114 protein-coding genes and 1 riboswitch (1 of these 115 running past the window's edge) are annotated in these 111,789 nt (G+C 70.9%); of the genes, 34 read left to right on the forward strand and 80 right to left on the reverse strand.

The annotated features are described in order from the left end of the window. Positions 1-581: the 5' end (the start) of a GMC family oxidoreductase gene (locus tag ACFYP0_RS23410; RefSeq protein WP_356980780.1), read on the reverse strand. It extends 1,117 nt beyond the left edge of the window; only the first 581 of its 1,698 coding nucleotides appear in the window; its start codon is at positions 579-581; the stop codon falls past the left edge of the window. A 145-nt stretch (positions 582-726) separates the two neighbouring features. On the opposite strand from ACFYP0_RS23410, the gene ACFYP0_RS23415 reads away from it, so the two are divergent. Next, positions 727-1,845 carry an LCP family protein gene (locus ACFYP0_RS23415; RefSeq protein WP_356980782.1) on the forward strand — a complete coding sequence of 373 codons (1,119 nt, stop codon included), beginning with the start codon at positions 727-729 and terminating at the stop codon, positions 1,843-1,845. 7 nt (positions 1,846-1,852) lie between these two features. On the opposite strand, the gene ACFYP0_RS23420 is transcribed toward ACFYP0_RS23415, so the two are convergent. Beyond that, a complete protein-coding gene (locus ACFYP0_RS23420) occupies positions 1,853-3,310 on the reverse strand; it encodes a M1 family metallopeptidase (protein WP_124856340.1) in 1,458 nt (485 codons plus the stop codon). 110 nt (positions 3,311-3,420) lie between these two features. Beyond that, positions 3,421-4,824: a M1 family metallopeptidase gene (locus ACFYP0_RS23425; protein WP_355501987.1), complete on the reverse strand. Its 1,404-nt coding sequence runs from the start codon at positions 4,822-4,824 to the stop codon at positions 3,421-3,423. A gap of 221 nt (positions 4,825-5,045) precedes the next feature. On the opposite strand from ACFYP0_RS23425, the gene ACFYP0_RS23430 reads away from it, so the two are divergent. Beyond that, positions 5,046-6,161: a sugar phosphate isomerase/epimerase family protein gene (locus tag ACFYP0_RS23430; protein ID WP_355501989.1), complete on the forward strand. Its 1,116-nt coding sequence runs from the start codon at positions 5,046-5,048 to the stop codon at positions 6,159-6,161. Between the two features lie 101 nt (positions 6,162-6,262). On the opposite strand, the gene ACFYP0_RS23435 is transcribed toward ACFYP0_RS23430, so the two are convergent. Then, the gene (locus tag ACFYP0_RS23435) at positions 6,263-7,381 is read right to left on the reverse strand and encodes a GuaB3 family IMP dehydrogenase-related protein (RefSeq protein ID WP_355501991.1); all 1,119 of its coding nucleotides are present in this window, start codon (positions 7,379-7,381) and stop codon (positions 6,263-6,265) included. 30 nt (positions 7,382-7,411) lie between these two features. Next, a complete protein-coding gene (gene guaB, locus ACFYP0_RS23440; protein WP_124853419.1) occupies positions 7,412-8,974 on the reverse strand; it encodes an IMP dehydrogenase in 1,563 nt (520 codons plus the stop codon). A gap of 186 nt (positions 8,975-9,160) precedes the next feature. Here guaB and ACFYP0_RS23445 point away from each other — a divergent pair, with 186 nt between their 5' ends. Then, a complete protein-coding gene (locus ACFYP0_RS23445) occupies positions 9,161-9,580 on the forward strand; it encodes a DUF5319 domain-containing protein (protein ID WP_124853420.1) in 420 nt (139 codons plus the stop codon). Between the two features lie 143 nt (positions 9,581-9,723). On the opposite strand, the gene ACFYP0_RS23450 is transcribed toward ACFYP0_RS23445, so the two are convergent. Next, positions 9,724-10,539, reverse strand: coding sequence for a helix-turn-helix transcriptional regulator (locus ACFYP0_RS23450; protein ID WP_124853421.1), 816 nt, complete (start codon positions 10,537-10,539; stop codon positions 9,724-9,726). Positions 10,540-10,792: 253 nt separating this feature from the next. Here ACFYP0_RS23450 and ACFYP0_RS23455 point away from each other — a divergent pair, with 253 nt between their 5' ends. Both ACFYP0_RS23455 and ACFYP0_RS23460 read left to right on the forward strand, forming a co-directional pair. Continuing rightward, positions 10,793-11,176 (forward strand): WhiB family transcriptional regulator, encoded by a 384-nt coding sequence (locus ACFYP0_RS23455; protein ID WP_091406539.1) that lies wholly within the window; start codon positions 10,793-10,795, stop codon positions 11,174-11,176. Between the two features lie 800 nt (positions 11,177-11,976). Continuing rightward, entirely contained in the window at positions 11,977-12,543 is a 567-nt protein-coding gene (locus ACFYP0_RS23460; protein WP_386997577.1) for a hypothetical protein, read from the forward strand. Between the two features lie 323 nt (positions 12,544-12,866). Here ACFYP0_RS23460 and ACFYP0_RS23465 read toward each other — a convergent pair whose 3' ends face one another. The 3 genes from ACFYP0_RS23465 to groES form a co-directional block, all read right to left on the reverse strand. After that, a complete protein-coding gene (locus ACFYP0_RS23465) occupies positions 12,867-14,534 on the reverse strand; it encodes a molybdopterin-dependent oxidoreductase (protein WP_355501998.1) in 1,668 nt (555 codons plus the stop codon). Between the two features lie 134 nt (positions 14,535-14,668). Continuing rightward, positions 14,669-16,309, reverse strand: a complete 1,641-nt coding sequence (gene groL / locus ACFYP0_RS23470) for a chaperonin GroEL (protein WP_355502001.1) — start codon at positions 16,307-16,309, stop codon at positions 14,669-14,671. 70 nt (positions 16,310-16,379) lie between these two features. Continuing rightward, on the reverse strand, positions 16,380-16,694 hold the full coding sequence (gene groES / locus ACFYP0_RS23475; RefSeq protein WP_030330046.1) for a co-chaperone GroES: 315 nt from the start codon (positions 16,692-16,694) through the stop codon (positions 16,380-16,382). A gap of 259 nt (positions 16,695-16,953) precedes the next feature. Here groES and ACFYP0_RS23480 point away from each other — a divergent pair, with 259 nt between their 5' ends. From ACFYP0_RS23480 to ACFYP0_RS23515, 8 genes are all read left to right on the forward strand, one after another. Next, complete coding sequence (locus ACFYP0_RS23480; protein ID WP_355502002.1) at positions 16,954-18,165, forward strand: THUMP-like domain-containing protein; 1,212 nt, start codon at positions 16,954-16,956, stop codon at positions 18,163-18,165. A 10-nt stretch (positions 18,166-18,175) separates the two neighbouring features. Further along, complete coding sequence (ybaK, locus tag ACFYP0_RS23485; protein WP_355502005.1) at positions 18,176-18,655, forward strand: Cys-tRNA(Pro) deacylase; 480 nt, start codon at positions 18,176-18,178, stop codon at positions 18,653-18,655. 179 nt (positions 18,656-18,834) lie between these two features. Beyond that, positions 18,835-19,920: a sugar ABC transporter substrate-binding protein gene (locus ACFYP0_RS23490; RefSeq protein ID WP_124860265.1), complete on the forward strand. Its 1,086-nt coding sequence runs from the start codon at positions 18,835-18,837 to the stop codon at positions 19,918-19,920. Between the two features lie 116 nt (positions 19,921-20,036). Continuing rightward, entirely contained in the window at positions 20,037-20,855 is an 819-nt protein-coding gene (locus ACFYP0_RS23495) for an ATP-binding cassette domain-containing protein (RefSeq protein WP_124860263.1), read from the forward strand. Continuing rightward, the gene (locus ACFYP0_RS23500; RefSeq protein WP_355502009.1) at positions 20,852-22,114 is read left to right on the forward strand and encodes a sugar ABC transporter permease; all 1,263 of its coding nucleotides are present in this window, start codon (positions 20,852-20,854) and stop codon (positions 22,112-22,114) included. Before ACFYP0_RS23495 ends, ACFYP0_RS23500 begins: the two co-directional genes overlap by 4 nt. A 22-nt stretch (positions 22,115-22,136) precedes the next feature. Next, entirely contained in the window at positions 22,137-23,318 is a 1,182-nt protein-coding gene (locus tag ACFYP0_RS23505; RefSeq protein WP_112737048.1) for an ROK family protein, read from the forward strand. A 19-nt stretch (positions 23,319-23,337) separates the two neighbouring features. Continuing rightward, positions 23,338-23,634: a DUF1707 SHOCT-like domain-containing protein gene (locus ACFYP0_RS23510; RefSeq protein WP_355502011.1), complete on the forward strand. Its 297-nt coding sequence runs from the start codon at positions 23,338-23,340 to the stop codon at positions 23,632-23,634. Between the two features lie 125 nt (positions 23,635-23,759). After that, positions 23,760-24,500, forward strand: coding sequence for a DUF4142 domain-containing protein (locus tag ACFYP0_RS23515; protein WP_124860257.1), 741 nt, complete (start codon positions 23,760-23,762; stop codon positions 24,498-24,500). Positions 24,501-24,533: 33 nt separating this feature from the next. Here the strand turns inward: ACFYP0_RS23515 and ACFYP0_RS23520 are convergent, their stop codons facing one another. The 4 genes from ACFYP0_RS23520 to tsaB are packed head-to-tail and all read right to left on the reverse strand — an operon-like array spanning position 24,534 to position 26,998. After that, positions 24,534-24,788, reverse strand: coding sequence for a hypothetical protein (locus tag ACFYP0_RS23520; protein ID WP_039906914.1), 255 nt, complete (start codon positions 24,786-24,788; stop codon positions 24,534-24,536). 14 nt (positions 24,789-24,802) lie between these two features. Further along, positions 24,803-25,849 (reverse strand): tRNA (adenosine(37)-N6)-threonylcarbamoyltransferase complex transferase subunit TsaD, encoded by a 1,047-nt coding sequence (tsaD, locus tag ACFYP0_RS23525; protein WP_355502014.1) that lies wholly within the window; start codon positions 25,847-25,849, stop codon positions 24,803-24,805. Next, a complete protein-coding gene (gene rimI, locus ACFYP0_RS23530) occupies positions 25,842-26,324 on the reverse strand; it encodes a ribosomal protein S18-alanine N-acetyltransferase (RefSeq protein WP_112621757.1) in 483 nt (160 codons plus the stop codon). The genes tsaD and rimI overlap by 8 nt, the downstream gene beginning before the upstream one ends. Beyond that, positions 26,321-26,998, reverse strand: coding sequence for a tRNA (adenosine(37)-N6)-threonylcarbamoyltransferase complex dimerization subunit type 1 TsaB (gene tsaB, locus ACFYP0_RS23535; protein ID WP_355502017.1), 678 nt, complete (start codon positions 26,996-26,998; stop codon positions 26,321-26,323). The genes rimI and tsaB overlap by 4 nt, the downstream gene beginning before the upstream one ends. Positions 26,999-27,453: 455 nt before the next feature. Between tsaB and ACFYP0_RS23540 the strand changes: the two genes are divergently transcribed. After that, a complete protein-coding gene (locus ACFYP0_RS23540; RefSeq protein ID WP_355502019.1) occupies positions 27,454-28,158 on the forward strand; it encodes a helix-turn-helix domain-containing protein in 705 nt (234 codons plus the stop codon). Between the two features lie 25 nt (positions 28,159-28,183). On the opposite strand, the gene ung is transcribed toward ACFYP0_RS23540, so the two are convergent. The 6 genes from ung to ACFYP0_RS23570 form a co-directional block, all read right to left on the reverse strand. After that, positions 28,184-28,885 carry a uracil-DNA glycosylase gene (ung, locus tag ACFYP0_RS23545; protein ID WP_355502022.1) on the reverse strand — a complete coding sequence of 234 codons (702 nt, stop codon included), beginning with the start codon at positions 28,883-28,885 and terminating at the stop codon, positions 28,184-28,186. Between the two features lie 65 nt (positions 28,886-28,950). After that, positions 28,951-29,433: a tRNA (adenosine(37)-N6)-threonylcarbamoyltransferase complex ATPase subunit type 1 TsaE gene (gene tsaE / locus ACFYP0_RS23550; RefSeq protein WP_355502025.1), complete on the reverse strand. Its 483-nt coding sequence runs from the start codon at positions 29,431-29,433 to the stop codon at positions 28,951-28,953. Continuing rightward, a complete protein-coding gene (locus ACFYP0_RS23555) occupies positions 29,430-30,533 on the reverse strand; it encodes an alpha/beta fold hydrolase (protein WP_355502028.1) in 1,104 nt (367 codons plus the stop codon). The genes tsaE and ACFYP0_RS23555 overlap by 4 nt, the downstream gene beginning before the upstream one ends. Further along, positions 30,530-31,648, reverse strand: coding sequence for an alanine racemase (alr, locus tag ACFYP0_RS23560; protein WP_091402301.1), 1,119 nt, complete (start codon positions 31,646-31,648; stop codon positions 30,530-30,532). Before alr ends, ACFYP0_RS23555 begins: the two co-directional genes overlap by 4 nt. Positions 31,649-31,738: 90 nt before the next feature. Beyond that, the gene (locus ACFYP0_RS23565) at positions 31,739-33,208 is read right to left on the reverse strand and encodes an NAD(P)H-hydrate dehydratase (protein WP_355502031.1); all 1,470 of its coding nucleotides are present in this window, start codon (positions 33,206-33,208) and stop codon (positions 31,739-31,741) included. Between the two features lie 55 nt (positions 33,209-33,263). Then, positions 33,264-33,632, reverse strand: a complete 369-nt coding sequence (locus ACFYP0_RS23570) for a holo-ACP synthase (RefSeq protein ID WP_124860243.1) — start codon at positions 33,630-33,632, stop codon at positions 33,264-33,266. Positions 33,633-33,806: 174 nt separating this feature from the next. Between ACFYP0_RS23570 and ACFYP0_RS23575 the strand changes: the two genes are divergently transcribed. Continuing rightward, positions 33,807-34,103 (forward strand): hypothetical protein, encoded by a 297-nt coding sequence (locus ACFYP0_RS23575; RefSeq protein WP_355502034.1) that lies wholly within the window; start codon positions 33,807-33,809, stop codon positions 34,101-34,103. Beyond that, positions 34,100-35,692 carry an alpha/beta hydrolase gene (locus ACFYP0_RS23580; RefSeq protein ID WP_386997586.1) on the forward strand — a complete coding sequence of 531 codons (1,593 nt, stop codon included), beginning with the start codon at positions 34,100-34,102 and terminating at the stop codon, positions 35,690-35,692. The genes ACFYP0_RS23575 and ACFYP0_RS23580 overlap by 4 nt, the downstream gene beginning before the upstream one ends. A gap of 58 nt (positions 35,693-35,750) precedes the next feature. Here ACFYP0_RS23580 and glmS read toward each other — a convergent pair whose 3' ends face one another. Further along, positions 35,751-37,664 (reverse strand): glutamine--fructose-6-phosphate transaminase (isomerizing), encoded by a 1,914-nt coding sequence (gene glmS / locus ACFYP0_RS23585; RefSeq protein ID WP_091402308.1) that lies wholly within the window; start codon positions 37,662-37,664, stop codon positions 35,751-35,753. A 560-nt stretch (positions 37,665-38,224) separates the two neighbouring features. Between glmS and ACFYP0_RS23590 the strand changes: the two genes are divergently transcribed. Together ACFYP0_RS23590 and ACFYP0_RS23595 are read left to right on the forward strand one after the other, a co-directional pair. Next, positions 38,225-38,905: an MmpS family transport accessory protein gene (locus tag ACFYP0_RS23590; RefSeq protein WP_356976399.1), complete on the forward strand. Its 681-nt coding sequence runs from the start codon at positions 38,225-38,227 to the stop codon at positions 38,903-38,905. Positions 38,906-38,984: 79 nt separating this feature from the next. Then, a complete protein-coding gene (locus tag ACFYP0_RS23595; RefSeq protein ID WP_356976599.1) occupies positions 38,985-40,142 on the forward strand; it encodes a pyridoxal phosphate-dependent aminotransferase in 1,158 nt (385 codons plus the stop codon). Here ACFYP0_RS23595 and ACFYP0_RS23600 read toward each other — a convergent pair. Further along, positions 40,108-40,740 carry a PadR family transcriptional regulator gene (locus ACFYP0_RS23600; protein ID WP_356976397.1) on the reverse strand — a complete coding sequence of 211 codons (633 nt, stop codon included), beginning with the start codon at positions 40,738-40,740 and terminating at the stop codon, positions 40,108-40,110. The two genes, ACFYP0_RS23595 and ACFYP0_RS23600, sit on opposite strands and share 35 nt — an antisense overlap. A 73-nt stretch (positions 40,741-40,813) precedes the next feature. On the opposite strand from ACFYP0_RS23600, the gene ACFYP0_RS23605 reads away from it, so the two are divergent. Next, complete coding sequence (locus tag ACFYP0_RS23605) at positions 40,814-43,639, forward strand: ABC transporter permease (RefSeq protein ID WP_356976395.1); 2,826 nt, start codon at positions 40,814-40,816, stop codon at positions 43,637-43,639. A 5-nt stretch (positions 43,640-43,644) separates the two neighbouring features. Further along, positions 43,645-44,391: an ABC transporter ATP-binding protein gene (locus ACFYP0_RS23610; protein ID WP_356976393.1), complete on the forward strand. Its 747-nt coding sequence runs from the start codon at positions 43,645-43,647 to the stop codon at positions 44,389-44,391. An 18-nt stretch (positions 44,392-44,409) separates the two neighbouring features. Here the strand turns inward: ACFYP0_RS23610 and glmM are convergent, their stop codons facing one another. The 9 genes from glmM to ACFYP0_RS23655 form a co-directional block, all read right to left on the reverse strand. Beyond that, positions 44,410-45,765 (reverse strand): phosphoglucosamine mutase, encoded by a 1,356-nt coding sequence (gene glmM, locus ACFYP0_RS23615; RefSeq protein ID WP_355502051.1) that lies wholly within the window; start codon positions 45,763-45,765, stop codon positions 44,410-44,412. A 116-nt stretch (positions 45,766-45,881) separates the two neighbouring features. After that, positions 45,882-46,355 carry a 30S ribosomal protein S9 gene (gene rpsI, locus ACFYP0_RS23620; RefSeq protein WP_112626216.1) on the reverse strand — a complete coding sequence of 158 codons (474 nt, stop codon included), beginning with the start codon at positions 46,353-46,355 and terminating at the stop codon, positions 45,882-45,884. Positions 46,356-46,375: 20 nt separating this feature from the next. Beyond that, positions 46,376-46,819 (reverse strand): 50S ribosomal protein L13, encoded by a 444-nt coding sequence (gene rplM / locus ACFYP0_RS23625; protein WP_053653864.1) that lies wholly within the window; start codon positions 46,817-46,819, stop codon positions 46,376-46,378. A 209-nt stretch (positions 46,820-47,028) separates the two neighbouring features. After that, complete coding sequence (locus ACFYP0_RS23630) at positions 47,029-48,411, reverse strand: nitrate/nitrite transporter (RefSeq protein WP_356976390.1); 1,383 nt, start codon at positions 48,409-48,411, stop codon at positions 47,029-47,031. 159 nt (positions 48,412-48,570) lie between these two features. Continuing rightward, complete coding sequence (locus ACFYP0_RS23635; protein ID WP_124854247.1) at positions 48,571-48,864, reverse strand: hypothetical protein; 294 nt, start codon at positions 48,862-48,864, stop codon at positions 48,571-48,573. Continuing rightward, positions 48,854-49,111: a DUF6364 family protein gene (locus tag ACFYP0_RS23640; protein WP_091403518.1), complete on the reverse strand. Its 258-nt coding sequence runs from the start codon at positions 49,109-49,111 to the stop codon at positions 48,854-48,856. The genes ACFYP0_RS23635 and ACFYP0_RS23640 overlap by 11 nt, the downstream gene beginning before the upstream one ends. An 89-nt stretch (positions 49,112-49,200) precedes the next feature. Next, complete coding sequence (locus ACFYP0_RS23645; RefSeq protein ID WP_356976387.1) at positions 49,201-49,896, reverse strand: class I SAM-dependent methyltransferase; 696 nt, start codon at positions 49,894-49,896, stop codon at positions 49,201-49,203. 132 nt (positions 49,897-50,028) lie between these two features. Beyond that, complete coding sequence (locus ACFYP0_RS23650) at positions 50,029-50,229, reverse strand: DUF397 domain-containing protein (protein WP_356976385.1); 201 nt, start codon at positions 50,227-50,229, stop codon at positions 50,029-50,031. Further along, positions 50,220-50,987, reverse strand: a complete 768-nt coding sequence (locus ACFYP0_RS23655) for a DUF5753 domain-containing protein (protein WP_356976383.1) — start codon at positions 50,985-50,987, stop codon at positions 50,220-50,222. The genes ACFYP0_RS23650 and ACFYP0_RS23655 overlap by 10 nt, the downstream gene beginning before the upstream one ends. A 368-nt stretch (positions 50,988-51,355) precedes the next feature. Here ACFYP0_RS23655 and ACFYP0_RS23660 point away from each other — a divergent pair, with 368 nt between their 5' ends. From ACFYP0_RS23660 to ACFYP0_RS23685, 6 genes are all read left to right on the forward strand, one after another. Then, positions 51,356-51,580: a hypothetical protein gene (locus ACFYP0_RS23660; protein ID WP_355499165.1), complete on the forward strand. Its 225-nt coding sequence runs from the start codon at positions 51,356-51,358 to the stop codon at positions 51,578-51,580. 478 nt (positions 51,581-52,058) lie between these two features. Continuing rightward, on the forward strand, positions 52,059-54,278 hold the full coding sequence (locus ACFYP0_RS23665) for a molybdopterin oxidoreductase family protein (RefSeq protein WP_386997593.1): 2,220 nt from the start codon (positions 52,059-52,061) through the stop codon (positions 54,276-54,278). Then, positions 54,275-55,714, forward strand: a complete 1,440-nt coding sequence (locus tag ACFYP0_RS23670; protein ID WP_386997595.1) for an FAD-dependent oxidoreductase — start codon at positions 54,275-54,277, stop codon at positions 55,712-55,714. Before ACFYP0_RS23665 ends, ACFYP0_RS23670 begins: the two co-directional genes overlap by 4 nt. Next, a complete protein-coding gene (gene nirB, locus ACFYP0_RS23675; protein ID WP_386997597.1) occupies positions 55,711-58,248 on the forward strand; it encodes a nitrite reductase large subunit NirB in 2,538 nt (845 codons plus the stop codon). The genes ACFYP0_RS23670 and nirB overlap by 4 nt, the downstream gene beginning before the upstream one ends. Continuing rightward, positions 58,245-58,592, forward strand: a complete 348-nt coding sequence (gene nirD, locus ACFYP0_RS23680; protein ID WP_386997599.1) for a nitrite reductase small subunit NirD — start codon at positions 58,245-58,247, stop codon at positions 58,590-58,592. The genes nirB and nirD overlap by 4 nt, the downstream gene beginning before the upstream one ends. Beyond that, positions 58,592-59,680: a uroporphyrinogen-III synthase gene (locus tag ACFYP0_RS23685; protein ID WP_124860554.1), complete on the forward strand. Its 1,089-nt coding sequence runs from the start codon at positions 58,592-58,594 to the stop codon at positions 59,678-59,680. Before nirD ends, ACFYP0_RS23685 begins: the two co-directional genes overlap by 1 nt. A 96-nt stretch (positions 59,681-59,776) precedes the next feature. Here ACFYP0_RS23685 and ACFYP0_RS23690 read toward each other — a convergent pair whose 3' ends face one another. From ACFYP0_RS23690 to ACFYP0_RS23705, 4 genes are all read right to left on the reverse strand, one after another. Then, the gene (locus ACFYP0_RS23690; RefSeq protein ID WP_030329978.1) at positions 59,777-60,400 is read right to left on the reverse strand and encodes a GTP-binding protein; all 624 of its coding nucleotides are present in this window, start codon (positions 60,398-60,400) and stop codon (positions 59,777-59,779) included. Further along, positions 60,381-60,746, reverse strand: coding sequence for a DUF742 domain-containing protein (locus ACFYP0_RS23695; protein WP_007465174.1), 366 nt, complete (start codon positions 60,744-60,746; stop codon positions 60,381-60,383). The genes ACFYP0_RS23690 and ACFYP0_RS23695 overlap by 20 nt, the downstream gene beginning before the upstream one ends. Before the next feature lie 89 nt (positions 60,747-60,835). Next, positions 60,836-61,243: a roadblock/LC7 domain-containing protein gene (locus tag ACFYP0_RS23700; protein ID WP_007465177.1), complete on the reverse strand. Its 408-nt coding sequence runs from the start codon at positions 61,241-61,243 to the stop codon at positions 60,836-60,838. Next, complete coding sequence (locus ACFYP0_RS23705) at positions 61,240-64,377, reverse strand: sensor histidine kinase (protein WP_386997602.1); 3,138 nt, start codon at positions 64,375-64,377, stop codon at positions 61,240-61,242. Before ACFYP0_RS23705 ends, ACFYP0_RS23700 begins: the two co-directional genes overlap by 4 nt. A gap of 444 nt (positions 64,378-64,821) precedes the next feature. On the opposite strand from ACFYP0_RS23705, the gene ACFYP0_RS23710 reads away from it, so the two are divergent. Beyond that, on the forward strand, positions 64,822-66,000 hold the full coding sequence (locus tag ACFYP0_RS23710; protein WP_124860550.1) for an ABC transporter substrate-binding protein: 1,179 nt from the start codon (positions 64,822-64,824) through the stop codon (positions 65,998-66,000). A 215-nt stretch (positions 66,001-66,215) separates the two neighbouring features. Here ACFYP0_RS23710 and ACFYP0_RS23715 read toward each other — a convergent pair whose 3' ends face one another. Continuing rightward, positions 66,216-67,073, reverse strand: coding sequence for an ABC transporter permease (locus ACFYP0_RS23715; RefSeq protein WP_386997605.1), 858 nt, complete (start codon positions 67,071-67,073; stop codon positions 66,216-66,218). Positions 67,074-67,176: 103 nt separating this feature from the next. After that, entirely contained in the window at positions 67,177-68,208 is a 1,032-nt protein-coding gene (locus ACFYP0_RS23720) for an ABC transporter substrate-binding protein (RefSeq protein ID WP_210784141.1), read from the reverse strand. Positions 68,209-68,478: 270 nt separating this feature from the next. Here ACFYP0_RS23720 and ACFYP0_RS23725 point away from each other — a divergent pair, with 270 nt between their 5' ends. From ACFYP0_RS23725 to ACFYP0_RS23740, 4 genes are all read left to right on the forward strand, one after another. Further along, a complete protein-coding gene (locus ACFYP0_RS23725) occupies positions 68,479-69,264 on the forward strand; it encodes an ABC transporter ATP-binding protein (protein ID WP_355498956.1) in 786 nt (261 codons plus the stop codon). Between the two features lie 2 nt (positions 69,265-69,266). Beyond that, the gene (locus tag ACFYP0_RS23730; protein ID WP_355498958.1) at positions 69,267-70,217 is read left to right on the forward strand and encodes an LLM class F420-dependent oxidoreductase; all 951 of its coding nucleotides are present in this window, start codon (positions 69,267-69,269) and stop codon (positions 70,215-70,217) included. Continuing rightward, positions 70,214-70,522: a cupin gene (locus ACFYP0_RS23735; protein ID WP_007465195.1), complete on the forward strand. Its 309-nt coding sequence runs from the start codon at positions 70,214-70,216 to the stop codon at positions 70,520-70,522. Before ACFYP0_RS23730 ends, ACFYP0_RS23735 begins: the two co-directional genes overlap by 4 nt. Before the next feature lie 76 nt (positions 70,523-70,598). Then, a complete protein-coding gene (locus ACFYP0_RS23740; protein ID WP_355498961.1) occupies positions 70,599-73,727 on the forward strand; it encodes a hypothetical protein in 3,129 nt (1,042 codons plus the stop codon). Between the two features lie 307 nt (positions 73,728-74,034). Here ACFYP0_RS23740 and thiC read toward each other — a convergent pair whose 3' ends face one another. The 7 genes from thiC to thiE form a co-directional block, all read right to left on the reverse strand. Further along, positions 74,035-75,627: a phosphomethylpyrimidine synthase ThiC gene (thiC, locus tag ACFYP0_RS23745; protein WP_355498964.1), complete on the reverse strand. Its 1,593-nt coding sequence runs from the start codon at positions 75,625-75,627 to the stop codon at positions 74,035-74,037. Positions 75,628-75,644: 17 nt separating this feature from the next. Then, on the reverse strand, positions 75,645-76,430 hold the full coding sequence (gene thiD / locus ACFYP0_RS23750) for a bifunctional hydroxymethylpyrimidine kinase/phosphomethylpyrimidine kinase (RefSeq protein WP_355498967.1): 786 nt from the start codon (positions 76,428-76,430) through the stop codon (positions 75,645-75,647). Continuing rightward, positions 76,427-77,227, reverse strand: coding sequence for a thiamine phosphate synthase (locus ACFYP0_RS23755; protein ID WP_355498970.1), 801 nt, complete (start codon positions 77,225-77,227; stop codon positions 76,427-76,429). Before ACFYP0_RS23755 ends, thiD begins: the two co-directional genes overlap by 4 nt. Further along, complete coding sequence (locus ACFYP0_RS23760; protein ID WP_355498973.1) at positions 77,224-78,003, reverse strand: thiazole synthase; 780 nt, start codon at positions 78,001-78,003, stop codon at positions 77,224-77,226. The genes ACFYP0_RS23755 and ACFYP0_RS23760 overlap by 4 nt, the downstream gene beginning before the upstream one ends. After that, entirely contained in the window at positions 78,000-78,200 is a 201-nt protein-coding gene (gene thiS / locus ACFYP0_RS23765) for a sulfur carrier protein ThiS (protein ID WP_112584840.1), read from the reverse strand. Before thiS ends, ACFYP0_RS23760 begins: the two co-directional genes overlap by 4 nt. Then, a complete protein-coding gene (gene thiO, locus ACFYP0_RS23770) occupies positions 78,191-79,357 on the reverse strand; it encodes a glycine oxidase ThiO (protein ID WP_386997611.1) in 1,167 nt (388 codons plus the stop codon). The genes thiS and thiO overlap by 10 nt, the downstream gene beginning before the upstream one ends. Then, on the reverse strand, positions 79,351-79,977 hold the full coding sequence (gene thiE, locus ACFYP0_RS23775) for a thiamine phosphate synthase (protein ID WP_355498975.1): 627 nt from the start codon (positions 79,975-79,977) through the stop codon (positions 79,351-79,353). Before thiE ends, thiO begins: the two co-directional genes overlap by 7 nt. Further along, positions 79,972-80,081: riboswitch (TPP riboswitch) on the reverse strand. It overlaps the preceding gene by 6 nt. A gap of 313 nt (positions 80,082-80,394) precedes the next feature. Between thiE and ACFYP0_RS23780 the strand changes: the two genes are divergently transcribed. Together ACFYP0_RS23780 and ACFYP0_RS23785 are read left to right on the forward strand one after the other, a co-directional pair. Continuing rightward, positions 80,395-86,226 carry a ThuA domain-containing protein gene (locus tag ACFYP0_RS23780; protein WP_386997614.1) on the forward strand — a complete coding sequence of 1,944 codons (5,832 nt, stop codon included), beginning with the start codon at positions 80,395-80,397 and terminating at the stop codon, positions 86,224-86,226. Between the two features lie 71 nt (positions 86,227-86,297). After that, positions 86,298-86,846, forward strand: coding sequence for a hypothetical protein (locus tag ACFYP0_RS23785; RefSeq protein WP_386997616.1), 549 nt, complete (start codon positions 86,298-86,300; stop codon positions 86,844-86,846). A 206-nt stretch (positions 86,847-87,052) separates the two neighbouring features. On the opposite strand, the gene ACFYP0_RS23790 is transcribed toward ACFYP0_RS23785, so the two are convergent. From ACFYP0_RS23790 to ACFYP0_RS23800, 3 genes are read right to left on the reverse strand one after another with little or no spacing between them, the layout of a single operon-like run. Beyond that, positions 87,053-88,015 (reverse strand): aldo/keto reductase, encoded by a 963-nt coding sequence (locus ACFYP0_RS23790; RefSeq protein WP_356976367.1) that lies wholly within the window; start codon positions 88,013-88,015, stop codon positions 87,053-87,055. A gap of 21 nt (positions 88,016-88,036) precedes the next feature. Further along, a complete protein-coding gene (locus tag ACFYP0_RS23795) occupies positions 88,037-89,716 on the reverse strand; it encodes an ABC-F family ATP-binding cassette domain-containing protein (RefSeq protein ID WP_124860522.1) in 1,680 nt (559 codons plus the stop codon). A gap of 41 nt (positions 89,717-89,757) precedes the next feature. Further along, entirely contained in the window at positions 89,758-90,363 is a 606-nt protein-coding gene (locus tag ACFYP0_RS23800) for a class I SAM-dependent methyltransferase (RefSeq protein ID WP_203120235.1), read from the reverse strand. 102 nt (positions 90,364-90,465) lie between these two features. Here ACFYP0_RS23800 and ACFYP0_RS23805 point away from each other — a divergent pair, with 102 nt between their 5' ends. Further along, a complete protein-coding gene (locus tag ACFYP0_RS23805) occupies positions 90,466-91,542 on the forward strand; it encodes a hypothetical protein (protein WP_386997619.1) in 1,077 nt (358 codons plus the stop codon). Between the two features lie 12 nt (positions 91,543-91,554). Here ACFYP0_RS23805 and truA read toward each other — a convergent pair whose 3' ends face one another. From truA to tuf, 34 genes are all read right to left on the reverse strand, one after another. Further along, positions 91,555-92,385, reverse strand: a complete 831-nt coding sequence (truA, locus tag ACFYP0_RS23810; protein WP_355498991.1) for a tRNA pseudouridine(38-40) synthase TruA — start codon at positions 92,383-92,385, stop codon at positions 91,555-91,557. A gap of 67 nt (positions 92,386-92,452) precedes the next feature. Continuing rightward, positions 92,453-93,010 carry a 50S ribosomal protein L17 gene (gene rplQ, locus ACFYP0_RS23815; RefSeq protein ID WP_053653920.1) on the reverse strand — a complete coding sequence of 186 codons (558 nt, stop codon included), beginning with the start codon at positions 93,008-93,010 and terminating at the stop codon, positions 92,453-92,455. 34 nt (positions 93,011-93,044) lie between these two features. Beyond that, complete coding sequence (locus ACFYP0_RS23820) at positions 93,045-94,067, reverse strand: DNA-directed RNA polymerase subunit alpha (protein WP_007465227.1); 1,023 nt, start codon at positions 94,065-94,067, stop codon at positions 93,045-93,047. Positions 94,068-94,165: 98 nt separating this feature from the next. Beyond that, complete coding sequence (gene rpsD / locus ACFYP0_RS23825) at positions 94,166-94,792, reverse strand: 30S ribosomal protein S4 (RefSeq protein ID WP_030489600.1); 627 nt, start codon at positions 94,790-94,792, stop codon at positions 94,166-94,168. Between the two features lie 13 nt (positions 94,793-94,805). Beyond that, positions 94,806-95,213, reverse strand: a complete 408-nt coding sequence (gene rpsK, locus ACFYP0_RS23830) for a 30S ribosomal protein S11 (protein ID WP_030329919.1) — start codon at positions 95,211-95,213, stop codon at positions 94,806-94,808. A gap of 87 nt (positions 95,214-95,300) precedes the next feature. Next, positions 95,301-95,681, reverse strand: coding sequence for a 30S ribosomal protein S13 (gene rpsM / locus ACFYP0_RS23835; protein ID WP_030329917.1), 381 nt, complete (start codon positions 95,679-95,681; stop codon positions 95,301-95,303). Positions 95,682-95,947: 266 nt separating this feature from the next. Beyond that, the gene (gene rpmJ / locus ACFYP0_RS23840; protein ID WP_043965539.1) at positions 95,948-96,061 is read right to left on the reverse strand and encodes a 50S ribosomal protein L36; all 114 of its coding nucleotides are present in this window, start codon (positions 96,059-96,061) and stop codon (positions 95,948-95,950) included. A gap of 91 nt (positions 96,062-96,152) precedes the next feature. Beyond that, entirely contained in the window at positions 96,153-96,374 is a 222-nt protein-coding gene (infA, locus tag ACFYP0_RS23845) for a translation initiation factor IF-1 (RefSeq protein WP_007073013.1), read from the reverse strand. Between the two features lie 307 nt (positions 96,375-96,681). Next, a complete protein-coding gene (locus ACFYP0_RS23850; RefSeq protein ID WP_124860514.1) occupies positions 96,682-97,233 on the reverse strand; it encodes a DUF1707 SHOCT-like domain-containing protein in 552 nt (183 codons plus the stop codon). A 118-nt stretch (positions 97,234-97,351) separates the two neighbouring features. Next, positions 97,352-98,203, reverse strand: coding sequence for a type I methionyl aminopeptidase (map, locus tag ACFYP0_RS23855; protein WP_355498995.1), 852 nt, complete (start codon positions 98,201-98,203; stop codon positions 97,352-97,354). Positions 98,204-98,290: 87 nt separating this feature from the next. Then, a complete protein-coding gene (locus ACFYP0_RS23860) occupies positions 98,291-98,944 on the reverse strand; it encodes an adenylate kinase (RefSeq protein ID WP_088950228.1) in 654 nt (217 codons plus the stop codon). Next, positions 98,945-100,273 carry a preprotein translocase subunit SecY gene (secY, locus tag ACFYP0_RS23865; RefSeq protein WP_124860510.1) on the reverse strand — a complete coding sequence of 443 codons (1,329 nt, stop codon included), beginning with the start codon at positions 100,271-100,273 and terminating at the stop codon, positions 98,945-98,947. It abuts the gene before it with no gap. 232 nt (positions 100,274-100,505) lie between these two features. Further along, entirely contained in the window at positions 100,506-100,949 is a 444-nt protein-coding gene (gene rplO / locus ACFYP0_RS23870; RefSeq protein ID WP_355498998.1) for a 50S ribosomal protein L15, read from the reverse strand. Continuing rightward, positions 100,949-101,131: a 50S ribosomal protein L30 gene (gene rpmD, locus ACFYP0_RS23875; protein WP_007465262.1), complete on the reverse strand. Its 183-nt coding sequence runs from the start codon at positions 101,129-101,131 to the stop codon at positions 100,949-100,951. Before rpmD ends, rplO begins: the two co-directional genes overlap by 1 nt. Further along, a complete protein-coding gene (gene rpsE, locus ACFYP0_RS23880) occupies positions 101,131-101,745 on the reverse strand; it encodes a 30S ribosomal protein S5 (RefSeq protein ID WP_074314587.1) in 615 nt (204 codons plus the stop codon). Before rpsE ends, rpmD begins: the two co-directional genes overlap by 1 nt. A 33-nt stretch (positions 101,746-101,778) precedes the next feature. Next, positions 101,779-102,168: a 50S ribosomal protein L18 gene (gene rplR, locus ACFYP0_RS23885; protein ID WP_091402381.1), complete on the reverse strand. Its 390-nt coding sequence runs from the start codon at positions 102,166-102,168 to the stop codon at positions 101,779-101,781. Then, positions 102,165-102,707: a 50S ribosomal protein L6 gene (gene rplF / locus ACFYP0_RS23890; protein WP_124860508.1), complete on the reverse strand. Its 543-nt coding sequence runs from the start codon at positions 102,705-102,707 to the stop codon at positions 102,165-102,167. The genes rplR and rplF overlap by 4 nt, the downstream gene beginning before the upstream one ends. 16 nt (positions 102,708-102,723) lie before the next feature. Continuing rightward, complete coding sequence (rpsH, locus tag ACFYP0_RS23895) at positions 102,724-103,131, reverse strand: 30S ribosomal protein S8 (RefSeq protein WP_007465270.1); 408 nt, start codon at positions 103,129-103,131, stop codon at positions 102,724-102,726. Positions 103,132-103,247: 116 nt separating this feature from the next. Continuing rightward, entirely contained in the window at positions 103,248-103,433 is a 186-nt protein-coding gene (locus ACFYP0_RS23900) for a type Z 30S ribosomal protein S14 (protein ID WP_007465272.1), read from the reverse strand. A gap of 1 nt (position 103,434) precedes the next feature. Continuing rightward, a complete protein-coding gene (gene rplE, locus ACFYP0_RS23905; RefSeq protein ID WP_091402385.1) occupies positions 103,435-104,001 on the reverse strand; it encodes a 50S ribosomal protein L5 in 567 nt (188 codons plus the stop codon). After that, the gene (rplX, locus tag ACFYP0_RS23910; protein WP_172899047.1) at positions 104,001-104,321 is read right to left on the reverse strand and encodes a 50S ribosomal protein L24; all 321 of its coding nucleotides are present in this window, start codon (positions 104,319-104,321) and stop codon (positions 104,001-104,003) included. Before rplX ends, rplE begins: the two co-directional genes overlap by 1 nt. After that, a complete protein-coding gene (gene rplN, locus ACFYP0_RS23915; RefSeq protein ID WP_007465279.1) occupies positions 104,318-104,686 on the reverse strand; it encodes a 50S ribosomal protein L14 in 369 nt (122 codons plus the stop codon). The genes rplX and rplN overlap by 4 nt, the downstream gene beginning before the upstream one ends. Positions 104,687-104,783: 97 nt before the next feature. Beyond that, entirely contained in the window at positions 104,784-105,062 is a 279-nt protein-coding gene (gene rpsQ, locus ACFYP0_RS23920; RefSeq protein ID WP_030489590.1) for a 30S ribosomal protein S17, read from the reverse strand. Further along, positions 105,059-105,295: a 50S ribosomal protein L29 gene (gene rpmC, locus ACFYP0_RS23925; RefSeq protein WP_007465283.1), complete on the reverse strand. Its 237-nt coding sequence runs from the start codon at positions 105,293-105,295 to the stop codon at positions 105,059-105,061. Before rpmC ends, rpsQ begins: the two co-directional genes overlap by 4 nt. Next, positions 105,295-105,720 (reverse strand): 50S ribosomal protein L16, encoded by a 426-nt coding sequence (gene rplP, locus ACFYP0_RS23930; protein ID WP_053653940.1) that lies wholly within the window; start codon positions 105,718-105,720, stop codon positions 105,295-105,297. Before rplP ends, rpmC begins: the two co-directional genes overlap by 1 nt. Positions 105,721-105,723: 3 nt before the next feature. After that, positions 105,724-106,593: a 30S ribosomal protein S3 gene (gene rpsC, locus ACFYP0_RS23935; RefSeq protein WP_007465294.1), complete on the reverse strand. Its 870-nt coding sequence runs from the start codon at positions 106,591-106,593 to the stop codon at positions 105,724-105,726. Next, positions 106,593-107,051: a 50S ribosomal protein L22 gene (gene rplV, locus ACFYP0_RS23940; protein ID WP_007465297.1), complete on the reverse strand. Its 459-nt coding sequence runs from the start codon at positions 107,049-107,051 to the stop codon at positions 106,593-106,595. The genes rpsC and rplV overlap by 1 nt, the downstream gene beginning before the upstream one ends. Positions 107,052-107,093: 42 nt before the next feature. Then, entirely contained in the window at positions 107,094-107,375 is a 282-nt protein-coding gene (gene rpsS / locus ACFYP0_RS23945) for a 30S ribosomal protein S19 (RefSeq protein ID WP_007465299.1), read from the reverse strand. Positions 107,376-107,387: 12 nt separating this feature from the next. Further along, positions 107,388-108,227, reverse strand: a complete 840-nt coding sequence (rplB, locus tag ACFYP0_RS23950; RefSeq protein WP_053653944.1) for a 50S ribosomal protein L2 — start codon at positions 108,225-108,227, stop codon at positions 107,388-107,390. Between the two features lie 12 nt (positions 108,228-108,239). After that, entirely contained in the window at positions 108,240-108,542 is a 303-nt protein-coding gene (rplW, locus tag ACFYP0_RS23955) for a 50S ribosomal protein L23 (protein ID WP_007465304.1), read from the reverse strand. After that, positions 108,539-109,189 carry a 50S ribosomal protein L4 gene (rplD, locus tag ACFYP0_RS23960; protein ID WP_030489587.1) on the reverse strand — a complete coding sequence of 217 codons (651 nt, stop codon included), beginning with the start codon at positions 109,187-109,189 and terminating at the stop codon, positions 108,539-108,541. Before rplD ends, rplW begins: the two co-directional genes overlap by 4 nt. Beyond that, positions 109,186-109,851 (reverse strand): 50S ribosomal protein L3, encoded by a 666-nt coding sequence (gene rplC / locus ACFYP0_RS23965; protein ID WP_091402403.1) that lies wholly within the window; start codon positions 109,849-109,851, stop codon positions 109,186-109,188. Before rplC ends, rplD begins: the two co-directional genes overlap by 4 nt. Positions 109,852-109,862: 11 nt before the next feature. Then, entirely contained in the window at positions 109,863-110,171 is a 309-nt protein-coding gene (rpsJ, locus tag ACFYP0_RS23970) for a 30S ribosomal protein S10 (RefSeq protein ID WP_007073037.1), read from the reverse strand. Positions 110,172-110,521: 350 nt separating this feature from the next. Then, on the reverse strand, positions 110,522-111,715 hold the full coding sequence (gene tuf / locus ACFYP0_RS23975; RefSeq protein ID WP_030489585.1) for an elongation factor Tu: 1,194 nt from the start codon (positions 111,713-111,715) through the stop codon (positions 110,522-110,524). Positions 111,716-111,789: the final 74 nt, after the last annotated feature.

The raw sequence follows: 111,789 nt of genomic DNA on the forward strand, positions 1-111,789 counted from the left end.
TGCAGGCAGCCGGTGCGTTCCGGGCCGGCACCGCCGAAGTACGGGTCGGCGATCCGCTGGCCGGGCCGGCCGATGTGCACGCCCACCGGGGTGGCATGGAAGGTGTGCCCCACCCCCATCCGCTCGGCCACCGCGCGCATGGCACGGTCCGCGCCGGTGTGCACCGGGTACGTGGTGACGCCGAGCATCCGTTTCGCCTGGTCGTAGTGGTGGGCCAACTCGTCGCGCCAGTCGGTGATGTCCCGCCACTGCGGGTCGCTGTAGAAGGCTGGCAGCGGTTCGTAGAGGGTGTTCGCGTAGACCAGCGAACCGCCGCCCACCCCGGCGCCGGAGAGCACCAGCACTCCGCCGCCGGATCGTCGGTCGGCCGGGCGGAGCAGGGTGAGCCGTTGGATGCCGTAGCAGCCCAGCTTCGGTGCCCAGAGGAACCGGCGGAGCCGCCAGGACGTCTGCGGGAACTCGTCGTCGGCGAAGCGGCGGCCGGCTTCCAGCACCGCGACCGAGTAGCCCTTCTCGGCCAGTCTGAGCGCGGTGACGCTGCCACCGAAGCCGGACCCGATGACGACCACGTCGTACCGCATGGTTGCATCATTACTCGCCAGTAGCGCTCGCGCCAGCGCCCGTTTTTGCGCGATCATGCTCCGGCCGACCGAACCGGCGTCTCCCGGCCGCAACCCGGAGCACCCGTCGGAGCGTTGTTCACCAGACGGGTGGAAGGAATCCAAGATGGTTCTCGGGTCGATGGCGCCGCGCCGACGGTGGTTGCTGGTGGGGTTGGCGGCCCTCGCCGTCGTCGCGCTGATCGCAGCCGGCACTGTGGTGATCACCCGGCTGACCGGCGACAACAAGCCGGGGGGCGCTCCGGTGGCCGGCTCACCGACCCCGTCGCCGGTCGGCGCGCCGACCCCGAGCCCCAGCGGTCCGCCGCCGGGCGCGGACATCACGGGCCCGCTCAACCTGCTGCTGGTCGGTGTGGACACCCGGGTCAGCGTGCCCGGCTGGGAGCCGCACTCGGACGCCGTGCTGGTGTTGCACGTACCCAAGGGGTTGGATCGGGCGTACCTCTTCTCGCTCCCCCGCGACCTGCTGGTGGACATCCCGGCGTTCCCGAAGGCCGGCTACAAGGGCGGCAAGACCAAACTCACGCACGCGATGAGCTTCGGCAGCCGGGTGCCGGGCAAACCCAAACAACCCAGCACGGCCCAGGGGTACGAGCTGCTGCGCAGCACGGTCAGCGGTTACACCGGGCTGCGCATCGACGCCGGCGCGGTGCTCACCTTCAACGGGTTCGACCGGCTGGTCACCGCCCTGGGTGGGGTGGACATCTACGTCGACCAGCGGGTCGAGTCGATGCACCGCCGACCGGACGGCAAGTACCGGGAGAGCGCGCCGGGCGGCTACAAGGGGCCGCAGCAGGTCTACGAGAAGGGCGAGCGGCACCTCAACGGCTGGCAGGCGCTGGACTACGCGCGGCAGCGCTACATCGCCGGCGGTGACTACGCACGGCAGCGCCACCAGCAGCAGCTGATCCGGGCGATGACCCGCAAGATCCTGGACGAGGGCCTGGCCAAGCAACCCGAGCGCGTCGACCAGGTGGTCTCCGCGCTGGGCGACACGCTGGTCTACGTGGGCGGACGTCGGATCGTCGACATCGCGTACGCCCTCAGTGGCCTGCCGGAGAACCGTTTCACGCTGGTCGGGCTGCCCGGTTCCGGGGTCGGCAAGGGCAGCTCGTACCGGGGCGAACAGCTCAGCGCCGAGGGCCGCAAGTTCCTCACCGAACTCCGCGCCGGCCGCGCCGACGCCTACCTGGCCGCCCACCCCACCCTGGTCGTCAAGAACTGACCGCCGCTCAGAGCCGCTTGGGCAGGGCCGGCTTCCTGGTGCCGTAGAGCCAGGCGTCGAAGATCGCGTCGAGCTGCTTGCCGGAGATCCGCTCGGCCAGGGCCACGAACTCGGGTGTGGTGGCGATGCCGTCGCGCTTCTCCGCCGCCCAGGTCTTGAGGATCTCGAAGAACGCCTTGTCGCCGACGGCCACCCGCAGGGCGTGCAGGGTCATCCCGCCGCGCTGGTAGACCGACTCGCTGAACAGTTTCTCCACGCCCGGCTTGCCCGGCGGTGTCTGCCACACCTGAGCGGACATTCTGGCGTACCGGTTGTCGAACGCCTCCTTGGCGGTGTACGCCTTGGTGTGCTCGGCCCAGAGCCACTCCGCGTACGTCGCGAAGCCCTCGTTGAGCCAGATGTCCTCCCACTTGGCCAACGCGACGCTGTCGCCGAACCACTGGTGGGCCAGCTCGTGGGCGACGACCTCGGTGTTCTCGCCCTGCCGGAAGAAGCTCGCCGCGTAGACCGGTCGGCTCTGCGTCTCCAGGGCGTAGGAGATCCGGCTGTCGGAGATCACCACCCCGCCGTACGCGTCGAACGGGTACGGCCCGAACACACTCTCCAGGTAGTCGGCCACCGCGACGGTCTGCGCGATGGACGCGTCCGCGTTGCCCTTGGCCTGGGTGGTGGTGACCGCGTTGTAGACCGGGCGGCCCTTGTGCTCGCCGGTGGTGATCCGGAACTTGCCGATCACCAGCGTGCTCAGATAGCTGGCCATCGGCGACTTCTCCGACCACTTCCAGGTGGTCCAACCGCCCGTGCTGGTCTTCCCGCCGGGAACGCCGTTGCTGATCGCGGTCAGACCGTCCGGAACGGTGACCTCGAAGTCGTAGGCCGCCTTGTCCGACGGGTGGTCGTTGACCGGAAACCAGGTGCTGGCCGACTCGGGCTGACCCAGCGCGATGGCACCGTCTGCGGTGTGCAGGAAGCCACCGTCACCGAGCGTCTCGTTCTTCAGCGGCTTCGGCTTACCGGCGTAGGTGACCTCGGCGACGAACCCGTTGCCGTTGATCAGGCCGGAAGCCGGCTTGATCACCAACTCGTTCCGCTTGCGGCTGTGGGTCGCCGGTGCGCCGTCCACGGTGACCGCGCTGACGGTCAGACCGGCCAGGTCGAGGTTGAACGTCGACAGGTCCGCCGTGGCGGTGGCCCGCACTGTGGTCGTACCCGTCAACTGGTCCTTGGCCGGGTCGTAGCGCACCTTCACCGTGTACCGCGCGACGTCGTAGCCGCCGTTGCCGTAGGTCGGGAAGTAGGCGTCGCCGACCCCGTCGGCGCCCGCGGTGAACGTCCGCGCCGGCGTGGGGGACGCGCTCGGTGGTAGGGCCGCCTCCGGGCCCGTCGAGTCGCATCCGGACAGGACGAGCGCACCGGTCGCCAGCAGGCCGGCAGCCACCCGCAGTCTGTGCCGCGTCCCCCGCATCCCACACCCTTTCCGCACGGTGGCCGGTGACGGCCCTCGTTGTTCCGCGCGAACGGGCGCCTACCCGCCGTTCGCAGGCGGCAGCATATCGACCGGGCAGCGGGGCCGGGTCACGGCAGTGTGGGGGCCGACCCACCCACCAACCAGGCGTCGAAGAGCGGACGCAGTTGCCGCCCGGCGACCCGCTCGGCCAGCGCGACGAGGTCCGCGGTGGTCGCGTTGCCCGCCGCCCGCTCGGTGGTCCAGGTACGCAGGATGCGGAAGAAGAGATCGTCACCGACGGTCCGGCGCAACGCGTGCACGGCGAGCGCCCCGCGCTTGTAGACGGCCGAGCCGAACATCTGCTCCCGGCCCGGCTCGACCGACGGCTGCGTCCAGTCGGTCGCCGCGTACTGGATCTCGAAGTTGCGCTGGGCGGTCCGGCCGCCGTCGTGTTCCTCCCACAGCCACTCGGCGTAGCTCGCGAAGCCCTCGTTGAGCCAGATGTCGCCCCACCTGGTCAGCGACACGCTGTCGCCGAACCACTGGTGCGCCAGCTCGTGTGCGACGACGCTCGGGTTCGGCCGGTCGTCCGCGAAGAAGCCAGGCCCGTAGACCGGCCGCGACTGAGTCTCCAGCGCGTACCCGACCCGGTCGTCGGCGATCACGATTCCCCCGTACGAGTCGAACGGGTACGGGCCGAAGCGGCTGGCCAGGAAGTCGACGATCGCACCGGTGCGGGCCAGCGAGGTGGCCGCGCCGCCGGTCGCCGGCAGGCTCGCGGCCACCGCCGTGACCATCGGTCGGCCGGCGTGCGTGCCGGTCACCACCCGGTAGTCACCGATCACGAGCGTGCTCAGGTAGCTGGCCATCGGGGCGCGCTCCGACCAGCGCCAGGTGGTCCAGCCGTCGGCACTGCTCTTCGGCCCGGGTACGCCGTTGCTCAGCGCGGCCAGGCCGTCCGGGACGGTCACCGCCAGGTCGTAGGTGGCCTTGTCCGACGGGTGGTCGTTGACCGGGAACCAGGTGGCGGCCGAGTCGGGTTGGCCGAGCGCCACCGCGCCGTCGGTGGTGTGCAGGAAACCGCCGCTGCCCAACGCCCCGTCGTCGACGGCGGTGGGGACTCCCGCGTACTCGACCGTCACGGTGAACTGCCGACCGCGCGGCAGTCCGGCGCGGGGCGTCACCACCAACTCGCCGTCGCCGCGCCGGTGCTCGGCCGCCGCGTCACCCACGCTGACCGCGCCGACGTCCAGGCCGACCAGGTCCAGGTTGAACCGGGACAGGTCCTGGGTGGCGGTGGCCGTGATGACGGCTCGACCGGTCAGCCGGTCGGTCGACGGGTCGTAGCGGACGTCGAGGCCGTAGTGCCCGACGTCGTAACCGCCGTTGCCGTGCCCCGGCACGTACGGGTCGCCGACGTCGGCGGCACCGGGCCGGAAGCCGTCGCGGTCGTCGCCGGTACAACCGGTGGCGGCCAGCCCGATCGCGCAGGTCAGCGCCGCGACGCGCAGCCGCCGTCCGGTCAGGACCATGCTCACCCCTCCTGCGGCGTTGCGGCCTTCTGCCGCGTTCCGGTTTTCTGCCGCCTTCTGGTCAGGACGAGCGTAGTCAGCATCGCGTACCGCGCGGCCGGTATCGACGATCATCAGTTACTTTCGTCGAATCAAACAAAAGCTGCCGTCGATCGAGCCTTTCTTTCGACTTAGACCGACGTTAGTGTCTGTCTCCGACCACCGTCGCGAAAGGTGGAACCATGCCAGACCACACCGCCCCCGACGCCACCCCCACCGGCCGGCTCAGCCGCCGATCCCTCCTCGCCGCCTCCGCTGGTGCCGCCGCCGCGATCGGCGCGGCCGGCCTACCCGTCCTCGCCACCGGCACCCCCGCGCTCGCCCACCCCGGCAACGCGAGCAAGCTGCGGGTGGAGCCGCTGATCCCGGCCAGGAACCGCGGCATCATCCTCTACAGCGTCCGCGACCGGATCACCGCCGCGCCCGACGACAGCGGCGTGCCGTACGGCTTCGAGCGCGTCCTCGCCCGACTCGCCGAGATCGGCTACAAGGAGATCGAGTTCGCCGGCTACACCCAGAGCACCGAGATCCTGGGCCGGCAGATCACCCCCGCCGAGATCCGCAAGATCCTCGACGACAACGGTCTGGTGGCCAACGGCACCCACGCCTCGATCCAGCCGGCCACCTTCCAGCAGCAGCTGGACATCGCCGAGGAACTCGGGATGAAGAACATCGGCACCGGCAGCGACCCGACCAGCAGCGCGTACAAGGCCGAGTGGGACGCCGCCGCGGACATCTGGAACGAGCTGGGCCGGCAGGCCAAGGCCCGGGGCATGCGGCTCTACACGCACAACCACGACGCCGCGTACAACTTCCTGATCGACCGGGGCCCGCGCGACGCGCAGGGCCGGCAGACCCGGTCCTCCGGCATCCGCCGGCTGGAGTACTTCTTCGAGATCACCGACCCGCGGTACGTCTTCTTCGAGCTGGACATCTACTGGGCCTACGTGGCCCGTTACAAGCACCAGAAGTACGTCAACCCGGCCGGCCAGGAGGTGACCGACCTGTTCGACCCGATCCTCACCGTGGCCGACCGGACCACCCGGTTCCCGCTCTTCCACGCCAAGGACGGTGACCGGGACACCAGCGTGCCCAACGGGTACCAGATGACCCCGCTGGGCGACGGCGACCTCAACTTCCAGCAGTTCTTCCAGACCATCGGCGAGCGTAACTTCCACCACGCCAACTGGGAGATGGACACCGCCCCCGGCGGCGCGGACAACAAGGGCCAGTCGCTCGACTTCGCGGCGACCAGCTACCGCAACATGTCCGACCTGACCATCTACGTGGAGAAGTGACTCCCGGCTGAGTGACTCCCCGCTGAGTGACTCCCGGCTGAACGCGACGAAGGCCGGCCCCGCACCAGGCGGGGCCGGCCTTCCGGCGTCTGACGGATCGGTCAGCGGTCGAGGACCAGACCGACCTTCTGGAACTCCTTCAGGTCGCGGTAGCCGCACTTGGCCATCGCCCGACGCAGCCCACCGAACAGGTTGAGCTGGCCGTCGGCCTCGTCCGCCGGCCCGAAGAGCAGCTGCTCCATCGAGCCGAGCGGCTCGCCGGAGACCTCGAAGGCGCCCCGGGGCAGCGACGGGTGGCTCGCCGCCGAGTGCCACCAGGCACCACCGGCGGGGGCCTCCTCGCAGAGCGACAGCGGCTCACCGAGCATCACCGCGTCCGCGCCGCAGCCGAGCGCCTTGGCGATGTCTCCCGAGGTCTGGATGTCACCGTCGGCGATCAGGTGCACGTACCGGCCGCCGGTCTCGTCCAGGTAGTCACGACGGGCCGCCGCGGCGTCGGCGATCGCGGTGGCCATCGGCACCCGGATGCCCAACACCGACTCGGTGGTCGACCACTCGTCGCCACCGATGCCCACGATCACGCCGGCCGCGCCGGTACGCATCAGGTGCAGCGCCGTCTTGTAGTCGGTGCAGCCACCGACGATCACCGGCAGGTCGAGGTCGGCGATGAACTCCTTGAGGTTCAGCGGCTCATCGGTGGTCGACACGTGCTCGGCCGAGACGATGGTGCCCTGGATGACCAGGATGTCCACCCCGGCGTCCAGGATCACCGGCGCCAGCGCGAGGGTGTGCTGCGGGGAGACCCGCACCGCCACCGTGCCGCCACCGGCGCGCAGCTCGCGGACCCGCTCCGCGATCAGGTCAGGACGGATCGGCTCGGCGTACACCTCCTGGAGCCGCTTGGTGGCGCGGGCCTCCTCGTCGAGGCCGGCCAGCTCGTCCAGCACCTTCGTCGGGTTCTCGTAGCGGGTCCAGAGCCCCTCGACGTTGAGCACGCCGAGGCCGCCGAGCTGACCGAGCCGCACAGCCGAGGCCGGGCTCATGGTGGCGTCGGAGGGGTGGCCGACGCACGGAATGCCGAACGGGTACGCGTCGAGCTGCCAGGAGGTCGACACGTCGTCGACGTCCCGGGTACGGCGGCTCGGCACGATGGCGATGTCGTCCAGGTGGTAGCCGCGCTGCGCGGTCTTGCCCAGCCCGATCTCGACCACGTCACGCATGGGGGACTCCAGGTGGTTGGGGGTGTTGGATCAGCGGGTGTGGTAGTTGGGCGCCTCGACGGTCATCTGGATGTCGTGCGGGTGGCTCTCCTTCAGACCAGCCGCGGTGATCCGGATGAGCTGGCCCCGGCGGTGCAGATCGGGGATGTTCTCCGCACCGGCGTACCCCATGGCCAGCCGCAGCCCGCCGACCAACTGGTGTGCCACCCGGGACAGCGGCCCCCGGTAGGGCACCTGACCCTCCACGCCCTCGGGGACCAGCTTGTCGTCGCTGAGCACGTCCTGCTGGAAGTAGCGGTCCTTGCTGTACGACTTGGCCTGACCCCGGGACTGCATCGCGCCGAGCGACCCCATCCCGCGGTAGGTCTTGAACTGCTTGCCGTTGACGAAGATCAGCTCACCGGGGCTCTCCTCGCAGCCGGCCAGCAGGCTGCCGAGCATCACCGTGTCGGCGCCGGCCACCAGGGCCTTGGCAATGTCGCCGGAATACTGGATGCCGCCGTCGCCGATCACCGGCACGCCGGCCGGGCGAGCGGCCCGGGCCGCCTCCATGATCGCGGTCACCTGCGGCACGCCGACCCCGGCGACGATCCGGGTGGTGCAGATCGCGCCCGGCCCCACGCCCACCTTGACGCCGTCGGCACCGGCGTCGACAAGCGCCTTCGCGCCGGCGTACGTGGCCACGTTGCCGCCCATGACGTCGACCGCCACGTCGGCCTTGAGCCGGCGGACCATGTCCAGCACGGCCCGCTGGTGACCGTGCGCGGTGTCCACGATCAGCACGTCGACGCCCGCGTCGACCAGGGCACGGGCCCGCTTGTACGCGTCCTCGCCCACACCGATGGCGGCGGCGACCCGAAGCCGGCCGGCGTCGTCCTTGCTGGCGTCCGGGTACTGCTCGCTCTTGGTGAAGTCCTTGACGGTGATCAGGCCACGCAGCCGGCCCGAGTCGTCGACGATCGGCAGCTTCTCGACCTTGTGCTGACGCAGCAGCGCCAGGGCGTCGTCCTTGCTCACCCCGACCCGCGCGGTGACCAGCGGGGTGTGGGTCATGATCTCGCGAACCGGAGTGTTCGGCTCGGAGACGAAACGCATGTCCCGGTTGGTGACGATGCCGACCAGCTGGCCGTCGCCGTCCACCACCGGAACGCCGGAGATGCGGTAACGCCCACACAGCTCGTCGACCTCGCGCAGCGTGTCGTCCGGGCTGGCGGTCACCGGGTTGGTGATCATGCCGGACTCGGAGCGCTTGACCAGGTCGACCTGGAGCGCCTGGTCCTCCATCGAGAGGTTGCGGTGCAACACGCCGATGCCGCCCTGGCGGGCCATGGCGATCGCCATCCGGGCCTCGGTCACCGTGTCCATCGCGCTGGACAGCAGCGGAATGGACAACTCGATGTTGCGGGTGAGCTTCGTCCGGGTGTTGACCCGGCTGGGCACCACGTCCGACTCGCCCGGCTGAAGCAGCACGTCGTCGAAGGTGAGGCCGAGCGGAACCACCCTGGCGGAGCCGGCCGGCAGCTCGGGCAGGTGGCCGCCCAGGTCGGCGTGCTCGACGCCGGCCGGAAGATCGGTGCTGGGCGAATTTTCCACGATTGCTCCCCTGAGCTGCTCGGATGGGCTTGAGCGAGGTGGCGCGGGCGGGCACCGGAGCGCGCCACGGTGCCGGCACGTTGCCTCATCGTACCCAGTGAGCTGGGCGACCCGTCCGTGGCAGGCCGGGCCGGCGCGGAGGCCGGGGGGCGGACGTTCGCGCCGCGTTGGGTCTACGGTGAGGGGGTGCACGACGAGCCCATCGACCCGTTCAATGGCGACCCGGCCGATCCGACCGCGGGTCTGGATGACCCGGGCGATGACGCGACGCCGGATCCGCTGACCGACGTCGAGCGGCAGGATGTGCTGGAAGACCTCGCTGACCTGGAGATCTACCAGGCTCTGCTGGCCCCGATCGGGGTTCGCGGGCTGGTGATCGAATGCGAGGACTGTCGCGAGCCGCACTACTTCGACTGGGACCTGCTCCGCGGCAACCTGCGGCACCTGCTCAACTCGGGCCGGCCCCGGGTGCACGAACCCGCCTACGACCCGGACCCGGATCACTACGTGACCTGGGACTACGCCCGGGGGTACGCGGACGGGGTGCACGACACCCTGTCCGAGGGCACCGAGGACGAGCCGGGCGCCCCGACCGCCACCAGGTGACGCCGCCGGGCGGCGGGTGCCCCCGCTGCCGCGCGTTCCCGGATGCCCTGCTGCCGCGCATTCCCGGATGCCCTGCTGCCGCGCGTACCGGATGCCCTGCTGCCGCGCGTTCCCGGATGCCCTGCTGCCGCGCGGCGCGTATGTCAGGCGACCAGACCGGCGCGGAAGCCTGCCGCCACCGCGTGGGCCCGGTCCCGGGCGCCAAGCTTGCGGAACAACCGGCGGGCGTGCGTCTTGACCGTGTCCTCCGAGACGAACAGCTCCCGGCCGATCTCCGCGTTGCTCTTACCCTCGGCCATGCCGAGCAGCACCTGAAGCTCACGCTCGGTGAGGCCGATCGACGCCCGACTGGGTCGGGCGTTCGGGGCGGGACGGCCCGGGTCGGTCTGCGCCGGCGACTCGCCGGCCCCAGCCTCCGCCTCGTCGTCGCCCCGCTGCACCGGCACCGACGCCACCCCGGCCGGCCCGTCGGCGGCCGTGGCCGCCCAGCCGGGCTCACCGGAACCACGCGGCGACGGCCCGGAGCGGCCGGAACCACCCACCGCCGCCGCGTCGCGGGCCGGATCGGTGATCCGCTGCCGGGAAGCTCGGCCGGGCGCGGTGAGCAGCAGTAGCGCCTTCGCCACCGCGCTGGTCAGGTCATGGTCGACATTCTGGATGAGCCCTCGGGCACCGGCGCTGATGGTGGCCGCCGCGGCCTCGGACTCCTCGGTGCCGAGCAGCAGCACCGCCGCCTGCGGCGCACGCGCCAACACCCGGCGGACGAAGCCGGCGCTGTCCGGCCGGGTGAGGGCCGTGTCGGCCAGGACCACGTCGGCCGGTCGCTCGGCCAGCCGCAGCATCACCTCGGGATCAGAGACGGCGGTACGAACGATCGCGGACAACCCCAGTCGCGCCGCAGCAGAAGTAAGGTGCTGGGCCGCGAGTGGTGTCCGAACGCACACAAGAACGGTACGCACTGTGGTCTCCTCTCCGCCAACGAGCAGACCATGACGCGGTCGGCTGGGGAGGAGGTTCCCGGCAATCCTTCGAACTTTTCCGACAGATAGGGCAAAAGCCGCAATTTCTCGGACGTTTTCGATCACAGACGTGTGAGTTGACGACAGCCCGGGTACCGGGAGATCCAGGCCGGGAACGGTGCGCCTGCGCGGCCCGCCGCCCGGATGCCGGCCATAAGGATTCTCGCGGAGCCGCGCGGGAGGAGGGGTGCTGATGTCGAACGTACGTAGACTGCCCGGACCCATCGTCGATCTCTGGGACTGGCAGCGACTCGGTGCCTGCCGAGGGCGCGACAGCGCCCAGTTCTTCCACCCCGACGGTGAGCGTGGTTCTTCCCGGCTGCGTCGTGAGTCCGCCGCCAAGTCGGTCTGCCGCGCCTGCCCGGTTCGCGCCGAGTGCGCCGCCCACGCCCTGTCGGTACGGGAGCCGTACGGCGTGTGGGGTGGCTTCAGCGAGTCGGAGCGCCTGCGACTGCTCGCCGTCGGCTGGGAGGACCTGGCAGACCGCCGGCACGCTCGGGTCGACGTCGCACGGCTGGAGGCCCGCCTGGGCCGCCCGCACAAGTCGACCGTCCCGGCCCAACGCAACGTCGCCTGACCCGAGGCGTCCCCAACATCCACGAAACCGCGCCCTCACTCGGGGGCGCGGTTTCGTGCCGTTCATGCGGTTCAAGCGACCATCAGCCCCGCCGCCGCAAGGCCGTGATCAACACGAGTTCCTTGATGTCGGGGCATCCTGCCGGTCTGGACACCCCATTTTCAATGACCCCGAGTGGATCAAGCTGAGTGTCTGGTCGCGAGGGGCAAGCAGGGACGGCCCCTGGAGATTTGTCCGGTCTGGGGCATTCGGGCTGGGCACACGGGTTAGGCTGCTGCGAGGTACGCGGCCTTTGTCCGGTGACCGGGCGCACTCGTGGGCCGGAATCATGGCCGGGCCGGGGTCGTTACATACCCTGACGATCGCAGCACCACCGTCCCGCCACCGGACCCCTTGGGGGCCTGGTCGCGCAGGTGGGAATGCCAGCCTCCGCCCGGTCGTTACAGTCCCCGCGAACGACCGCAGGCACCGCCACGATGAGGGTGCCCGGTAGGTGGGCCACCCCGGAATGACCTCGGCCCCCCGGTCGTTACAACCCCCGCGAACGACCGCAGGCACCGCCACGATGAGGGTGCCGGTAGGTGGGCCACCCCGGAATGACCTGGCCCCCCGGGTCGTTACACAGGGACCCGGCGCCGCGAGCCCCCCGGCTCGCCAGGTCGCCGACCCGACGCCCGACACCGGGTGTCACCCCCCAAACTTCCCCCCTTGTACGTGCAGCGCCGGACGAGGTGCTCACACCCTGCCGCCGTCCCCCTTTTTGGCGGTCGGGTGTTCTACCCCCGAAGGAGCTACCCCTCATGAACACGATCTTCCGTAAGAGCATGCTGTCTGTTGCTGGTCTCGCGTTCGCCGGTGGTGTGTTCGCCGGCCCGATCGCCGCCCACGCCGCCACCCCGGCTGTGGATGCCAAGCCGGTCGCGGTGGCCGTGCAGTCGGCCGCGCCGAAGCCGCAGGGCGAGCAGTCCCACATCACCCTCAACGACGAGCAGAGCGCCAACGTCAAGGCGATCATCGCCGCCACGAAGAAGGCCGGTCTGCCGGAGCGGGCCGCGGTCATCTCGATCGCGACGAGCCTGCAGGAGTCGAAGCTGGAGAACCTCGGCCACCTCGGCGACAAGAACGACCACGACTCGCTGGGCCTGTTCCAGCAGCGCCCGAGCTCGGGTTGGGGTACGCCGGAGCAGATCACCGACCCCGCCTACTCCACCACCGCGTTCCTCAAGGGCCTCAAGCAGGTCGACGGGTGGCAGGACATGCCCCTGACCGACGCCGCCCAGACCGTGCAGGTGTCGGCCTACCCGGACGCCTACGCCCAGTGGGAGCAGCAGGCCACCGACATGGTCGGCCAGTACTGGAACAGCTGACCCGCACCAGCACCCACAACACCACCGAAGACCAGCACCACCGCACCACCGCATGGCAGCAAGACCACCGCGCGACACCGACCGCTGGCCGGCACCCCCTACCCGGGGTGCCGGCCAGCGGCGTTTCTGTGCTCTGAGTCCGCAGATCTTGGACACTTTCCGTCCGGCGCTAACGGAAAGTGTCCAAGATCTGCATGCACGGTCTGGGGTACCACCGGTCAACCGGCCGGCCCGCCCACCCGAAGGAGAGTCGCGGGAAGCCGCAAGGCAGGTCGCGGACACCGGTCACGGACACAGCCCGGGCGGCGACGCCATGGCGTGGATCAGCGGACGGTGACGGTGACCGTGTGCCAGCCGGTGGCGCCGTCCGGGACGACATCCTGGGTACGTTCGGTTTGGGTTTCACCTGTCGCGTCCGTCGCGCGGACCTGGAGCCGGTGCTCGCCCGGGGTGGCGTCCCAGCGCCAGGACCATTGCACCCACGTGTCCACCGACACGGTCGGGGCCAACGCGGCTTCCTGCCACGGGCCGTCGTCGACGCGTACCTCGACGCGACGGATGCCCCGGTGCTGCGCCCAGGCCACCCCGGCGACGGTCACCGGCCCGGCGGTCAGCCGGTTACGCCCCCGGGGCGTGTCGATCCGGGACTGGGTCTTGATGGGGCCCTGGGGGGACCAGCCGCGTGGCACCCAGTACGCGTCGAAGTCGGCGAATCGGGTCAGCTCCAGTTCGGTCACCCATTTGCAGGCCGATACGTAGCCGTAGAGACCCGGCACCACCACTCGGACCGGGAAGCCGTGCTCGACCGGCAGCGGCTCGCCGTTCATCCCGACGGCCAGCAGCGCGTCCCGTCCGTCGCGCAGCGCGGCGGTGGGGGTGCCGCAGGTCCAGCCGTCGACCGACCGGCCGACCACCTGGTCGGCGTCGTCGTCCGGCTCGACCTCGTCCAGTAGTTCCCGCAGGGGTACGCCGAGCCACAGGGCATTGCCGATCAGGTCCCCGCCCACCTCGTTGGAGACGCAGGCCAGCGTGACGTACCGCTCGACCAGCGGTCGGGCCAGCAGATCCGCGTAGCTGTAGGTGCGTTCCCTACCGACCCGTCCGTGGATCCGCAGCCGCCAGGTGTCCGGGTCGACCTGGGGCACCACCAGCGCGGTGTCGATCCGGTAGAACCCGAAGTTCGGGGTGACGTACGGCGCGAGCTGCGTCAGTGAGAGGTCCGCGCCCGCCGGCACGGCCGGTGCGGGGGCTACCGGCGCGGGCAGGCGGATCGCGTCGCGGGCTGCGGACACGCCGCGCCGGCCCGCCAGCCAGCGCCCACCGAGACCGGCCACCACGGCCGTGCCGAGCAGCACACCGCTGCCGGTGAGGAAACGCCGCCGCGACTCCGGGTCCACTTCGGCAGGCCCGACCGGTTCGACCGCCGCCGTCGGCCCGGCGGGAGTCACCGGCACCGGCCCTGCCGGGGACACCGGCACCGACTCGCCCGGCGACACCGGGCCACCCGGTAACGCCGGACCAGCGGACGGCGTGGGTGGTGACCAGGTCCAGGGGTCCAGCTCGAACGGTCCGCCGATGAACAGCCAGAGCACCAGGGCGCCGAGACCGGCGCCGACCAGGGACGGCAGCGCGTCGGCGAGGTCAGCGCCGGAGCGGGTCAACGCGGCGGCCACGCCGATGGCGCCGAACGCGGCGATGCCGGCCAGGCCGAGTGCCAGTCGGCGGACCGCCAGTACGCCGAAGAGGGCGGCGAAGCCTCCCAGCAACACGGCCGTGCCGACCAGCAGCGCGATCTTGTCGGCGGTGCCGAAGAGGTCGATGGCGAGTTGCTTCAGCGATTCGGGGACGGCGTCGACGATGACACCGCCGACCGCGACCAGGGGCGCCGACCGGGGACCGGTCAACACCGCGACCGGTTCGGCGATCCCGATCGCGACGGCGGCGGCGGTGATTCCGGCCAACGCGGCGTACCGCCGTGACGTGGTGCTCATCGGCCCAGTGTGCGCGATCATCTCGCCCGGTCGCCAACAACGTCAGCGTTCGGTAATGACCTACCAGCACGCAAGAACGAGCCGGGGCGCACCGCCTTACGGCGGTACGCCCCGGAACGGGTGTCGCTACCGGATCAGAAGCCCGGGCCGTGCTGGTGGCCGTGACCGTGGCCGTGCCCGCCGCCGGCGGCCGGCTCGGCCTGCTCCGGCTTCTCCACCACGAGGCTCTCCGTGGTGAGCAGCAGACCGGCGATCGAGGCGGCGTTGGTGACCGCGTTGCGGGTCACCTTCACCGGGTCGATGATGCCGGCCTTGACCAGGTCGACGTACTCGCCCTTGGCGGCGTCGAGGCCGTTGCCCCACTTGAGGTCGGCGACCTTCTGCGTCACGACGTAACCGTCGTGACCGGCGTTCTGGGCGATCCAGCGCAGCGGCTCGACGAGCGCCTTGCGCACGACCGAGACGCCAACCTTTTCGTCACCGGTGAAGCCCAGGTCGTCGTCGAGCACCGAGAGGATCTGCACCAGGGCGGCGCCGCCGCCGGGCACGGTGCCCTCCTCGACCGCAGCCTTGGTCGCCGCGATGGCGTCCTCGATGCGGTGCTTGCGCTCCTTCATCTCGACCTCGGTCGCCGCGCCGGCCTTGATGACGGCGATGCCACCGGAGAGCTTCGCCAGCCGCTCGGCCAGCTTCTCCCGGTCCCAGTCGGAGTCGGAGGCCTCGATCTCCTTGCGGATCTGGGAGACCCGGTCGGTGACGTCGGCCTTCTGGCCACCGCCGTCGACGATCGTGGTGTTCTCCTTGTCGACCACGACGCGCCGGGCGGTGCCGAGCACCTCCAGGCCGACCTGGTCGAGCTTGTAGCCCAGCTCCGGGGCGACCAGCTCGGCGCCCGTGGAGATCGCGATGTCCTGGAGCATTGCCTTGCGCCGGTCACCGAAGCCCGGGGCCTTGACCGCGCAGACCTTGAGGGTCTTGCGCAGCGAGTTGACCACCAGGGTGGAGAGCGCCTGGCCGTCCACGTCCTCGGCGATGATCAGCAGGGGCTTGCTGTTCTGCAGGACCTTCTCCAGCAGCGGCAGCAGCTCCTCGATCGCCGAGATCTTCTGGGTGGTGACCAGGATGTACGCGTCCTCAAGGACGGACTCCTGACCCTCCAGGTCGGTGACGAAGTTCGGCGAGATGAAGCCCTTGTCGAACTGGAGACCTTCGGTCACGTCCAGTTCGGTGGTGAGCATCGAGCCTTCCTCGACGGTGATGACACCGTCGCGGCCGACGCGCTCCATCGCCTCGGCGATCAGATCGCCGATCGTGGAGTCCTGCGCGGAGATCGTCGCCACGTTCGCGATCGACTCCTTGCTGGTGACCTCGGCGGCCTTGCCGAGCAGCGCCTCGGAGACCTTCATGGCCGCCGCGTCGATGCCCCGCTTGAGACCGGCCGGGTTGGTCCCGGCGGTCACGTTGCGCAGACCCTCGCGAACCATCGCCTGGGCCAGCACGGTCGCGGTGGTGGTGCCGTCGCCGGCGACGTCGTTGGTCTTGGTCGCCACCTCCTTGACCAGCTGCGCGCCAAGGTTCTCGTACGGGTTGGTGAGCTCGATCTCCTTGGCGATGGTCACACCATCGTTGGTGATCGTCGGCGCACCGAATTTCTTGTCCAGGACGACGTTGCGCCCGCGCGGGCCGAGGGTGACCTTGACCGCGTCCGCGAGGGCGTTGACACCGTGCTCCAGCAGGTGCCGGGCGTCGTCCGAGAAGCTCAGGATCTTCGCCATTAATGTCCCTTCGAAGCGCCATTGCCCCGGCCCGGCGAGCCGGACCGGGGCAGTGGCACTGATCGGTTGCTTACTTCTCGATGACCGCGAGGACGTCGCGGGCGGAGAGCACCAGGTACTCCTCGCCGGCGTACTTGACCTCGGTGCCGCCGTACTTCGAGTAAAGGACGGTGTCGCCGACCTGCACGTCAACCGGAACCCGGTTGCCGTTGTCGTCGACGCGCCCCGGGCCCACAGCGAGGACAGTGCCCTCCTGCGGCTTCTCCTTGGCGGTGTCGGGGATCACGATGCCCGACGCCGTGGTGGTCTCAGCCTCGTTCGCCTGGACCACGATGCGGTCCTCGAGCGGCTTGATCGCAACCTTGGTCGCGGTAGTCACGGGCATACCCTCCTGGGGTACTGGTTTCGTTGCTGGCCAGCGGGGCTGACCATCGTCAATCTGCCTCATGCCACCGGGCGGTGCCGTCGTCGCGGGTGCCGGTCCGCCTGGCGTGCGCACCCGGGTCGCGAGACCCGGAAGCTGGCACCCTCAGGGTGAGAGTGCTAATCGCAGGTTATTCCGTGGCTAGCACTCCGTCAAGGAGAGTGCCAGCGAGTCGCGCCCCGCCAGCCAGGATTTCCGGGTGGGCCGGGACAATGGCGGGGTGGATCTCGATCAGCTGGCGGCGCTGCGTACCCCTGAGGGGTCGGCCGCGCTCACGGCGGCGGCCGACCTGGCCGGCGGTGATCCACTGGTAGCGGCGTCGGCGCTGCGCGCGACCGGCGTGCCGCCGACGTTGGCCGCGGCGGCACTGACCCAGGCCGAGCTGCGCCACCGGGCGGTGGGCAAGTTCGGCTCGGCCGCCGCTGGGATGTTCCTCACCCGTCCCGGCCTGGAGCAGGCCACCCGCCGGGTGGTCGCCGACCGTCGGGCCGCCCGGTTGTACGCGGCCGGCGTGCGCACCCTGGCCGACCTCGGGTGCGGGCTCGGGGCCGACGCGCTGGCCGCCGCCCGCGCCGGCATCCGGGTGTACGGCGTGGAGGCCGACCCGGTGACCGCGGCGATGGCCGCCGCCAACGCCGAGGCGGCGGGCCTGGCCGAGCTGTTCACTGTCGAGTGCGGCGACGCGACCGGGTTCGACGTGTCAGGGGTCGACGGGGTCTTCTGCGATCCGGCCCGCCGCGCCACCGGCACCGGGCGGCGGATCTTCGACCCGCGCGCCTACTCGCCACCGTGGGACTTCGTGACCGGGCTGGCCGAGCGGGTGCCGCGCACAGTGGTGAAGGTGGCGCCGGGCCTGGACCACGCGCTCATTCCGGCGGGTGCGGAGGCGGAGTGGGTCGGCGTGGACGGCGACCTGGTCGAGGCCGCGCTCTGGTGCGGCGAGCTGGCGGAGGTGCCCCGCCGCGCAACCCTCTACCGTCAGCGGGGCGCTGAGGCCCACCGCCACGAGCTCACCGGCTCGGGTGCCGCCGAGGCGCCGGTCGGGCCGCCGCGTCGCTACCTGTACGACCCGGACCCGGCGGTGGTGCGCGCGCACCTCGTGGCCGAACTGGCCACCGAACTGGACGCCACCCTGGGCGATCCGAGCATCGCCTACCTCTACGCCGACCAGCCGATCCGCACCCCGTACGCGCGCTGTCTGGAGATCACCGACGTGCTGCCGTTCTCGCTCAAGCGCCTGCGGGCGCTGCTGCGCGACCGCCGGGTGGGCCGGGTGGAGATCCTCAAGCGGGGTTCGGCGCTCACCCCGGAGCAGCTCCGGCGGGACCTGCGGCTGGCCGGGGACGCGGCGGCGAGTCTGGTGCTCACCCGCGTCGACGGCGCACCGACGGTGCTGATCGGCCAGCCGGTCGACTGGCGCCATCTCGACTAGCCTCGTCGCTGTGGCGGGACAGGGCACGCCGGCAACGGCACTCTTGGTCAAGCGCGGAATCGCGCATCGCACCCATCCGTACCGGGTGGCGCCGGACGCCCCGAACTACGGCGCGTTGGTGGCGGTGGCGCTCGACGTGGCACCGGAGCGCGTGTTCAAGTCTCTGGTGACCGAGGTCGACGGCGCGCTCACCGTGGCGGTCGTTCCGGTCACCGGCGAGCTGGATCTCAAGGCGCTCGCGGCGGCGGTCGGCGGCAAGCGGGCCGCGTTGGCCGACCGGGCCGTCGCCGAGCGGGCCACCGGTTACGTACGCGGTGGGATCAGCCCGCTCGGGCAGCGTCGACGGTTGCCCACAGTGCTGGACGAATCCGCGCTGGATCTCCCGACGATCTACGTCTCGGCTGGTCGGCGTGGTCTGCAACTCGAACTGGCCCCGGCGGATCTGGTGGCGCTGACCGACGCCCGCACCGCGCCGTTGCAGACCCACTGACGGCCTTCGTTACGTCGACTCCCCCGTGGGATACCCGCGGAGTAACAGTCGCGTTGCTGAATTGTTATCGCTCCCAACAAACTATGCACCTGCGCGGTCTTGTGGAGCCGGTGTGACGCGAAATACGTTGCCGGACACAACAAAACAACACCTCCCCCACCTCCGAAAGGACCCTGCACATGCGTAAGGGGATCCTCACCATCGCCGCCGTGGGCCTGCTCACGACCGGCGGCTTGACCGCCTGTGGCGACGACTCCGGCGACAAGGCCGCCTCCACCAAGACCCCCAAGATCGGCGTGATCCTCCCGGACAGCAAGTCCTCGGCCCGCTGGGAAACGGCGGACCGCCGGTTCCTGGAGGAGGCGTTCAAGGCGGCCAACGTCAAGTACGACATCCAGAACGCCCAGAACGACAAGACCGCCTTCCAGACCATCGCCGACCAGATGATCACCGGTGGCGTGACCGCCCTGATGATCGTCAACCTGGACTCCGGCACCGGCAAGGCCGTGCTGGACAAGGCCAAGTCGCAGGGCGTCGCCACCATCGACTACGACCGGCTCACCCTCGGTGGCTCGGCCCAGTACTACGTCAGCTTCGACAACGAGACCGTCGGCAAGCTCCAGGGCGAGGGTCTGTCGAAGTGCCTGACCGAAAAGGGCGCCAAGAACCCGGTCGTCTCGTACCTGAACGGCTCCCCCACCGACAACAACGCCACCCTGTTCAAAGCCGGCTACGACTCGGTGCTCAAGCCGAAGTTCGACTCCAAGGAATACGTCAAGGGCCCTGAGGACGCGGTGCCGGCGTGGGACAACGCGCAGGCCGCGACGATCTTCGAGCAGCAGCTCACCAAGGCCAACGGCAAGATCGACGGTGTGCTGGCCGCCAACGACGGTCTCGGCAACGCCGCCATCTCGATCCTCAAGAAGAACAAGCTCAACGGCAAGGTGCCGGTGACCGGGCAGGACGCCAGCACCGAGGGCCTGCAGAACATCCTCGCCGGTGACCAGTGCATGACCGTCTACAAGGCGGTCCGGGAAGAGGCCAAGGCCGCCTCCGACCTGGCCATCGCGCTCGCCAAGGGTGAGAAGAAGGACACCGGCCAGACGGTGAAGGACGGTGACCGGGACGTCCCCTCGGTGCTGCTCACCCCGAAGGCCATCTACAAGGACACCGTCAAGGACGTCATCGCCGACGGCTACGTGACCAAGGAAGAGGTCTGCACCGCGGCGTACGCCAAGCTCTGCGCGGACGCCGGCATCAGCTGACCGACGCCGCATCACCCGCCGGGACGACCATCGCCGCCCGGCACGGGAGCACCCCTCCCGTGCCGGGCGGCGCCCGCCGGACGGGCCCCTACCCTCCCTTGAGAAGGAGACCCCCCGTGTCCGCGACCCCCTTGCTGGAACTCCGCGGGATCGACAAGAGCTTCGGTCCTGTCCAGGTGCTCCGCGACGTCGCCCTGACCGTCCACCCGGGCGAAGTGACCGCACTGGTCGGCGACAACGGCGCCGGCAAGTCGACCCTGGTGAAGTGCATCAGCGGCATCCACCCCACCGACGCTGGCGAGTTCCTGTTCAACGGTGAACCGGTACACATCGGCAGCCCTCGCGACGCCGCCGCACTCGGCATCGAGGTCGTCTACCAGGACCTCGCGCTCTGCGACAACCTGGACATCGTGCAGAACATGTTCCTCGGCCGGGAGAAGCGCAACGGAATCGTCCTCGACGAGCCGACCATGGAACAGCTCGCCGCCGAAACCCTGGCAGGGCTCTCCATCCGCACCGTCACCTCACTCCGCCAGCACGTGTCCAGCCTCTCCGGCGGTCAACGCCAGACCGTGGCCATCGCCAAGGCGGTGCTGTGGAACAGCAAGCTCGTCATCCTGGACGAGCCGACCGCGGCGCTCGGCGTGGCACAGACCGCCCAGGTGCTCGAACTGGTCCGCCGCCTCGCCGACAACGGCCTGGCCGTGGTGCTCATCTCGCACAACATGAACGACGTCTTCGCCGTCTCCGACCGGATCGCCGCGCTGTACCTCGGCCAGATGGTCGCCCAGGTGAAGACCACCGACATCACCCACGCCCAGGTGGTCGAGCTGATCACCGCCGGGCGCTCGGGCGGGCTCGGCCTCGCCACCGACCCGGGCAGCAACGGCGACGGCCCGCAGGCGGCCGACTCGATCTCAGGAGGCGTCCGATGACCACCACCGCCGTGCGGAAGGACGGCCCGGCGGCCGTCACACCGACGCCGACCATCGGAGGCCACTTCCGCAACTACCTGAGTCGGGTACGCGGTGGCGACGTCGGCGCGCTACCGGCCGTACTCGGCCTGATCGTGCTCTGCACCGTCTTCGCGATCATGCGGCCGTCGTCGTTCCTGTCGGCCGGTAACTTCGCCAACCTCTTCACCCAGGGCGCGGCGGTCACGCTGATCGCAATGGGCCTGGTCTTCGTACTGCTGCTCGGCGAGATCGACCTCTCCGCCGGCTTCGCCAGCGGCGTGTGCGCGGCGGTGCTGGCCAATGTGGTCACCGTGCTCGGCTACCCCTGGTGGGTCGCCGTACTCGCCGCGGTCGCCACCGGTGTGGTCATCGGCACCACGCTCGGCATGCTCGTCGCGAAGATCGGTATCCCGTCCTTCGTGGTCACCCTCGCCGGCTTCCTCGCCTTCCAGGGCGTCGTGCTGCTGCTCGTCAAAGAGGGCACCAACATCTCCGTCCGCGACGACGTGCTGGTCGCCATCGCCAACCGCAACCTCGCCCCCACGCTGGGCTGGGGGCTGACCGCCCTCGCGATCATCGGCTACGCGGCGGTGCAACTGCTGCGTCACCGCAAGCGGGCTGCCCGTGGTCTGATCACCGACCCGATCGCGGTGGTGGCGCTGCGGATCGTCGGGCTCGCCGTCATCCTCGGCACCGCGGTGTACGTGCTCAACCTGGAGCGCAGCCGCAACGTCCTGATCAGCTCACTCAAGGGTGTGCCGATCGTGGTGCCGATCATCGTGGTGCTGCTGGTCATCTGGACCTTCGTGCTGCAACGCACCAGCTACGGCCGGCACATCTACGCAGTCGGCGGCAACCGGGAAGCGGCCCGCCGGGCCGGCATCGACGTCGACCGGATCCGGATCTCGGTCTTCGTGATCTGCTCCTCGATGGCCGCCATCGGTGGCATCGTGGCGGCCAGCCGGGCCAACTCCGTCGACCCGAACACCGGGGGCAGTAACGTACTGCTCTACGCGGTCGGCGCAGCGGTGATCGGCGGCACCAGCCTCTTCGGTGGCAAGGGCCGCGTCCTCGACGCCGTACTCGGCGGCGCGGTGGTCGCGGTCATCGAAAACGGAATGGGCCTGATGGGTTACAGCGCGGGAGTCAAGTACGTGGTCACGGGCGTCGTGCTGCTGCTCGCCGCCAGCGTCGACGCGCTCTCCCGCCGCCGCGCGGCAGCCACCGGCACCCGCTGACCGCGCGGGAGGTAGCACCAGCATGCGCCCAGGACCAAGCCAGGATGACGTCCGACGGCAGAACCTCGGGGCCCTGCTGCGGCACGTGCACGTCCATGGGGCGACCACGCGTGCCGAACTGACCACCACGCTGGGCCTCAACCGCAGCACCATCGGCGCGCTCACCGCCGACCTGTCCGCAGTGGGGCTGGTCAGCGAAGGTGCACCGAAGGAGACCGGCCGGGCCGGACGACCGTCACTGGTCGTCCGGCCCGAGTCGGCCCGGGTCTACGCGTACGCGTACTCGGTGGAGGTGGACCGGCTGCGCGCCGCTCGGATCGGGCTGGGTGGCGCGGTCCTGGACCGCCGGGACCTGGACCGGCCGCGCGGGCTGCTGGCCGCGGAGGCCGCGCCGCTGCTGGCCGGCGCGGTCAAGGAGATGCAGCAGCTGGTGCCGGCGGACGCGATCTGCGTCGGTGCCGGCGTCGCGGTCTGCGGCATGGTCCGCCGGGACGACGGCCTGGTCCGACTCGGCCCCACCACCGGTTGGGTGGACGAGCCGATCGGCGCGGCCCTCGCCGACGAGTTGGGCATCGACGTACCGGTCACAGTGGGCAACGTGGCCGACGTCGCCGCGTTCGCCGAGCACGCACGGGGTGTGGCGGCAGGCTGCGACAACGTCCTCTACCTGTACGGCGACGTGGGCGTGGGTGCCGGCATCATCGCCGGTGGCCGCCGGCTGACCGGGCACGGTGGCTACGGCGGCGAGGTCGGCCACATGAAGGTGGTCCGCGACGGCAAACCCTGTGAGTGCGGGTCCCGGGGCTGCTGGGAGACCGAGATCGGCGAGCACGGCCTGCTGCGTGCCGCCGGACGCTCCGACGCCCGGGGCCGCGACGCGCTGCTGGAGGTCTTCGACGCGGCCGACCGCGGGGACGCCCGGGCCCAGACGGCGGTCCGCCAGGCCGGCGACTGGCTCGGCTTCGGCGTGGCGAACCTGGTAAACGTCTTCAACCCCGAGATGGTCATCTTCGGCGGGACCATGCGTGACCTCTACCTCGCGGCGGCGGCCCAGATCCGCAGCCGGCTCAACTCCAACGCGCTCGGCGCCTGCCTGGAGCACGTCCGGCTGCGTACGCCGAAACTGGGTACGGACGCGCCCCTGATCGGTGCCGCCGAACTGGCCTTCGAACGGCTCCTCGCCGACCCCCTCGACGTGGGCTGATCCGCGTACGCTGTCCGGCGTGGATGTCGAGCTGCGCGCCTCCGACGACGACCGCAACCGGGTGGTCGCCGCGCTGCACCAGCACACCGCGGCGGGCCGGCTGACGCTTGACGAGTTCTCCGATCGGGCCGGTGCGGTGTGGACGGCGCGCACCCTCGGTGACCTGGCCGCGCTGACCCGCGATCTACCGGCCCTGCCCAACTCGGCCGTCGACGCCGGCCCGGTCGGGCGCGGGCGTCAGGAGTTGCTGATGGTCTTCGCCGCCGCGGCGCTCACCCTGCTGCTGCTCGGAGGCCTGCTCGCCGTCACCCGCTGATCCGGGTCGCTCCGCGATGAACTGATCACGCGATCAGTACGTACCAGTGGGCGGACGGGCAACCGGCAGGGTACGGCTGCCCGGTCCAGACGCGTTCCGGTCCGGACCGAGGAGGCACCACAGACATGGCACCGCTCAGATCCGCCCATCGTCGACTGGGCACCCGGACCCACCGAGCGGCGATGCTGCTCATCGCGGTCATCGCGGGGGTCGGTGTCCTGCCCGGCGTGGCCGTCGCCGCACCCGCCGGTGGCCAGCAGCTCAACGCCGCCGACATGACACTGCTCAACGGGGTGCGGCTGGCCGGGCTGTGGGAGATGCCAGCCGGCCAGATGGCCGCCGAGAAGGGACAGTCGGCGAAGGTCCGGGAGATCGGCGCCGGCATCGCCAACGAGCACCAGAAGCTCGACGAGCTCGTGGTCGAGGCGGCCAACAAGTTGGGCGCGACAATCCCCAGCGAGCCGACCGCCGAGCAGAAGGGCTGGCTGGCCGAGATGCAGAAGGCGTCCGGCGCTCGGTTCGACCAGATCTTCGTCACCCGGCTCCGGGTCGCCCACGGCAAGATCTTCCCGGTGATCGGCGCGGTCCGCGCCAGCACCCGGGACGCCACCGTCCGCAAGCTCTGCGACGACTCCAACGGCTTCGTGATGCACCACATGCAGATGCTGGAGAGCACTGGCCTGGTCCGCTGGCCGGAGCTGCCGCCGGCCGCGCTGCCCGCCCCGGGTGAGGACGGGCTCCTGGCCGCCGCCTCCGCCAACTCCGGCCCGCAGGTCGGAGTCAGCAGCACCGTCGTCTGGTTGGTCTTCCTCGCCGCGCTGGGCACCGGCGGAATCGCCACCTACCGGATGTTGCGCCGCAGCTGACCGATCAAACAGCGGCCTGGATGGTGGCTCGCGTTACCGGTCCACCTGGGTGAAGTCCCAGGAGTGCGGGGCGCGGGCCACCAGCAGGGCTGGCGGGTCCGGCAGCGGGCGAGGGCTGCTGCGCCACTTGGAGATCACCACCACGCGGTGGTCGGTGGAGGAGAAGACCTCGCTGGAGACGTGGAGCGGGTCGTGCTCCAACTCGGGCAGGGCGGTGTCGCACACCCAGGTGATCAGGTCGGCGACTCCGTACGCCTCGGCGCGCGCCTCCCACATCCGCACGATCATGTCCGCCGCTCCCGTCACACGCTGACCGTGGTCAACGGCAGTGCCGAATCGGCCGGAAGGTCCAGTCGGCTCGGAGCGACCCCGGCGGCGACCAGGTGCGAACCGAGCGCGGCCACCATGGCGCCGTTGTCGGTGCACAGCTTCGGCCGGGGTACCCGGACCCGGATGCCGTACTTCTCGGCTCGCTGCTCGGCCATCGCCCGCAGCCGCGAGTTCGCCGCCACTCCCCCGCCGATGACCAGGGTCTCGATGCCCTGCGCCCGGCAGGCGGCGAGCGCCTTGTTGGTCAGGACGTCACAGACCGCCTCCTGGAAGGACGCGGCCACGTCGGCCACCGGAACCGGCTCACCGGCACGCTGACGGGCCTCGACCCACCGGGCCACCGCCGTCTTCAGGCCCGAGAACGAGAAGTCGTACCGGTGGGCTGCGAGATCCTTCGCGGCGGTCAGACCGCGGGGGAAGGCGATCGAGGCGGCGTCGCCGGCCCGGGCCTCCCGGTCGATGGGCGGACCACCCGGGAACGGCAACCCGAGCAGCCGGGCGACCTTGTCGAACGCTTCCCCGGCCGCGTCGTCGATGGTGGCGCCCAGCGGGGTGACGCCCCGGGCCAGGTCGTCCACGAGTAGGAGGGACGAGTGGCCACCGGACACCAGGAGTGCAATGGCGGGTTCGGGCAGTGGGCCGTGCTCGAGAGTGTCCACCGCGACGTGGGCGGCGAGGTGGTTGACGCCGTAGATGGGTTTCTCGGCGGCGACCGCGTACCCCTTGGCGGCAGCGACGCCGACCAGCAACGCACCGGCCAGCCCCGGCCCGGAGGTGACCGCGATCGCGTCGATGTCGGCCAGCGTGACACCGGCCTCGGTCAGCGCCCGGTCCATGGTCGGCACGATGGCCTCCAGGTGTGCCCGGCTGGCCACCTCCGGCACCACACCCCCGAACCGGGCGTGTTCCTCGACGCTGGAGGCGAGCGCGTCGGCCAGCAGGGTGTGGCCCCGCACGATGCCGACACCGGTCTCGTCGCAGGAGGTCTCGATACCCAGGATCAGTGGTTCGTCAGCCATGGTCGTGTGGTCCGTCCCCGGTCGGCTCGGCGTCGCGCCGCATGACCAGCGCGTCGGTGTTGCTCGGTTGGTAGTAGCCGCGCCGCACCCCGATCGGCTCGAAACCGTACGTCGCGTAGAGCCGCTGAGCTGCGGCGTTGTCCACGGCGACCTCCAGCAGGGTGCTGCGGGCGTCGCGCCGGACAGCCTCGGCGAGCAACTCCTCCAGCAGGGCACGGCCTACGCCGCGCCGCTGGGCGTCCCGGCGGACGGCGATGTTCTGTACCCACACCTCGTCCGGCGGAACGCCGGCGAGCCCGGCGTAGCCGAGCACCGACCCGTCCGCGTCGACGGCGACCCGGTAGTGGTGCCCGTTGGCGAGCTCGCTCCAGAACATGGCGGGCGACCACTTCTCAGCGCCGAAGAGGTCCGCCTCGATCGGCAGCACGTCGTCGATGTGCCACCAGCGGAACGGTTCGAGCCGTACCGCGGTCATGGCAGGACCGGTTTGCGGCCGGTCGCCGCCACCGCGTCGGGGCGGCGCAGGTAGAGCGGGGTGAGCCGTTCACTGGACGCCCCCGCCCGGATCCGCTCGGCGGCGAGCAACGCCAGCACTGTCGCGTCCGGGTAGCGCGGCTCGACCCGGACGGGCAGGTCCAGGACCTCGGCGTACCGGTGCGCCCCGTCACCGACCGCGATCGTCGCGCCCAGTTCGCGGGCGCGCGCGGCGGCGACCGCCGGCGCGGACACCTCGGGCCCGACGATCCGCTGGCCGGCGCCGTCGTAGACGGCCCAGTAGAGCTCCTTGCGCCGGGCGTCGCTGGCGGCCAGGACCGGCGCGCCGGACGCTGCTGGGTAACCGATGGCGTCCAGCGAACAGACGCCGTACGTGGGGATGCCGAGCACCTGACCCATCGTCGCGGCGGTGACCAGGCCGACCCGTAGCCCGGTGAACGGCCCCGGGCCGAGCCCGGCGACGATGGCGTCCAGGTCACGCGGGCGCGCGTCAGCGTCGGCGAGGACCGCATCCACCTGGGGCGCGAGCAGCTCACCGTGCGCGCGGGCGTCGACCGTGCACCGGTGCGCCCGCGACGCCACGCCGTCTGCCGAGACCTCCACCAGCGCCGCGGTGACTGCGGGGGTCGAGCTGTCCACCACGAGTACGAGCACGGTAAGCCAGCCTAGCCGCCCCGCCCAGCACACCGGTCACGCCCCGCCCCGCCACCCGCCTTCGCCCCTCGCCCCGACCTCGCCTTGACCTCGCCTTGACCTCGCCTTGACCTCGCCCGCTCTCGCCCGGACCTTGCACCGACCGTGCGCCGCCCCACCCAGCCTCACCTCGGCTCGGCTCGCGCCGCCTCGCCCTGACCTCGCCCCGCCGCAGACTGCCCCGCCGCCGTTGGCCGCCAGGCCCAACGCCTAGCCAGGGACGAGCGCTGGAACCACATCCGCTAATCAGCCTGATGTCTGTGAGTCATCGTGATGACTCACAGACATCACGCTCATCGGAGTGAGGCCCTCCAGGTCATGCGCTCGGCGATTCTGGGGCTCGCGGAACGCGTCGCAAGTCGCCGACCTGCCGCAGCGGGATCGCGGGCATCTCGCCCGTGGTCCACCATGCCGGGATGTCATCGACTCGCCTTGTCACCTTGCTCGGTGCTGCCGCGCGGCGTCAACGACAGCTGCGCGACCTGAGCCAGCGTCAGTTGGCCGCGTTGGCCGAAGTCGACCAGGCGGCGGTGGTCCGGTTCGAACGTGGTGAGCGAGCGCCTACCATCCCGGTGCTGGAGCGGCTGTTTGCCGCGATGGACGTGCAGTTGGTCGTCGGAGTCGAGCCGTTGGACGCGCACCTCGACGCCCAGATCGACGGTTTGGCCGCCCGGCCGATCGCCGAGCGGATCGACGGGTTGGGGCTGGATCGGCTGCTGGACCGGCTCACCGACTTCCCGCAGGTGATCACCGGTTGCACCGCGGCGTTGTTGCAGGGCGCGCCGGTGCCGGTCGACGCGCTGGACATCGCCCTGCGCTGGCAGGACTCCAAACCGTTCACCCGCTGGCTGGAGACGAACTACGGCCAGCGGTGGAACGCCCGCTGGGGTGAGTTCGGCGGGGTGTGGTTGGAGCCGGAGGAGCCGGGCGAACACCGGTGGTCGACCCGGTACGGGGAGATCAGGGCCACGATGTGCGACGAACTGCCCGAGACCATCGAGGTCCGGCACGGCGGGCGGACCTACCAGGTGGTGCCGCTCGTCGAGCTGGAGCTGAGCGAGCCGCGCGCCGCCGAACTGTTACGCCGGTACCGGAACCGGCAGTTGGCCAGCGACAGCTGAGCCGACTGCCGGCCCGAGTGCCGGCTCAGCCGGCGGTGCGCTCCCAATCGATGGTGGGCAGGCCGGCGTCGGCGAGTGCCTTGTTGGCGGCGCTGAACGGGCGGCTACCGAGGAAGCCGCGCGGGTTCATCGGGCTGGGGTGACCGGCCTCCAGCACCACATGCTGCGGATTGGTGACCAGCGCGGCCTTCTTACGGGCGTAGCCACCCCAGAGCAGGAAGACCACCCGCTCCGGTGCCGCGTCCAGTGCCCGGATGGTCGCGTCGGTGAATTCTTCCCAGCCGGCGTTGGCGTGCGAGCCCGGGGTGGCCTGCCGGACGGTCAGCACCGCGTTGAGCAGCAGCACCCCCTGGGCGGCCCACCCGTCGAGGTTGCCGCCGCGCGGCTTGGGGACGCCCACGTCCTCGCCCAACTCCTTGAAGACGTTGCGCAACGACGGCGGCACCGTCACACCGTCGCGGACGCTGAAGCTCAACCCGTGTGCCTGCCCGGCCCGGTGGTAGGGATCCTGCCCGAGGATGAGCACCCGGGTGCCCTGCGGCGGGCAGAGCCGGTATGCCGAGAACAGATCCTCCAGCGGCGGGAAAACCGTCTGCGTCGCGTATTCCCGGGCGACGAAGTCGCCCAGCGCGGCGGTGCGCGCCGGGTCGAGGTGCGGGGTGAGCACGGTGCGCCACTGCTCCGGCAGCAGGGCCAGCAGATCCAGGGCGGGAGCGTCGTCGGGCATCGGGAACCTCTCACAGCGCGGGTCGGTCCCCCGCACTCTAGGCACCGGGTACGACAGCCACCGACCTAGCCCAGGTCGGTGAGCCGCCGGGCCCAGTCACCGCCGATCGGGTCCAGCTCGACGATGCGGGTGTCGTCGTCGCGGCGGTCGATGCGAACCCGCAGGTGCGCGTCCACCAACTGCTCCACCAGGCCCTCGCCCCACTCCACCACGGTCACCGAGTCGTCCACCGACGCGTCGAGGTCCAGGTCGTCGATCTCGGCGCGCGGATCGGTGGCGTCACCCAACCGGTACGCGTCGGCGTGCACCAGCGCCACCCGGCCGCCCCGGGCCGGATCGGGGCGGTGCACCCGGGCGATGACGAAGGTCGGCGAGGTGATGTCCCCGAGGACACCGAGCCCGGCGCCGATGCCCTGGGTGAGCGCGGTCTTGCCGGCGCCCAGCGGGCCGGTCAACAGCACCAGGTCGCCGGCGCGCAGCAGCCCGGCCAGCCGCCGGCCGAAGTCCCGAGTGTCCTCGACGGTCGGCAGCTTGACGACGTGACTCACCGTTCCTCCACGCTCTGCAATGACTCCAGGAACCGCGCCAGGGCGGCGTTGACCTCGTCCGCGTGCTCCAACATCAACACGTGACCGCTGTCCTTGATCTTCACGAACTCGGCGTGCGGCAACCGGCGGACGATCTCCTCGGAGTGGGTCACCGGCGTGATCATGTCCTTGTCGCCGACCACCACCAGCACCGGAGTCGCCGCCAGCGCCGCCAGCGCTGGGAAGCGCGAATGGGTGGCCAGGGTCCGCAGGTAGCGGGTCACCGTGTCGGCCGACGTCCGGGAGTTCATCGTTTCCACGTAGGACACCAGCGACGGGCTGGGCTTGCGGGTGCCGAAGCCGTACTTGCGGGTCAGTAACCAGGCCACGTTCGACGTCGACTTGCGGGCCTTGTCGATCACCGGCCCTCCGTACCGGGTGGCGTTGCTGACCATGTAGAGCACCGGGCCACCGACCCGGCCGAGCAGCGCGGGCGCGACCAGCTTGGTCTCCGCGATGAGCCCGCCCGACGTGGCCATCAGAACGGTGCCCACCACCCGGTCACCGAACAGCTCTCCGAACAGCTCGGCGAACGCCATGATGGTCATGCCGCCCATCGAGTGGCCGACCAGCACCAGCGGCCCGTCCGGGGCGGTTCGGTCGATCACCTGGCGCAGCGTGCGGCCGAGCACGGCGAGGTCGTACTCCCCGGTCTCCAGCCGGCCGGACCGGCCGTGACCGGGCTGGTCGTACGCCACGATCCGGTAGTCACCGCGGGCGGCGAGCATCTGGCGCTGGAAGTGGAACGTCCCCATGTCCAGGCAGAAGCCGTGCACCAGCACCACAGTCGGTCGACCCGGCACCGGCCGGGTCGGCTCGACCACTTCAACGTGGATGTCGGTGCCGTCCGGCAGCTCCAGGCGGAATGCCTCGTCGTACCGCTGCTGGTCGAACGTCTCGTGCGCGTAGCGGTCGGCCGGGTCGGCCTTGAGCCGGCGGACCAGGGTCCGCTCGGTCGCGACGCCGGCCGCCAGACCTGCCGCGGCCACCCCCACCGCCGCGCCGACGATCCCGGCGACCCGGCCAGCGGCCGTGCGAGGACGCGGAATGCGATAACTCATGGTTTCTCGCCGTCGTAGACCCGAGGCACCCGCGTGCCGCCGAACCGGGTGACGATCTCGTAGTTGATCGTGCCGACCGCCTCGGCCCAGTCGTCCGCTGTCGGTTCGCCGTCGACGCCGCTGCCGAAGAGCGTCGCCACGTCGCCGTCGGCCACCGGATCGTCGCCGCAGTCGAGCACGAACTGGTCCATGCAGACCCGCCCCGAGATCGTCCGGCGTACGCCGCCGAGCTGCACCGGGCCGGTGTTGGACGCGTGCCGGGGAACCCCGTCGGCGTACCCGAGCGGCACCACGGCCAGGTTCGCGTCGGCTTCCGTGGTGTAGGCGTGCCCGTAGGAGATACCGGTGCCGGCGGGCACCCGCTTGGTGAGCATCACCCGGGCGCGGGCCGTCATCGCCGGCCGCAACCCGTACGTCTCGCCGGCCACCGGGGACAGCCCGTAGATGGCCAGGCCGGGGCGGACCAGGTCGAAGTGGGTGTCCGGGCGGGTGAGGGTGGCGGCCGAGTTGGCGAGGTGCCGCCAGCGCGGTCGCAGGCCGGCCCGCTCGACCATGGCCAGCCCTTCGTGGAAGACGGCCAGTTGGCGGTCGGTGGTGGGGTGGCCGGGCGAGTCCGCGTACACGAAGTGGCTCCACACGCCGACCACCTCGACCAGGCCGTCGGCCTGCGCCTTCGCGGCGGCGTCCAGCAGCGCGGGCCAGTCGGCGACTGTCGCACCGCCTCGGGACAGCCCCGTATCGATCTTGAGATGCAGGCGGGCGGGACGCCCGGCGAGGCGACTCGCCTCGATCATCTCGTCCAGTTGCGCCAGGCTGGCCGCGCCCAGGTCGACCCCGGCGGTGACCCCCTCGTGCAGCGGCAACCCGGGGGCGAGCAGCCAGGCCAGCACCGGCACGGTCACCCCGGCCCGCCGCAGGGTGAGCGCCTCGTCGAGGGTGCAGACACCGAGCCAGTCGGCGCCGGCGTCGAGCGCCGCGCGGGCGGCCGGAAGCATCCCGTGGCCGTACCCGTCGGCCTTCACCACTGCCATCAACTCGGCGGTGGTGCCGGAGCGGAGCCTGCTCACGTTCTCGCGGATGGCGTCAAGATCGACGCGTACCTCGGCCTGCCACATGCACCCAGCCTACTTTCCGCCGTGATCACCGCGGGCGGCGACGCACGTCGCGACGCGGCGATCCGGTCACCGCACCCGGAACCGCCCCGTTCAGCCCAGCCGGGCCAGCACCGGACGCAGCGCGGTCGCCACGTCGGGCGCGGTCACCGGCCCACTCCGGGCCGCCTCCCGCCCGGCGAGCCCGTGCAGGTACGCGGCGGAGGCGGCGGCCCGATCGGCGGGTACCCCGGCCGCCAGCAGCGAGCCGAGCAGCCCGGCCAACACGTCGCCGGTGCCGCCGGTGGCCAGCGCCGGGGTGCCGGTCGGGTTGACGTACGCCCGACCGTCCGGCGTGCCGATCACCGTGCGATCGCCCTTGAGCAGCACCACCGCGTTCATCCAGGCGGCCAGCCGCAGCGCGGCGCCGACCCGGTCGGCGCCCGGCTCCTCCCCGCAGAGACGGGTGAACTCCCGGTCGTGCGGGGTGACCACGATGGGCGCGTCCCGACCCCGCAGCCGGTCGGCGAGCGAGCCGTCCACCAGCAGGGTCAGGGCGTCGGCGTCGAGCACCACCGGCACCGGGGCGGCCAGTACGGCGCGCAGCTCGGCCGCCGCGTCGGCGCCGGTGCCCAGCCCGGAGCCGCAGACCCAGGCCTGCACCCGGCCCGCGTCGGCGACCCGCCCGCTGGCGATCACCGACGGGTGCTGGTGCAGCACCTCGGCGCGGGCGCTGCCGGCGTAGCGGACCAGGCCGGTCGGCCCGGCCAGGGCGCCGCCCACGGAGAGCACCGCCGCACCGGGGTAGGTCGCCGAGCCGGTCGCCACCCCCACCACGCCCCGGGTGTACTTCTCCGACGCCGGGCCCAGCTGGGGCCACCAGTCGACCAGGTCGGACCACTCGGTGACCCGCAGCGCCGGGGTGCCGCGCAGCCACGGCCGCAGCCCGATGTCGACCAGCTCGACGTGCCCGGCCATCGCGGCGGCCGGCCCGACCAACAGGGCGGGCTTCAGCGCGCCGAAGGCCACCGTCACGTCGGCGCGGACAGCGGTGGGCCGGCCGGACGCGGACAGCGGCACGTGGCCGGTGTCGACCGCGACCCCGCTGGGCACGTCCACCGCCAGCACGGTGGCCCGTTCCCCGTCGCGTCCGCGCAGCTCGCCGAGGCGCTGGACCACGTCGTCCGCGTTGGCCCGCAGCCCGCCGGTGCCACCGATGCCGACGATGCCGTCGAGGACCAGGTCGACCGGGCCGGCCGGTTCCGGCACGACCCGGCCGCCAGCGGCTCGCAGCGCGGCCAGGCCGGCGGCGTGCGCCCGCCCGGGGGTGAGCAGCAGGGCGGACACCTGGACACCTCGGCGGGCCAACCGCTCCCCCGCGTACAGCGCGTCGCCGCCGTTGTCGCCGGAGCCGACCAGCAGCAGCACCCGGCCTCCGTAGACGCCGCCCCGCTCGGCGAGCAGGAGCGCGGCGCGGCGGGCCAGGCCGGCGGCGGCCCGCTGCATCAGCGTCCCCTCCGGCAGCGTGCCCATCAACCCCGCCTCGGCCGCCCGTACGTCGGCCACCCGCCACACCGCTCTCATGCCACCGTGTCCCATTCCGTTCGCGGGCGGACCTGACCGGCCCTCCCGGCCGACGTCATCGTTCCGCGACCACCATCGCCGAGGCGATCCCGCCGTCGTGCGACAACGAGAGATGCCAGTGGTTGACCCCGCGTGCGTCGGCCACCGCCGCGACCGTGCCGGAGACGGCCAGCCAGGGGCGGCCATCCGGGTCGGGCACGATCTCGCAGTCGTGCCAGCTGAGGCCCGCCGGGGCGCCGAGCGCCTTGGCCACCGCCTCCTTGGCGGCGAACCGGGCGGCGAGCGACTCGGGCGAGCGCGGGCTGCCGGAGCGGGTGTGCCGCTCGGCCTCGGTGAAGAGCCGGTCGGCGAGCAGCGGCGTCCGTGCCAGGGCCCGGGCGAACCGGTCGACCAGGACGACGTCGATGCCGACAGCGACGATCACCACACCACCCTACCGGCGGTCGAGGCCGCAGATTAGCCGTCGGGCTCGCGCTGGGCAACGCCTGTGGACACCCCGGGGTACGCCTCGACGTCGGCTGTCCACAGGGCACCGCGCGACCTCCGGTACGTGCCTAGCGTCAGCGCGTCGATGCCGATCGTCCATGGGGGTGTGGTCATGACCGACGAGCCGTTCGCCGTCCAGCCGGAGGAGTTGCGGGCGGTCGCCGTCCTGCTCGACGACGAGGCGCGCCGGTTGGCGTTGGGCCTCGCGGGGTTGCCCGGGCTGGTGGTGGCGGCCCCCGAGTGGCGAACGGGCGCGGCGCTGGCCGGGTTGGAGGCGGCGGGGCACGCCTGGTTCTGCCGGCTGGGTGCACGGGTCGCGGCGACCTCCGGCGGGGTCCGGGCGTCGGCCGAGGCGTACGAGACGGTGGACGACCGGGCCGCCGGCCGGTTCGCCTCCCTACCCCGGTGAGCAGCGTCGGTTATCGACAGCTGTGGGCTGTCGATCCCGGTGGGTGGCGGGTCGCTGGGGCGGCGTGGGCGGGGTTGGCCGGTCCACTCGATCGGAGCCTCGGCGAGCTTCGCACGGCGACCGGGCGGTTGCGGGGCGGTTGGTCGGGTGCGGCAGCCACGGCGGCGGACACTCGCCTCAGCGGTCTGCGTGACGAGCTGGCCTCGATCGCACCGGCGCTGATCGAGGTCGACCAGGTGCTGGCCGAATTGGCCGGTGGGCTGGCGGTGGCGAAGGCGCGGCTCTCCCAGGCGGTCGCCCAGGCCGATGCGGCCGGCCTGCTGGTGGACCGCTCGGGTGGGGTGCGGGTCGATCCCGCCCGGTTTCGGCCCACCGAGCGGGCCGGGGTCGCCGCGGCTGGGGTGGCCGCGGCCCTGCGGGCCGCGCTCGACGGGGCAGCAGCCGCGGACCGGGCCGCCGCCGACCGGTTGGATGACCTGGCCAGAGCCGCCGGCACCGGTTGGGCGTCCCCGCCCCCGCCCGGTCGACCGGCCCTCGACGCCGCGCCCGCGCTGGTCAGCGCCTGGTGGTCCGGGTTGACCCCGGCGCAGCGACGGTGGCTGATCGCGCGTGAGCCGGCCCTGGTCGGCCGGTTGGACGGGCTGCCGGTGGCCGCCCGCGACCAGGCCAACCGGTTACGGCTCGACGTCTGGCGTGGGGAGCTGCTGGCCGAGCGGCGACGGCTGCTGTCCCGGGTGCCGCCGGGGCCGCTCGCAGCGATCCGGCTGCGTGGGGTGGTCGGACGGTTGGCCGGCCTGGACGCGCTGGTCGAGCGGTTGACGGCCGGCGACGCGCCGCGGGCGTACCTGCTCGGGTTGGATCCGGCCGGGGAGGGCCGGGCGGTGGTGGCGCTCGGCGACCCGGATCATGCCGACCGGGTGTTGACCTACGTGCCGGGGATGACCGCCGGCCTGGACGACGCCCCCGGCGAGCTGGGCAGGGCGGCCCGGGTGCTGGAGCGGTGCGCCGCGCTCGCCCCGGGTGAGCGCAGCGCGGCGGTGCTCTGGTTGGACTACGACGCTCCGGATTTCCTGACCGAGGCCGCCTCAGCGGGTCAGGCCCGGGACGCCGGTCCGGCGTTGCACCGCTTCCAGGAGGGGCTGCGGGCCAGCCACGAGGGGCCGCCGGCACGGCAGACCGTGCTCGGGCACAGCTACGGGTCGCTGGTGGTGGGGGTGGCGGCCCGGGAGCACGGGCTCGCTGCGGACGCGCTGGTCTTCGTCGGCTCCCCCGGTGTCGGCGCGTCGCACGCCGCCGAGCTGGGCATGCCAGCCGGGGAGGTCTGGGCGAGCAGCGCCCCCGACGACGTGATCCGGGCGGCCCGGCCACCGGAGGAGCTGGGCCGACGGGCCCTGTTCGGCGCGGTACCGCTCGCCGCCGTTCTGGGTTGGCCGGGCCGGACGGGGCACGAGCTGTGGTTCGGTCACGACCCGGCCGATCCCGGCTTCGGCGGGCGGGTGTTCTCCAGCGGCCGCGGCGGGCACACCGGCTACTGGGAGGCGGGAAACCCGGCGCTGGACGGGATGGCCCGTGTCGTGCTGGGCCGGTGATGACGGAACCCCGGCCGCCGCGAGGTGCGGCGACCGGGGTTCCGGACATGGGCGGTGGCTACTCGACGGTGACCGACTTGGCGAGGTTGCGGGGCTGGTCCACGTCGTGCCCCCGGGCGGCGGCGATCTCGGCGGCGAGCACCTGCAACGGCACCGTGGTGACGAGCGGGGCCAGCAGGGTGGGCGTACGCGGCACGTAGATCAGGTGGTCGGCGTACCGGACGACCGCCTCGTCGCCCTCCTCCGCGATCACGATGGTCCGCGCGCCGCGCGCCCGGACCTCCTGGATGTTGGAGACGACCTTGTCGTGCAGCATGCCCCGGCCGACAGGCGAGGGCACCACGCAGATCACCGGGGTGCCCTTGTCGATCAGGGCGATCGGGCCGTGCTTCAGCTCACCGGCGGCGAAGCCCTCGGCGTGCATGTACGCCAACTCCTTGAGCTTCAGCGCGCCCTCCAGGGCCACCGGGTAGCCGACGTGCCGGCCGATGAACAGCACTGTCGGCTCGGACTTCAGGTCCCGCGCCAGCTCGCGGACGGGCTCGATCCGGTCGAGCAGCTCACGCAGCTTGCCGGGAATCTCCTGCAACTGCGCGACCACAGCGCCCACCTCGTCGGCGAACTTGATCCCGCGCACCTGGGCCAGGTGCAGGCCGATCAGGTAGCAGGCGACGACCTGGGTGAGGAACGCCTTGGTGGAGGCGACGGCGATCTCCGGCCCACCGTGGGTGTAGAGCACGGCGTCCGACTCGCGGGGGATGGTCGAGCCGTTGGTGTTGCAGATCGCCAGCACCCGGGCCTTCTGCTCCTTGGCGTGGCGCAGCGCCATCAAGGTGTCCATCGTCTCGCCGGACTGCGAGATGACCACGATCAGCGTGGACCGGTCGAGCACCGGGTCGCGGTAGCGGAACTCGCTGGCCAGCTCCACCTCGCACGGGATCCGGGTCCAGTGCTCGATGGCGTACTTGGCGACCATGCCGGCGTGGTACGCCGTGCCGCAGGCCACGATGAAGATCTTGTCGACGTCGCGCAGATCCTGGTCGCTGAGGCGGACCTCGTCGAGGGCGATCTCACCGCTCTCGGTGAGCCGGCCCAGCAGCGTGTCGGCGATGGCCTGCGGCTGCTCCTCGATCTCCTTGAGCATGAACCAGTCGTAGCCGCCCTTCTCCGCGGCCGAGGAGTCCCAGTCGATGTGGAAGTCCTTGCCGGCGGCGGGCTGGCCCTCGAAGTCGGTGATCTCGATGCTGTCACCGGTGATCAGCACGATCTGGTCCTGGCCCAGCTCGACCGCTTCCCGGGTGTGCTCGATGAACGCGGCCACGTCGCTGGCCAGGTAGTTCTCCCCGTCGCCCCGGCCGACCACCAGCGGCGAGTTGCGCCGGGCGCCGACGACCGCACCGGGCACGGCGGCGTCCACCGCGAGCAGGGTGAACGCGCCCTCCAGCCGCTGGCAGACCACGCGCATGCCGGCGGCGAGCAGTTGCGGGCTGTCCGGCTGTCCGGCGGCGCGCAGATCGGCCAGCGCGGCGGCGAGCAGGTGTGCGGCGCACTCGGTGTCGGTGTCGCTGGTGAACTGGACGCCGTCGGCCTCCAGCTCGGCGCGGAGCTTGGCGAAGTTCTCGATGATGCCGTTGTGGATCACCGCGACCCGCCCGTCCGGGGCGACGTGTGGGTGGGCGTTGCGGTCGGTCGGGCCGCCGTGGGTGGCCCACCGGGTGTGCCCGATGCCGGTGGTGCCGTCACCGATGCCGATCGGGCTGGCCGCGCAGGAGGTCGGGTCGTCGGCGGCCCGCTCGGACAGCACTTTCTCCAGGTTGGCCAGCTTGCCGGCCTTTTTCTCGGTCAGCAGCTGGTCGGCGCAGACGATCGCGACGCCTGCCGAGTCGTAGCCACGGTATTCCAGCCGCCGCAGCCCGTCGAGGACGATGCCGAGTGCGGGGCGCGCGCCCGCGTATCCCACGATTCCACACATGGCCCGCAGCCTAACCCAGTTTCACTCATGCTGGTTGCTCGAAAGTCGGGTTATCAATCACGGAATCTGAGCGATCAGGGCCTGCGCGGCCACAACGGGACGAGCGTCACAGGCGCTCACGCCCCGCTCTGGAGGGCGGGGTTGCGACGCGCCTTCGGGTGCGACAGTCTCTCGGCGGGTTTGGCGCTCCCGTCCACGGCCCGTTCGTCCCATACCCACTCCTGTCCGGAGCAGCCATGTCCGACGCGCCGTCGCCCGACCCGACCCCCTCATCCGCTCCGGACCCGGCCTCCCCCACGCCCTCGCCGGATCCGACGGCTCCGCCGTCCTCGGCTCCCTTTCCGGCCCCCGACCCGCTGGCTCCGGGCCAGCCGTGGGCGCCGCAGGCCCCCTGGTCACCGCCCCCGCCGGCCGCGCCATGGGCGCCGTCTCCGCCCGCCACCCAGTGGACGCCACAACCGTCCCCGACGCCGTGGACGCCCGACCCACAGACGCCCCCGTGGTCGCCCGACGCCTCAGGCCCGCCGCCGGCCGGATCGCCACCGCCAGCGGGGTGGCCGATGCCCTACCAGCAGTCGCCGGCCGCTGGCTGGCCACCGCCCGGCTATCCGCCGCCCGGCACCGGCTATCCGCCACCCGGCTATCCGCCGCCGTACGCCTACCCCGGGTATCCGCAGGTCCCCGGCAAGCCGGCCACGAGCAGCGGGCGGATCGTCGGGATCGTCGCCGCGGCCGTCGTGGCACTCGTCCTACTCGTGTGTGGCTGCCTCTGCGTGGGTGGCCTGTGGCTCGACCCGACCAACTCCGACCCGATCGCCGAGGAGCCATGGGTCGTCCCCGACGACGACGGCTGGACGGAACCCACCACTGGGCCGATCATCCCGGAGCGACCCACCGCGCCGCAGTTGCCCACCGCGTCTCCCACCCCCAGCAAGAAGCCGATCACCCGACCGACCTCAGGACCGGCACCCGTGACGGTGGTCTACGAGCTCAGCGGGTCGGGTGTCGTCGACCTCGCGTACTTCGACGCCGAGAGTGACCTCATCCACGTCGACGGCCAGAAGCTGCCCTGGCGGACCACCATCCGCACCAACGGCAAGACCAGGGTGCTGGTGGAGGCCAGATGGGCCGACGACGAAGGTGAGAGACCACTCGACTGCACGGTCACGGTCACCGGCGCCGGCAAGCCGGTCGTCAACAAGACCCGGGGGTACTGGTCGACCAGTTGCGGGCCCGAGTGAGGCTGGGGTCCGAGCCGGGTATGGCCGTAGGCTGGCGCAGGTGACGACGAGCACCGATGTCGACCCGCTGGTGGCCCGGATGCGGCCGTTCGGCACGACGATCTTCGCCGAGATGTCCGCCCTCGCCGTGCGCACCGGCGCGGTCAACCTCGGCCAGGGCTTTCCCGACACCGACGGCCCGCCGGAGATGCTGGCCGCCGCCGCCGAGGCGCTGTGCAACGGGCAGAACCAGTACCCGCCCGGCCCGGGGATCCCCGCCCTGCGCGCGGCCGTCGCGGCGCATCAGCGGCGGTTCTACGACCTGGCGTACGACCCGGACAGCGAGATCGTGATCACGGCGGGCGCGACCGAGGCGGTCGCGGCGAGCATCCTCGCGCTCTGCGAACCGGGCGACGAGGTGGTCTGCTTCGAGCCGTACTACGACTCGTACGCCGCCTCGATCGCGCTGGCCGGCGCGGTCCGCCGGCCAGTGACGCTGCGCCCCACGGCCGACGGCCGGTACGCCCTCGACCCGGCGGCGCTGCGTGCGGCGTTCGGCCCGCGCACCCGGCTGGTGCTGCTGAACTCGCCGCACAATCCGACCGGCAAGGTCTTCACCCCGGCCGAGTTGGCGCAGGTCGCCGAGTTGTGCCAGGAGTTCGGCGCGTACGCGGTCACCGACGAGGTGTACGAGCACCTGGTCTTCACCGACGCGGCGAACCCGCACGTGCCGCTGGCCAGCCTGCCGGGGATGCGGGAGCGGACGCTGCGCATCTCGTCGGCCGGCAAGACGTTCTCCTGCACGGGGTGGAAGGTCGGCTGGGCGAGCGGCCCGGCGGCGCTGGTCTCGGCGGTGCTCCGGGTGAAGCAGTTCCTCACCTATGTCAACGCGGCGCCGCTGCAACCGGCGGTGGCGGTGGCGCTGGCCCTGCCGGACGACTACTACACCGGCTTCCGGGACGGTCTCCAGCAGCGGCGTGACCAGCTCGTCGGTGGTCTCACCGACGCCGGGTTCGAGGTGCTCGGCTCCGAGGGGACGTACTTCGTCACCGCCGACATCACCGCCCTCGGCGGCCGGGACGGGGTGGAGTTCTGCCGCTCGTTGCCGGAGCGCTGCGGTGTGGTGGCGGTGCCCACCCAGGTCTTCTACGACGACGTCGACGCGGGCCGGCGGCTGGTCCGGTTCGCCTTCTGCAAGCGCCCGGAGGTGCTGACCGAGGCGGTCACCCGGCTGCGCGCTCTGGGCCCGAGCCGCTGACCTGCCCGGAGCCGGTCGATCCCGGGTCGGTCGCCGACTGATCCGCGGTGGACGTCGCGAGTCGGGTGAGCAGTTGACCCTCGTCACCGAGCAGCACCGACTCGGCGTCGTCCACGAACGACAGGTCCGCTGTCACGTGCCGGCTGGCCGCGGTGAGCAGCAACCCGACCACCGGGTCCTCGGCGGCCCGCCGCAGGCCGTCCAGATTGCGCAGCTCGCGCAGCAGGTGCCCGCGCTGGTTGCCCAGCACCGAGCGAACCGTGGCCGCAGAGCCTGACCGGGCGGCGGCGGTGACCTTGAGGAAGAAGTCGTCCCGGAATCCGCCGCTGCGCGGGCTCGGCTCCGTCAGCCACCGCGCCAACTCCGCTCGGCCGGCCGGGGTGATCTCGTAGACCACCCGATCCGGCTTGATCGGCTGCGGCTGCCGTTCGGCGACGACCAGTTCGTCCCGGGAGAGCCGGTCGAGTATCTGATAGAGGTGGCCGATGTTCAGCGGCCCCCACTGCGGGCCGACGGCGGCTTCGAACGCGCCCTTGAGCTGGTAGCCGTGGCTCGGGCCACCAGCGAGCAGGGCGAGGACAGCGTGCTGGATCGCCATGTCACCTCCGGTACGGGCCTTGCATTGTCACAATGTATCGCGCAGAGTGGGAGTCAGCACACGGGGAGGCGCGATGCTCGGCTTCATCTGGAGACAGCTGCGCGGCCGTGCGGGGCGGTCGGTGGCGCTGCTGGTCGGCGTGCTGGTGGCTACCACCGGCTTCGTGGTCCTGACCGGCGCCACCACCACCTCTCGTCTGGACGTCACCGGCACGGTCGAGCGCAACACCCAGGTCGCCTACGAAATTCTCGTCCGTCCCCAGGGAACCCGCACGCCGCTCGAAGCCGAGCGCGGGCTGATCCGCCCCAACTATCTCTCCGGACTCTTCGGCGGCATCACCTCCCAGCAGTACGAGCAGGTGACCACAGTCCCCGGCGTCGAGGTGGCGGCTCCGATCGCGATGCTCGGCTATTCCACCACCCTGCTACCGACGCCGCTCGACCTCACCGGCGCCGTCGACCGCTCGCTGGACCAGCAGCTCATCCGGGTCGACCCGACCTTCCACGCCGAACGTGGTCTCTCCAGCGCGCCGGGCAAACCCCGGTACGTGTACGTGACCACGAAGCCGTTGATCTACCCCCGGATCGACTGGGAAACCTCCAGTGACGCCGCGCCGTACTCCGATGGGCGGTCCTACCCCTGGTCGGACACCTGTGGGCCGGTCCCCCGCGAGGTACAGCCGGACGGGCGCAGCCTTCCCATCTGCGATCCGGGATACGCGCTGCTGGGCAACCCGGGCACCTACTCCGAGCGCGAGGACTGGTCCCTGCACGCCGTCCAACTGCTGCCCGACGGCCGGTTCCAAGCCGACGCCTACGTCCTCGCGACGGACCGGGACGGCTCCGCCACACCCACCGACCGGCTGGTGATGGCGTACGACCTGACAGTGCCGTTCCTCCTGGCCGCTGTGGACCCGGCGGCCGAGGAACAGCTCGTCGGGCTCGACGACGCCGTGGTCACCGGTCGAGCCATCCGCACGGACGACAAGGTCGCCGTGAACCGCCGGGGCTCGGCGGACAACCACGAGGTCCCGGTCCTCGTCACCAGCCGACCCTTCATCGACGAATCGCTGGCGGCCAGGTTCACCCGGCTCGCGATCAGCCCCGCCGGGGTGGAGGCGATCGACCTGGAGAAGACGTTGAGCCGCCCCGGGGGGACTCCCGCCGGATCCGGTCGGTACGACCTCACCGCCGGGCACCAGGCGATGCTCACCGAGGAACTCTCCATGGCCGGGTGCTGCCACGGCCAACTTCAGCGGGTCGTGCAGTCGGCCGAGGTGCAGTACGACCCGCTACCCGACGGCAGCCTGCGGGCCCGCCAGCAACCGCCCGGCGACCCCGAGGTGTACGGCAAGTTGGAGGTGTTCAACCCGCTGCCCCGACCCTGGCTCGCCGACGACACCGGTTTCCGGTCGATACGGGCGCTGCCGCTACCCGTGGGCGCGCACACCGCCAACCGTTTCTGGCGGGCTGTCGGTGTCTTCGACCCGGGCCGGCTGGCCGGGTTCAGTGACCTCGGCCAACTGCCGCTGGAGACCTACCAGGCGCCGACGGCAGAGGGTGCCGACGACCGCAGCCGGGCAGCGCTGGGCGGTCAACCGCTGGCGCCCAGCGGCAACCCCGCCGGCTATCTCTCCGCGCCGCCGCTGCTGCTCACCAACCTCGGCAGTGTGCCGAAGATCCTGGAGGGTGGCGGCGGGCCACAGGCCAAGGCCCCGATCAGCGCGATCCGGGTACGGGTGGCCGACGTGGGCGGCTACAGCGAGCGGTCGGCCGAGCGGGTCCGACTGGTCGCCGAGCAGATCGCTGCGCGCACCGGTCTGGACGTGGACATCACCCTCGGCTCGTCGGGCGCGCCGCAGACCGTGGAGCTGCCCGCCGGCTCGTTCGGCCGGCCGATGCTGCGGCTCACCGAGAACTGGTCGGCACTCGGCGTGGCCTCGGTCATCACCCAGGCGGTGGACCGTAAGAGCCTGGTGCTCTTCGTGCTGGTGCTGGTGGTCTGCGTGCTCTTCCTCGGCAACGCGGTCAGCGCCGCCGTCCGGGACCGACGCTCCGAACTGGCGGTGCTCTCCTGTCTCGGCTGGCCGGTCCGCCGCATCGCGGCGCTGATCCTGGGCGAGGTCGCCCTGCTCGGGCTCATCGCCGGTCTGCTCTCGCTGACCCTCGCGGTGCCGCTCGGGATGGCGCTCGGCATCGACGTCGACTGGCGGCGGTCGGCCCTGGCCGTACCCGTGGCACTGCTGCTCGCGGTGGCTGCGGGCCTGGTGCCGGCGCTGCGGGCCGCGCGCACCCACCCCGCCGCCGCCCTCCGCCCGATGGTCGCTCCCGCCAGCTGGGTACGCCGGCCGCGCACCCTCTTCGGGTTGGCGCTGGTGAACCTGGCCCGCACCCCCGGGCGCACATTCCTCGGCGCCGGCGCGCTGGCCATCGGGGTGGCCGCGCTGACGCTGGTCACCGCCGCCGCGTGGGCGTTCCGGGGCGCGATCGTCGGCAGCGTGCTCGGCGACGTGGTCTCGCTGAGCGTTCGCGGCGCGGACACCGTTGCCGCTGCGGCCACCGTGCTGCTCGGTGCCGCCGCGGTGGCGGACGTGCTCTACCTGAACATCCGCGACCGGGCCGCCGAGTTGGCCACCCTGCGGGCGATCGGCTGGACCGACGCCGCACTCGGCCGGCTGGTCGGCTACGAGGGGCTGGCGCTGGGGCTCGTCGGTTCGACGGCCGGCGCGGCGGTCGGCCTGGCCAGCGCGGGCTGGCTGATCGGTGCCCTTCCCGGCGCGCTGATCCTGGTGGCCGCACTGGTCGCGCTGGCGGGCACGCTGGTGAGCGCCTTCGCCGCGCTGGTGCCCGCCGCCCTGTTGCCGCGCCTACGACCCGCCCGACTTCTGGCAGAGGAGTAGCAGTCATGAGCGAGCAGATCGGCAGCGCGATCTCGGTCGACCACCTGACCCGACGATTCGGCGCCGGGGCGGACCAGCTGACCGCTGTCGACGACGTGTCCCTGACCGTCGCGGCCGGCTCGGTGGTGGCGTTGACCGGGCCGAGCGGGTCGGGCAAGTCGACGCTGCTGCATCTCATCGGCGCGATTGAGCAGCCCGACGAGGGCACCGTGACCGTCGACGACGTGGTGGTCAGCGACCTGCGTCGGGCCGCGCTGGCCCGCTACCGGCAACGGGTCGGGTTCGTGTTCCAGCGCTACCACCTGCTGCCCGCACTCACCGTGCTGGACAACGTGATCGCGCCGGTCCTCCCCCGCCGGGGCCGGGCCGATCACGCGACCCGAGCCCGCGAGTTGCTCGACGCGGTCGGCCTGGCCGGGCGGGAGCGGGCCCTGCCCGCGCAGCTCTCCGGTGGCCAGCAGCAACGGGTCGCCATCGCCCGCGCCCTGATGGGGGCGCCGGGCCTGCTGCTGGCCGACGAGCCCACCGGCAACCTCGACTCCACCACCGGCGGGCAGATCCTCGACCTGCTGCTCGACCTCCGTGAACGGCACGGCATGACCATCCTGCTCGCCACTCACGAACAGGCCATCGCTGCCCGCTGCGACCGACTGGTCCGACTGACCGACGGACGCGTCACCGAGGACATCGACCTCACCGACGGCGAGGACCCCGCCGACACGTACGAACGGGCGGCCCGACTGCGGTTGTGACGCCGCCCCGAGGTGGTCTCAGGCGACGGGGCTCGCGGTACGGACCAGCTCGGCGATCCGCTCGGCGACCTCACGGGCGGTCGCCTCGGTGGCCGCCTCGACCATCACGCGGACCAGCGGTTCGGTGCCCGACGGGCGCAGCAGCACCCGACCGGTCTCGCCCAGCTCCGCCTCGGCCCGCTCGACCTCGGCGCGGACGGCCGGCGCGGCAGCGCCGACGGTGCGGTCACCCACCGGCACGTTGATCAGCACCTGGGGCAGCTTGGTGACCACCGAGGCCAACTCGGCGAGAGTCTGGCCGGTGGCCGCCATCCGAGCCATCAGGTGCAGGCCGGTGAGCACTCCGTCGCCGGTGGTGGCGTGCGCGGGCATCACGATGTGGCCGCTCTGCTCACCGCCGAGCGCCAGCCCGGAGGCGCGCAGCTCCTCCAGCACGTACCGGTCACCGACCTTGGTCTCGATCAGGCGGATGCCCTGCGCGGACATCGCGAGCCGCAGCCCGAGGTTGCTCATCACGGTGGCCACCAGGGTGTCCTGGGTGAGCGTGCCGGCGTCGCGCATGGCGAGCGCGATGATCGCCATGACCTGGTCGCCGTCCACCTCGTCGCCGTCGGCGGTGACCGCCAGGCAGCGGTCGGCGTCGCCGTCGTGGGCGATGCCCAGGTGGGCGCCGTGCTCGACCACGGCGGCGCGCAGCGCCTCGATGTGGTTGGAGCCACAGTCGTCGTTGATGTTCAGCCCGTCGGGCTCGGCGTGGATGGCGATGACCTCCGCGCCGGCCTCCCGGTAGGCGACGGGGGCGACCTCGGCGGCGGCGCCGTTGGCGCAGTCGACCACGACCTTGATCCCGTCGAGCCGGTGCGGAACGGTGCCCACCAGGTGCTGGACGTAGTGGTCGGCACCGTCGAGCAGGTCGTGCACCCGGCCGACGCCGGCACCGATCGGCCGGTCCCAGGCGGTGGTGGCGTTCGTCTCGACGGCCGCCTCGATCTGCATCTCGATCTCGTCGGGCAACTTGTGCCCGCCGGCGGCGAAGAGCTTGATGCCGTTGTCCGGCATCGGGTTGTGCGACGCGGAGAGCATCACACCCAGGTCGGCCTTGGCCTCCGCGGTGAGGAACGCCACCGCCGGGGTGGGCAGCACGCCGACCCGCACCACGTTGGCACCGGCGCTGGTCAGCCCGGCGACCACGGCGGCCTCCAGCATCTCGCCGCTGGCGCGGGTGTCGCGACCGACGACGGCGAGCGGCGGATGACTGCGGTCCGTCTCGGCGAGTGTGTGCGCGGCGGCCACCGCGAGCGCCAGCGCCAATTCCGGGGTGAGATCCGCGTTTGCCCGCCCGCGTACGCCGTCCGTGCCGAACAACCGACCCATACCCGCCAACCTCCGAAAGAGCACTGCCAGTGAGGAGAAAGCGGAACGGCCGACCCGCCTCCCCCGAGGGGGAGGCGGACCGGCCGTCCGTCAGAAGTACAACGCGCTGGAAAAGATCAGCGCTTCGAGTACTGGGGAGCCTTACGGGCCTTCTTGAGACCGTACTTCTTGCTCTCCTTGACGCGGGCGTCACGGGTGAGGAAGCCGGCCTTCTTCAGGGCCGGGCGGTCGTCCGGCTCGTTGATGATCAGCGCGCGGGCGATGCCCAGCCGGAGCGCACCGGCCTGGCCGGTGGTGCCGCCGCCACGCAGGTTCGCGATGACGTCGAACTGCTCGAGCTTCTCGGCGGTGACCAGCGGGTCCTTGATGAGCTGCTGGTGCACCTTGCTCGGGAAGTAGGCCTCGAGGTCCTGGCCGTTGCAGGTGATCTTGCCGGTGCCCGGGACGATGCGGACCCGGACGATGGCCTCCTTGCGGCGGCCCACGGTCTGGATCGGCCGGTCACCACGAGGCGCGCGGGCAACGGGCGCCGGCGCCTCGGTGGCCTCGGGGGCTTCCGGGGCGACCTCGGTCTCGATGATGTCGGTCATGCTGCTTCCTTCGCCCGCGCTCACTGCGCGATCTGCTTGATCTCGAACGGCACCGGCTGCTGCGCGAGGTGCGGGTGCTCGGCACCGGCGTAGACCTTCAGCTTCTTGATCAGCTGACGGCCGAGCTTGTTGTGCGGGAGCATCCCCTTCACGGCCAGCTCGATGGCCCGCTCGGGACGCTTGGTCAGCAGCTCGTCGTAGCCGATCTGCTTCAGACCACCCGGGTAACCGGAGTGGCGGTAAGCGACCTTGGTCTGGCGCTTGTTGCCGGTCAACGCAACCTTGCCCGCGTTCACGATGACGACAAAGTCGCCCGTGTCGACGTGCGGCGCGAAAGTCGGCTTGTGCTTACCACGCAGCAACGTGGCGGCGTGGGTGGCCAGGCGGCCCAGCACGACATCAGAGGCGTCGATGACGTGCCACTGACGCTCGATCTCACCCGGCTTCGGGCTGTACGTACGCACAGGTCTACCTTGTCTCGTCGTCGGTCTGGGGTCGCGCGCCGAGGTGACCAGATCTAGCAGGCCGGACCAGCGCGCACGAACGACCAAGCGTACCTGATGGGGCACGCCTCTGGATGTCGTACAACAGCAGGCAACGATACCCGGCGCCCCGTCCGCAGGTCAAAACGGGGGTGCGGTCCCGCGCGGCGACGCGCCGAGGGTGGCTCAGCTCACACGTTGGTGAGTCGACCGGCCCTCGGACGGCGGTAGACCACCCAGGTGACCGCGAAGCACAACGCGTACCAGCCGATGAAGGCCAGGTAGGCGGCGTCGGCGTTGCCCGAGCTGAGGAACGACTGGCGGAACGCGATGTTGACCAGCACCCCGCCGAAGGCGCCGACCGCACCCGCGATTCCGATCAACGCGCCGGTCATCCGCCGCGCCCACCGCGCGGCGGCCTCCGGATCACGCTGACCGGTGGCCACCGCGTCCCCCGACCGGGCCCGGAAGATCGCCGGGATCATCTTGTACGTGGAGCCGTTGCCGACGCCGGAGAAGACGAAGAGGGCGAGGAACCCGGCGAGGTAGAGCCCGAACGAGCGCTCCCGCGCCGCGTACAGCACGGTGCTCGCGCCGACCGCCATGGCCACGAAGTTCCAGAAGGTCACCCGCGCCCCGCCCAACCGGTCGGCGAGGTGCCCACCCAGCGGCCGGATCAACGAGCCGACCAGCGGGCCCAGGAACGTCAGCCAGGCGGCGTCGACCGGGGTGGGGAACCGCTCGGCGAACTGGAGCTGGAGCACCTGACCGAAGGCGAAACCGAAGCCGATGAACGAGCCGAAGGTGCCGATGTAGAGCAGCGACATCACCCAGGTGTGCGGATCGCGGGCCGCCTCCCGCAACGCGCCCGGCTCGTTGCGCGCCCCGGGCACGGTGTCCAACCAGCGGGCCGCGGCCAGCGCGGCCAGCACGATCAGCGGCAGGTAGACCGCCGGCACCAACCGGGGGTACGCGGCACCCGCGGTGGCGAGCACGGCCAGGCCGACCAACTGCACGGCGGGTACGCCCAGGTTGCCGCCACCGGCGTTGAGCCCGAGCGCCCGTCCCTTGAGCCGCTGTGGGTAGAACAGGTTGATGTTCGCCATCGAGGAGGCGAAGTTGCCGCCGCCGACCCCGGTGAGGCAGGCGAGCACCATCAGGGTGGTGTAGGACACCCCGGGCTCCAGCAGCACCGTCATCGGGACCGCGGGCACCAGCAACAGCAGTGCGCTGATGATCGTCCAGCGTCGTCCGCCGAAGCGGGCCACCGCCAGCGTGTACGGCAGCCGCAGCACCGCCCCCAGGGCGGCCGGCACGGCGCTGAGCAGGAACTTCCCGGCCGGATCGATGCCGTACGCGGGGCCGAGGAAGAGCACCGTGACCGACCAGAGACTCCACACCGAAAAGCCGACGTGCTCCGCGAAGATCGAGACCCAGAGGTTGCGCCGGGCGATCGGCGCGCCGGTGGCCTGCCAGAAGTCCGGGTCCTCGGGGCGCCAGTCGTGCAGCGGTTGCCGGCGACCGGTGACGGCAGGCGGCTCGGCGGTGACTACGGTGCTGGTGAGCGTGCTCACGGCGGCTCCTCCTCGTCGATGTGACGAGGAGGAACGCTAGGAACACCCGGTTACCTGGCAGTGCCCGTCGCGGGTCGGGCCGGAAACGGGGATCGCACCACGGACCGACGGCGATGGTGAGCACGCCACCGGGGTGGCGCGATCAGAGCTGCCTTGCGGTCAGAGCTGCTGGAGGATGCGCAGCGCGCGGCCGACCCGGAGCATGGTGTCGGTGTCGGCGACGTCCACGCACGCGGTGAACCACTTCTTCATGGGCGAGGAGATCCGGTCGGGCATCACCACGTACCGGCCCATCGACACGGCGAGCGGCGAGTCCCGCAGGAGCGACTCATCAACCACCTCGACCACGATCACGATGGGCACGTCGGTGGAGTTGTAGACGTCCGAGCTGATCACGAGGCCGAGGCGTTCCCGGGCGCCCTCGATGCGCCAGATCTCACCCCTACGCAGCACGCGGCCGTCCGCCGGAGAACAGGTCGTTGACCATGCCCACCTCGCGGGCGTCGGCGAGCGCGGCAGACTCCAGATCCAGGCTGGCGCGGCCCACGGCGGCGGCGTGCGCGGTGAAGACCTCGCGCAGCGCCTTCTCCCGGGCGGCCTGGTCCATCCACGCGGAGAGCGACAACCCTTCGCGCTTGGCGAACCGCCGCGCCTCCTCGATCGTCTCGTCCGTGAACGAGAGAGTCACCTTGGCAGTCATGCCGAGCAGATTACCCACCGGTGTGACCAACAGTCATCCCTGCGCCCGCCGGCTCGCCCCCGGGCGGCGAAAGGCACATTCCGTCGGGCTCACCCGGCCCGACCGCCGAACACCGCGAAGCGCCACTCCTTGAAGTAGCAGTCGACGTCGACCAGGCCCGCCTCGGCGAGCCACCGGCACTGGTCGGCCACCGTGGCCGGGCGGTCGTGGCGCATCCTCTCCCGGGAACCCGCGATCTCGTCGGGGGACGCACCCAGCTCGGTGATCCGCTGCATCCACACCTCGTCGTAGCGCCGGTCCAGCTCCGGGGTCGGGCCGGCGACCTGCTCGGCGTTGACGAACACCCCGCCCGGTGCCAGCGCGGCGGCGGCCCGTCGGTAGAGCGCGCGCTTGCCAGCGTCGTCCAGGTGGTGGATCGCCAGCGCGCTGACCACCGCGTCGTACCGGCCCGGCGGCAACTCGTCGGCCAGGTCGGCTCGGACCGTTCGGTGTGGCACGGACCGCGCGTCCAACTGGTCGGTGGCGCGGGCGAGCATCGCCGGCGCTCCGTCCACCAGGGTCAGCCGGACTCCGGGCACCGCAGCCGACAGCAGCAACGAGAGCAGGCCGGTGCCCGCGCCCAGATCCAACACCTCCGGGGTACGCCCGGCGGCGAGCGCGGCCCGCAACGGCGGCGCGGCCACCTGGACGGCTGTGCCGTAGAAGGCGTCGAAGCACGGGATCAACCGCCTGCGCGCCTCGTCGTACGTGCCGGCCAACGCGTCGAAGACGTCCGTCACGCTCATCGCGGGTTCCCATCTGTTGAAACAAGTTTCCCAGATTATAGGCGCTGCCTCGCGAGGGCGCTGATCCTGGACACACGAAAGAGCCCCGGTTCCTTGATCTCCAAGACACCGGGGCAGTACGTGCTGCGCTGGTTAGCCGACGGGGCCGATGGCCCTGGCCAGGCCGACGAAGCCGGCCCATGCCGTCGGCTCGAAGGTCAGCGTCCCGCCGTCGCGGTCTTTGGTGTCACGGACGAGGACAACGCCGGGGAGGTTGTCAGCGACCTCGACGCACGAGCCTCCGTTGTTTCCGCTCTTCGTGCTCTTACGCCACTGCGCGCCGGTCAGGTCCATGATCCCGCTGCTTTCCTGATCAGGTCGAGGGACTGTTGACGGGAAAGAGCTTCACTTCTGATGCGTTCCCACCTCCGATTGAGCGTAGCAACGTCCGCAGCTCCATTGAGGATCTGCGCCCGCACCTGGCTGTCGATATGTGCGACCTGCTCGCCGTCGGGCAACTCGGCCACGATGAACCCCCCGCCAAGACCCGGATACATCCCGACGTCCTGCGGCACTACGAGCACCTGAACAGCGGGCAGCGCCGCGCACTGTGCAAGGTGGGCGACCTGCTCGCGCATCAATGATCGGTCGCCATACGCCGATTGGTACAGGACCAGTTCGTGGATGACTGCGACGAGAAGGGGTGGACGTTCACGGCGGAGAATGGCCTGTCGGTCGATACGGGAGGCGACCACATCGTCAACCTCGCCAAGCGTCAACGCTTCGCCTGCCAATGTCGCCCGCGCATACGCCTCCGTCTGCAGAAGGCCGGGCACCCAGGTGTGCTCGAACCACCGAATCGCGACGGCCTCGCGTTCCCAGTCGACCCACTCGCGCAGCCATTGCGGCTCGCGCCGTTTGAGGACATCCGGCCAGAGGTCCCCGACGTCCCTCCCGAGGAGCGCGGCCAGCTTTGCGCGCCGACGGGGCTGCGGCACGCGTCCCGGGCTTATCCACCGCGCAGCCGTTTTCGGATCTACCCCCGTCTGAGCTGCCAGGCTCTCGGCTGTCTCGCCAGCTTCGGCCATGGCCACTTGAAGTGCATGATTCATCCTGCCTCCACGATGAACGTCCCGAACGTCCTCGGGAATAGAACTACGTCGTGTACTGATCCCATCGCTCTCGGCAATGTAGCCGGCAGACGGCGCGGCCGGTAGGGATCCGAGACCCGGCGGACGCGTTCGTACCGGGGCCGCCCTTGACCTGTCGAGATCTTGGACAGTTTCCGTTACGTCGTAACGGAAACTGTCCAAGATCTCGACGGTGAGCACCACGGGGCGGCCCCTTCCCACAGTGAGGACCGAGGGAGAGCACCGTGCCGGATGAGCCGCCCGATCGGAGACCCGAGCCGAAGCCCCAATCGCGGAAGCCGCACACGGGTGAGGTCCTGCATCTGACCCGCGCCGCGAGTGTGCAGTTCATGCGCCCGATCCTCGTCAGGGTGATTCGCGTTCTCGACTGGCCGACGTACGACGGGTGGCTGTGGATCGACGGTTACCAACTGGCCGCGAACGGTGATGCGGTCGCGCGCCGGTCCCTGTTCGTGATGCCCGCAGGCCTGATCTGGCCGGACCCGCCCGCCCCGGCGGACCGTCGCTCAACCAAGCACACTCCCGTCAAGCGCGGTCCGGTGAGAGTCGGATGACCCGCCACCCTCGTCCGCACCATCCGATGCGCCCGGCGTGGCTCTGCCGTAACTGCGCTGCTGCCTGGCCGTGTCCGCCGGCTCGGCTTGACCTCGCGACCGAGTTCTACGGCCATTCGATCGCCCTGGCGTTCTATCTGGCAGCGAACATGCAGGACGCGGTCGACGACCTGTACTCCCTGGGCGTTCGTCCCGACCCGAGGGCACTTCACGCCCGGTTCCTGGGCTGGCTGTCTCTGACCCGCCGACCGCACCAACCCGACTTGCCCTGACCGCCCCACGAGGTGACGTGCGCTGCCGCTTTGGAGCTGATGTCGCAAACGAGTCAACCGCCGATGTCGTAAACGATTCAGCTCCATAGGCTCCGACTCCCACCCTCCAACGCGCTCGCTGCCCCTGTGCGGTGTGAGCCCCACTTGACAGGACCGAAACAGAAGGGACCCGGACCGGAAACCGCCCGGCGGCACGCTTTCCCGACATGACAGACGGTGCACGGTCGGCGACTCCACCGGGGCTGACGCCCCGGGAAGTGGCGACGCACTGCCCGTACTGCGCACTTCAGTGCGGGATGACGCTGCGCGCGGACGACGCCGGGGTGACGGTCCACCCGCGCGAGTTCCCCACCAACCGGGGCGGGCTCTGCCAGAAGGGTTGGACCGCCGCCGAACTGCTCGACCACCCGGATCGGCTGACCACTCCCCTGGTGCGCGACCCGGCCACCGGCGAACTGCACCCGACGAGCTGGGACACCGCGCTCGACCGGGTGGTCGCCGGCATCCGCGCCGTCCAGGACGACGCCGGCCGGGACGCGGTCGCCGTCTTCGGCGGTGGTGGCCTGACCAACGAGAAGGCGTACGCGTTAGGAAAGTTCGCCCGGATCGGGCTACGGACCAGGCACATCGACTACAACGGACGGTTCTGCATGTCCTCGGCGGCAGCCGCCGGGATGCGCGCCTTCGGCATCGACCGCGGGCTGCCGTTCCCCCTCGCCGACCTGGGCCGGGCCGACACCCTGCTGCTGGTCGGGGCGAACCCGGCGGAGACCATGCCGCCGCTGGTGCGCTGGCTCACCGAGCAGCGCCGCAACGGCGGAAAACTGATCGTCATCGACCCCCGGGTCACCGCCACCGCCCGCCAGGCCGACCTGCACCTGCAACCACTGCCCGGCACCGACCTCGCGGTCGCCAACGCGCTGCTGCACATCGCCCTCACCGAGGGTTGGGTCGACCGGGACTACGTGGCCGACCGCACCACCGGATTCGACGCGGTCCGCCGAGGCGTCGCCGCCTGGTGGCCGGCCCGCGCGGAACAGCTCTCCGGGGTGCCGGTGGCCGACCTGGAGGCGACCGCCCGAGCGCTGGGCACCGGCGGTCGCGTGATCATCCTGACCGCACGCGGTGCCGAGCAGCACGCCAAGGGGGTGGACACCGTCACCGCGTACGTCAATCTCGCCCTCGCCCTCGGTCTCCCCGGCCGCGACGGTTCGGGGTACGGCTGCCTCACCGGCCAGGGCAACGGCCAGGGCGGGCGGGAACACGGGCAGAAGGCCGACCAACTGCCCGGCTACCGGCGGATCGACGACCCGGCGGCCCGCGAGCACGTGGCCGGGGTCTGGGGCGTGCCGGCCGACGAACTGCCCGGCCCGGGAGTGCCCGCCTACCAACTGCTCGACTCGCTCGGCACCCCGGGTGGCCCGCGCGCGTTGCTGGTGTTCGGGTCGAACCCGGTGGTCTCGGCACCCCGGGCGGCCCGGATCGAGGGCCGGCTGCGCGACCTCGACCTGCTGGTCGTCGCGGACCTCCTGCTCTCCGAGACGGCCGCGCTGGCGGACGTGGTGCTGCCCACCGCGCAGTGGGCCGAGGAGGACGGCACCATGACCAACCTGGAAGGTCGGGTGCTGCGTCGGCGCGCGCTACGGCCGCCCCCGCCGGGCGTCCGGACCGACCTCGCCATCATCTCCGACCTGGCGGCGCGGCTGGCCACCGCCGAGGCGCCCGCCGCCCGAGCGGCCGGTACCGGACCAGCGAACACCGGACCAGCGGACACCGGACCGGCCGGCGCAGACCGTGCCGACGCGCGGCCGGAAGCCGTCGCGGCAGCCCGATTCCCGGCCGACCCGGCCGCCGTCTTCGCCGAGCTGCGCCGCGCCTCCGCCGGTGGGGCCGCCGACTACGCCGGCATCAGCTGGGACCGGATCGACGCCGACGATGGCGTCTACTGGCCCTGCCCGACCGAGGACGGACCGGACACCCCACGACTCTTCGCCGAGGAGTTCGCCACCCCGGACGGCCGGGCCCGCTTCCACCCCGTCGACCATCGACCGGCCGCCGAGGAGGTCTGCGCCACGTACCCGCTGCACTTCACCACGGGTCGGGTGCTGGCGCAGTACCAGTCGGGCACCCAGACCCGACGGGTGGCCGCGCTACGGCGTGCCGCCCCGGAGGCGTTCGTCGAACTGCACCCCGACCTGGCCACCCGGCTGGGCATCGACGACGGCGACCCGGTGCGGGTCACCTCGCGTCGAGGTGAGTTCCGCGCGCCGGCCCGGCTCAGCGCCGGGATCCGACCCGACACCGTCTTCGCCCCGTTCCACTACGCGGGGGCGGAACGCGCCAACTCGGTGACCAACGACGCAGTGGACCCGATCTCCGGGATGCCCGAGTTCAAGATCTGCGCGGTCCGGGTGGAGAAGGCATGACCGCCCGGGTGGTCATCGTCGGCAACGGGATGGCGGGCGCGCGCCTCGCCGGTGAGCTGCACGCCCGGGAGGGAGACCGGAAGGTCACAGTGCTCGGGGCCGAGCCGCACCGCGCGTACAACAGGATCCTGCTCTCCACCCTGCTGGCCGGCCGGATCGACGAACCGGACGTGGAGCTGACCGAAGCCGCCGGGCACGGCGTCGACCTGCGCAGCGGCGTACCGGTGACCGCCGTCGACCGGTCCGCCCGGGAGGTCCGCACCGGCGACGGCGAACGCATCGGGTACGACCACCTGGTGCTCGCCACCGGCGCCCGTGCGGTGGTGCCGCCACTGCCCGGCCTCGACCCGGCGAACCTGCCGGAGCGGGTGGTCCCCTTCCGGACCCTGGACGACTGCCGGCGGATCCTCGCCGCGGCGGACGGCGCCCGCAGCGCGCTGGTGCTCGGCGGCGGGTTGCTCGGTCTGGAGGCCGCCCGAGGGCTGGCCACCCGGGGGCTGGCCACCACCGTCGTGCACCCGAGAGAGCACCTGATGGAACGGCAACTGGACCCGACCGCCGGCGCGGTGCTCGCGGGCACGCTCGCCGGTTTCGGCGTCACCGTCCAACTGGGGGTGTCGGCGACCGGCGTGGCCGCGGACGCCAGCGGTGTCCGCCTCGACCTGGCCGACGGCCGAACGCTGCGCGCCGACCTGCTGGTGCTCTCCTGTGGCGTACGCCCGGACACCGCCCTCGCGCAGGCCGCCGGCCTGACCGTGCGGCGCGGCGTGGTGGTGGACGACCGGCTGCGCACCAGCGACCGGTCCATCTCGGCGATCGGCGACTGCGCCGAGCACGACGGCGTGCTCACCGGGCTGGTCGCGCCCGCCTGGGCCCAGGCGCAGGTGCTCGCGGACGTGCTGACCGGGACGGACCCACTGGCGCGGTACCGGCCCCGGCCGGTGGTGACCCGGCTGAAGGCCGCCGGGATCGACCTTGCCTCGATGGGTGACGCGTCCAGTGGCGGGCCGGACGAAGAGTTGACTTTCGCCGACCCGACCCGGGGCACCTACGCCCGGTTGCGGATCCGGGACGAGCGGCTGATCGGCGCGATCCTGCTCGGCGACAACCCGGCGGTCGGCACGGTGATCCAGCTCTTCGACCGTGGTCAGCCGGTGCCGAGTGACCGACGGGCGCTGCTGCTCGGCCGGGCACTCGGTGCGGTCGGCGCGACCCCGGCCGCCTCACCGGCGCTGATGCCGGACGCGGCCACGGTCTGTCAGTGCAACACGGTGAGCAAGGGCGCACTGGTCAGAAGCTGGCGCTCCGGCGCCCGGACGGTCGATGCGGTGGTGGCCGCGACCCGGGCCGGCACCGGATGCGGCGGATGCCGGGACGCGGTGAGCGGCATCGTCGACTGGCTGAGCCAGGCGGAATCGGTGGAGGTGACGCGATGAGCGGCGGCGAACTGGTCGTCATCGGCAACGGCATGGTCGGGCAGCGTTTCGTGGACGCGCTGCGCGCCCGTGACCCACAGGGCACCTGGCGGGTGACAGTGCTGGCCGAGGAAGGGCGCCCGGCGTACGACCGGGTGCGGCTCTCGGCGTACTTCGACGGGGTCAGTGAGAGCGAACTCAACCTGCACACCCCGCACGACGGGGTGCGGCTGCGACTCGGCGAGCCGGCCACCGCAGTCGACCGGAACCGACAGGTCGTGACCACAGCAGTCGGCGAATACCGCTACGACGCGCTGGTACTCGCCACCGGGTCGTACGCGTTCGTGCCGCCGGTGGCCGGAACGGAGCTGCCCGGGGTCTTCGTCTACCGGACCCTGGACGACCTGGCGGCGATCCGGGCGTACGCGCGGGGCCGGCGGGTCGGCGCGGTGATCGGTGGCGGGCTGCTCGGGCTGGAGGCCGCCAATGCCCTGCGACTGCTCGGCCTGAGCACCGACGTGGTCGAGTTCGCGCCCCGGCTGATGCCGGTGCAGGTGGACCAGGCCGGCGGCGCGATGCTCCGCCGCTACGTCGACGAGTTGGGCGTACGGACCCATCTCGGGGTGGCGACCACAGCGATCCGGCCCGGCCCGGACGGCGGCGTCGCGGCCCTGGAGCTCTCCGACGGCACCGCCCTCGACGCCGAGCTGGTGGTGGTGGCCGCCGGCATCCGGCCCCGGGACCAGTTGGCCCGGGACGCCGGTCTGCCGCTGGGCCCGCGCGGCGGGGTGCTCGTCGACGCGACCTGTCGTACCGCCGACGAGCGGATCTGGGCCGTCGGAGAGTGCGCGGCGGTCGACGGCACCTGCCACGGCCTGGTCGCGCCGGGGTACGCGACGGCCGAGGTGGTGGCCGATCGGCTGGTCGGCGGCGCGGCGACCTTCCCGGGCGCGGACACCGCCACCAAACTCAAGCTGCTCGGCGTCGACGTGGCCTCGTTCGGCGACGCCCACGGCACGACCGAGGGCTGCCTGGACGTCACGTTCACCGACCCGGCCACCCGGGTCTACGCGAAGCTGGTTCTCTCCGACGACGCGCACACCCTGCTCGGCGGGGTGCTGGTCGGTGACGCCAGCGCGTACCCGACGTTGCGGGCCAGTGTGGGCGGCCCGCTGCCGGCCGCGCCGCTGGCGCTGCTCGCCCCCGAGGGCGGCGGCGCGGACGCCGGGGCGCTGCCTGCCGCCGCGCAGGTCTGCTCCTGCAACGCGGTGACCCGGGGCGACGTGGACGCCGCCATCGCCGACGGTTGCGCGGACGTGCCGGCGTTGAAGGCGTGCACCCGGGCCGGCACCAGCTGCGGCTCCTGCGTGCCGATGCTGAAGCAGCTCCTGGACGCGGCCGGGGTGGCACAGTCCAGCGCGCTCTGCGAGCACTTCGACGTCAGCCGGCGGGAGCTGTTCGAGATCGTCCGCGTCCGCGGCATCCGCACCTTCTCCCGGCTGGTCACCGAACACGGTCGGGGCCGCGGCTGCGACATCTGCAAGCCGGTGGTGGCGTCCATCCTCGCCTCGCTGGGCAGCGGGCACGTGCTCGACGGCGAACAGGCGTCGTTGCAGGACACCAACGACCACTTCCTGGCCAACCTGCAACGCGACGGCAGCTACTCGGTGGTGCCCCGGATCCCGGGCGGCGAGATCACCCCGGAGAAGCTAATCGTGATCGGCGAGGTCGCCCGGGACTTCCAGCTCTACACGAAGATCACCGGTGGGCAGCGGATCGACCTGTTCGGGGCGCGGGTGGAGCAGTTGCCGCAGATCTGGCGGCGGCTGGTCGACGCCGGCTTCGAGTCCGGGCACGCGTACGGCAAGGCGCTGCGCACTGTGAAGTCGTGCGTGGGCGAGACCTGGTGCCGGTACGGGGTGCAGGACTCGGTGGGGCTGGCCGTCGCGCTGGAGCTGCGCTATCGCGGGCTGCGCGCTCCACACAAGCTCAAGTCGGCGGTCTCCGGTTGCGCCCGGGAGTGCGCCGAGGCGCGCAGCAAGGACTTCGGCATCATCGCCACCGAGACCGGCTGGAACCTCTACGTCGGCGGCAACGGTGGTTTCCGGCCCCGGCACGCCGACCTGTTCGCCACCGACCTGTCCACGGACGCGCTGATCAGGCTGATCGACAGGTTCCTCATCTACTACATCCGTACCGCCGACCGGCTGCAACGCACCGCCGGCTGGATCGAGTCCATGGACGGCGGCCTGGACCACCTGCGCTCGGTGATTGTGGACGACTCGCTCGGACTCTGCGAAGACCTCGACGCGGCGATGGCCCGGCACGTGTCGTCGTACTCCGACGAGTGGCGCGACGTCCTGGACGACCCGGATCGGCTGCGCCGCTACACCTCCTTCGTCAACGCCCCCGACGTACCGGACCCGTCCATCACCTTCACTCGGGAACGCGGCCAGCCGGTCCCCGTACGCGACCAGTCTCCGACCGGATCCGAGCCGACCAACGGTCACCGTCGGCAACCGGTCACCCTCGGCCTACCGGAGGTACGGCGATGACCCAGACCCTCACGCTGACCTGGACCACCGTCTGCCTGCTCGACCGGTTGGAACCGGATCGGGGTGTCGCCGCCCTGGTCGACGGAGTGCAGATCGCCCTCTTCCGGACCGCTGAGGAGCTGTTCGCGATCGACAACCGCGATCCGGTGTCCGGGGCGTACGTGCTGTCCCGGGGAATCGTCGGCAGCCGTGGCGGAGCGCCGACGGTCGCTTCCCCGCTGCACAAGCAGGTGTACGACCTGCGCAGCGGGCACTGCCTCGACCTGCCCGGGGTGGCCGTGGCCCGACACGACGCACGTTGCCGCGACGGGCTGGTCGAGGTGCGGCTGCGACAGGAGGGTTGATGCGGGAAGAACTGGCGGGCTTCACCATCGGGGTGACCGCCGACCGGCGGCGCGACGAGTTGGCCGCGTTGCTCGAACGACGGGGTGCCCGGGTGGTGCTCGCCCCGGCGCTGCGGATCGTGCCGCTGTCCGACGACACCGAGCTGCGCGAGGCGACCCGCGCCTGCCTCGACCAGCCGCCGGACATCCTGATGGCCAACACCGGCATCGGCATGCGCGGCTGGTTGGAGGCGGCCGAGGGCTGGGGGCTGGCCGAGCCGCTGCGCTCCGTGCTGGCCAGCTCGTACGTGGTGGCGCGCGGCCCGAAGGCACGCGGCGCGATCCGGGCTGCCGGGCTGCACGACCAGTGGTCGCCCGCCTCGGAAAGCTGCGACGAGGTGGTCGACCACCTGCGCCGGCGCGGCGTGGCCGGGCAGGTCATCGCCATGCAGTTGCACGGCGAGCGGCAGCCCGAGTGCACGCTCGCGCTGGAGGCGGCGGGGGCCACGGTCATCGAGGTGCCGGTCTACCGCTGGGCGCCGCCGACCGATCCGGCGCCACTGCACCGGCTGATCGACCTGATCGCCGGTCGGCTGGTGGACGCCGTGACGTTCACCTCGGCGCCGGCGGCCGAGGCGTTGCTGCGGACCGCCGGTGACCGCACCGACGCGGTGCTGTCCGCGTTGCGCAGCGACGTGCTGGCCAGTTGTGTCGGCGCGGTGACCGCCGAGCCGCTGCTGCGGCGCGGGGTGCCCGTGAGCGCGCCCGGCCGGGCCCGGTTGGGCGCACTGGTGCGGACCATCGTCGACGAGCTTCCCCGCCGGACCGTGACGTTCAAGGCCGGCGGGCACCTGCTCACGTTGCGCGGGCACGCCGCGGTGATCGACGGCGAACTGCGGCCACTCGCGCCCGCGCCGATGGCGGTGCTGCGGGCGCTGGCCCAGTCCCCGGGTCGGGTGTTGTCCCGCACGGCGTTGCTGCGGACGCTGCCCCGGGGCGCGGACGAGCACGCCGTGGAGATGGCCGTCGCCCGGCTACGGGCCGGCTTGCGCGCGCCCCGCGTGGTGCAGACCGTGGTGAAGCGCGGCTACCGGCTCCGCGTCGACTAGGGCGTGTGGTCGAAGTCCTCGGTCGAGCCGAGGGCCTCGACACACGCACTGAACGTGTCACGGCCGGCCGTCGCCAGCCGGCCGTGACACGGCGTTTCAGCCGACCGGCGTCGGGAAGCCCCGCCCGTGCTCGGACTGGAGTCGGAGCATGGCGTGCTCGACCACCGTCACCAGCACCTGCTTGACCGAGTCCCGCTGCCGGGCGTCGGTCATCACCAGCGGCACCTGCGGCGAGATGGCCAGCGCCTCGCGGACCTCCTCGGCCTCGTACTGCGGTGCGCCGTCGAACTTGTTCAGCGCCACCACGTACGGCAGGTTGCGGTTCTCGAAGTAGTCCAGTGGGGCGAAGGCATCGGTGATCCGGCGGGTGTCCACCAGCACGGCGGCACCCACCGCCCCCCGGATGATCTCGTCCCACATGAACCAGAACCGAGTCTGACCCGGTGTACCGAAGAGGTACAGGATCAGGTCCTGGGCCATGGTGATCCGGCCGAAGTCCATGGCGACCGTGGTGGTCTCCTTGCCCGGCACCTTGGACGGGTCGTCGATGCCGACACCCGCCGCGGTCATCAACGCCTCGGTGGTCAGCGGTGTGATCTCGGAGATCGCCCCGACCAATGTCGTCTTACCGACGCCGAAGCCGCCCGCGACGACGATCTTCGCGGAGACGATTCCCCGGCCCGGCCGCCCCCCTGCGGGGTCATAGCCTGCGAAGTCCACTTAGCACCCTTCCAAGCAGTTCCATCCGCTCCTCGAACCCCTCGGCGGGAGCAGCAGTGTGTAACGTCAGCAGGCTCTCGGCCACCATGTCGGCGACCAACACCCGTGCGACGCCCAGCGGCATCCGGGTATACGCGGCGATCTCCGCCAGCGACTGTGCTCGGCCCTCACAGACCGTGGCGATGCGGTGCTTGTCGTGCCCGGCGAAGCGGGACTCGGCGACCTGGGTGGGAGACGCGGTCAGGACGGCCTCGAGGGCGATGTCCTGCCGGGGCTCGGTACGACCACGGGTGACCGCGTACGGACGCACCAGCGCGCCACGCGGGTCAGCGCGTCGTTGGTCCATTCCCGATCACCTCCTCGTCCCCTGCGGAGCCGGACTGTGCCGCCTCTCGTCCCTGGTCCGGCGCTCGGGATGAGCGCCGCCTTCCGGTGCTAAGAGCGCACCGCGTCGCGCGGCAGCGGCACCAGCGCGGCACCCACCCGCTCGACCAGCAGTGCCATCTCGTAGCCCACCTGGCCCACGTCGCAGCTGCGCGCGGCCAGCACGGCCATCGAGGAGCCGTCGCTGATCGACATCAGGAAGAGATACCCGCTGTCCATCTCGATGACTGTCTGCAACACCCCGCCCGCGCTGAACATGCGGGCCGCGCCCTCGGTCAGGCTCACCACCCCGGAGGTGATCGCGGCGAGCTGGTCCGCCCGGTCCCCCGGCAGATCCCGGGAGGACGCGAGCAGCAGCCCATCGGCGGACACCGCCACCACGTGGGCGATGCCCGCCACGCTGTCGGCGAAGTTGGTGAGCAGCCAACCCATGTCCTGCATGGCAGCTGGCCTGTTCATCGGCTCTCCTTGGTCGAGGTGCTGTTCAGGTCCGTTCCGGCCGTCCGACCGCGCTGCACACCGCGGTGGTAGGCCGACAGCAGACCACGTACTTCATCCGGGGTTCGCCGGCTGCGGTCCCGGCCGCTCTTCGGCTCGATGCCACCCGGCACGAGCTGTTGCTGCGGCACCCGCTTGGGCAACCCGGAGCGGGTGGTGCCGGCGGGAGCCGGCTCGGCAGCCCGGCTGGCCCGGGACCAGCCCTCGTCCGCCGCCGTACGCCATGCCCCCGGGTCGGGGGCGGGCGCGGCCGGAGCCGTCCGGGCGGCCGGTGGCGGGGCGTACGTCGGCGGTGTCGACGGCCGTGCCCCGAACCCGTCCATGGTGGCGCCGAGGCCGTCGGCGCCCGGGGTGGCCGTCCCGTCGGTGCCGGAGCCGCCCGGGGTACGGGTCGGCAGTTTCGGTCGGGCCGGCGACGCGGCCGGCACCGACCCGGCGCTCGGCTGGCCGCCGTTGCCGGTGCGCAGGCCGCCGTCGGCCGCAGCGGTGGTGATGGGCGCGGGCGGCTCGTCGAAGTTGGGCCGGGTGAAGATCGCCGTGGCGTCGTCGCCGTGCGACCGGAACCAGACCGCCTCCATCTCCCGGAAGATCGGAGCCTCGGCGGGGAAGTCGGGCCGGTTGCTGACCGGTGCGGGGGGCACCGACGGAGCGGCTGGCGGTGCCACCGCGCCCGGCCCGGCGACCGGCCCGACCGGGAGGCCCTGGGCGCCACGCCCGTCAGCGTTGTCCGCTGCGTCCGGGGTGGAGCCACGCCGAGGCAGCGGGTCGACGGCCGGGTAGGCCACTGTCGGGCTGCCCAGCGAAGCGCCCGCACCGTTGCTGTAGGCCGGCCGGGCCGGCGGAAGCGGGGCGGCGGGTGCCGGGGCGGCGGGTGCCGGTGGCATGGTCGAGCGCGGACCGGTGTAGCCACCCGCCTGTACGGCCGGGGTGGTGTCCCGCGAGTCCAGCGGCGACTGCCACTGGGCGGGCGCCGGTGCGCTGGTGCGCCACTGGTCGGGCAGCGTCGCCGCCGTCGTGGCGGCACCGGCGAACTGCTCGGCGTGGCCACCGGCCGGCGTGAGTGGCGCCTGCTCCACGGCCATCGGTTGACGTGGCCGGGTGAGCACCTGCTCGCGGCCCCGGTTGCTGGGCAGCACCACGGTGGCGGCGGGCAACGTCACCTGGGCGACGGTGCCGCCCTCGACGTTGCGGCGCAACTCCACCCGGATGCCGTAGCGGGAGGCGAGCCGACTCACCACGGCCAAACCCATCAGTCGGAACGCGGCGACGTCCACGCTCGGCGGGGCTGCCAGACGCCGGTTGAGAGAGTCGAGCTGGTCGTCGGTGAGGCCGAGCCCGCGGTCCTCGATCTGGATCAGCACGTAGTCGCGGATCCGGCGACCGTCGGCGACCACGGTGGTGTTCGGTGGCGAGAACCGGGTGGCGTTGTCGAGCAGCTCGGCGACGAGGCGTACCACGTCGTTGACAGCGTGCGCGGCCACCGAGATGTCGGTGTCCACAGTGCCGAACTCGATGCGGTTGTAGAGCTCCACCTCGGACTGGGCGGCGCGCAGCACATCCACCACCAGCGCGTTGTCGTGACGCGGTGCGGCGGAGTCGGCGCCGGCCAGGACGAGCAGGTTCTCGTCGTTACGGCGCATTCGGGTGGCCAGGTGGTCCAGTTCGAAGAGCTGCGCGAGCCGCTTCGGGTCCTCCTCGCCGCGCTCGATCGCGTCCAGCTCGCCGATCATCCGGTCGACCAGGGTCTGACTACGGCGGGCCAGGTTGAGGAACATCGCCGAGACGCTCGTCCGCAGTGCCGCCTGCTCGGCGGCGACCCGCACCGCCTCCCGGTGTACGACGTTGAAGGCCAGCGCCACCTGGCCGACCTCGTCGCGGGTGTTGAGCTGGATGGGGTCCCGGACCTGGCGAACGATCTCGTCCACCCCGCCGTCACCCACGCTGCCCATGTTCTGCAGCCGCTGCACGGCGTCGGGCAGGTCGTGGTTGGCCACGGAGAGGGCGCCCTCACGCAGTCGGCGCAACGAGTGGTTGAGCGAGCGGGCCAGCACCACGGCCAGCGACACGGCGATGATCAGGGTCAACAGCACCAGGATCGACTCGACCACGGCCTGCCGGATGACGTCCGAGCGGGCCTGGTCGGCCTGCTGAAACAGTCGGTCCTGCAGTTGAATCTCGGCCCAGCGCATCAGGTCGTTCACGGCGCCGATCGCCGCGGTGGCGTCCTGTGCGGTGACCAGCGGACGCTGCCCGACCGAGCGGGTGATGTCGGTGGCCACCCGGTCGGCCAGGCCGACCGCGTCGCCGGAGACGGTGCTGTCGACCAGGGCGCGCTGCACCGGGTCGGCGGCCAGCGAGAAGGCGACCAGGGCCTCCTGCTGGCCGGTCAACGTTGCCACGAAAGAGGAGAACTGCTCAGAGTCGAGCTGGCCGGCCGTCAGCGCGGTGAAGGCGACGGCCTCTTCCTCCGCGACGGAAGCCTTGGCGCGGGCGAAGGCGGCGACCGCGCGGCGGCTGTCCGCCAGGCTCTCGTCGCCGGGCAGCTGGGCCAGGCCGTCACCGTACGAGACCAGGTCGGTGAGGATGACTCCGTAGCGGAGCACCGCCTCGGCGACCGCCATCTGCCGGCGGTCCAGCACCTCCTGACGGGTGCCGTCCAGGGTGGCCAGGTGGTCGTCGATGGCGGCCAGCCGGGTCCGCAGGGCGGTCGGCACGTCGCCGATCCGGCCCCGCTCGGCGCGGTACTCGTCCACCCGCTGCTGCGTCTGGCGGACCCGCAGGTTGTACGCGTCGGCCGGCTGCTGCGGAGCGGCGAGGTAGGCGGCCGCGGCCATCCGTTCGGCCTGGAGGTCCTGGGTGAGGGCGCTGACGTCGACGGAGAGGGCCGTCAGTGACCGGGCCCGCGTGGCGTCGATCGCGCCCTCGCCGACGGAGATCAGGCGGACCGTGGCCAGCGCGATCACCGCCGCCACCGGGACGACCAGAATCAACGCCAACTTGGACCGGATCCGGGCGTCACGCAGCCTCGGCATCCGTCGGCGCGCAGGCCGACCGCTGTCGCCGAGCGCGGGCAGGGTCGTCGGTCCGGTGCTCACGACATCGCCTCCGTCGTTTCTTCCCCGCCTGAGCCGCCGAGCCATGCCGTAAGCGGAGGGGACCACGCGCGGCACGGCCGCGATTTCATCAGAGATGATCGTGTTTGGGAAGCCGCAGTGAGGTAGGAAACGGTCGGACGGAGCGCATCCCGTGATCCGGGCAACTGATACCTTCATTTCCGCAAGCCCCTGAACAGGGCATGTAACTCCAGAGTGGTCACGCGTGCATGCAAAGTGAGCTTTTGCAAACATTGCGTTACCCCAGCATGTGGGATGGCCGTCCCGAAAATGCTGCCGGGGTCCGCGCTTGACCACAGCGCCGGCCATTGGCAAGGTTTTGCAGGCTTCGCGCACACCGTACGGCAGAGGAGATCCCGTCCTCCACTGAGGACGGATTAGCGGCGGTGACCGGGCAGCGCCCGCGCCCGCACCTGGAGGACTGAGTTGAGCCCCATCCGCTCCGCGACCATCGCGGCGCTCGCATCGGCCGTAGTGGCCACCACGCTCACCGGCTGCCAGTTTGGCGAGGCGGAACAGGACACGAGTCCGATCGTGATCGCTGCCGATCTCGAACTCTCCGGCGCCGCGGCCACGGTTGGCCGGACATACCAGCGAGCCCTCGAACTCAAGGTCGATCAGTTGAACGCCTCCGGAGCACTGAACGGCCGGAAGATCGACCTGAAGGTGAAGGACAACCGTTCCGACTCGGCCGAGTCACTTCGCAACATCGTCGACTTCAGCAGCGATTCGAAGGTCAGCGCCATCATCATGGGCGGCTGCAACGAATGCGCCGTCGGAGCGGTCGGGACCATCAACGAGAAGCGGATTCCCACCATTGCGCTAGCCGCTTCCGGCGCGATCGCCGCGCCTGCCGCTGAACGGCGCTACGTGTTCAAGCTGGGCCCCAACGCCCCGGACAGCGCCGCAGCACTGACCACCGAACTGCGCCGCAACAACGTCCGTAAGGTGGGGATGCTGGTCACCGACGACGACTACGGCCAGGAAGGCGCGACCGCGCTCAAGAGCGAGCTGGACAAGGCCAAAATCACGCTCCGACAGCAGCGGATCAAGACCACCGACACCGACGTCAGCCAGCAGGTCCAGCAGCTCGCGTCGGGCAAGCCCGACGCGATGGTCTTCTGGACCCCGCCGGAGCAGGCGACACTCGCCGCCACCAGCGTCCAGCAGACCACCTTCCGTGGGTCGATCTACTTCGACGCGGGAGCGGCCGGGGACCTCTTCCTCGGCGCGGCGGCCAAGGCGACCGAGAAGGCCACGCTGATCTTCACGCAGACCATGGTGATCGATGACGTGATCGCGACCACGCCGGCCAAGGCGGCGCGGCGGCAGTGGTTCCAGGACTACACGGCCCGCTTCGGTGGGTACAACGGGTCCTCGTCGTTCGCCGCGGACGCCGTCCAGCTGATCGCCGACGCCGAACTGCGCGCCGGTGGTGAGATCGGGAAGGTGGACCGCAACGGCATCCGGGACGTGCTGGAGACGTCCCAGATGGACGGCCTCTCCGGCCCGATCCGCATGACGCCGGACAACCACAGCGGCCTGATGCCGCAGGCGCTCACCACGCTGGTCGCCCGCAATGGTCGCTGGCGGTTGGCGGGGTAACGCTTCTGGGCCTCGTGTAGCTCGCCGGTCCGGCGGGTTCGTCGGGGTGCCGGGTGGGGTGTGGCCGACCGTGCCCGGCTCCGGGCGGTCAGGCTTGATCCCTCCGCCGGGCACGGTCGGCCACACCCTTTGCGCCGGCAGCGTCGATGAAAAGGGCCGGCCTCCATGTGGAGGCCGGCCCTTCACGTTTCTTGTGGTTGATCTCTTTTGTGGGGTTAGCGGCTGCTGGTGGTTTCTCGGACCCAGGGGAGAGCGAACCGCTCGGTCAGCAGGAGGGCCGAGTAGAGCAGGATGCTCACCAGCGCCACCAGCATGATCGCCGCCCAGGCGGTGGCGGCGTCGCCGATGCCGGCGTACTGCGTGATGACGTAGCCGAGGCCGCTCTCGCCGGCCTGGAACTCACCGATCACCGCACCGATCGCGGCCAGTGGCATGGCCACCTTGAGCCCGACGAAGATCTGCGGCAGCGCCGCCGGGAAGCGCACCTTGCGGAACGCCTGCCAGCGGGAGGCGTTCCAGGAACGCACCAGCTCGGCCAGGTCGGCCGGCGTGGTGGTCAACCCGGTCGCGGTGGACAGCACGATCGGGAAGAAGCAGAGCAGGAACACCATGGTCAGGATCGGCTTCTGGCCCCAGCCGAGCGCCACCACCAGCAGCGGACCCAGCGTGATCTTCGGCACGGCGTTCACCGCGACCAGCAGCGGCGTGAACATCCGCTCCACGGTGCGGGAACTGGCCAGCGAGAGCCCGATCAGCACACCGGCGGCCACCGAGAGGGCGAAGCCGGTCAGGATCTCCAGCGTGGTGTCCCAGGTGTGCTCCAGCATCTGGGCCGGCTTGTCGACGAACGCGCTGAACACGTCGCCGGGCGGCGGCAGGGCGAAAGGGTGGACCAGTTCCAGCCGGGCGATCAGCCACCACGCCGCCAGCGCGACCAGGATCCCGACCGCGGGCAGCACGGCGTCGGCCCCGGCCCGAAGACCGGCACCTCGACCCGTGCGTCCCGCTTCGGGGCCAGCACTCGGGGGCGGGGGTTCCGCCACCGCCGGGTCCGCTGACCGGACGTCGGTCATCTCTGTCCTCCTCGAAATCCCACGGCCCGCCGGGGGCCGACGAGCGACGGGGGTACGCCCCACCGGGATCGGCGGGACGTACCCCCTGATGACGACCGGACGATCAGGCCTTCGGCGCGAGGCTGAAGTCGATGATCTGCTCGGGGGTGATGTTCTGCTTCAGCGCGCCGGCACCCTGCAGGATGGCGATGCTCTTGGCGACCCGACCGCTGTCCAGGGTGCCGATCGCGGTGCCGGTGTTGCCGGAACGGACGTACGCGGCCATCAGCTCCAGCTCGGCGGCGGCGGAGACCGGGTTGGTGGCGTCGACGTTCTTCTTCAGGATGTCGGCGGCCTCCTTCGAGTTCGCCAGGCTGTACTCCAGGCCCTTGAGCAGCGCCGCGGTGAACTTCTTCACCATCTCGGGCTTCTCCTTGGCGATCTTGGAGGAGGTGATCAGCACGTTGCCGTAGAGGTCCTGCATCACGTTGCTGTACGGCAGCATGACGGCCTTCTTCTTGGCCACCGCCTCGATGGTCGGCTGACCGACGACGAACTGACCGATGCCGTCCACCGAGCCGGAGGCCAGCGTGCCGATCAGGTTCTGCGCCTCACCGTTGACCCAGGTCACCTTGGTCGCGTCCACCCCGGCGAGCCGGGCGTACGTCGGGAAGAGGTTGCGGACCACGGACCCGGGGGTGTCGGCGAGCTTCTTGCCCTCCAGGTCCTTCGGGGAGCTGATGTTCTTGCCCTCGACCGTGGCGATACCCGCCATGGTGCGCTGCTGGATCGCGGCCACCGCGGTGAAGTCCTTGGCCTGGCCGTTGCCGAGCTGGAGCAGGCCGCCGGTGAGGTCGATCGGGCCGAAGTCGGCCTGACCGCCGACGACGGTCTGGATCACGCCACCGGTGCCCTGACCAGCCTTGATCTCGACGTCGAAGCCGGCTTCCTTGAAGAAGCCCTTGTCCTTCGCCACCCAGGCGTAGGAGTCACGGCCGAAGTTACCGAACGAGGTGAGGTAGGTCACCTTCTCCAGCGTCTTGCCGTCGCCGCCCTTGGCATCGTCGGCCGAATCCGACCCGCTGCTGCAGGCGGAGACAAGGGCGAGGGCGGTGGCCAGCGCGGCCGTAGCGACCGTACGGGTCAGCCTTCTCATCAGTGCACCATGTCCTTTCCGACCGGGGCCGACAGGCCACCGGAGGGGGTTGTCGTGACGGGCCGGCGGGAGGGGTGGAAGCCGGACGCCGCCGTCGTGGGGGGACTCTTCGCGGGCACAGCGTACGAGAAACCCACAGTTGCGACGCCAGGCGTATCGGGTTGCGGAACGGATACAACCTGACGACCACCCCAGCCGGTGCCATACCTCAACGGAGCGGTTAGCCTTTGTCGGATTCCTGACCGTCCACTCAGCGGAGGTGCGCCGGAGATGATCCGACTGTCCGGGGTGTCCCGCACTTTCGAGGGCCGATCCGGCCGGGTGGAGGCGCTGCGCGGCATCAACCTCGACGTGGCCGAGGGCGAGTTCGTCGCCGTGCTCGGCCGCTCCGGCTGCGGCAAGTCCACACTGCTGCGGCTGATCGCCGGGCTGCTCCCGCTGAGCGCCGGCGAGATCACCGTCGCCGGTACGCCGATCACCCGCCCCCGCCAGGACATCGCCATGCTGTTCCAGAAGCCGGCGCTGCTGCCCTGGCGCACCGTGCTGGACAACGTCCTGCTGCCCGTGGAGATCTTCGGCTGGAGCCGCGCCAAGCACCGGGAGCGGGCCCAGCAACTGCTCGACGTCGCCGGGTTGGCCGGCTTCGAGAAGCGGCTGCCCCACGAGCTCTCCGGCGGCATGCAGCAGCGGGTGTCGCTGTGCCGGTCGCTGATCGGTGAGCCCCGGGTGATGCTGATGGACGAGCCGTTCTCCGCGCTGGACGCGCTCACCCGCGAGGAACTTTCCGGCGAACTCCAGCGGGTGCACATGGAGAACAAGCCGACCATCGTCTTCGTCACCCACTCGATCGACGAGGCGGTGCTGCTCGCCGACCGGGTGGTCGTGCTGAGCCCCCGCCCCGGCCGGATCCGCAAGGTCGTCGACGTGGCCATCCCCCGGCCCCGCACCCTGGGCCGCAACGCCCACCTGGCCGACGTCGCCCAGGTCAGCGCCAACCTGCACGAACTGCTGATGGAACGCGAACAGCCGGCCACCGCCGGCGCGGAAGGACACTGACCATGCGGGTGTCGGTCTTCACCGAGCCGAACCGTGGCGCCAGCTACGACACCCAGCTCCGGTTCGCCCGGCTGGTCGAGGCCTGCGGCTACGAGGGCTTCCTCCGCGCCGACCACTACCAGTCGATGGGCGCCGACCCGGGCCTGCCCGGCCCCACGGACGCCTGGCTGACCCTCGCCGCGCTGGCCCGGGAAACCGAGCGGATCCGACTCGGCACCCTGGTGACGTCGGCCACGTTCCGCCTGCCCGGCCCCCTCGCGGTGATGGTCGCGCAGGTCGACCAGATGAGCGGTGGCCGGGTCGACCTGGGCATCGGCGCCGGCTGGTACGAGCGCGAGCACACCTCGTACGGAATCCCGTTCCCGTCGGTCGGCGAGCGCTTCGACCGGCTGGCCGAGCAGCTTGAGGTGATCACCGGATTGTGGGGAACCCCGCCCGGCGAGACCTACAGCTTCACCGGCGACCACTACCGCTTGGTGGACGCTCCCGCCCTGCCCAAGCCGGTGCAGGTACCCGGCCCACCGATCATCGTGGGCGGGCGTGGCCCCAAGCGCACACCCGAACTGGCCGCCCGGTACGCCGACGAGTTCAACATGCCGTTCAAGTCCGTGGCCGCCACCGCCGAGGCGTACGACCGGGTGCGCGAGACGTGTGAGCGCACCGGGCGGACGGAGTCCGGGCGCGCCCCGTTGGTGCTGTCCGCCGGGGTCGTCGTCGCCATCGGCCGGACCGACGGGGAGGCCCAGCGTCGGGCCGCGCCCCTGCACGAGAAGAGCGCTCTGCCACCGGAGGACCCGGTGGTCGGCTCCCCCGCGCAGCTCGTGCAGCGGCTCGGTGAGTTCGCCGCGATCGGCACCACCCGGGTCCACCTGCGCCTGATCGACTTCGATGATCTCGACCACCTCGAGCTGATCGCCGCCGAGGTGCTGCCCCAACTGGACGGAGCACGATGACCGACGTGATCGACGGAACCGAACTCGGACCGGTGGGTCAGGAGATCGTGTACGAGAACGACCGGGTCCGGGTCTGGCACATCCGCCTTGAGCCCGGCGAGCGGCAACCGCTGCACCGGCACGACCACCCCTACCTGGTGGTGGCGATCGAGGGCGCCAAGAACGTCGTACAGACGATCGACGGCACGCGGATCGACGCCGACGAGCCCACCGGCGGAGTGGTCTACCGGGACCCGGGCGCGGTGCACATGCTGACCAATGTCGGAGATACGACTTACCTGGCCCGGCTGGTCGAACTCAAGTAGACCCGCCGATGGCCACCGGCGTGCCGCGCGGCGCGCCGTTGGCGATCGGGTGTACCAGGTGCGTAACGTGCCGGACATGGCCTTTCGGACCTGGGGCAGACTGCTGCTCACGGCGCTCGGGGTGAGCGTGCTGGCCGGAGCCGGCCAGCTCGGCGTCGCGTACGGTTTCGGCATCGTCCGCCTGACCGGCGCATTCACCGGTACGACCGTCAACCAGTGGCCGGCCCAGCTCGTCTGGGTGGGCTGGTTCGCCGCGAACGCAGCCGTCGCCGGCGCGGTCCTGACCGGACGCCTCGCTCGCCGCGACGCTCCGGCGGCCAGCACCGGCCGACAGTTGGCCGTCGCCGGTGCGGCGGCGCTCGGTGCCACCGTCATCGCCCCGCTCTGCATGCAGCCCGCCCGTGCCGCGGAGCTGATCTCCGTCGACCCGGTCTGGGCGGTGGGCATCTGCGCCATGGTCGGTGCGGTGATCGGGGCGGGCGCGGCGATCGCCGTCCTGTTCCGGCCCGAGCTGGGATGGAACATGGCGGCTGTGGCCGGCGCGGTCTGGCTGCTGGCGCTGATCTCCGTCCTACCGTCGCTCGGCACGGCCGGCCCACTGCCGACCGTCCGGCTCGGCGTACTGGAGCCGAGCTGGCTCGACGACGCCGCCGCACAGCGGCTGGCGCTGCTCCTGCTGCCCATCGTGGCGCTCCTGGCCGGCGCGGCGACCGCCGGGCTGGCTCGCTGGCGGGGCCAGGCCCCACTGGTCAGCGGGGCCACCGGGGTGGCCGGTCCGGTGCTGGTGGCGTTCGCCTACCTGACCGCCGGTCCGGGCGACGCGGTGGACCGCTACCAGGCCGCCCCCTACTACGGCTCTTTGATCGCGATCCTCGCCGGAGCGCTCGGTGCGGCCGCCGCCGCGCTGCTGCGCTGGCCGACGGGCACCCGTACCGCCGATCCGCAGGCGATCGAGCCCACCGCCATCCTGCGTCCGCTGCCCGCCGGCCCGGCGCTGCCCGGCGCGGCGAAGGACCGGGACAGCGCGGCGAACGACCGGGACAGCGCCGAGCGCAGCGACACGGAGACGACCAACGCCGAGCTGGCCACCGGCACGAAGCCTGCCGGTGTCGTTGCGGGTCCGAGGGTGACGGGCGACCCCGATGCCGTACGCACCGTCCCGGCCCACTGGGACTGGCCGGAGACCACAGCGAGCGGACAGCACGGTCCGGCTCCCGCCACTGCGGCTCCCGCCCCGACTCAGCCCGCGGCCTGGCTGACCGCGCCGACCGGTGAGTTCACCGCCGCAGAGCAGACGCCCCAGCGCCACGATGATGTCCTGGCCACGACGGAGCCCTCGGCCGGCACCGACGTCAGCAACGTCACCGACGCCACCGCGACCGGCACCACGTCCGGACGCGCTGACGCCGCGACCCCGACGAGCGGCCGAGCGGTCGACGAGGCGACCGGCAGCACCGCGACGGACACGAGCGGCAGCACGGCGACCAGTGGCAGGCCGACCGGTGGGCGCACCACCCGCAAGTCCGCCGCCACCCCGAGCGGCACGGGTGCACCCGGTTCCGGCACGACCAGCGCGGTCCCGACCAGCGCGGCCCCGACCAGCGCGGCCCGGACCGGTACGACCCCGACCAGTACGGGCAGCGGTACCGAGGCGACCAGCACAGCCCCGACTGGCACTGACGCTCCCAGTCCCGCCGCCAAGGCCGCCATGGCCTCGACGGGCACGGGGACAGGCACGAGCACGGAGGCGAGCAGCGCGGGCACGACCGACCACGGCGCGCCCGAGGCGCCGCTGACGATCAAGCCGCGACGCGGCCGTAAGTCGAAGGCCAACCCTGACACCACCGCCTCCGACGTGGCTGACGACAGGTCCCCCGCCGGTTCGGCAACCACCAGCGAGACGACCACCAACGAGACGACCACTCGCGAGACGACCACCGACGCAACGGCCACCCGCGAGACGACCACCGGCCGCGCCACGAAGGGCACCCGGCCGGGCAGGTCCGCCGACGGCACCGCCTCCGACGCGGCCACCGACACTCCGGCGCCCAGCCGGGGAGGCCTGGGCGAGCGGTCGAGTTCGACCTCCGAGGTCGCCTCGGCTGCTGCCTCCGACACGGCAGCGGCCACCGATACCGGCGCGACGCGAGCACCTGCCACCCCCGCCACCGGCTCGAAGCGAGCACCGGCCGCCTCGACGACCGCCGAAACCGGCGTGACACAGGTGTCCGCCAACCCGGAGTCCTCGACCACGCCAACCGACGCCACACAGACCCCGGCCTCCGGGACCGGGGCGACACCAGCACCGGCCACCGCAACCGGCGCGACGCGAGCCGCGGCGGCGCCGACCACCGCGGCCGGCCAGGTTGGCGCGGAAGCCATCCCGCGCGTCCCAAAGGCCGGCACGGGCAGCAAGGCAGCGCCGGCCGACGCGACCAGCGATTCCGCAACAGCCGGGCCTCGTGGCACCGACAGCGCGCAGCCCGCCGCCGAGGACGTTCCCACTGCCGGGTTGTTCGGGGCCCCCGACGCCAATGACCAGGACACGGACCGGTGGACACCCGCGCCGTCGGCCTGGCCGGTCACCTCGACGTGGACGGTGCCACCGCAGGCCTCCGAGCCGGAGGCAACCGCATCGGACGGGTCGAGCAGACCCGACGAGCCGACCCCCAGGCCCCGGCATCGGGCACCGTTGCCGGACCTGAGCCGGGCCGGCACCTGGAACGCGTTCGACACCTCTCGGCGCCGCGGATCGGCGGGATCGCAGGACAACTCGGCGGCACGGACAGCGCCGGCCGAAGCCGGCGAGACGGCCGGCCCGGCCGAACACCCGGGCCGGCCGGAGTTCCCAGGCACGGTGGACGCGCCCTTCGGTGCCGCCGCCGACAGCACCACCACCGACGGCGCCACCGGGGGCACCGGCGACGTGGCGGCTACCGACGCCACGTCGGCAACTCCGACGCAGCCGAAGGTGGCAGAGCAGCCCTCCCGGCGAGGGCGGCTCGGCGGGCTGTTCCGCCGCAACCGGTCCCGCGCCGACGAGGAGAGCCCGAAGACGTCGGATGAAGCGGAGCCGCTGGCGTCCCAGGACGAGGAATTCGTCGACTGGGTCGCCGGTCTGAGCAAGCCGGTGTCGGACAACGAGCCTGAGCAGGAGAACGGCCGCCGGTCGTTGCGCTCCACCGGTCGACACCACCGCGACTGACCGACCGCGACTGACCCACCTCGACTGACCCGCACCACGCAGCGCACAGACGCACCGACCGATGGCTTGATCGACTCGGGTTCACTGATATCGGGCTATCCCACGCGGCCCGACACCCCGACATCAATGAACCCGAGTCGATCACCCCGCGACATCCCCATGCACCGGGCCAGGCACGACACCCCACGCAGGCCGACCCCCGCGACACCCCCACGCACCGGCCACGCAGGCCTGACCCCGCGAGGCCATACGCACCGGGCCACGCGCGCCACCCCGCACCACAGGGGACGCCACGCCCTGGAAGCGGTCAGGCGAGCGGTAGGTAGACCCGGCTCCCGCCGGAGACGAACTCCTCCGACTTGTCCCTCATGCCGCGCGCCGCGTACTCCTTGAGCTCTTGGGTGATCTTCATGGAGCAGAACTTCGGGCCACACATCGAGCAGAAGTGGGCGGTCTTCGCCGGCTCCGCGGGCAGGGTCGCGTCGTGGTACGAGCGCGCCGTCTCCGGGTCCAGTGAAAGGTTGAACTGATCCTCCCAGCGGAACTCGAACCGCGCCTTCGACAGGGCGTCGTCCCAGGCCTGCGCGCCGGGGTGCCCCTTGGCCAGGTCCGCCGCGTGTGCCGCGATCTTGTAGGCGATCACGCCCGCCTTCACGTCGTCCCGGTCCGGCAGGCCGAGGTGCTCCTTCGGCGTGACGTAGCAGAGCATCGCCGTGCCGAACATGCCGATCATCGCGGCGCCGATCGCCGAGGTGATGTGGTCGTACGCGGGCGCGATGTCGGTGGTCAACGGACCGAGCGTGTAGAAGGGCGCCTCGTGGCACCACTCCTGCTGAAGGTCCACGTTCTCCTTGATCTTGTGCATCGGTACGTGACCGGGGCCCTCGATCATCACCTGGACGTCGTACGCCCAGGCGATCTTCGTCAGCTCGCCGAGGGTGCGCAGCTCGGCGAACTGCGCCTCGTCGTTGGCGTCGGCGATCGACCCGGGGCGCAGCCCGTCGCCGAGGGAGAACGTCACGTCGTAGCGCGCGAGCAGCGCGCACAACTCCTCGAAGTTGGTGTAGAGGAAGTTCTCCTCGTGGTGCGCCAGACACCAGGCCGCCATGATCGAACCGCCTCGGGACACGATCCCGGTCACCCGGTCCACGGCCAGCGGCACGTACGGCAGGAGCACCCCGGCGTGCACCGTCATGTAGTCCACGCCCTGCTCGGCCTGCTCGATCACTGTCTCCCGGAACACCTCCCAGCTCAACTTCACCGGGTCGCCGCCGACCTTCTCCAGCGCCTGGTAGATCGGCACCGTCCCGATCGGCACCGGCGAGTTCCGCACGATCGCCTCACGGGTCTCGTGGATCCGCTTACCCGTGGACAGGTCCATCACGGTGTCCGCGCCCCAGCGGGTGGCCCAGGTCAGCTTCTCCACCTCCTCCGCGACCGACGAACTGACCGCCGAGGTGCCGATGTTGGCGTTCACCTTGACCAGGAACGCCTTACCGATGATCGCCGGCTCGCACTCGGGGTGGTTGACGTTGAGCGGGAGCACCGCCCGACCGGCGGCGATCTCGGCCCGTACGAGTTCCGGTTCGACGTTCTCCCGGATCGCCACGAACTCCATCTCCGGCGTCACCACACCGGCCCGCGCGTACGCCAACTGGGTGGGCCGGCGATTGTCCACCCCGGCCAGCGGTGTGCCCGCACCCCGCACCGGTGCCACGTCACCCCGCTCGGCGATCCACGGGCCCCGCAGTGCGGGCAGCCCCACCGATGGGTCCGACCCCGGGCCGGACGTGTCGTAGAGCCGCACCGGCGGCAGGTCCCCGGTCAGCCCCACCTCCGCGAACGGCACCCGGACATCCGGCCGCGAACCCTCGACGTACACCTTGCCTCGTGCGTGCATGACAGCCTCCCTGGTGATCAAGCGGACCAGCCGAAGTGGTTCAGCGGCCCACGCCCCGCGCCCAGCTCCCAGCCCCGCGCGCCGGTCAGCGCACGGAGCACGTACTCCTTGGCGGCCCCCACGGCGGCCGGCACCGGATCGCCCAGACCGAGCCGCACCGCGATCGCCGCCGAGAACGAGCACCCGGTGCCGTGGGTGTGCCGGGTGGTCACGCGGGGTGCGCGCAACAGGGTGGTGACGCCGCCGCCGTGCAGCACGTCGACCGCCTCGTCCCCGTCCAGGTCACCGCCCGTGACCACCACGTACTCCGGGCCGCCGGCCACCAGGGCCTCGGCGGCCACGACCATCGCGGCCACGTCGTCGACCGGGCGTCCGGTGATCGCCGCGGCCTCCGCGCAGTTCGGGGTCGCCACCCTGGCGTACGGCAGCAGCCGCTCCACCGCGCCCACCACGCCGAGCCGGTGACCGCTCGTGGCGACCAGCACCGGGTCGACGACGAGTTGCGGCAGCCGGCCGTCCCGGGCGGCCTCGGCCACCACGTCCGCGATCGCCGGGGTGCCGAGCATCCCCGTCTTCACGGCGCGGACGGTGAAATCGGTGAGCACGCTGTCCAACTGCTCGGTGACAGTGCGCGGGGGCAGCGGCAGCACCGCGTCGACACCTCGGGTGTTCTGCGCGGTGACCGCCGTGAGGACGCTGGTGCCGTACGCGCCCAGCGCGGCGAAGACCTTGAGGTCGGCCTGGATGCCTGCGCCGCCACCGGAGTCCGAGCCGGCGATGGTGAGCAGTGTTCGCGGGGTCATTTTCTTTCCCTGGTTGCGGTTGGGGGCTGCGGCGGGCCGTTTTGGGTTGCGGTTTGGGGCTGCGGCCGACCGTGCCCACTCCGGGCGGTCAGGCTTGATCCCTGCGTGGGCACGGTCGGCCGCAGCCCTGACGTGGGGACGGTCGGCCGCCGCCCTGACGTGGGGACCTGGGGGACCCCGCGCCGGGTTTGGGTCAGCTTGGGGGTGACCGCCTCTGCATATGCGCTGGTCAGGGTGGCGGCTGTTTCGGTGGGGTCTTTGGCTCGCATGAGCGCGCCCAGGACTGCTACTCCGGTGGCTCCTGACTGGACACAGGCGGTCACCTGTTCTGGGGTTTCGATTCCGCCTAAAGCCAGCACGGGCACCGGGCTGACCTCGACCAGCTTGCGTAGGCCGTCGGTGCCCAAGGGTGGGCCGTAGCCCGGTTTTGTCCTGGTCAGGTGGACCGGGGAGATGGTGGCGTAGTGCTCGGTGGTCAGGCGGTCCAGCTCGGGTTGGTGGTGGCAGGAGCGGCCGACGAGGCCGTGGGCTGGCGGTGGGTACGGGCCGGCGGCGGGCAGGTGCACGGCGTCACCGCCGAGTGGGTCGGGGCCGGCCACGATGAGGGTTCCGCCGACGTCGGCGAGGATCGCACGCAGGTCGGCGGCGAGGGTGGCGCGTTCGGCGCGGGGCAGGTCCTTCTCCCGCAGCACCACCCAGCGCACTCCCCCGGCCACGGCGCCCGCCACCACCCGGTCGAGCCCGCCCCGCGCGACGAGCCGGTCGGTCAACAGAACAACCCCCGACGGCGGGGTCACAGCTCGGGTCTTCCCTCGTCGGGGGTGGAGGCGAGCGCGTGGAAGCGGCGCTCGATCCGACCGGCCTGGGCCGCCAGTCGGCCCGCCTCGACCGCGTACCGCATCGCGGTGGCCATCGCCACCGGGTCGGCCGCCCGGGTGACCGCGCTCGCCAGCAGCACCCCGTCACAGCCCAGCTCCATGGCCAGCGCCGCGTCGGACGCGGTGCCGATGCCGGCGTCGAGGATCACCGGCACGTCCACACCCTGCCGGATGAGTCGAATGTGGTGCGGGTTGCCGATGCCGAGCCCCGAGCCGATCGGGGAGCCGGCCGGCATCACCGCGGCGCAGCCCACGTCGGCGAGGCGGCGGGCGAGCACGGGGTCGTCGCTGGTGTACGGCAGCACTGTGAAGCCGTCGGAGACCAACTCCTCGGCGGCGCGGAGCAGTTCCACCCCGTCGGGCAGCAGCGTCCGCTCGTCGCCGATCACCTCCAGCTTGACCCAGTCGGTGTCGAACGCGTCCCGGGCCAAGCGGGCCACCTTCACTGCCTCGGTGGCGGTGTGACAGCCGGCGGTGTTCGGCAGCAGGCGTACGCCGCACCGGTCCAGCAGCTCCAGCAGCCCGCCGGTGGAGCCCGGTGCCGTGCCCACCCGCCGCAGCGCCACTGTGACCAGCTCGGTGCCGGACGCCCGGATCGCCTGCTCCAGGACGTGCAGGTTCGCGGCACCGCCGGTGCCGAGGATCAGCCGTGAGGTGAAGGTGTCCCCACCCAGCTCGAAGGGCACGCCGCTCACCCGCCCTGCGCCGCGGTGAGCACCTCGACCCGGTCACCGTCGCGCAGTGCCCGCGCCGGCCAGCCGGTCCGGGGCACCACCTCGCCGTTGACCGCGACCGCCACCCCACGCGGCTGCGCCACGATGTCACGGACCAGGTCCGCCACGGACGCGCCGGCGGCGACGCTGCGCCCGGCCCCGTTCACAGTCAACTCCACAGGTCCCCCTCCAACGTCGGTTCAGGTCCGCCCGGCGCGGCCACCGCGGCACCGCCGAAGCGGTCGGCCCGGAAGGGCGCGAGCAGCGGGTCGGGTACGCCGCCGAGCACCAGGTCGGCGATCAGGTCGGCGGTGATCGGGGTGAGCACGATGCCGTGCCGGTGGTGCCCGGTGGCGGCCAGGACGTCCGGTCGGTCCGGCAGCGGCCCGAGGATCGGCGCGTTGTCCGGGGTGCCCGGGCGCAGCCCGGCGACCGCCTCGACCAGGTCGTACTCGGCCAACTCGGGCAGCAGGTCGACCCCGGCGCGCAGCAGCCGTTGCACAGCACCGGCGGTGACGGTGGTGTCCGAGCGCTCCTCGACCGTCGCGCCGAGCACGACCTCACCGTCGGCGCGGGGCACCAGGTAGACGTGCTCGCCGTCGGCGTACCCCCGGATCACGTGCCGGAAGCCCGGCGCGACGCCGTCGGGCGCGCGGAGCCGGAGGACCTGGCCCTTCACCGGCCGCACGGGCAGGCCGGTGAGCGCGGCGGCCCCGCAGCCGGCGGCGACCACGGTGACCTGCCCGTCCACATCGGACAAGGACCGGACCGGCTGCGGCACGAGCACCGCGCCGGCCCGCTGCGCGGCCGTGCGCAGCGCCGGCACCAGCAGGCGGGGGTCGACCTGATGGTCGGTGGGCGCGAGCGCACCGCCGCGCACCCGCGGGGCGAGCGCCGGTTCGCGGTCGCGCAGCTCGCTGGGGCGCAGCGGCGTCACGGGCAGACCCAACCCCTGCTGGTACGCCCACAGCCGGCGCGCCTCGGCCAGGTCGTCGCCGGTGAGCCCGACCATCAGCGTGCCCTCGGCCCGGTAGCCGATCTCGACTCCGGTCGTCTCGGTCAACTCGGCGGCGAACGCCGGCCAGCGGGCGGCGGACGCCAGCAGCAACCCGGTCAGCTGCCGCTCACCGAAGTACGCCTCGGCGACCGGGGAGAGCATGCCGGCGGCCACCGCCGACGCCCCCGAGCCGGGCGCCGGATCGTGCACCACCACCCGCAGCCCACGCGCGGCGCAACGCCAGGCGATCGCCAGCCCGATCGGCCCCGCCCCCACCACTGCCACGTCCGGCCGGACCCGGTCGCTCGACGGCGGTGACGGGGACCGGCCGGTCAGCACGTCAGGGCCTCGATCAGCTCGGCGGTGGCCCGTGCCGGGTCGGCTGCGGTGGAGACCGCACCGACCACCGCCACCCCGTACGCCCCGGCGGCCCGCAGCGCCGGCACCCGGGCGGCGGTCACTCCGCCGATCGCGATGACCGGAACGTCGACGGCGTCGACGACGGCGCGTACCCCGGCGGGCCCGATGGGGTCCGGTAGGCCGGTCTTGGTGCTGGTGGTGTGACACGGCCCGACGCCCAGGTAGCTGGCGCCCGCCGCGACTGCCTCGCGCGCCGGGCCCGGCGCGCGGGCCGTGGCGCCCAGCACACCGGTGGGGCCGAGCACCCGGCGGGCGGCGGCGACCGGCAGGTCGTCGGCGCCGACGTGCCCACCGGCGGCGCCCACCGCCAGCGCCACGTGCAACCGGTCGTTGACCAGGCAGGTCGCCCGGTACGGCGCGCAGAGCGCGAGCACCCGCCGGGTCAGGTCGTACGCCTCGCGGTCGGTGGCGGAATCCTCGACCCGGACCTGTACCACCAGGTCGGCATGGGCCACGGTGAGGGCGGCGCGAACCACGGCAAGTGGGTCGCGACCCGGTCGGGTGTCGGTGATGAGATGCAATCGCCCCAGGGACGGCACGGCAACGCTCCTCCCTGCGCCGGCATTACCCGGATCAGGTTCGACGGTCGGGGGCTGTCAGCCCCCCTCTCAGCCCGGTACACCGGGCTCCCGTGGGTTACTTGCGTGTCACCGTACGACAGATCCGCCGGCCTGCCAAGGCGCGGGGTCGGCGGTGGCCGACCGGCCGGGCCGCGTCAAAACGAGCGAGATCCAATGGGGCACTTCATACGGTCCTGTTCGGAATGTCGCCCCCCGTTGCAGAACCGTTACCCGTCCGCATCTTGCCCGACATCGAGAGAGCCGAATTAATTTGTTCAGCGATTCGACAAAATGTCGGTGGGGGCACCCTGGCACGGTGTGACCACCGGCTCCATCAGGGACGGCCTTCGGCGAGCCGACTCCCGCGAGCTCTGTCACTACGACACAGGAGGCGGCGTGTCCCGTTCTCGTCGTGCCCGTACACCCATCACCGCAACCCTGATCTCCCTGGCCATGGCCTCGACCACCCTGTTCGGCGCGCCCGCGCAGGCGGCCGCCCAGGTTCCCCCACGGGATGCGAAAGCCGCAGCCCCGGTCAGCCAGGTGGCGCCGAAGGCGCCAAAGGCCGCGGCCGATCCCTTCTCCGTCCTCGTCTTCTCCAAGACCGCCGGCTTCCGGCACGACTCCATCCCCACCGGCGTCGCCGCCATCCAGCAACTCGGCGTCGCCAACGGATTCACAGTGGACAACTCCGAGGACGGCGCCGCATTCAACGACGCCAACCTGGCGAAGTACAAGGCGGTGATCTGGCTCTCCACCACCGGTGACGTGCTCAACGCCGACCAGCAGGCGGCGTTCGAGCGCTACGTGAAGGCCGGCGGCGGCTACGTCGGCATCCACGCCGCGTCGGACACCGAGTACAGCTGGGCCTGGTACGGCGACCTGGTCGGCGCGTACTTCGCCAACCACCCGCAGAACCAGCAGGCCACGGTCAAGGTGGAGGACCACGCCCACCCGTCCACGGCCGGGTTGCCGGACCGGTGGTCCCGGTTCGACGAGTGGTACAACTACCAGAGCAACCCCCGGCCGGACGTGCACGTGCTGGCCAGCCTGGACGAGAAGAGCTACACCCCCGGCGCCGGCGCGATGGGTGCGGACCACCCGGTCGCCTGGTGTCAGGACTACGACGGTGGCCGCTCCTGGTACACGGGCCTGGGGCACACCCGGGAGTCGTACGCCGAGCCCGAGTTCCTGTCCCACCTGCTCGGCGGCATCCGCACCGCGGCCGGTGTCGAGAACGCCGACTGCGGCGCCTCGAAGACCTCGAACTTCGAGAAGGTCACGCTGGACAGCAACACCAGCAACCCGATGGAGCTGGACGTCGCCCCCGACGGGCGGGTCTTCTACATCGAGCGCGACGGTCGCGTGCAGATCGTGAAGCCGGACACCGGCAACACCGTCACCGCCGTCGACCTGGACGTCTTCACCGGTAACGAGGACGGCCTCATCGGCATCCGGCTCGACCCGGACTTCGCCACCAACAAGTGGGTGTACCTGTACTACGCCCCGAACGACGGGGTCACCCGCAACCTGCTGTCCCGGTTCACGGTGACCGGCGACACCATCGACCTGGCCAGCGAAAAGCAGGTGCTACGGGTCGACACCCAGCGCAACACCTGCTGCCACGCCGGCGGCAGCATGACCTTCGACGGCGACGGCAACCTCTACCTGGCCACCGGTGACAACACCAACCCGTTCGAGTCGAACTCGTACTCGCCGCTCGACGAGCGGTCGGGCCGCCAGGACTACGACGCGCAGCGCACCTCCGCCAACACCAACGACCTGCGCGGCAAGGTGATCCGGATCCACCCGGAGGACGACGGAACGTACACCGTTCCGGCGGGCAACCTCTTCGCGGCGGGCACCGAGAAGACCCGTCCCGAGATCTACGCGATGGGCTTCCGCAACCCGTTCCGGATCGGCACCGACCCGAAGACCAACACGCTGTACGTCGCGGACTACGGACCGGACGCCAACGCGGACAACCCGAACCGGGGCCCCCGCGGTCTGGTCGAGTGGAACGTCGTCACCCCGGGCAACTACGGCTGGCCGTACTGCACGGGCACGAACGAGGCGTACAACGACTACACGTTCCCGTCCGGCCCGAGCGGTCCGAAGTTCGACTGCGCCGCACCGGTGAACAACTCGCCCAACAACACCGGCCTGACCAACCTCCCGCCGGTGGTTCCGGCGACCGTCGACTACGGGTACGCCGGTGACGCGCGTTACCCGGAGATCGGTGGCGGCGGTGCCCCGATGGGCGGCCCGGTCTACCGCTACGACGCCGACCTGAACTCGAACCGCAAGTGGCCGGCGTACTACGACGGCAAGGCTCTGCTCGGCGAGTGGAACCAGAACAAGATGTACACCATGCAGTTGACCCCCGACGGCAAGTCGTTGGTGGACATCAACCAGTTGCTCACCGGCATGAGCATGGTCCGGCCGATGGACTTCGAGTTCGGTCCGGACGGGGCGCTGTACCTGATCGAGTGGGGCAGCGGCTTCGGCGGCAACAACGACAACTCGGGCGTCTACCGGATCGACTACACCGCCGGTGACCGCGCCCCGATCGCCGCAGCGTCCGCCAACCCGATCTCGGGGCCGGCACCGTTGACGGTGACCTTCTCCAGCGCCGGTTCCCGGGACCCGGACGGTGGCGCGCTCACCTACGCCTGGACGTTCGGCGACGGGCAGACCTCGACCGAGGCCAACCCGACCCACACGTACGCCACGGCGGGCAACTACACCGCCCAGCTCACCGTCACCAACCCCAAGGGCCGGACCGCGGTGGCCAACGTGCCGGTCACCGTGGGCAACACCGCGCCGACGGTCTCCATCGAGTTCCCACCGGACGGCGGCTTCTTCAACTGGGGTGACCAGGTCCGCTACTCGATCAAGGTGACCGACCCCGAGGACGGGCAGATCGACTGTGACAAGGTGCAGCTTCAGGTGCTGCTCGGTCACGACGAGCACGCCCACCCGCTGGAGCAGCACACCGGCTGCACCGGCACCGTCCAGACGTCGCTCGCCTCCGGGCACGGCGCCGAGGCGAACGTCTTCGCGGTCTTCGAGGCCACCTACACCGACGAGGGTGGTGCCGGCGGCTCCGGTGCCCTGACCGGCCGGCAGATCGAGGTCCTCCAGCCGAAGCAGAAGCAGGCCGAGTACTTCACCGCCACCGGGCGCGCCCCGGTGAGCACCGGCGGTGGGGACCCCGGCGTGCAGCGCGAGGCCGGTGCCGACAGCGCCGGTGGCGGCCAGAGCATCGCCTTCATCGAGGACGGTGACTGGTGGTCGGTCGCCCCGGCGAACCTGACCAACATCACCGAGATCCGCTTCCGGGCCGCCTCCGCCGCCGCCGGCGGTCGGATCGAGGTTCGCGCGGGTGCTGTTGACGGACCGGTGGTCGCCACGGCCGTCGTACCGTCGACCGGCGCGTGGCAGACGTACACGGACGTGAGCGCACCGGTCACCGGCGCCGCGAGCGGCTCGCTGTACTTCCTGGCCCGCGATCCGAACGGCGGAACGGGTTCGCTGTTCAACGTCAACTGGATGGACTTCGTCGGCCGCGGTGTCACCGAGAACGGGCCGCCGGTGGTCAGCGCCACGGCCACCCCGGCCACCGGCACCGCACCGGTCACCGTCGCCTTCGACGGCACGGCCACCGACGCCGAGGGCGACACCCCGTTGACGTACGCCTGGGACTTCGGTGACGGAGGCTCGGCGACCACCCTGGACGCCAGCCACACCTACACCAGCGCGGGCACCTTCACGGCCACCCTCACGGTGACCGACAGCAAGGGCGCCAAGTCGTACGCCACCGTGCCGGTGCGGGTCGACGCGCCGGACACGTCCTGCTTCGGGGCGCGTTCGGACGACTTCAACGGCAACAGCCTCGACAAGGCCCGCTGGACCAGCGTGATCCGGGAGAACCAGCTCTACTCGCTCAGTGGCGGCGCGCTCCGGCTGCCCACCGGCGTTGGTGACCTCTACGGCGCTCGCAACGACGCCACGAACCTGGTGCTCCAGGCGGCCCCGACCGGCGCGTGGGAGATGACCACCAAGGTCACCCTGCCGGTGACGGCCAACTACCAGCAGGCAGGTCTGCTGGTGTACGGCGACGACGACAACTACGCCAAGGTGGACCTGCTGTACAACGGCAGCCGTCGGGTGGAGTTCATCCGGGAGACGGCGGCCACTCCTCGCAACGAGGCCGCCGACGCCACCAACGCACCTGCCGGTGACACCGTGTACCTGCGGATCACCAGCGACGGGACGAACCTGACCGCGTCCGTCTCGGGCGACGGGCAGACCTTCACCCCGGTCGGCCGTTCGGCCGCGCTCGAGGGCATCACCAACCCGCGGATCGGGGTCTTCGCGCTCAACGGAGGCACCGAGGCGCCTGTTGTCGACGCCGCGTTCGACTCGTTCCAGGTCACGCCGGACGCTCCGGCCGGCCCGGTCGACCCGTCGGACGAGTTCACCGGCAGCACGTTGGACAAGTGCCGGTGGGACGCCGTGACGCGGGAGGACCCGAGCGGTTACCGGGTCACCGATGGCGCGTTGCGGATCGACGTGCCCAACGGTGACATCTACGGCACCGACAACACCGGGCCGAAGAACTTCATCCTCCAGACCGCGCCGTCCGGCGACTGGACCCTGGAGACGAAGGTCGACGGCAGCCTGCTGAACGAGCAGTACCAGCAGGCCGGTCTGCTCGTGCAGGCGGACGACGACAACTACCTGAAGCTCGACTTCATCGCGGACAACCAGGCCGGCCAGGCGGTGACGCGGCGGATCGAGTTCCGCAGCGAGATCGCCGGGGTGGTCCAGAACCCGCAGCCCGAGGCGGGCAACCTGACCTCGGCGGTGTGGCACCTGCGGCTGGCCCGCACGGGCGACACGTTCACCGCGTCGTACTCGGCCGACGGGACGACCTGGACCGCGTTGGAGGCGCTGACCAACAGCGCGGTGGGTGCCACCCCGAAGGTCGGGCTGTTCACCCTCGGCGCCAACCAGACGGCGTCGAAGACCGCCTCGTTCGACTACTTCCGGCTCAGCACGAAGGTGGCCGACGAGACGGCACCGGTGACCACCGCGGCGGTTTCCGGCACCCCGACCGACGGGTGGCACACCGGGCCGGTGACGATCACGCTCACCGGTGCCGACGAGGCCGGCGGTAGCGGGCTCGCCGGTACGGAGTACCAGCTGGACGGTGCCACCACCTGGACGGCGTACACCGCTCCGGTGGCGGTCAGCGGGGACGGCGAGCACGAGCTCCGGTTCCGCTCGACGGACAAGGCCGGCAACGTGGAGGCGACCAAGACCGTCTCGGTCAAGATCGACGCCACCGCGCCGGTGACCTCGGCGACGTTCGCTCCGGCGAACGACGCCGGTTGGCACAACGGGACCATCCCGGTCGTGCTGGCCGCCACCGACGCCGGTTCCGGCGTCAAGACGGTGGAGTGGTCGCTGGACGGTGGCGCGTGGACGCCGTACTCGACGCCGGTCGAGGTGACCGGTGACGGGCAGCACGAGCTGCTGTTCCGCTCGACGGACAAGGCGGGCAACGTCGAGACGCTGAAGTCGGCGGTGCTGCGCATCGACGGCACCAAGCCGACGCTGCTGGTGTCCGGGCTGGCCGACGGCCAGCTCTACGGCGACAGCCAGGACGTCCGGGTGGCCTGGCAGGCCGTCGACCCGACCTCGGGCATCGCGAGCGTGGTCGGTCAGCTCGACGGCCAGGCGTACACCAGTGGCACCCTGCAGGCCATGTACGACCTGTCGCTCGGCCTGCACGAGCTGACCGTTACCGCGACCGACAAGGCGGGCAACAAGACCACCTCGACGGTTCGGTTCTTCGTCACCACCTCGTTCCGGGACATGCAGAGTCTGCTGGACCGGTTCAAGGCGACGGGGCGGCTCTCGACCAAGGCGCACAAGCAGCTGTCGAACAAGCTCGACGCTGTTCGCGCGTCCGAGGCGGCCGGCGACGACAAGGCTGCCGTCCGGCAGCTGACCGCGTTCCGGACGCTCGCCAGCGACGCCACGCTGGTGCCCGAGGCAGAGGTCCGGGACGTTCTGATCCGGGACGCCGACGCCATGATCGTTAGGCTCGGCGGCGCGGCCAGCAAGGCCGGGGTCAAGGCGAACGACGGCGACTCGGTCAAGGGCACCGGGCGGCTCGGTGGCGATGCCACCCGGCTGGCACCCGGTCGCCAGCTCTGATCCGACGAGGCCCCTTCCCGGCGCTGCGGCGTCGGGGAGGGGCCTCCCTCATCGGTAGGGAGGAGATGTCCGTGACGAGTATCCGCAAGGTCCTGGCCGCCGTGGTCGTCGGACTGGCCCTGACCCTGTCCGCCGCCGTCCCGGCGGCGGCGCAGGCCGCTCAGGCCGCCCCGGCGGCGCAGGCCGACAAGCTCAAGCTCACTGTGGCCGGCGACGGGGCTCAGGGCGTCACCATCCAGGCCACCTACGCCGATGGCCGCCGGCTGGAGCAGGTGGTGCGGTTGGTCCTCACCGCCACCGGCCCGGACGGGCAGCAGGTCGGGCCGGTGCAGCTCGAACCGCAGCCCGAGGGGCAGGGTTTCTACAGCAGCGGCCCGGTGCTCTCCACCGGCATGTGGAAGGTGTCGGTGAACTCCCCCGCGCCTCTGGCGGGCAAGGCCACCGCCACGGTGCAGGCGAAGGCGGCGCAGTCACCGCCGGCGCCCGCGCCGGTCGCGGTGACCAGGCCAGCGGACGGCGGGGCCGGCACCGGTTGGTGGCCGTTCGCGGCGGCCGGCCTCGTGCTCGTCGCCGCGGCGATGGGGGTGGCCATGCTCTTCGGCCGCCGCCGCACCGACTGACCAACCAACGCTCCGACGCGCACTCAACGACCGGGCCGGGCCGCGACAAGCGGCCCGGCCCGTCGCCGTCTGACTGGCTCGTGATCGACTCGACTTCCCGGAAGTCGGGGTGTCCCGCGCGACAGGTCACCCCGACTTCAAGGAACGCGAGTGGATCAAGCGCGGCGCACGCCCCCGCGCACGACGAGGCACGCGTCTCGCCGCGCTCAGAGAATGGCGCGCAGCGCCGCCAGGCCCTCGTCGCTGGGCTCCCAGGTGCCGGCGGCGGCGTTGGCGCGCACCTGATCGGGCGTGGTGGCACCGGCGATCACCGAGGTCACCGCCGGCTGGGCGGCCAGACCGCCGATCGCCACCTGGAGCATCGTCAGACCCCGCTCGGCCGCGTACGCCTCGATCGCCTCGATGGTGTCCCAGTCGGCTGCGGCGAGCCGCTCCGCGTACCGGCCACCACCGGAGAGCCGGCTGCCGGCCGGCGGCTGACCCTCCCGCTTGTACTTGCCGGTGAGCAGGCCGTTGGCGAGCGGGAAGAACGGCAGCATGCCGAGGCCGAACCGCTCGCACGCCGGGATCACCTCGGCCTCCACCGAGCGCTCCAGCAGGCTGTAGTGGTTCTGCGCGCTGATGAAGCGGGACCGGCCGTTGGACGAGGCGACCCAGTCCGCGTCGGCGATCTGCCAGCCGGCGAAGTTGGAGTTGCCCAGGTAGCGCACCTTGCCGTCGCGAACCAGGTCGTCCAGGGCGGCGAGGGTCTCGTCGATCGGGGTGCCCGGGTCGGGCTCGTGCATCTGGTACAGGTCGATGTGGTCGGTGCCGAGCCGGCGCAGCGACGCCTCCACCGCGCGGGCGATGTAGCGCCGCGCACCACGAGCGCCGTAGTCCGGCCCGTTGAGGCCGTTCATGTCCATGCCGAACTTGGTGGCCACCACCACGTCGTCCCGGCGGCCCTTGAGCGCCTGCCCGAGCAGTTCCTCGGAACCGCCCTGCGGCTCGCCGTAGATGTCGGCGGTGTCGAAGAGGTTGATCCCGGCGTCCAGGGCCGCGTCCACCACCGCCCGGGTGCCGTCGAGGTCCAACTTGCGGCCGAAGTTGTTGCAGCCGATGCCGACCACGGACACCACGAGCCCGGAGTCGCCCAGCCGGCGATAGGTCATCTCAGTCACGAGATCCACCCTATGCCGGCCCGGCGCCCGTCACCCGACGTCCCAGACCGGTTCCGGAGTCTCCACCACCTCGCTGTCGCCTCGGAACAACACGAACCGGTCGAACGAGCGGGTGAACCAGCGATCGTGGGTGACCGCGATCACCGTGCCCTCGAAGGCGGTCAGGCCCGCTTCGAGCGCTTCCGCGCTGGCCAGGTCGAGGTTGTCGGTGGGCTCGTCGAGCAGCAGCAGGGTCGCCCCGGACAGCTCCAACAGCAACACCAGGAACCGGGCCTGCTGCCCGCCGGAGAGCGTGCCGAAGCGCTGGTCGCCCTGCGCGGCCAGCTCGTAGCGACTGAGCACACCCATCGCCGCGTGCCGGTCCATCCCGGTGCGGTGCTCGTCGCCCCGCCAGAGGATCTCGACGAGCGTCTTCGACATCAGCTCCGGCCGGTCGTGGGTCTGGGAGAAGTGCCCGGGGCGGACCCGGGCACCGAGGCGGGCCGTGCCCTCGTGCGCCACCGGAGCGAGCGCGCCCGCACCGTCGACCGGCCCGTTCGCCGGGTCCGGGTCGGTGCCGCCGCGGGCCAACAGCCGCAGGAAGTGCGACTTGCCGGTGCCGTTGGCACCGAGCACCGCCACCCGGTCGCCGTACCAGATCTCCAGGTCGAAGGGGAATGTCAGGCCGTCGAGCTCCAGCTGCTCGCAGACGACCGCGCGCTTGCCGGTCCGCCCGCCGCTGAGCCGCATCCGGATGTCCTGGTCCTTCGGCGGTACGGGCGGCGGCCCGGCCTCCTCGAACTTGCGCAACCGGGTCTGCGCGGCCTGGTAACGCGAGGCCAACCCGTCGTTGTACGCGGCCTTCTGCTTGTACATCAGCATCAGCTCGCGCAGCTTCTGGTGCTCCTCGTCCCAGCGCCGGCGCAGCTCGTCGAGGCGGGCGTGCCGAGCCACCCGAGCCTCGTGCCAACTGGCGAAGCCGCCGGGGTGCACCCAGGCGCTGCCACCCTCGACGGCGACCACCCGGTCGGCGCTCTGGGCCAGCAGCTCGCGGTCGTGCGAGACGTAGAGCACCGACTTCGTCGACTCGCGCAGTCGCGCCTCCAGCCAGCGTTTGCCGGGCACGTCGAGGAAGTTGTCCGGTTCGTCGAGCAGCAGCACCTCGTCCGGGCCGCGCAGCAGCAACTCCAGGGCGAAGCGCTTCTGCTGGCCGCCGGAGAGGGTACGCACCGGACGGTCCCGTACGGCGTCCCACGGCTGGCCGAGCACGATGGTCGCGACGGTGTCGAAGAGCACCTCGGCGTCGTACCCGCCGGCCTCGCCCCAGGCGCCGAGCGCATCGGCGTACGCCAGCTGGGCCTTGCCCGCGGCGTTGCTGAACTTGCCGTGGGCCTCGGTCGCCCGCATGGCCGCCTCGGTCTCGCCGAGCCGCCGGCCGGCATCGCGAAGCGCCGGAGGGGCCAGCGACAACGCCAGGTCGGCGAGGGTCGACTCGTCACCGATCATGCCGATGAACTGGCGCATCACACCCAGCCCGCCGGCCCGCGCGACGACGCCGCTGCGCACCGGCAGGTCGCCGGCGACCATCCTCAGCAGCGTCGTCTTTCCCGCGCCGTTCGGCCCGACCAGGGCGACCTTGCTGCCCTCCCCGACCCGGAACGACACGTCGGCGAAGAGTTCCCGACCGTCGGGCAGGATGTGCCCGACCGCTGCCACGTCCACGTATCCCACGCCGGGATCCTGCCCCAACGAGGGTCGGGGGGTACATCCAATTACCGGGTGACGCGCAGCACCCGGAAGCCCTTCTGGCTGGCGTACCGCTCGACCTGCCAGCTCTGCTCGGTGAGCCAGCGTTGCAGGGAGTCGCCGCCGAGGTGCCGGGCGACGACCAACCAGCCGACACCGTCCGGGGCGAGTCGGGGCAGCCAGCGCAGCAACAGGTCGTGCAGCCCGTCCTTGCCGATCCGGATGGGCGGGTTCGACCAGATCTGGGCGAAGCGGACGCCGTCCGGAACGTCGTCCGGCGCGCTGACCCGGACCCGGTCGGCGGCGCCGACCCGAGCCGCGTTGGCGGCGGTCAGCTCGCGGGCCCGGGCGTTGACGTCGACGGCCCAGATGGTGCTGGTGGGCGCGAGGTCGGCCAGCACGCAGCTGATCGGCCCGAACCCGCAGCCAAGGTCGAGCAGGTCGCCGGTGGTGTCGGCGGCGGGCAGCTCGGCCTTGCGCAGCAGCACCGCGGTGCCCGGGTCGAGCCGGCTGGCGGAGAACACCCCGCCGGCTGAGGAGAGCCGGTAGTCGCGGTCGGCGACGGAGAACTCGACCTCGCGCGCCGGGGCGTCGCTGGTGGGTTGAGCAGTGAAGTAGTGGTCGCCGGTCACCCGGTGATTCTCGCACCGGTCCGGGGCGGACCTGACACGGCCCACACGCACATTTCCCCGATATTACCCCCTAAAGGGACAATGCCTCCTACTCTGGGCGACATGGTGTATCGGTACCAGTCCGATGAGGACGCTTTCGAGGAGTACCCGGAGCCCGGGTCCGACCTGTCGGTGCTCGGCGCCGGTCCGCCCCCGGCGGCCGGGCCCTCTCCGTCGCGCTTCCCCACGCCGTCGCTGCCCCGGCCGAACCAGCTCTCGCTGCCCTCGTCGCAGCCAGCGCCGGCTCGTGCCGTTGCGTCGCAGCCACTGCCGACACGTGCCGACATCCCGCCCGCCCCGCCGCGCAGCCAGATCTACACCTCGGCGACGTCGGCGGAGCCGCCCACCCGGCGCGGCGGCGGTCGACTGTGGCAGGTAATGATCGGCGGGGCAGCCGTCCTGGTGCTGCTCGCCCTCTGCGGTCTCGGCGCCGCCGCGTTGCTCATCGACCGCAACGAGCAGCCACAGAGCAACCCGACGTACCAGCCGAACGCCGCCCCGACGTCGGCACCGCCGGAACGGCTGGCCCTCGACTCCCGGGACACCGACCAGGCCCCGCTCACCGCCAAGGAACTCTTCCCCGGCAAGGAACTGAAGCTCACCGACGGCCAGCCGAGCTACCAGGTGCTCAAGACACAGTCCAGTGGCAGTTGCGCCGTCGCCGCCACCGACGAGGTGGCCGACCTGCTGGTCCGGCTCGGCTGCAACCAGGTCGTCCGGGCCACGCTGAGCACGCCCGACGACAGCCACCTGGTCACCGCCGGCCTGTTCAACCTCACCGACAAGGTGAGCGCGGAACGAGCCCGAGACCGGCTCCGGCAACTGCTCGACGAGCGGCAGGGCCGCTTCCGTGGCCTCACCGCCGACGACGCCGACGGCACCGATGTCCTGGCCCGCGCTCCGTCACGCGTCGGCTGGCAGGTCCGTGGCCACTACCTGGCGTACGCGCTGGTGGTCCGCAAGGACGGGGCGGCGGTCAAGGCGGGTGACGCCAAGGTCCGCGAGATCCTGTTCGACATGATCGAGCTGCACCTCAGCCGGGGCGTGCTGCAGAGCCGGGCCGACGGTGGCACCGCCGCGCAACCGACGACGGCACCTACCGGCAGCAACGCCAACCAGGGCGATCTGCCGGGCGACTGACCCCGCGGACGGTCAACCCTCGATCGGGACCCGCAACCGGCGGGTGAGGGTGGCGCGGTGGGCGTACTCGGCCGGATCCGCCGGGTAGCCGACGGCGACCAGGGTCAGCCCGCGCGCGGGGGCCACGGTCACCTCGCTGGACCGCTCCCGCTGAGTGAGCAGGGTGCCCGGCCACTCGACCGGACGGCGGCCGTCCCCGGCCACCAGCATGGCTCCCACCAGGCTGCGCACCATCGCCTGACAGAACGCGTCGGCCTGCACGGTGGCGACCAGGATGCCGTCCGGGTCGCGCCGCCAGTCCAGCCGGGTCACCTCGCGCAGCGTGGTCGCGTGCTCCTTGCGCCGGCAGTACGCGGCGAAGTCGTGCTCCCCCACCAGCCCGGTCGCGGCGGCGTTCAGCGCGGCCAGCTCCAACGGCTTCGGCCAGGCCAGCACCTCGTGGCGGCGCAACGGCTCGGCACCGAAGGGCGCGTCGGTGACCCGGTACTCGTAGCGCCGGAAGGTGGCCGAGAACCGGGCGTCGAAGTCGGCCGGTACCTCGGTCATCGCCCGTACCCGCACGTCGGTGGGGAGCAGCCGGGCCAGGCGACGCAGCAGCCGTCCCTCGTGCTGCCGCCACACGTCCACGGGCAGGTCCACGTGGCACACCTGCCCCGTGGCGTGCACTCCCGCGTCGGTCCGCCCGGCCACCGTCAGCCCGGTGGCCGTACCGGCGCCCAGGACCAGGTCCAGGGTCTCGACGAGCACCCCCGCGACGGTGCGCCTGGTCGGCTGGGCTGCCCAGCCGGAGAAGCCGGTGCCGTCGTACGAGACGTCCAGCCGCAGCCGGATCCGCTCGTCCACCTCGTACCTCCTGTTACGGGTCGGGCCCGGCACCCCGATGGGGTGCCGGGCCCGACGATGCCCTTGATCAGGCCTTGTTCTCGGTGGCCTCGTCGCTGTCCTCGCGGGCGGCGTCGGTGTCACCGGACGCCGACACCGGCGCCTCGGAGTCCTGGTCGGCCGGAGCCGACTTCGGGGCCTCGTCGGCCGGGGCGAGCGCCTCGACCTTGTCCTGCTGGGCAGCCTTGCGGGCGGCGGTCTTCTTGTTCACCTTCGGCTCGGCGACCTGAAGCTCCTCCACCAGCTCGATGATGGCCATCGGCGCGTTGTCACCCTTGCGCGGACCGGTCTTCACGATCCGGGTGTAACCGCCGGGGCGGTTGGAGTACCGGGGCGCGATCTGGTCGAACAGGGCGTAGACCACGTCCTTGTCCTTGACGACACCCAGCACCCGACGCCGCGAGGCGAGGTCACCGCGCTTGGCCTTGGTGATGAGCTGCTCGGCCAGCGGGCGCAGCCGCCGGGCCTTCGTCTCGGTGGTCTGGATCTTCCCGTGCTGGAACAGCGCGGTCGCCAGGTTGGCCAGCATCAGCCGCTCGTGCGAGGGGCTGCCGCCGAGGCGGGGGCCCTTGGTGGGCGTGGGCATTTTTGGTGCTCCTCAGTTGTGGCGGCAGCGCGGACTAGAGCTGCTCGGTCTCGCGGTAGTCGTCGGTGTCGTAGTCGGCCTCGCCGAAGGTGTCCACGACGTGCGCCGGGTCGAAGTTCGGAGCCGAGTCCTTCAGCCCGAGACCCATCCCGGCGAGCTTCATCTTGACCTCGTCGATCGACTTCTGACCGAAGTTGCGAATGTCGAGGAGGTCGGCCTCGGTACGCCCGATGAGCTCACCAACGGAGTTGATGCCCTCGCGCTTGAGGCAGTTGTAGGAGCGGACGGTGAGGTCCAGCTCCTCGATCGGCAGAGCGAGGTCCGCCGCCAGCTGGGCGTCCTGCGGGGACGGCCCGATGTCGATGCCCTCGGCGGTCTCGTCCAGCTCCCGGGCGAGCCCGAACAGCTCCACCAGCGTCGAACCGGCGGAGGCCAGCGCGGTACGCGGACCCATCGACGGCTTGGTCTCGACGTCGATGATCAACCGGTCGAAGTCGGTGCGCTGCTCGACACGGGTCGCCTCGACGCGGTAGGTCACCTTCAGCACCGGCGAGTAGATCGAGTCGACCGGGATCCGGCCGATCTCGGCACCGGACTGCTTGTTCTGCGCCGCCGTCACGTAGCCCCGGCCCCGCTCGACGGTCAGCTCCATGTCGAGCCGGCCCTTGCCGTTCAGGGTGGCGAGCTTGAGATCCGGGTTGTGCACCGAGACGCCGGCCGGCGGCTGGATGTCGCCCGCGGTCACGTCGCCCGGGCCCTGCTTACGCAGGTACATGCTGACCGGCTCGTCGTGCTCGGAGCTGACGCACAGCTCCTTGATGTTCATGACGAGCTCGACCACGTCCTCCTTGACACCGGGGATCGTGGTGAACTCGTGCAGCACACCGTCGATCTTGATCGAGGTGACGGCCGCGCCCGGGATCGACGACAGCAGCGTACGCCGCAGCGAGTTACCCAGGGTGTAGCCGAAGCCCGGCTCCAGCGGCTCGATGGCGAACCGGGACCGGGTCTCGTTGATCGACTCCTCGGAGAGGGAGGGTCGCTGGCTGATGAGCATCTTTTCTCTTCTCTTCCGGGGCGCCCGCTATTTGACGCCCACGACACAAACTGTTCCGGTGGCCCGCCCCGAAGGGCGGGCCACCGAACGAGCTCGGACTACTTGGAGTAGAGCTCGACGATCAACTGCTCCTGGACCTGCGTGTCGATGACCTGCCGGGCCGGGAGGGAGTGCACGAGCACCTTCATCTGGCTCGGGATGGCCTCAAGCCACGCCGGAACCGTCTTCGAGCCGGCCTGAGCCTGCGCGACGATGAACGGGGTGAGCTCCTTGCTCTTGCCCCGAACCTCGATGATGTCGTGCTCCTTGACGCGGTACGACGGGATGTCGACCTTCTTGCCGTTCACCGTGAAGTGACCGTGCTTGACCAGCTGGCGGGCCATGTCCCGCGAGTGGGCGTAGCCGGCCCGGTAAACGACGTTGTCGAGCCGCGACTCGAGGATCTGCAGGAGGACCTCACCGGTCTTGGCCTGCTTGCCAACGGCTTCCTCGTAGTAACCGCGGAACTGCTTCTCCAGCACGCCGTAAACCCGGCGGGCCTTCTGCTTCTCACGGAGCTGGAGCAGGTACTCCGTCTCCTTGGTGCGGCCGCGGCCGTGCTGCCCGGGCGGGAACGGCCGGGACTCGAACGGGCACTTCGGACCATCGCACTTGCTGCCCTTGAGGAACAGCTTCATCTTCTCCCGCCGGCAACGGCGGCAGTCTGCACCGGTGTAACGAGCCATCTCTCTCTACCTCTCAGACCCGGCGACGCTTCGGCGGACGGCATCCGTTGTGCGGCTGCGGGGTGACGTCGGCGATCTGCCCGACCTCGAGGCCCACGGCCTGCAGCGAACGGATGGCGGTTTCCCGGCCGGAGCCGGGGCCCTTGACGAACACGTCGACCTTGCGCATGCCGTGCTCCATGGCGCGACGCGCGGCAGCCTCGGCGGCCAGCTGCGCAGCGAACGGAGTCGACTTGCGGGAGCCCTTGAAGCCGACCTGGCCAGCGGAGGCCCAGGAGATGACCGCACCGGTCGGGTCCGTGATGGACACGATGGTGTTGTTGAACGTGCTCTTGATGTGCGCCTGCCCGTGGGCGACGTTCTTGCGTTCCTTGCGCCGGACCTTCTTTACAGCGGCTCCGGCACGAGCCTTCGGTGGCATAAGTCTGTGCGCTCCTAGTTGACTTTCCGGATTGGGTTGCGGCCTGACCCACCTCGGCGGCGGCCGACCCCGTCATCCGGTTAAGAACTACTTCTTGCCGGGCTTCTTCTTGCCGGCGACGGTCCGCTTCGGGCCCTTGCGGGTCCGGGCATTGGTCTTGGTCCGCTGGCCACGCACGGGCAGGCCCCGGCGGTGCCGGATGCCGGCGTAGCAGCCGATCTCAACCTTGCGGCGGATGTCAGCGGCGACCTCGCGGCGCAGGTCGCCTTCAACCTTGTAGTTGCCCTCGATGTGGTCGCGGAGCTGCACGAGCTCCTCGTCCGTGAGGTCCCGAGCGCGCTTGTCCGGCGAGATGCCGGTGGCGGCGAGTGTCTCCAGGGCGCGGGTGCGACCGACCCCGAAGATGTAGGTGAGCGCGATCTCCAACCGCTTTTCGCGGGGGAGATCCACGCCGACTAGACGTGCCATGTGCGGGCGTACTCCTCGTGATGTGTGGCGGAGGTGTGGACCCGTCCCACCCCGCTACCGGCCGTCCCGTCTTTCCGACGCGGTGAGCGCCGGCGACCGGGATCGGTCGCTGCCCGAGCGGGCCCCGGCCTCCGACCGGGGGTCAGCCACGCAGAGGTACGTCTGGCGTACCGCTCGCGGCTGGGACGAGCATGTGTGATGTGTGTGTCGCTGAGGATCTGCCTGGACCAACGCCACCCGGCCGTGCTCCGGCCGGACGGGCTGAGTCAGCCCTGGCGCTGCTTGTGGCGCGGGTCGCTGCAGATGACCATGACCCGGCCGTGCCGGCGGATAACCCGGCACTTGTTGCAGATCCTCTTGACGCTCGGCTTGACCTTCACGGTTGCCTTACTTCCCATCTGGCCCGGCTACGCGCTGCGCGCGACACCGGACGTCGAAGACGGACACGGGACTTCCCGGCCGTCGTCAGGACTACTTGTAGCGGTAGACGATGCGCCCGCGGGTCAGGTCGTACGGCGAAAGTTCGACGACGACCCGGTCCTCCGGAAGGATGCGGATGTAGTGCTGCCGCATCTTGCCGCTGATGTGAGCCAACACCTTGTGGCCGTTCGCGAGCTCCACCCGGAACATGGCGTTCGGCAGGGGCTCGATGACCCGACCCTCGATCTCAATGGCTCCGTCTTTTTTCGGCATGTCCTCCGCTGTCCTGACGTCGATTGCTCCGGGCGGCCCACAACGTCTTACACGGAAATCTGATCAGAATCAGAAGCCCGCGCCAGCCGCGGCTCCAGCTCCCACCGAAGCGCAGGGTGGGCATGCCGGAGTGGACGCTGTGCGCCGATCTGAAAGTGTACGCCGGCCTGCAGTCCCCCGCCAAACCGACCACCCACCAACCCGCGCGTCGCCCCAATCGACCCCACCGCCAGCCCTGTTGATCATGAAGTTGTTGCCACGACGGCGGCAGCAACTTCATGATCACCGCACGGGCGGGCGGGGTGGTTCAGGAGGCTGGGGGCTGGTCGTCCGTTTTGAGGGCGCGCTTTGCCTGCTTGCGCTCTCGGCGACGTTGGCGCTTGACGGCTTGGCGTTGGGGCTCCTTCGCGGCCAGCCCGCTGACCGTGCGGACCACCAGCACCGCGCCCCACGGCCCCGCCACCCAGGCCGGCCAGAAGTAGAGCAGGTCCTGGCTGAGCACCGACGTCACCGCCCAGATGGTCACCACGATGGCGATCACCCGCAGGTACGGAAACCACACCTCGGCCATCCAGCGTGCGGTGACGCCCCTGCTGGGGCCCGGACCGAGCTGGTCGCCCAGCAGGCTCACCGTCGGCCCGGCGACCGGCGCCAGGCCCGACCGCTGCGCCGGCGTCACCGGCGGCAGGTCGGTGAGCAGGGCCTCAAGATCGGCGTACGTGCGTGCCGCGTAGGCCCGCTGCAACCGCTCGTCGTACTCGTGCAGATCAAGTCGGCCCTCGTCGAGGGCGACCCGCAACCGGTCGGCCACCGCCGCACGGTCCGAATCCGCGGCTCGTATCCCGTCGCGCCCGTCCATGCCGGCAAGCATGCCACCGTCGCGCCACTCCGCCCGACCCCGGACGCCGGTCGATCAAGAATTTGTCGCCCGCCCGGCCGCCGTGTCAGGGCAACAACTTCATGATCAACGGAAGAGGTCAGGAGGTTTTTGTGGCCGCGGGCTGGCGGGCGGTCACCAGGTCGCCCAGGCGCGCCCGGCCACCGTCGAACGCGGTGAGCACCCAGACGCCGTCCGGCAGCAGCGCCATCGAGTGCTCGACGTGCGCGGCCACCGACCCGTCCCGGGTGACGACGGTCCACCCGTCGGCCAACTCGGCGGTACGCGGGGACGCCATCGTGATCATCGGCTCGATGGCCAGGGCCATCCCAGGGACCAGTCGCGGACCCTTGCCCGGCCGCCCGTGGTTGAGCACGTGCGGGTCCTGGTGCATCTCGGTGCCGATGCCGTGCCCGCCGTAGCCGTCGACGATGCCGTACCGGCCGCCCTTGCGGACAGCGGTCTCCACGGCGTGCGAGATGTCGGTGAGGCGGCCCTTGCCGCTGGCGGCGCCACGCGCCGCGGCGGCGATGCCGGCCCACATCGCGTCCTCGGCGACCTCGGCCATCTTCAGCAGCGCCGGGTCGACGTCACCGACCCCGACCGTGATCGCGGAGTCGCCGTGCCACCCGTCCAGCACCGCGCCGCAGTCGATGGAGATCAGGTCACCGGCCTGAAGCACCTGCTTCGGCGACGGGATGGCGTGCACGACCTGCTCGTTGAGCGAGGAGCAGATCGACGCCGGAAAACCGTGGTAGCCCTTGAACGACGGAACGCCACCCGCCTCGCGGATGGTCGCCTCGGCGATGGCGTCCAGATCGGCGGTGCTCACACCGGGGGCCACAGCCTCCCGCATCCGGCGCAGCGCCTCGGCCACCACCAGCCCGGCGGCCCGCATCTTCTCGATCTGGTCAGGGGTCTTCAGCTGGATGTCCAGCTGGGGACGACGCATGGAGCGGTTACCTTTCGTTGCCGAACAGCGGGGCACATAACGCGTACCCCGCTGTTCGCACTCTATCCGCCGTGGCCCGGCCGGACCTCAGCCGCCGTACGACCGCAACGCGTCGATGGCCCGGGTGGTGACGTCCTCCACCGGCCCGGTGGCGTCGATCCCGACCAGCTTGCCCTGAGCGCCGTAGTAGTCGACCAGGGGTGCGGTCTTCTCGCTGTACTCACGAAGCCGCGTGGCGATCGTTTCCGGCTTGTCGTCGTCGCGCTGGAACAGCTCGGCGCCGCACCGGTCACAGATGCCGGGCCGGGTGGTGGCGTCGAACTCGACGTGCCAGATCTTGCCGCAGCCCCGGCAGGTACGCCTGCCGGAGAGCCGCCGGATCACCTCGTCGTCGTCGACGACCAGCTCCAGGACCAGATCCAGGGCAGTGCCCAGATCGGCCAGGAGCTTGTCCAGAGCGGCCGCCTGCGGAGTCGTCCGCGGGAAGCCGTCGAGCAGGAAACCCTCGCTGGCGTCGGGCTCGGCCAGCCGGTCCCGGACCATGTTGATGGTGACCTCGTCCGGAACCAGCTCGCCCGCGTCCATGTACCGCTTCGCCTCGACACCGAGCGGCGTGCCCTGGGTGACGTTCGACCGGAAGATGTCTCCGGTCGAAATCTTCGGCACCGAGAGGTGCGCGGCGATGAACTCGGCCTGCGTGCCCTTGCCCGCGCCCGGCGGGCCAACCAGAACGAGTCTCATCTACCGCAGGAACCCTTCGTAGTTCCGCTGCATGAGTTGGCTCTCGATCTGCTTCACGGTCTCCAGACCGACGCCGACCATGATGAGCACAGCGGTGCCGCCGAACGGGAAGTTCTGGTACTGCTGGTTGTCCAGCCAGATGAAGAAGAAGTTCGGCAGGATCGAGATGACGCCGAGGTACAGCGCGCCCGGCAGGGTGATCCGGCTGAGGATGAAGTCCAGGTAGTCGGCGGTCGGCTTGCCCGGGCGGATGCCCGGCACGAACCCGCCGTACTTCTTCATGTTGTCCGCGACCTCGGTCGGGTTGAACGTGATCGAGACGTAGAAGTACGTGAAGAAGATGATCAGCAGGAAGTAGACCGAGATGTAGATCGGGCTGCTCGGGTTGACCAGGTTGTTCTGGATCCACGACTGGGTCTTGCCCGGGTCGGTCTGGTCGAAGAACTGCAGCGCCAACTGCGGCAGGTAGAGCAACGACGAGCCGAAGATGACCGGGATCACACCCGCCTGGTTGACCTTGAGCGGGATGTAGGTCGAGGTGCCGCCGTACATCCGCCGGCCGATCATCCGCTTGGCGTACTGCACCGGGATCCGGCGCTGCGCCTGCTCGATGAAGGTGACAGCGGTGATGACCACCAGGACCAGCGCGATGACCAGGGCGAACATGTCCCAGCCCTTGCTGGTCTTGATCTGCCAGCCCTCGCTGGGCAGCCGCGCCGCGATCGAGGTGAAGATCAGGACGGACATGCCGTTGCCGACGCCACGGTCGGTGATCAGCTCACCGAGCCACATGACCATGCCGGTGCCGGCGGTCATCGTCATCACCAGGATGGCCAGGGTCAGCCAGTCCGGGATGCCGGTGCCGGTCGGGATGATCGGGAACTGGTCGCACTTGTTCTGGAACAGCTGGCCCGAGCGGGCCAGGGCCACGAACGCCGAGGCCTGCAGCACACCGAGACCGAGGGTCAGGTAGCGGGTGTACTGGGTGATCTTCGCCTGACCGGCCTGGCCCTCCTTGCGGAGCTGCTCAAGGCGGGGGATCACGACGGTCAGCAGCTGCAGAATGATCGACGCGGTGATGTAGGGCATGATGCCCAGCGCGAAGACCGAGAGCTGTAGCAGCGCTCCGCCGGAGAAGAGGTTGAGAAGGTTCACCACCCCGGTGGTGTCACCCTGGATGGTGTCGAGGCACTTCTGCACGTTGCCGTACGAGACGCCCGGGCTGGGGAGCGTTGCACCCAGCCGGTAGACCGCAATGATGCCTACTGTGAACAGCAGCTTCTTGCGCAGGTCAGGCGTACGGAACGCACTGAGAAAGGCGGACAGCAACTTCTTCCTCCTGCGCGAGGCGGGCCGCCGGTGATCCCTGGCGGGTCGGGGTGGATCACGGGCGAGTGCCCGCAATCCATGGCTGGGATGGGACTCTAACAGCCTCACCCCGGTCCGGGCAGATGCGCCCGACTACATAAATCGCTTCCGATGTTACCGGGCGCTCAGGCCCCAGGCAGACCATGGCGCCCGCCAGTTGCTCTCAACTGGACGGGCGCCATGGTCGTACGCCTTACAGCTCGGTGGCGGAGCCACCGGCAGCAGCGATCTTCTCCTTGGCCGACGCACTGAACGCGTGCGCGGACACCTGGAGCGCCACACCGCCGAGGTCCCCGGTGCCGAGGACCTTGACCGGGTGACCCTTGCGGACCGCGCCGGACTCGACGAGCTCCAGCGGGCCGACCTGACCACCATTCGGGAACAGCTCAGCGAGTCGGTCCAGGTTGACCACCTGGAAGACCACCTTGAACTTGTTCTTGAAGCCCTTCATCTTCGGCAGGCGCATGTGGATGGGCATCTGCCCACCCTCGAACGCCGCCGAGATGTTCTTGCGGGCCTTGGAACCCTTGGTACCGCGACCAGCGGTCTTGCCCTTGGAACCCTCACCGCGACCCATACGGGTCTTCGCGGTCTTGGAACCGGGCGCCGGGCGCAGGTGATGCACCTTGATCGTCATTACTCGACCTCCTCGACCTTCACGAGGTGGCTCACAGTGAAGATCATGCCGCGGATCTCGGGCCGGTCCTCCTTGACCACCACGTCGTTGATCCGCTTGAGACCGAGCGAACGCAGCGACTCACGCTGGTTGTGCTTGGTCCCGATACCGGATCGGAGCTGGGTGACCTTCAGGCGTGCCATCAGTGCGCCACCCCCGCACGCGACGCCAGCATGGCGGCCGGCGCGACGTCCTCCACCGGCAGACCACGACGCGCCGCGACCTGCTCGGGGGACTCAAGCCCCTTCAGGGCCGCCACGGTGGCGTGCACGATGTTGATCGGGTTCGACGAACCGAGGCTCTTGGAGAGCACGTCGTGGATCCCAGCGCACTCCAGCACGGCACGCACCGGTCCACCGGCGATGACACCCGTACCGGCCGAGGCCGGCTTGAGCAGCACCACACCAGCGGCGTCCTCACCCGTCACCGGGTGCGGGATCGACTGACCGATCCGCGGGACCTTGAAGAAGTGCTTCTTGGCCTCCTCGACACCCTTGGCGATGGCCGCGGGCACCTCCTTGGCCTTTCCGTAGCCCACGCCGACCGTGCCGTCGCCGTCGCCCACGATCACCAGGGCGGTGAAGCTGAAGCGACGACCACCCTTCACGACCTTGGCGACGCGGTTGATCGCGACGACCCGCTCAAGGTGCGGGGTCTTCTCGACGGGCGCGTTTCCGCGGCCGCCCTCACGGCGGTTGTCGCGGCGACCACCCTCGTTGCCACCGGACCCGCCGCCACGGCGCTGTTGACCTGGCATCAGCAGCCTTCCTTCTCTCTCGTGACGGGGTTGTTAGAACTCGAGCCCGGCTTCGCGGGCGGCGTCGGCAAGCGCGGCGACTCGCCCCGCGTACCGGTTGCCGCCGCGGTCGAAGACGACCTTGGAGACGCCGGCGGCCTTGGCCCGCTCGGCGAGCAGCGCGCCCACCTTGCCGGCCAGGGCGCTCTTGTCGCCCTCCGCACCGCGCAGCGAGGCGTCCAGGGTCGACGCCGATGCCAGGGTGTGACCCTTGGTGTCGTCGACGACCTGGGCGACCATGTGCCGCAGCGAGCGGGTGACGACCAGGCGCGGACGCTCGGCCGTACCGCTGACGTTCTTGCGGACGCGGAAGTGTCGACGCGCACGCCCAACGGCGCGCTTGGCGGCGACACCGCGGCGGCGCTTGAGCAGCGTGGCGCTCACTTCTTACCTGCCTTTCCAGCCTTGCGGCGGATGACCTCGCCCTGGTACTTGACGCCCTTGCCCTTGTAGGGCTCCGGCGGGCGGATCTTCCGGATGTTGGCGGCGACCTCACCGACCTGCTGCTTGTCGATGCCAGCCACGTGGAACAGGGTCGGCCGCTCCACCGTGAAGGTGATGCCCGCCGGGGCGGGGACGACCACCGGGTGCGAGAACCCGAGCGCGAACTCGAGGTCCGAACCCTTGGCGGTGACCCGGTAACCGGTGCCGGCGATCTCCAGGCTCTTGCGGTAGCCCTCGGTGACCCCGACGATCATGTTGGCAACCAGCGTACGGCTCAGGCCGTGGAGTTCCTTGGCCTTGCGCTCGTCGTTCGGCCGGTTGACGCTCAGCTGCCCATCCTCGGCCCGCTCGATCGTGATCGGCTCGGCGAGGGTGTGCTGGAGCTGGCCCTTGGGGCCCTTGACCTTGACGGTCTGCCCGTCGATCGTGATGTCGACGCCGGCTGGTACCGGGATCGACTTACGTCCAATTCGCGACATTTCTACCTGTCTCCCGTTACCAGACGAAGGCGAGGACTTCCCCGCCAACACTCCGCTTGCGGGCCTGCCGGTCGGTCAGCAGCCCCTGGGACGTCGAAATGATCGCCACGCCCAGCCCACCGAGCACCCGCGGGAGCCCGTCCGACTTGGCGTACACCCGGAGACCGGGCTTGGACACGCGCTTGATGCCGGCCAGGCTCCGCTCGCGGTTCTGGCCGTACTTCAGCTCGACGACCAGTCGCTTGCCGACGGCGCCCTCCTCGGGCTCCTCGACCGACCAGGTGGCGATGTAACCCTCGGCCTTCAGGACCTCGGCGATGTTCGCCTTGATCTTGGAGTAGGGCATCTTCACCTGATCGTGGTACGCCTGGTTGGCGTTACGCAGACGCGTGAGCATGTCTGCGATCGGGTCGGTCATCGTCATGGATTTCGTCAGCCTTTCTCGCCGGGGTTCCCGGGGCATCAGCCCCGGGCCTACGGCGAAGAGCAATACCTAATCGGTGCAGGAGTTCCCGGCCGACGGCCGGGACGCGGTCGCCCTTACCAGGAAGCCTTGGACACGCCCGGCAGCTCACCGCGGTGAGCCATCTCCCGGATGCAGACCCGGCAGAGCCCGAACTTGCGGTAGACCGCCTTCGGACGCCCGCACCGCTGGCAGCGGGTGTACGCGCGAACCGAGAACTTCGGCTTCGCGGCCGCCTTGATGATCAGCGCCTTCTTGGCCATCTCAGTTCTCCTTGAACGGGAAGCCCAGGAGCTTGAGCAGCGCCCGGCCCTCGTCGTCGGTCGTGGCGGTCGTGACCACCGTGATGTCCATGCCCCGCTGGCGATCGATCCGGTCCTGGTCGATCTCGTGGAACACCGACTGCTCGGTCAGACCGAACGTGTAGTTGCCGTGCCCGTCCAGCTTGCGCCCGTCCAAGCCGCGGAAGTCGCGGATACGCGGCAGCGCGATGGAGAGCAGCCGGTCCATGAACTCCCACATCCGGTCACCGCGAAGGGTGACCTTCGCGCCGATCGGCATGCCCTCGCGGAGCTTGAACTGCGCGATGGACTTGGTCGCCCGCCGCACCTGCGGCTTCTGGCCGGTGATCGTGGCGAGGTCGCGGACCGCGCCGTCGATCAGCTTGGCGTCGCGAGCAGCCTCGCCGACACCCATGTTGACGACGATCTTGACCAGCCGCGGCACCTGCATGGGGTTGCCGTAGCTGCGCTGCTCACGCAGCTGGGCCACGATCTCGTTGCGGTACCGCTCCTTGAGGCGCGGCAGGGTCTTTTCGGTAGCCGTGGTCATCACAGGTCCTTACCGGTGCTACGCGCGATGCGGACCTTCTGGCCGTTGTCGTCGATCCGGTAACCGACGCGGGTCGGCTTGCCGTCGGAGTCCAGGACCTGCACGTTCGAGACGTGGATCGGGGCCTCCTGAGTGACGATGCCGCCGGTCTTGGCGCCACGCTGGGTGGTGCTGATGCGGGTGTGCTTCTTGACCCGGTTCACGCCCTCGACCAGGACCTTGTCCTGCCGCGGGTAGGCCTGAATGACCTTGCCCTTGGCACCCTTGTCCTTGCCGGCGATGACGACGACCGTGTCGCCCTTCTTGACCTTCACGGTCACAACACCTCCGGCGCGAGGGAGATAATCTTCATGAACCGCTTGTCCCGCAGCTCCCGGCCCACCGGGCCGAAGATACGGGTTCCACGCGGGTCCCCGCCGTCCTTGATGATGACGGCGGCGTTCTCGTCGAAGCGGATGTACGAGCCGTCCGGACGCCGCCTCTCCTTGGCCGTGCGAACGACGACAGCCTTGACGACGTCGCCCTTCTTCACACCGGCACCCGGGATCGCGTCCTTGACCGTGGCCACGATGACGTCGCCGATACTCGCGTAGCGCCGACCCGAGCCGCCGAGAACCCGGATGCACAGGATCTCCCGAGCACCCGTGTTGTCGGCGACGCGCAGTCGCGACTCCTGCTGAATCACGTCTATCTCCTATGTCTGCCGGTTCTCCGGCCGCCGTAGCGGCCGGAGCCTGGCGGAACCTACGCCCGACGCAACGCCGGGCGAGCTCGAGCCTTCGCTACTTGGCCTTTTCCAGGATCTCCACGATCCGCCAACGCTTGGTGGCGCTCAGCGGCCGGGTCTCCATGATGAGAACCCGGTCACCGGTGCCAGCGGCGTTCTGCTCGTCGTGCACCTTCAGCTTGGCCGTACGGCGCATGATCTTGCCGTACAGCGCGTGCCGAACCCGGTCCTCGACCTCGACAACGACGGTCTTGTCCATCTTGTCGCTGATCACCAGGCCCTCGCGGACCTTGCGGCGCGACCGCGCGGCGGCGGTGGCGGTCTCTTCGGTCATGATGCAGTCACCTCAGTCGGCGCGGCCGAGAGCCCCAGCTCGCGCTCACGCATGATCGTGTAGATCCGGGCGATCTCCCGACGGATGACCTGCAACCGCCGGTTGTTGTCCAGCTGCCCGGTTGCGGCCTGCACGCGGAGGTTGAACAGCTCCGCCTTGGCCTCCCGCAGCTTCGTGACCAGCTCCTCTTCGGAGAGCTCACGCAGCTCGGTCGCCTTAACGCCCGCTGCCATCAGGATTCACCCACTTCGCGCGTAACAATGCGGCACTTCATCGGGAGCTTGTGGATCGCGCGACGCATGGCCTCTCGCGCGGTCTGCTCGTTGGGGAAGGACATCTCGAAGAGAACCCGCCCCGGCTTGACGTTGGCAACCCACCACTCGGGCGAACCCTTACCGGAACCCATCCGGGTCTCGGCAGGCTTCTTGGTGAGGGCCTGGTCCGGGAAGATCGTGATCCAGACCTTGCCACCACGCTTGATGTGGCGAGTCATCGCGATACGTGCCGACTCGATCTGCCGGTTCGTCACGTACGCCGGCTCGAGAGCCTGGATCCCGAACTCGCCGAACACCACCCGGTTACCACCCTTGGACGCGCCACTGCGGTCCGGGTGGTGCGGCTTGCGGAAGCCCTTCGGGGGCTTGCGCGGCATCAGCATCTGTCAGCCCTCCTGCTGCGTTTCTGCCGGAGCAGCAGCGGCGGCGACAGCTGCGCTGTCGACCGGCTCGCCGCTCGGCGTCTCGGCCTGCTGCGCGATGGTGGTCGCAGCAGCCCGACCGGCCTCGGTGCCACCAGCCGTGGTGCCGGACGAACCCGACCGGCCACGGCGCGGACGCTCGGGACGGTCGCCGCGCTCACCACGACGCGGGCGGGACGGGCCGGCCTCGGCCGGAGCTTCCCGGCCCGGGACGGCGTCGCCCTTGTAGATCCAGACCTTCACACCGATCCGACCGAACGTGGTACGGGCCTCGAAGAAGCCGTACTCGATGTTGGCCCGCAGCGTGTGCAGCGGAACCCGGCCCTCACGGTAGAACTCGGTCCGGCTCATCTCGGCGCCGCCGAGGCGACCCGAGACCTGAACCCGGATGCCCTTGCAGACCGGGTTCTTCATCGCCGACTGCATGGCCTTGCGCATCGCCCGACGGAAGCTGACCCGGCTGGACAGCTGCTCGGCCACGCCCTGCGCGACCAGCTGAGCGTCCGACTCGGGGTTCTTCACCTCGATGATGTTCAGCTGAACCTGCTTGCCGGTGAGCTTCTCAAGCTCGCCGCGGATCCGGTCGGCCTCCGCACCCTTACGGCCGATGACGATGCCCGGCCGGGCGGTGTGGATGTCGACCCGGACCCGGTCGCGGGTGCGCTCGATGTCGACCTTGGAAATCCCGGCACGCTCGAGGCCCTTGGACATCATGCGGCGGATCTTGACATCCTCGCCGATGTAGTCCTTGTAGAGCTTGTCCGCGAACCAGCGGGACTTCCAGTCGGTCGAGATGCCGAGCCGGAACCCAGTGGGGTGAACCTTCTGACCCATTACTCGGCGTCCTCCGTCTTGCTCTGCGCTTCGGCCGGTGCGGCCTCCGTGGCCGGGGCGGCCTTCTTCGCCGCGGCCTTCCTCGGCGCTGCCGGCGCGACCGCTTCGACCGCCACAGTGATGTGGCAGGTGCGCTTGCGGATTCGGTACGCCCGACCCTGCGCCCGCGGCTGGAACCGCTTCATCGTCGGGCCCTCGTCCACGAAGGCCTCGCTGACGAGCAGCGCGTCGGGGTCCAGCCGCTCGTTGTTCTCCGCGTTGGCGATCGCGCTAGCGAGCACCTTGTACACCTGCTCGCTCGCAGCCTGCGGCGCGAACTGCAGCACCGTGAGCGCCTCCTTCGCGGGCAGGCCGCGGACGAGGTTGACCACCCGGCGCGCCTTCATCGGCGAGATGCGCACGTGCCGCGCAACCGCCCGCGCGCCCGGAAGCACCGGAGCGTCGCCCTTTCCTGGCATCGCTGTAACCCCTTGTTCCCTCTATCCGTATGCCTGGCGGCGTCAGCGCCGACGGCTCTTCCGGTCGTCCTTCTCGTGACCCTTGAACGTGCGGGTCAGCGCGAACTCGCCGAGCTTGTGCCCGACCATCGCCTCGGTCACGAACACCGGGACGTGCTTGCGTCCGTCGTGCACGGCGATCGTGTGCCCCAGCATCTCGGGGATGATCGTCGAGCGCCGCGACCAGGTCTTGATCACGTTCTTGGAGCCCTTGTCGTTCTGAACTTCCACCTTCTTGAGCAGGTGGTCGTCTACGAACGGGCCCTTCTTCAGGCTGCGAGGCATGTCTTATCTCCCTCAGCCGCGCTTACGCGTGGCGTAGCGGCGGCGGACGATCAGCCGGTCACTCGGCTGGCCCTTACGGCGGGTGCGGCCCTCGGGCTTACCCTGCGGGTTGACCGGGTGGCGACCACCGGAGGTCTTACCCTCACCACCACCGTGCGGGTGGTCGACCGGGTTCATGGCGACACCACGGACGGTCGGGCGCTTGCCCTTCCACCGCATCCGGCCGGCCTTACCCCAGTTGATGTTCGACTGGTCGGCGTTGCCGATCTCGCCGACGCTGGCGCGGCAGCGCACGTCCACCCGCCGGATCTCGCCGGACGGCATACGCAGGGTCGCGTACGCGCCCTCGCGGCCGAGCAGCTGGATGCCGACGCCTGCGGAACGGGCCAGCTTGGCCCCGCCGCCCGGACGCAGCTCCACATTGTGGATCGTGGTACCGACCGGGATGTTGCGCAGCGGCAGGTTGTTACCCGGCTTGATGTCGGCGCCCGGACCGGACTCGACGCGGTCGCCCTGCTTCATGTCCTTCGGCGCGAGGATGTACCGCTTCTCGCCGTCGGCGTAGTGCAGCAGCGCGATGCGCGCCGTGCGGTTCGGGTCGTACTCGATGTGAGCGACCTTCGCCGGCACGCCGTCCTTGTCGACCCGCTTGAAGTCGATCAGACGGTACTGACGCTTGTGACCGCCACCGTGGTGCCGCGTGGTGATCCGGCCGTGGGCGTTACGCCCGCCCTTCTTCGGCAACGGAGCCAGCAGCGACTTTTCCGGCGTGGACCGGGTGATCTCGGCGAAGTCAGCGACACTCGAGCCACGTCGGCCCGGCGTCGTCGGCTTGTACTTACGGATAGCCATTGTCTACACCCCTCAGCTGACCGGGCCGCCGAAGGCCTCGATGCGGTCACCGTCAGCCAGCTTCACGATCGCCCGCTTGGTCGCCTTGCGCTGACCGAAGCCGGTCTTGGTGCGCTTGCGCTTACCCTGGCGGTTGAGCGTGTTGACCGTCAGGACGCGGACGTTGAAGATCTGCTGGATAGCGATCTTGATCTCGGTCTTGTTCGCGTCCGGGTGCACCAGGAAGGTGTACCAGTTCCGGTTCAGCTCGCTGTAGCTCTTCTCCGAGACGACCGGCGCCACGATGATGTCGCGCGGGTCGGCGATCGTGCTCACTTGCCACCCTCCTCGGTGGTCTCGGCGGGCACGCCCAGGAACTCGTCCAGGGCGTCCTTGGTGAAGACCACGTCGTCGGCCACGAGCACGTCGTACGTGTTCAGCTGGCCGGACTCGATCAGGTGCACGCGCGGCTCGTTGCGCAGCGACACCCAGTTCAGCTCGTCGGTGCTGCTCAGCACGACCAGGACCCGACGGGCCTCGGTGAGCTTGGTCAGCGTGGCCAGGGCCGCCTTGGTCGACGGCTTCTCGCCCGAGACGAACGCCTCGACGACGTGCACCTGCCCGGCGCGGGCCCGGTCGGAGAGGGCACCCCGCAGAGCGGCGGCCTTCATCTTCTTCGGGGTCCGCTGGCTGTAGTCGCGCGGCACGGGACCGTGCACGACGCCACCGCCGGCGAACTGCGGCGCGCGGATCGAGCCCTGCCGGGCGCGACCGGTGCCCTTCTGCTTGTACGGCTTCTTGCCGCCACCGGCGACCTCGCCGCGGGTCTTGGCCTTGTGCGTGCCCTGTCGGGCCGCCGCGAGCTGGGCCACCACGACCTGGTGCATCAGCGCGACGTTGGCCTGCACGTCGAAGATGTCCTCCGGCAGCTCCACGGAGCCGCTGGTGGTGCCTTCGACGGTGCGCACGTCAACGGTGGTCACTTGGCCGCACCGCCCTTCTTCACCTTGCTCTTGGCCGCGGTACGGACCAGAACGAGCGCGCCCTTGGGACCAGGAATGGCACCCCGGACGAGCAGCAGGTTGTTCTCGGTGTCGACCGCCTGGACGGTGAGGTTCTGCACGGTGTACCGCACGCCACCCATACGACCGGCCATCCGGGTGCCCTTGAAGACACGACCCGGAGTGGCGCAGGCGCCGATGGAGCCGGGCGAGCGGTGCTTGCGCTCGACGCCGTGCCCGGCGCCCAGGCCGTGGAAGCCGTGCCGCTTCATCGGGCCGGCGTAGCCCTTGCCCTTGGTCTTGCCGGTGACGTCGATGGTGACGCCGGCCGGGAACTCCTCGACCGTGACTTCCTGGCCGAGCGAGTATTCCCCAGCGTCCGTGGTGCGCAGCTCGACGATGTGCCGGCGCGGCGCCACGTCCGCCTTGGCGTAGTGCCCGCTGATCGGCTTCTTGACCTTGCGCGGGTCGATGGTGCCGTACGCGAGCTGGACCGCGGAGTAACCGTCCTTCTCGGCGCTACGAACCTGGCTGATGACGCACGGGCCGGCCTCGACCACGGTCACGGGAACAACACGGTTGTTCTCCCAGACCTGGGTCATGCCGAGCTTGGCGCCCAGGATCCCCTTGACTTGCCTGTCCATTTGTCCGGTCCCTACAGCTTGATCTCGATGTCGACGCCAGCCGGCAGGTCGAGGCGCATGAGCGAGTCGACCGTCTTCGGGGTCGGGTCGATGATGTCGATCAGCCGCTTGTGAGTGCGCATCTCGAAGTGCTCGCGCGAGTCCTTGTACTTGTGCGGCGAGCGGATAACGCAGAAACGGTTGATCTCCGTGGGCAGCGGCACCGGGCCCGCGACCTGCGCCCCGGTGCGCGTCACCGTCTCGACGATCTTCCGAGCCGAGGAGTCGACGACCTCGTGGTCATAGGCCTTGAGCCGGATGCGGATCTTCTGTCCCGCCATGGTGGCTTCTGTTCCTTCTCTCGATGCCGCTGTGTTGCGGGCGCCTGTACCGGCTGGTACAGGCCCACTTCGCCGACCCCCGCGGTCGGGCGTGTCGCGCCCTCGGGCCGAGCTCCGCCCCTAGGTACCGGAGTGGTGCTGACCGCACGGGGGGTCAAGGCGCCGATCGCATTACCGCGACCTGAACGCCGTGCGAGGGTGGTTGGCGACTGGGCCGCCAACCACCCTACGCTCGACTGCCTCGCCACCCGGAGGTTCAGCGAAAGCCGAACACAGGCGACGAACTGTCGTTACGCAACCTGACTAGTATGCCGCACGACCGGCGGCGGGTCTAATCGGGGTTACCTAGCTCACTTGTTAATCTTGGTGACGAACCCGGCGCCGACGGTGCGGCCACCCTCGCGGATCGCGAACTTGAGGTTCTCCTCCATGGCGATGGGCTGAATCAGCTTCACCGACATGGACGTGTTGTCACCCGGCATGACCATCTCGGTGCCCTCGGGGAGGGTGACGACACCGGTGACGTCCGTGGTCCGGAAGTAGAACTGCGGCCGGTAGTTCTGGAAGAACGGGGTGTGACGGCCACCCTCCTCCTTGGAGAGGATGTAGACCGTCGCCTCGAACTCCGTGTGCGGGGTGTTCGAGCCCGGCTTCACGACGACCATGCCGCGCTCGACCTCGTCGCGCTTGGTACCACGCAGCAGCAGGCCGACGTTCTCGCCTGCGCGGGCGTCGTCCAGGGTCTTCCGGAACATCTCGATCGCGGTGACCTTGGTCTTGAAGCTCTTCTCCTTGATACCGACGAGCTCAACATCCTCGTTCGGCAGGAGAACGCCGCGCTCCACGCGACCGGTGACGACGGTGCCACGACCGGTGATCGTGAAGACGTCCTCAACCGGCATCAGGAACGGCTTGTCGACCTCGCGCTCCGGCTGCGGGATCGAGGTGTCGACAGCGGTCATCAGGTCCAGCAGCTTGCCGGTCCACTCGGGGTCACCCTCGAGGGCCTTCAGCGCCGAAACCCGAACGACCGGCAGGTCGTCACCCGGGTACTCCTGCGAGGAGAGCAGCTCACGGACCTCGAGCTCGACGAGCTCCAGGAGCTCCTCGTCATCGACCATGTCGCTCTTGTTGAGCGCCACGACGATGTACGGCACACCGACCTGACGGGCCAGCAGCACGTGCTCGCGGGTCTGCGGCATCGGGCCGTCAGTCGCCGCGACCACCAGGATCGCGCCGTCCATCTGCGCGGCACCGGTGATCATGTTCTTGATGTAGTCGGCGTGCCCAGGGCAGTCGACGTGCGCGTAGTGCCGCGACTCGGTCTGGTACTCGACGTGCGCGATCGAGATCGTGATGCCGCGGGCCTTCTCCTCCGGCGCCTTGTCGATCTCGTCGAACGGCGTGTAGGGGTTCAGGTCCGGGTACTGGTCGTGCAGGACCTTGGTGATGGCCGCCGTCAGCGTCGTCTTACCGTGGTCGATGTGACCAATGGTGCCGATGTTGACGTGCGGCTTAGTCCGCTCGAACTTAGCCTTCGCCACTGGTGTCCTCCTGTGGACTTCTTGGTTCGTACGCCCGGCGCGCCGGTCGGCGCTTAGGACTCTGTCGACAGCCT

This window comes from Micromonospora arida (assembly GCF_042873195.1).
Taxonomy (GTDB): domain Bacteria; phylum Actinomycetota; class Actinomycetes; order Mycobacteriales; family Micromonosporaceae; genus Micromonospora; species Micromonospora arida.

Bases quoted from the DNA above. Each gene is read 5' to 3' on its own strand.
- groL (WP_355502001.1), bottom strand. From the start codon at position 16,309: ATGGCGAAGATCCTGAGCTTCTCGGACGACGCCCGGCACCTGCTGGAG.
- thiC (WP_355498964.1), bottom strand. From the start codon at position 75,627: ATGCACGCACGAGGCAAGGTGTACGTCGAGGGTTCGCGGCCGGATGTC.
- ACFYP0_RS23900 (WP_007465272.1), bottom strand. From the start codon at position 103,433: ATGGCCAAGAAGGCGCTGATCATCAAGGCGGCCGCGAAGCCGAAGTTC.
- ACFYP0_RS23460 (WP_386997577.1), top strand. From the start codon at position 11,977: ATGAACACGATCTTCCGTAAGAGCATGCTGTCTGTTGCTGGTCTCGCG.
- infA (WP_007073013.1), bottom strand. From the start codon at position 96,374: ATGCCGAAAAAAGACGGAGCCATTGAGATCGAGGGTCGGGTCATCGAG.
- rplQ (WP_053653920.1), bottom strand. From the start codon at position 93,010: ATGCCCACGCCCACCAAGGGCCCCCGCCTCGGCGGCAGCCCCTCGCAC.
- ACFYP0_RS23430 (WP_355501989.1), top strand. From the start codon at position 5,046: ATGCCAGACCACACCGCCCCCGACGCCACCCCCACCGGCCGGCTCAGC.
- ACFYP0_RS23595 (WP_356976599.1), top strand. From the start codon at position 38,985: ATGCGGCCGTTCGGCACGACGATCTTCGCCGAGATGTCCGCCCTCGCC.
- ung (WP_355502022.1), bottom strand. From the start codon at position 28,885: ATGCCCGACGACGCTCCCGCCCTGGATCTGCTGGCCCTGCTGCCGGAG.
- rplC (WP_091402403.1), bottom strand. From the start codon at position 109,851: ATGGACAGGCAAGTCAAGGGGATCCTGGGCGCCAAGCTCGGCATGACC.
- nirB (WP_386997597.1), top strand. From the start codon at position 55,711: ATGAGCGGCGGCGAACTGGTCGTCATCGGCAACGGCATGGTCGGGCAG.
- ACFYP0_RS23425 (WP_355501987.1), bottom strand. From the start codon at position 4,824: ATGGTCCTGACCGGACGGCGGCTGCGCGTCGCGGCGCTGACCTGCGCG.
- ACFYP0_RS23645 (WP_356976387.1), bottom strand. From the start codon at position 49,896: ATGAGCGTGACGGACGTCTTCGACGCGTTGGCCGGCACGTACGACGAG.
- rpsD (WP_030489600.1), bottom strand. From the start codon at position 94,792: ATGGCTCGTTACACCGGTGCAGACTGCCGCCGTTGCCGGCGGGAGAAG.
- rpmC (WP_007465283.1), bottom strand. From the start codon at position 105,295: ATGGCAGCGGGCGTTAAGGCGACCGAGCTGCGTGAGCTCTCCGAAGAG.
- ACFYP0_RS23720 (WP_210784141.1), bottom strand. From the start codon at position 68,208: ATGAGAAGGCTGACCCGTACGGTCGCTACGGCCGCGCTGGCCACCGCC.
- ACFYP0_RS23655 (WP_356976383.1), bottom strand. From the start codon at position 50,987: ATGAATCATGCACTTCAAGTGGCCATGGCCGAAGCTGGCGAGACAGCC.
- ACFYP0_RS23540 (WP_355502019.1), top strand. From the start codon at position 27,454: ATGTCATCGACTCGCCTTGTCACCTTGCTCGGTGCTGCCGCGCGGCGT.
- rplE (WP_091402385.1), bottom strand. From the start codon at position 104,001: ATGACCACGGCTACCGAAAAGACCCTGCCGCGCCTCAAGGAGCGGTAC.
- rplB (WP_053653944.1), bottom strand. From the start codon at position 108,227: ATGGCTATCCGTAAGTACAAGCCGACGACGCCGGGCCGACGTGGCTCG.
- ACFYP0_RS23610 (WP_356976393.1), top strand. From the start codon at position 43,645: ATGAGCGAGCAGATCGGCAGCGCGATCTCGGTCGACCACCTGACCCGA.
- rpsE (WP_074314587.1), bottom strand. From the start codon at position 101,745: ATGCCAGGTCAACAGCGCCGTGGCGGCGGGTCCGGTGGCAACGAGGGT.
- rpsI (WP_112626216.1), bottom strand. From the start codon at position 46,355: ATGACCGACATCATCGAGACCGAGGTCGCCCCGGAAGCCCCCGAGGCC.
- rplV (WP_007465297.1), bottom strand. From the start codon at position 107,051: ATGCCAGGAAAGGGCGACGCTCCGGTGCTTCCGGGCGCGCGGGCGGTT.
- ACFYP0_RS23700 (WP_007465177.1), bottom strand. From the start codon at position 61,243: ATGAACAGGCCAGCTGCCATGCAGGACATGGGTTGGCTGCTCACCAAC.
- ACFYP0_RS23850 (WP_124860514.1), bottom strand. From the start codon at position 97,233: ATGGACGGGCGCGACGGGATACGAGCCGCGGATTCGGACCGTGCGGCG.
- rplP (WP_053653940.1), bottom strand. From the start codon at position 105,720: ATGCTGATGCCGCGCAAGCCCCCGAAGGGCTTCCGCAAGCCGCACCAC.
- ACFYP0_RS23820 (WP_007465227.1), bottom strand. From the start codon at position 94,067: ATGCTCATCAGCCAGCGACCCTCCCTCTCCGAGGAGTCGATCAACGAG.
- ACFYP0_RS23740 (WP_355498961.1), top strand. From the start codon at position 70,599: ATGGCCTTTCGGACCTGGGGCAGACTGCTGCTCACGGCGCTCGGGGTG.
- ACFYP0_RS23605 (WP_356976395.1), top strand. From the start codon at position 40,814: ATGCTCGGCTTCATCTGGAGACAGCTGCGCGGCCGTGCGGGGCGGTCG.
- rplF (WP_124860508.1), bottom strand. From the start codon at position 102,707: ATGTCGCGAATTGGACGTAAGTCGATCCCGGTACCAGCCGGCGTCGAC.
- rpsS (WP_007465299.1), bottom strand. From the start codon at position 107,375: ATGCCTCGCAGCCTGAAGAAGGGCCCGTTCGTAGACGACCACCTGCTC.
- rpsH (WP_007465270.1), bottom strand. From the start codon at position 103,131: ATGACGATGACCGACCCGATCGCAGACATGCTCACGCGTCTGCGTAAC.
- thiD (WP_355498967.1), bottom strand. From the start codon at position 76,430: ATGACCCCGCGAACACTGCTCACCATCGCCGGCTCGGACTCCGGTGGC.
- map (WP_355498995.1), bottom strand. From the start codon at position 98,203: ATGCGTCGTCCCCAGCTGGACATCCAGCTGAAGACCCCTGACCAGATC.
- ACFYP0_RS23420 (WP_124856340.1), bottom strand. From the start codon at position 3,310: ATGCGGGGGACGCGGCACAGACTGCGGGTGGCTGCCGGCCTGCTGGCG.
- ACFYP0_RS23520 (WP_039906914.1), bottom strand. From the start codon at position 24,788: ATGATCGTGCGGATGTGGGAGGCGCGCGCCGAGGCGTACGGAGTCGCC.
- rpsQ (WP_030489590.1), bottom strand. From the start codon at position 105,062: ATGACCGAAGAGACCGCCACCGCCGCCGCGCGGTCGCGCCGCAAGGTC.
- alr (WP_091402301.1), bottom strand. From the start codon at position 31,648: ATGTGGCAGGCCGAGGTACGCGTCGATCTTGACGCCATCCGCGAGAAC.
- ACFYP0_RS23465 (WP_355501998.1), bottom strand. From the start codon at position 14,534: ATGAGCACCACGTCACGGCGGTACGCCGCGTTGGCCGGAATCACCGCC.
- ACFYP0_RS23500 (WP_355502009.1), top strand. From the start codon at position 20,852: ATGACCACCACCGCCGTGCGGAAGGACGGCCCGGCGGCCGTCACACCG.
- rpsK (WP_030329919.1), bottom strand. From the start codon at position 95,213: ATGCCACCGAAGGCTCGTGCCGGAGCCGCTGTAAAGAAGGTCCGGCGC.
- ACFYP0_RS23735 (WP_007465195.1), top strand. From the start codon at position 70,214: ATGACCGACGTGATCGACGGAACCGAACTCGGACCGGTGGGTCAGGAG.
- ACFYP0_RS23590 (WP_356976399.1), top strand. From the start codon at position 38,225: ATGCCCTACCAGCAGTCGCCGGCCGCTGGCTGGCCACCGCCCGGCTAT.
- rplO (WP_355498998.1), bottom strand. From the start codon at position 100,949: ATGACGATCAAGGTGCATCACCTGCGCCCGGCGCCCGGTTCCAAGACC.
- ACFYP0_RS23415 (WP_356980782.1), top strand. From the start codon at position 727: ATGGTTCTCGGGTCGATGGCGCCGCGCCGACGGTGGTTGCTGGTGGGG.
- rpsM (WP_030329917.1), bottom strand. From the start codon at position 95,681: ATGGCACGTCTAGTCGGCGTGGATCTCCCCCGCGAAAAGCGGTTGGAG.
- tsaD (WP_355502014.1), bottom strand. From the start codon at position 25,849: ATGGCTGACGAACCACTGATCCTGGGTATCGAGACCTCCTGCGACGAG.
- rpmD (WP_007465262.1), bottom strand. From the start codon at position 101,131: ATGGCACGCCTGAAGGTCACCCAGCTCCGATCCGGTATCGGGACCAAG.
- glmM (WP_355502051.1), bottom strand. From the start codon at position 45,765: ATGGGTCGGTTGTTCGGCACGGACGGCGTACGCGGGCGGGCAAACGCG.
- ACFYP0_RS23575 (WP_355502034.1), top strand. From the start codon at position 33,807: ATGACCGACGAGCCGTTCGCCGTCCAGCCGGAGGAGTTGCGGGCGGTC.
- glmS (WP_091402308.1), bottom strand. From the start codon at position 37,664: ATGTGTGGAATCGTGGGATACGCGGGCGCGCGCCCCGCACTCGGCATC.
- ACFYP0_RS23860 (WP_088950228.1), bottom strand. From the start codon at position 98,944: ATGAGACTCGTTCTGGTTGGCCCGCCGGGCGCGGGCAAGGGCACGCAG.
- ACFYP0_RS23715 (WP_386997605.1), bottom strand. From the start codon at position 67,073: ATGACCGACGTCCGGTCAGCGGACCCGGCGGTGGCGGAACCCCCGCCC.
- rpsC (WP_007465294.1), bottom strand. From the start codon at position 106,593: ATGGGTCAGAAGGTTCACCCCACTGGGTTCCGGCTCGGCATCTCGACC.
- ACFYP0_RS23600 (WP_356976397.1), bottom strand. From the start codon at position 40,740: ATGGCGATCCAGCACGCTGTCCTCGCCCTGCTCGCTGGTGGCCCGAGC.
- ACFYP0_RS23805 (WP_386997619.1), top strand. From the start codon at position 90,466: ATGGTGTATCGGTACCAGTCCGATGAGGACGCTTTCGAGGAGTACCCG.
- rpsJ (WP_007073037.1), bottom strand. From the start codon at position 110,171: ATGGCGGGACAGAAGATCCGCATCCGGCTCAAGGCCTATGACCACGAG.
- ACFYP0_RS23490 (WP_124860265.1), top strand. From the start codon at position 18,835: ATGCGTAAGGGGATCCTCACCATCGCCGCCGTGGGCCTGCTCACGACC.
- nirD (WP_386997599.1), top strand. From the start codon at position 58,245: ATGACCCAGACCCTCACGCTGACCTGGACCACCGTCTGCCTGCTCGAC.
- ACFYP0_RS23665 (WP_386997593.1), top strand. From the start codon at position 52,059: ATGACAGACGGTGCACGGTCGGCGACTCCACCGGGGCTGACGCCCCGG.
- ACFYP0_RS23555 (WP_355502028.1), bottom strand. From the start codon at position 30,533: ATGAGTTATCGCATTCCGCGTCCTCGCACGGCCGCTGGCCGGGTCGCC.
- ACFYP0_RS23565 (WP_355502031.1), bottom strand. From the start codon at position 33,208: ATGAGAGCGGTGTGGCGGGTGGCCGACGTACGGGCGGCCGAGGCGGGG.
- rimI (WP_112621757.1), bottom strand. From the start codon at position 26,324: ATGACCGCGGTACGGCTCGAACCGTTCCGCTGGTGGCACATCGACGAC.
- ACFYP0_RS23670 (WP_386997595.1), top strand. From the start codon at position 54,275: ATGACCGCCCGGGTGGTCATCGTCGGCAACGGGATGGCGGGCGCGCGC.
- ACFYP0_RS23505 (WP_112737048.1), top strand. From the start codon at position 22,137: ATGCGCCCAGGACCAAGCCAGGATGACGTCCGACGGCAGAACCTCGGG.
- ACFYP0_RS23660 (WP_355499165.1), top strand. From the start codon at position 51,356: ATGCGCCCGATCCTCGTCAGGGTGATTCGCGTTCTCGACTGGCCGACG.
- ACFYP0_RS23650 (WP_356976385.1), bottom strand. From the start codon at position 50,229: ATGGACCTGACCGGCGCGCAGTGGCGTAAGAGCACGAAGAGCGGAAAC.
- ACFYP0_RS23685 (WP_124860554.1), top strand. From the start codon at position 58,592: ATGCGGGAAGAACTGGCGGGCTTCACCATCGGGGTGACCGCCGACCGG.
- ACFYP0_RS23455 (WP_091406539.1), top strand. From the start codon at position 10,793: ATGTCGAACGTACGTAGACTGCCCGGACCCATCGTCGATCTCTGGGAC.
- ACFYP0_RS23730 (WP_355498958.1), top strand. From the start codon at position 69,267: ATGCGGGTGTCGGTCTTCACCGAGCCGAACCGTGGCGCCAGCTACGAC.
- ACFYP0_RS23640 (WP_091403518.1), bottom strand. From the start codon at position 49,111: ATGACTGCCAAGGTGACTCTCTCGTTCACGGACGAGACGATCGAGGAG.
- groES (WP_030330046.1), bottom strand. From the start codon at position 16,694: ATGCCCGTGACTACCGCGACCAAGGTTGCGATCAAGCCGCTCGAGGAC.
- ACFYP0_RS23435 (WP_355501991.1), bottom strand. From the start codon at position 7,381: ATGCGTGACGTGGTCGAGATCGGGCTGGGCAAGACCGCGCAGCGCGGC.
- ACFYP0_RS23695 (WP_007465174.1), bottom strand. From the start codon at position 60,746: ATGGACCAACGACGCGCTGACCCGCGTGGCGCGCTGGTGCGTCCGTAC.
- ACFYP0_RS23725 (WP_355498956.1), top strand. From the start codon at position 68,479: ATGATCCGACTGTCCGGGGTGTCCCGCACTTTCGAGGGCCGATCCGGC.
- ACFYP0_RS23515 (WP_124860257.1), top strand. From the start codon at position 23,760: ATGGCACCGCTCAGATCCGCCCATCGTCGACTGGGCACCCGGACCCAC.